The 89116-nt window shown below is 64.3% G+C and carries 93 protein-coding genes and 2 pseudogenes; 39 read left to right on the forward strand and 56 right to left on the reverse strand.

Annotation, left to right across the window (positions count from 1 at the left end; translation table 11 throughout):
• Window positions 1–506 precede the first annotated feature (506 nt).
• The 7 genes from FJV80_RS24835 to FJV80_RS24865 all read right to left on the reverse strand — a co-directional run bounded on the left by FJV80_RS24835 (window position 507) and on the right by FJV80_RS24865 (window position 6034).
• Window positions 507–1106, reverse strand: coding sequence for a nucleotidyltransferase domain-containing protein (locus FJV80_RS24835; protein ID WP_348643992.1), 600 nt, complete (start codon window positions 1104–1106; stop codon window positions 507–509).
• A 265-nt stretch (window positions 1107–1371) separates the two neighbouring features.
• On the reverse strand, window positions 1372–2151 hold the full coding sequence (locus FJV80_RS24840) for a succinate dehydrogenase iron-sulfur subunit (RefSeq protein ID WP_010912301.1): 780 nt from the start codon (window positions 2149–2151) through the stop codon (window positions 1372–1374).
• Window positions 2151–2588, reverse strand: coding sequence for a DUF3052 family protein (locus FJV80_RS24845; protein ID WP_095774773.1), 438 nt, complete (start codon window positions 2586–2588; stop codon window positions 2151–2153). Before FJV80_RS24845 ends, FJV80_RS24840 begins: the two co-directional genes overlap by 1 nt.
• 2 nt (window positions 2589–2590) lie before the next feature.
• Entirely contained in the window at window positions 2591–4426 is a 1836-nt protein-coding gene (sdhA, locus tag FJV80_RS24850; RefSeq protein WP_142877716.1) for a succinate dehydrogenase flavoprotein subunit, read from the reverse strand.
• 1 nt (window position 4427) lies between these two features.
• Window positions 4428–4826, reverse strand: a complete 399-nt coding sequence (gene sdhD / locus FJV80_RS24855) for a succinate dehydrogenase, hydrophobic membrane anchor protein (RefSeq protein WP_095774775.1) — start codon at window positions 4824–4826, stop codon at window positions 4428–4430.
• A gap of 2 nt (window positions 4827–4828) precedes the next feature.
• Complete coding sequence (gene sdhC / locus FJV80_RS24860; protein ID WP_095774776.1) at window positions 4829–5248, reverse strand: succinate dehydrogenase, cytochrome b556 subunit; 420 nt, start codon at window positions 5246–5248, stop codon at window positions 4829–4831.
• A 345-nt stretch (window positions 5249–5593) separates the two neighbouring features.
• Window positions 5594–6034: a hypothetical protein gene (locus tag FJV80_RS24865; protein ID WP_142877717.1), complete on the reverse strand. Its 441-nt coding sequence runs from the start codon at window positions 6032–6034 to the stop codon at window positions 5594–5596.
• Window positions 6035–6383: 349 nt separating this feature from the next.
• On the opposite strand from FJV80_RS24865, the gene FJV80_RS24870 reads away from it, so the two are divergent.
• Window positions 6384–6746 carry a hypothetical protein gene (locus FJV80_RS24870; RefSeq protein WP_095774778.1) on the forward strand — a complete coding sequence of 121 codons (363 nt, stop codon included), beginning with the start codon at window positions 6384–6386 and terminating at the stop codon, window positions 6744–6746.
• Window positions 6747–6807: 61 nt separating this feature from the next.
• On the opposite strand, the gene FJV80_RS24875 is transcribed toward FJV80_RS24870, so the two are convergent.
• The 7 genes from FJV80_RS24875 to FJV80_RS24915 form a co-directional block, all read right to left on the reverse strand.
• On the reverse strand, window positions 6808–8019 hold the full coding sequence (locus tag FJV80_RS24875) for a GGDEF domain-containing protein (RefSeq protein WP_142877718.1): 1212 nt from the start codon (window positions 8017–8019) through the stop codon (window positions 6808–6810).
• 74 nt (window positions 8020–8093) lie between these two features.
• Window positions 8094–9290 (reverse strand): GGDEF domain-containing protein, encoded by a 1197-nt coding sequence (locus FJV80_RS24880; protein ID WP_095774780.1) that lies wholly within the window; start codon window positions 9288–9290, stop codon window positions 8094–8096.
• A gap of 163 nt (window positions 9291–9453) precedes the next feature.
• On the reverse strand, window positions 9454–10863 hold the full coding sequence (gene leuC / locus FJV80_RS24885; RefSeq protein ID WP_095774781.1) for a 3-isopropylmalate dehydratase large subunit: 1410 nt from the start codon (window positions 10861–10863) through the stop codon (window positions 9454–9456).
• A gap of 366 nt (window positions 10864–11229) precedes the next feature.
• Window positions 11230–11865, reverse strand: coding sequence for a class I SAM-dependent methyltransferase (locus FJV80_RS24895; protein WP_142877719.1), 636 nt, complete (start codon window positions 11863–11865; stop codon window positions 11230–11232).
• 50 nt (window positions 11866–11915) lie between these two features.
• Window positions 11916–12731, reverse strand: a complete 816-nt coding sequence (locus FJV80_RS24900; RefSeq protein ID WP_142877720.1) for an amino acid ABC transporter permease — start codon at window positions 12729–12731, stop codon at window positions 11916–11918.
• Between the two features lie 269 nt (window positions 12732–13000).
• Window positions 13001–13798, reverse strand: coding sequence for a transporter substrate-binding domain-containing protein (locus tag FJV80_RS24910; protein ID WP_142877721.1), 798 nt, complete (start codon window positions 13796–13798; stop codon window positions 13001–13003).
• A gap of 181 nt (window positions 13799–13979) precedes the next feature.
• Window positions 13980–14171 carry a hypothetical protein gene (locus tag FJV80_RS24915; protein ID WP_246689053.1) on the reverse strand — a complete coding sequence of 64 codons (192 nt, stop codon included), beginning with the start codon at window positions 14169–14171 and terminating at the stop codon, window positions 13980–13982.
• Between FJV80_RS24915 and FJV80_RS24920 the strand changes: the two genes are divergently transcribed.
• Window positions 14139–15053, forward strand: coding sequence for an isocitrate lyase/phosphoenolpyruvate mutase family protein (locus tag FJV80_RS24920; RefSeq protein ID WP_142877722.1), 915 nt, complete (start codon window positions 14139–14141; stop codon window positions 15051–15053). The genes FJV80_RS24915 and FJV80_RS24920 overlap by 33 nt on opposite strands.
• A gap of 24 nt (window positions 15054–15077) precedes the next feature.
• On the opposite strand, the gene FJV80_RS24925 is transcribed toward FJV80_RS24920, so the two are convergent.
• The 3 genes from FJV80_RS24925 to rplS all read right to left on the reverse strand — a co-directional run bounded on the left by FJV80_RS24925 (window position 15078) and on the right by rplS (window position 16726).
• Window positions 15078–15614 (reverse strand): MarR family transcriptional regulator, encoded by a 537-nt coding sequence (locus FJV80_RS24925; protein WP_142877723.1) that lies wholly within the window; start codon window positions 15612–15614, stop codon window positions 15078–15080.
• Complete coding sequence (locus FJV80_RS24930) at window positions 15611–16024, reverse strand: organic hydroperoxide resistance protein (RefSeq protein WP_142877724.1); 414 nt, start codon at window positions 16022–16024, stop codon at window positions 15611–15613. Before FJV80_RS24930 ends, FJV80_RS24925 begins: the two co-directional genes overlap by 4 nt.
• Window positions 16025–16180: 156 nt before the next feature.
• The gene (gene rplS / locus FJV80_RS24935; RefSeq protein WP_019862024.1) at window positions 16181–16726 is read right to left on the reverse strand and encodes a 50S ribosomal protein L19; all 546 of its coding nucleotides are present in this window, start codon (window positions 16724–16726) and stop codon (window positions 16181–16183) included.
• A gap of 326 nt (window positions 16727–17052) precedes the next feature.
• Between rplS and FJV80_RS24945 the strand changes: the two genes are divergently transcribed.
• Window positions 17053–17805 carry a sulfite exporter TauE/SafE family protein gene (locus FJV80_RS24945; RefSeq protein ID WP_142877725.1) on the forward strand — a complete coding sequence of 251 codons (753 nt, stop codon included), beginning with the start codon at window positions 17053–17055 and terminating at the stop codon, window positions 17803–17805.
• On the opposite strand, the gene trmD is transcribed toward FJV80_RS24945, so the two are convergent.
• Both trmD and rimM read right to left on the reverse strand, forming a co-directional pair.
• The gene (gene trmD / locus FJV80_RS24950) at window positions 17787–18485 is read right to left on the reverse strand and encodes a tRNA (guanosine(37)-N1)-methyltransferase TrmD (RefSeq protein WP_142877726.1); all 699 of its coding nucleotides are present in this window, start codon (window positions 18483–18485) and stop codon (window positions 17787–17789) included. The two genes, FJV80_RS24945 and trmD, sit on opposite strands and share 19 nt — an antisense overlap.
• On the reverse strand, window positions 18482–19081 hold the full coding sequence (rimM, locus tag FJV80_RS24955; RefSeq protein WP_095792248.1) for a ribosome maturation factor RimM: 600 nt from the start codon (window positions 19079–19081) through the stop codon (window positions 18482–18484). Before rimM ends, trmD begins: the two co-directional genes overlap by 4 nt.
• 96 nt (window positions 19082–19177) lie before the next feature.
• On the opposite strand from rimM, the gene FJV80_RS24960 reads away from it, so the two are divergent.
• Both FJV80_RS24960 and FJV80_RS24965 read left to right on the forward strand, forming a co-directional pair.
• Window positions 19178–20116, forward strand: a complete 939-nt coding sequence (locus FJV80_RS24960) for a tyrosine recombinase XerC (RefSeq protein ID WP_095792249.1) — start codon at window positions 19178–19180, stop codon at window positions 20114–20116.
• Window positions 20117–20177: 61 nt separating this feature from the next.
• On the forward strand, window positions 20178–21245 hold the full coding sequence (locus FJV80_RS24965; RefSeq protein ID WP_095774793.1) for a TraB/GumN family protein: 1068 nt from the start codon (window positions 20178–20180) through the stop codon (window positions 21243–21245).
• 665 nt (window positions 21246–21910) lie between these two features.
• On the opposite strand, the pseudogene lpdA reads toward FJV80_RS24965, so the two are convergent.
• The 11 genes and pseudogenes from lpdA to mdh all read right to left on the reverse strand — a co-directional run.
• Window positions 21911–23326, reverse strand: a pseudogene (gene lpdA / locus FJV80_RS24975) (dihydrolipoyl dehydrogenase); the annotation flags it as partial.
• A 74-nt stretch (window positions 23327–23400) separates the two neighbouring features.
• Window positions 23401–24156 (reverse strand): SDR family oxidoreductase, encoded by a 756-nt coding sequence (locus FJV80_RS24980; RefSeq protein ID WP_095792251.1) that lies wholly within the window; start codon window positions 24154–24156, stop codon window positions 23401–23403.
• Window positions 24153–24653, reverse strand: a complete 501-nt coding sequence (locus tag FJV80_RS24985) for a hypothetical protein (RefSeq protein WP_142877728.1) — start codon at window positions 24651–24653, stop codon at window positions 24153–24155. Before FJV80_RS24985 ends, FJV80_RS24980 begins: the two co-directional genes overlap by 4 nt.
• Window positions 24653–25360 (reverse strand): DUF4241 domain-containing protein, encoded by a 708-nt coding sequence (locus FJV80_RS24990; protein WP_142877729.1) that lies wholly within the window; start codon window positions 25358–25360, stop codon window positions 24653–24655. The genes FJV80_RS24985 and FJV80_RS24990 overlap by 1 nt, the downstream gene beginning before the upstream one ends.
• Window positions 25361–25376: 16 nt before the next feature.
• On the reverse strand, window positions 25377–26654 hold the full coding sequence (gene odhB, locus FJV80_RS24995) for a 2-oxoglutarate dehydrogenase complex dihydrolipoyllysine-residue succinyltransferase (RefSeq protein ID WP_142877730.1): 1278 nt from the start codon (window positions 26652–26654) through the stop codon (window positions 25377–25379).
• Between the two features lie 31 nt (window positions 26655–26685).
• The gene (locus FJV80_RS25000) at window positions 26686–29673 is read right to left on the reverse strand and encodes a 2-oxoglutarate dehydrogenase E1 component (RefSeq protein ID WP_095774799.1); all 2988 of its coding nucleotides are present in this window, start codon (window positions 29671–29673) and stop codon (window positions 26686–26688) included.
• Between the two features lie 136 nt (window positions 29674–29809).
• A complete protein-coding gene (sucD, locus tag FJV80_RS25005; RefSeq protein ID WP_095774800.1) occupies window positions 29810–30712 on the reverse strand; it encodes a succinate--CoA ligase subunit alpha in 903 nt (300 codons plus the stop codon).
• Between the two features lie 12 nt (window positions 30713–30724).
• Window positions 30725–31222, reverse strand: coding sequence for a DUF1579 family protein (locus FJV80_RS25010; RefSeq protein ID WP_095792254.1), 498 nt, complete (start codon window positions 31220–31222; stop codon window positions 30725–30727).
• Between the two features lie 3 nt (window positions 31223–31225).
• Window positions 31226–31597, reverse strand: a complete 372-nt coding sequence (locus tag FJV80_RS25015; RefSeq protein ID WP_095774802.1) for a cupin domain-containing protein — start codon at window positions 31595–31597, stop codon at window positions 31226–31228.
• A gap of 4 nt (window positions 31598–31601) precedes the next feature.
• The gene (sucC, locus tag FJV80_RS25020; protein WP_095774803.1) at window positions 31602–32795 is read right to left on the reverse strand and encodes an ADP-forming succinate--CoA ligase subunit beta; all 1194 of its coding nucleotides are present in this window, start codon (window positions 32793–32795) and stop codon (window positions 31602–31604) included.
• A 49-nt stretch (window positions 32796–32844) separates the two neighbouring features.
• Window positions 32845–33813 (reverse strand): malate dehydrogenase, encoded by a 969-nt coding sequence (gene mdh / locus FJV80_RS25025; RefSeq protein WP_142877731.1) that lies wholly within the window; start codon window positions 33811–33813, stop codon window positions 32845–32847.
• Window positions 33814–34047: 234 nt separating this feature from the next.
• Between mdh and FJV80_RS25030 the strand changes: the two genes are divergently transcribed.
• Window positions 34048–34476 carry a GNAT family N-acetyltransferase gene (locus FJV80_RS25030; RefSeq protein WP_142877732.1) on the forward strand — a complete coding sequence of 143 codons (429 nt, stop codon included), beginning with the start codon at window positions 34048–34050 and terminating at the stop codon, window positions 34474–34476.
• A 36-nt stretch (window positions 34477–34512) separates the two neighbouring features.
• Here FJV80_RS25030 and zapE read toward each other — a convergent pair whose 3' ends face one another.
• Both zapE and FJV80_RS25040 read right to left on the reverse strand, forming a co-directional pair.
• A complete protein-coding gene (zapE, locus tag FJV80_RS25035) occupies window positions 34513–35727 on the reverse strand; it encodes a cell division protein ZapE (RefSeq protein WP_095788936.1) in 1215 nt (404 codons plus the stop codon).
• Window positions 35728–35915: 188 nt separating this feature from the next.
• Window positions 35916–36455, reverse strand: coding sequence for an AprI/Inh family metalloprotease inhibitor (locus FJV80_RS25040; RefSeq protein ID WP_095774807.1), 540 nt, complete (start codon window positions 36453–36455; stop codon window positions 35916–35918).
• 235 nt (window positions 36456–36690) lie between these two features.
• Between FJV80_RS25040 and FJV80_RS25045 the strand changes: the two genes are divergently transcribed.
• The 9 genes from FJV80_RS25045 (at window position 36691) to FJV80_RS25085 (ending at window position 44878) form a co-directional block, all read left to right on the forward strand.
• Window positions 36691–37743, forward strand: a complete 1053-nt coding sequence (locus FJV80_RS25045; protein WP_185975263.1) for an MBL fold metallo-hydrolase — start codon at window positions 36691–36693, stop codon at window positions 37741–37743.
• Window positions 37744–37814: 71 nt separating this feature from the next.
• Window positions 37815–38381, forward strand: coding sequence for a hypothetical protein (locus tag FJV80_RS25050; RefSeq protein WP_179295980.1), 567 nt, complete (start codon window positions 37815–37817; stop codon window positions 38379–38381).
• A 181-nt stretch (window positions 38382–38562) separates the two neighbouring features.
• Window positions 38563–38724: a DUF1328 family protein gene (locus FJV80_RS25055; RefSeq protein WP_095774809.1), complete on the forward strand. Its 162-nt coding sequence runs from the start codon at window positions 38563–38565 to the stop codon at window positions 38722–38724.
• 99 nt (window positions 38725–38823) lie between these two features.
• Window positions 38824–39708, forward strand: coding sequence for a diaminopimelate epimerase (gene dapF, locus FJV80_RS25060; RefSeq protein ID WP_142877734.1), 885 nt, complete (start codon window positions 38824–38826; stop codon window positions 39706–39708).
• Window positions 39708–41048 carry a tRNA (N(6)-L-threonylcarbamoyladenosine(37)-C(2))-methylthiotransferase MtaB gene (gene mtaB, locus FJV80_RS25065; RefSeq protein ID WP_185975264.1) on the forward strand — a complete coding sequence of 447 codons (1341 nt, stop codon included), beginning with the start codon at window positions 39708–39710 and terminating at the stop codon, window positions 41046–41048. The genes dapF and mtaB overlap by 1 nt, the downstream gene beginning before the upstream one ends.
• Before the next feature lie 12 nt (window positions 41049–41060).
• Window positions 41061–42944: a signal recognition particle-docking protein FtsY gene (gene ftsY / locus FJV80_RS25070; protein WP_142877735.1), complete on the forward strand. Its 1884-nt coding sequence runs from the start codon at window positions 41061–41063 to the stop codon at window positions 42942–42944.
• Window positions 42945–42989: 45 nt separating this feature from the next.
• Complete coding sequence (locus FJV80_RS25075) at window positions 42990–43664, forward strand: septation protein A (protein ID WP_095774812.1); 675 nt, start codon at window positions 42990–42992, stop codon at window positions 43662–43664.
• Between the two features lie 24 nt (window positions 43665–43688).
• Complete coding sequence (locus FJV80_RS25080) at window positions 43689–44309, forward strand: pyridoxamine 5'-phosphate oxidase family protein (RefSeq protein WP_142877736.1); 621 nt, start codon at window positions 43689–43691, stop codon at window positions 44307–44309.
• Between the two features lie 38 nt (window positions 44310–44347).
• Window positions 44348–44878, forward strand: coding sequence for an NADPH-dependent FMN reductase (locus FJV80_RS25085; protein WP_142877737.1), 531 nt, complete (start codon window positions 44348–44350; stop codon window positions 44876–44878).
• A gap of 208 nt (window positions 44879–45086) precedes the next feature.
• Here FJV80_RS25085 and FJV80_RS25090 read toward each other — a convergent pair whose 3' ends face one another.
• Both FJV80_RS25090 and FJV80_RS25095 read right to left on the reverse strand, forming a co-directional pair.
• Window positions 45087–45293: a 4-oxalocrotonate tautomerase family protein gene (locus tag FJV80_RS25090; RefSeq protein ID WP_095788943.1), complete on the reverse strand. Its 207-nt coding sequence runs from the start codon at window positions 45291–45293 to the stop codon at window positions 45087–45089.
• A gap of 179 nt (window positions 45294–45472) precedes the next feature.
• Window positions 45473–46393, reverse strand: a complete 921-nt coding sequence (locus tag FJV80_RS25095) for an SMP-30/gluconolactonase/LRE family protein (RefSeq protein WP_142877738.1) — start codon at window positions 46391–46393, stop codon at window positions 45473–45475.
• A 292-nt stretch (window positions 46394–46685) separates the two neighbouring features.
• Here FJV80_RS25095 and FJV80_RS25100 point away from each other — a divergent pair, with 292 nt between their 5' ends.
• Entirely contained in the window at window positions 46686–46853 is a 168-nt protein-coding gene (locus tag FJV80_RS25100) for a hypothetical protein (protein WP_019862058.1), read from the forward strand.
• A 227-nt stretch (window positions 46854–47080) separates the two neighbouring features.
• Here the strand turns inward: FJV80_RS25100 and FJV80_RS25105 are convergent, their stop codons facing one another.
• The 4 genes from FJV80_RS25105 to ccmA all read right to left on the reverse strand — a co-directional run bounded on the left by FJV80_RS25105 (window position 47081) and on the right by ccmA (window position 49473).
• Entirely contained in the window at window positions 47081–47659 is a 579-nt protein-coding gene (locus FJV80_RS25105) for a DsbE family thiol:disulfide interchange protein (protein WP_142877739.1), read from the reverse strand.
• Window positions 47656–47829: a heme exporter protein CcmD gene (gene ccmD, locus FJV80_RS25110; RefSeq protein ID WP_095774817.1), complete on the reverse strand. Its 174-nt coding sequence runs from the start codon at window positions 47827–47829 to the stop codon at window positions 47656–47658. The genes FJV80_RS25105 and ccmD overlap by 4 nt, the downstream gene beginning before the upstream one ends.
• 161 nt (window positions 47830–47990) lie before the next feature.
• Window positions 47991–48656 carry a heme exporter protein CcmB gene (gene ccmB / locus FJV80_RS25115; RefSeq protein ID WP_095774818.1) on the reverse strand — a complete coding sequence of 222 codons (666 nt, stop codon included), beginning with the start codon at window positions 48654–48656 and terminating at the stop codon, window positions 47991–47993.
• A gap of 208 nt (window positions 48657–48864) precedes the next feature.
• Window positions 48865–49473, reverse strand: a complete 609-nt coding sequence (gene ccmA / locus FJV80_RS25125) for a heme ABC exporter ATP-binding protein CcmA (protein ID WP_095788947.1) — start codon at window positions 49471–49473, stop codon at window positions 48865–48867.
• A gap of 285 nt (window positions 49474–49758) precedes the next feature.
• Here ccmA and acnA point away from each other — a divergent pair, with 285 nt between their 5' ends.
• On the forward strand, window positions 49759–52449 hold the full coding sequence (acnA, locus tag FJV80_RS25130) for an aconitate hydratase AcnA (RefSeq protein WP_142877741.1): 2691 nt from the start codon (window positions 49759–49761) through the stop codon (window positions 52447–52449).
• Between the two features lie 77 nt (window positions 52450–52526).
• On the opposite strand, the gene FJV80_RS25135 is transcribed toward acnA, so the two are convergent.
• Entirely contained in the window at window positions 52527–53195 is a 669-nt protein-coding gene (locus FJV80_RS25135; RefSeq protein ID WP_142877742.1) for a ceramidase domain-containing protein, read from the reverse strand.
• Window positions 53196–53374: 179 nt separating this feature from the next.
• Here FJV80_RS25135 and FJV80_RS25140 point away from each other — a divergent pair, with 179 nt between their 5' ends.
• On the forward strand, window positions 53375–54160 hold the full coding sequence (locus tag FJV80_RS25140; RefSeq protein ID WP_142877743.1) for a thioredoxin family protein: 786 nt from the start codon (window positions 53375–53377) through the stop codon (window positions 54158–54160).
• 631 nt (window positions 54161–54791) lie between these two features.
• Window positions 54792–55178 carry a DUF2794 domain-containing protein gene (locus tag FJV80_RS25145; protein ID WP_027055166.1) on the forward strand — a complete coding sequence of 129 codons (387 nt, stop codon included), beginning with the start codon at window positions 54792–54794 and terminating at the stop codon, window positions 55176–55178.
• A gap of 185 nt (window positions 55179–55363) precedes the next feature.
• Here FJV80_RS25145 and FJV80_RS25150 read toward each other — a convergent pair whose 3' ends face one another.
• The 4 genes from FJV80_RS25150 to FJV80_RS25165 form a co-directional block, all read right to left on the reverse strand.
• Window positions 55364–55948, reverse strand: a complete 585-nt coding sequence (locus FJV80_RS25150; protein WP_142877744.1) for a GNAT family N-acetyltransferase — start codon at window positions 55946–55948, stop codon at window positions 55364–55366.
• Between the two features lie 119 nt (window positions 55949–56067).
• A complete protein-coding gene (locus FJV80_RS25155) occupies window positions 56068–56841 on the reverse strand; it encodes a Bax inhibitor-1/YccA family protein (RefSeq protein ID WP_142877745.1) in 774 nt (257 codons plus the stop codon).
• A gap of 243 nt (window positions 56842–57084) precedes the next feature.
• Window positions 57085–59634, reverse strand: coding sequence for an ABC transporter permease (locus tag FJV80_RS25160; RefSeq protein ID WP_142877746.1), 2550 nt, complete (start codon window positions 59632–59634; stop codon window positions 57085–57087).
• Window positions 59634–60329, reverse strand: coding sequence for an ABC transporter ATP-binding protein (locus FJV80_RS25165; RefSeq protein WP_095788953.1), 696 nt, complete (start codon window positions 60327–60329; stop codon window positions 59634–59636). The genes FJV80_RS25160 and FJV80_RS25165 overlap by 1 nt, the downstream gene beginning before the upstream one ends.
• An 82-nt stretch (window positions 60330–60411) precedes the next feature.
• On the opposite strand from FJV80_RS25165, the gene FJV80_RS25170 reads away from it, so the two are divergent.
• The gene (locus FJV80_RS25170; RefSeq protein WP_142877747.1) at window positions 60412–61056 is read left to right on the forward strand and encodes an arylesterase; all 645 of its coding nucleotides are present in this window, start codon (window positions 60412–60414) and stop codon (window positions 61054–61056) included.
• A gap of 128 nt (window positions 61057–61184) precedes the next feature.
• The gene (gene thpR, locus FJV80_RS25175; RefSeq protein ID WP_019862074.1) at window positions 61185–61781 is read left to right on the forward strand and encodes an RNA 2',3'-cyclic phosphodiesterase; all 597 of its coding nucleotides are present in this window, start codon (window positions 61185–61187) and stop codon (window positions 61779–61781) included.
• On the opposite strand, the gene FJV80_RS25180 is transcribed toward thpR, so the two are convergent.
• On the reverse strand, window positions 61685–62197 hold the full coding sequence (locus FJV80_RS25180; protein WP_142877748.1) for a low molecular weight protein-tyrosine-phosphatase: 513 nt from the start codon (window positions 62195–62197) through the stop codon (window positions 61685–61687). The genes thpR and FJV80_RS25180 overlap by 97 nt on opposite strands.
• 104 nt (window positions 62198–62301) lie before the next feature.
• Here FJV80_RS25180 and FJV80_RS25185 point away from each other — a divergent pair, with 104 nt between their 5' ends.
• The 3 genes from FJV80_RS25185 (at window position 62302) to FJV80_RS25195 (ending at window position 63867) form a co-directional block, all read left to right on the forward strand.
• Window positions 62302–62598: a 4a-hydroxytetrahydrobiopterin dehydratase gene (locus FJV80_RS25185; protein WP_095774879.1), complete on the forward strand. Its 297-nt coding sequence runs from the start codon at window positions 62302–62304 to the stop codon at window positions 62596–62598.
• Between the two features lie 128 nt (window positions 62599–62726).
• A complete protein-coding gene (locus tag FJV80_RS25190) occupies window positions 62727–63089 on the forward strand; it encodes a YkvA family protein (protein WP_095774830.1) in 363 nt (120 codons plus the stop codon).
• Between the two features lie 274 nt (window positions 63090–63363).
• A complete protein-coding gene (locus FJV80_RS25195; RefSeq protein ID WP_095774831.1) occupies window positions 63364–63867 on the forward strand; it encodes an invasion associated locus B family protein in 504 nt (167 codons plus the stop codon).
• 57 nt (window positions 63868–63924) lie between these two features.
• Here FJV80_RS25195 and FJV80_RS25200 read toward each other — a convergent pair whose 3' ends face one another.
• Both FJV80_RS25200 and FJV80_RS25205 read right to left on the reverse strand, forming a co-directional pair.
• Window positions 63925–65280, reverse strand: a complete 1356-nt coding sequence (locus tag FJV80_RS25200) for a chloride channel protein (RefSeq protein WP_142877749.1) — start codon at window positions 65278–65280, stop codon at window positions 63925–63927.
• A gap of 112 nt (window positions 65281–65392) precedes the next feature.
• A complete protein-coding gene (locus tag FJV80_RS25205; RefSeq protein ID WP_095774833.1) occupies window positions 65393–65692 on the reverse strand; it encodes a hypothetical protein in 300 nt (99 codons plus the stop codon).
• A 511-nt stretch (window positions 65693–66203) separates the two neighbouring features.
• Between FJV80_RS25205 and rlmN the strand changes: the two genes are divergently transcribed.
• The 3 genes from rlmN to FJV80_RS25225 are packed head-to-tail and all read left to right on the forward strand — an operon-like array spanning window position 66204 to window position 68361.
• Complete coding sequence (gene rlmN, locus FJV80_RS25215) at window positions 66204–67436, forward strand: 23S rRNA (adenine(2503)-C(2))-methyltransferase RlmN (protein WP_142877750.1); 1233 nt, start codon at window positions 66204–66206, stop codon at window positions 67434–67436.
• A complete protein-coding gene (locus FJV80_RS25220; RefSeq protein WP_179295982.1) occupies window positions 67433–67882 on the forward strand; it encodes a hypothetical protein in 450 nt (149 codons plus the stop codon). The genes rlmN and FJV80_RS25220 overlap by 4 nt, the downstream gene beginning before the upstream one ends.
• On the forward strand, window positions 67879–68361 hold the full coding sequence (locus FJV80_RS25225; protein ID WP_142877751.1) for a hypothetical protein: 483 nt from the start codon (window positions 67879–67881) through the stop codon (window positions 68359–68361). Before FJV80_RS25220 ends, FJV80_RS25225 begins: the two co-directional genes overlap by 4 nt.
• Here FJV80_RS25225 and FJV80_RS25230 read toward each other — a convergent pair.
• Both FJV80_RS25230 and FJV80_RS25235 read right to left on the reverse strand, forming a co-directional pair.
• Window positions 68333–68974 (reverse strand): LysE family translocator, encoded by a 642-nt coding sequence (locus FJV80_RS25230; RefSeq protein WP_095774836.1) that lies wholly within the window; start codon window positions 68972–68974, stop codon window positions 68333–68335. The two genes, FJV80_RS25225 and FJV80_RS25230, sit on opposite strands and share 29 nt — an antisense overlap.
• Window positions 68975–69094: 120 nt before the next feature.
• A complete protein-coding gene (locus tag FJV80_RS25235) occupies window positions 69095–71173 on the reverse strand; it encodes a bifunctional diguanylate cyclase/phosphodiesterase (protein ID WP_246689052.1) in 2079 nt (692 codons plus the stop codon).
• Window positions 71174–71523: 350 nt separating this feature from the next.
• On the opposite strand from FJV80_RS25235, the gene FJV80_RS25240 reads away from it, so the two are divergent.
• Together FJV80_RS25240 and FJV80_RS34670 are read left to right on the forward strand one after the other, a co-directional pair.
• A complete protein-coding gene (locus FJV80_RS25240) occupies window positions 71524–72747 on the forward strand; it encodes an argininosuccinate synthase (RefSeq protein ID WP_095789046.1) in 1224 nt (407 codons plus the stop codon).
• A gap of 75 nt (window positions 72748–72822) precedes the next feature.
• Window positions 72823–72942 (forward strand): annotated as a pseudogene (locus FJV80_RS34670) (IS110 family transposase); the annotation flags it as partial.
• Window positions 72943–73076: 134 nt separating this feature from the next.
• On the opposite strand, the gene FJV80_RS25245 reads toward FJV80_RS34670, so the two are convergent.
• Window positions 73077–73874 (reverse strand): lytic transglycosylase domain-containing protein, encoded by a 798-nt coding sequence (locus FJV80_RS25245; RefSeq protein WP_095774881.1) that lies wholly within the window; start codon window positions 73872–73874, stop codon window positions 73077–73079.
• A gap of 381 nt (window positions 73875–74255) precedes the next feature.
• Between FJV80_RS25245 and FJV80_RS25250 the strand changes: the two genes are divergently transcribed.
• The 6 genes from FJV80_RS25250 to FJV80_RS25275 all read left to right on the forward strand — a co-directional run bounded on the left by FJV80_RS25250 (window position 74256) and on the right by FJV80_RS25275 (window position 79775).
• Window positions 74256–75353 (forward strand): putative zinc-binding metallopeptidase, encoded by a 1098-nt coding sequence (locus FJV80_RS25250; protein WP_142877752.1) that lies wholly within the window; start codon window positions 74256–74258, stop codon window positions 75351–75353.
• Between the two features lie 63 nt (window positions 75354–75416).
• Window positions 75417–76022, forward strand: a complete 606-nt coding sequence (locus FJV80_RS25255) for a DUF1236 domain-containing protein (protein WP_142877753.1) — start codon at window positions 75417–75419, stop codon at window positions 76020–76022.
• 426 nt (window positions 76023–76448) lie between these two features.
• The gene (gene ffh, locus FJV80_RS25260) at window positions 76449–78050 is read left to right on the forward strand and encodes a signal recognition particle protein (protein WP_142877754.1); all 1602 of its coding nucleotides are present in this window, start codon (window positions 76449–76451) and stop codon (window positions 78048–78050) included.
• Window positions 78051–78058: 8 nt separating this feature from the next.
• Window positions 78059–78385, forward strand: coding sequence for a chorismate mutase (locus FJV80_RS25265; protein WP_095774841.1), 327 nt, complete (start codon window positions 78059–78061; stop codon window positions 78383–78385).
• A gap of 56 nt (window positions 78386–78441) precedes the next feature.
• A complete protein-coding gene (gene rpsP / locus FJV80_RS25270) occupies window positions 78442–78840 on the forward strand; it encodes a 30S ribosomal protein S16 (RefSeq protein WP_142877755.1) in 399 nt (132 codons plus the stop codon).
• A gap of 89 nt (window positions 78841–78929) precedes the next feature.
• Entirely contained in the window at window positions 78930–79775 is an 846-nt protein-coding gene (locus FJV80_RS25275; RefSeq protein WP_142877756.1) for an acyl-CoA thioester hydrolase/BAAT C-terminal domain-containing protein, read from the forward strand.
• Between the two features lie 65 nt (window positions 79776–79840).
• Here FJV80_RS25275 and FJV80_RS25280 read toward each other — a convergent pair whose 3' ends face one another.
• The 4 genes from FJV80_RS25280 to FJV80_RS34675 all read right to left on the reverse strand — a co-directional run bounded on the left by FJV80_RS25280 (window position 79841) and on the right by FJV80_RS34675 (window position 81614).
• Window positions 79841–80104, reverse strand: coding sequence for a YMGG-like glycine zipper-containing protein (locus FJV80_RS25280; protein ID WP_095774843.1), 264 nt, complete (start codon window positions 80102–80104; stop codon window positions 79841–79843).
• Between the two features lie 130 nt (window positions 80105–80234).
• Window positions 80235–80786, reverse strand: coding sequence for an SRPBCC family protein (locus FJV80_RS25285; RefSeq protein WP_095788967.1), 552 nt, complete (start codon window positions 80784–80786; stop codon window positions 80235–80237).
• Between the two features lie 73 nt (window positions 80787–80859).
• Entirely contained in the window at window positions 80860–81270 is a 411-nt protein-coding gene (locus FJV80_RS25290; protein ID WP_095788968.1) for a DoxX family protein, read from the reverse strand.
• 200 nt (window positions 81271–81470) lie between these two features.
• Window positions 81471–81614 (reverse strand): hypothetical protein, encoded by a 144-nt coding sequence (locus FJV80_RS34675; protein WP_179296523.1) that lies wholly within the window; start codon window positions 81612–81614, stop codon window positions 81471–81473.
• Window positions 81615–81633: 19 nt separating this feature from the next.
• Between FJV80_RS34675 and FJV80_RS25295 the strand changes: the two genes are divergently transcribed.
• On the forward strand, window positions 81634–82041 hold the full coding sequence (locus FJV80_RS25295; RefSeq protein WP_142877757.1) for an ACT domain-containing protein: 408 nt from the start codon (window positions 81634–81636) through the stop codon (window positions 82039–82041).
• Window positions 82042–82043: 2 nt separating this feature from the next.
• On the opposite strand, the gene FJV80_RS25300 is transcribed toward FJV80_RS25295, so the two are convergent.
• Together FJV80_RS25300 and FJV80_RS25305 are read right to left on the reverse strand one after the other, a co-directional pair.
• Window positions 82044–82496 (reverse strand): GNAT family N-acetyltransferase, encoded by a 453-nt coding sequence (locus FJV80_RS25300; RefSeq protein WP_142877758.1) that lies wholly within the window; start codon window positions 82494–82496, stop codon window positions 82044–82046.
• A gap of 168 nt (window positions 82497–82664) precedes the next feature.
• Complete coding sequence (locus FJV80_RS25305) at window positions 82665–83699, reverse strand: aspartate-semialdehyde dehydrogenase (RefSeq protein WP_142877759.1); 1035 nt, start codon at window positions 83697–83699, stop codon at window positions 82665–82667.
• Window positions 83700–84141: 442 nt separating this feature from the next.
• Between FJV80_RS25305 and FJV80_RS25315 the strand changes: the two genes are divergently transcribed.
• Window positions 84142–86025: a DEAD/DEAH box helicase gene (locus tag FJV80_RS25315; RefSeq protein WP_142877760.1), complete on the forward strand. Its 1884-nt coding sequence runs from the start codon at window positions 84142–84144 to the stop codon at window positions 86023–86025.
• 2 nt (window positions 86026–86027) lie between these two features.
• On the opposite strand, the gene FJV80_RS25320 is transcribed toward FJV80_RS25315, so the two are convergent.
• A complete protein-coding gene (locus tag FJV80_RS25320) occupies window positions 86028–87449 on the reverse strand; it encodes a glycosyltransferase (protein ID WP_185975265.1) in 1422 nt (473 codons plus the stop codon).
• A 142-nt stretch (window positions 87450–87591) separates the two neighbouring features.
• Here FJV80_RS25320 and FJV80_RS25325 point away from each other — a divergent pair, with 142 nt between their 5' ends.
• Window positions 87592–88296, forward strand: a complete 705-nt coding sequence (locus tag FJV80_RS25325; RefSeq protein ID WP_142877762.1) for a DUF805 domain-containing protein — start codon at window positions 87592–87594, stop codon at window positions 88294–88296.
• A 70-nt stretch (window positions 88297–88366) separates the two neighbouring features.
• A complete protein-coding gene (locus FJV80_RS25330; protein ID WP_142877763.1) occupies window positions 88367–89020 on the forward strand; it encodes a DUF805 domain-containing protein in 654 nt (217 codons plus the stop codon).
• The last annotated feature ends 96 nt before the right edge of the window (window positions 89021–89116 follow it).

Genomic DNA, 89116 nt, shown 5'->3' on the forward strand with positions numbered 1-89116 from the left:
GTCCCGGAAGCCGTCAAGCCAGAGAAGCGCGATCAAAACCCCCAGGCCGAGAACCGCAAGCAGCCCCTTCTCCTGAAAATAGATCAGCGACACAAGCCAGGTGAACGATCCGACTGTTGTGGCGCTGATCAATGGCCCAGATATTGAATACCCATTCACGATGAAGCCGCGCACTGCTTTGCACTCGAACCATGGTATCGAAAGGCAATATCGACGACTGCTTAAAACTATACTAAGACAATACCAGTAATCGCGCGCATACAGCAATCAATTACTTAAGCTGACGCTAATATTAGTCGCCGAGACTCCCTTGGCGCCCTGACTAGTAAGCGACATGTTTGAAACGTGATCGGTCGCGGGCAGCCACACTTGGCTAGCTGGACCGCAGCGCAGCCAGCAAGACCCGCCGGGCCATCTGAGCGGACCGTGTTCGGCACAAGAGCTGGACATAGGCTACACCGGCCCCTTCTGCTCAAGCAGCTTGGGCGGTTCGTCAGTTCCTTCTTTCAGTCAAGCAGCCGAGCACCCGCGCCTCGATGGGGGAGAGGATGGGAAGGTCTTCGCTCATGAAAGTCGTCGGCCTCCTGGCGACAAAACGCGGTCGCAAGGGCATGTCTGCGCGCCTGATGGGCATCATCCCGCACCGGGGCGGCAAGGTTCATTGCGTGATGACCATAGCGCCCTTCGAGATAGCGCGCGATCGCGGTCGGGATGAGACCGGACCCCATCTCCCGCGTCCGGCTTTTCCGCTCGATCAGGCTGCGGATTTCTTCTGCTGCCGGCGCCGGCACGTCCGTCTGGTCCAGGCATTCGCCAAGGTTCATCGGCGGCAGTCGGGCAAAGCCACGCTGATCCATCCAATCGAGAGCCACCAGCGGGCGGATCAGATAGAACAGCTTCTTCAGTTTCACCTCGCCTGAGAAACTGCCGATCTTGGCGACATGCGAGCGCGCCAACCCAAGATAGTGGTGCGATACCTTCACTGGATCGACGATTTCGGCCAGCAGGTCGAGAAGGCGCGCACGAAATCCTGCGATTTCCTCATAGACGATGGGCGACTTTGCCCACTCGACGATGACGGCATTGCCGCCGAGCGCCAGAAGCAAGGCCTTGCGAAGATCCCAGCCACCCGCATCGATCTCGCCTTCGATCGGAAACTCGATCACGTCGCGCGGCTGCTGCAGCACGAGGTGATCCGATAGATATAGACAAACCGGCAGTCATAGTCGCTGTCGGGAGACGGAAACCCCCAAGCGCGACTGCCGCTTTCGATGGCGAACAGGATTCTTACACCCCGGCTTCGCACCAGATCGAGTCGCGCCCGGATGGCCGCGACGGCATCCGGGGAGAAGTCAGCGGGTAACGTCAGCTTCAGACCCGCCGCTCCACCATCATCTTCTTGATCTCCGCGATCGCCTTGGCCGGGTTGAGACCCTTGGGGCAGGTCTGCGCGCAGTTCATGATGGTGTGGCAGCGATAGAGCCGGAACGGGTCTTCGAGATTGTCGAGCCGCTCGCCCTTGGCTTCGTCGCGGCTGTCGATCAGCCAGCGATAGGCCTGCAAGAGGGTTGCCGGGCCGAGATAGCGGTCGCCGTTCCACCAGTAGCTCGGGCACGAGGTCGAGCAGCAGGCGCACAATATGCACTCGTAGAGCCCGTCGAGCTTCTCGCGGTCCTCATGGCTCTGCAGCCATTCCTTGGCCGGCTGCGGCGACACCGTCTTCAGCCACGGCTCGATCGAGGCGTGCTGGGCGTAGAAATTGGTGAGGTCGGGCACCAGGTCCTTCACCACCTGCATGTGTGGCAGCGGATAGACCTTTACCGCACCGGAAATGTCGTCGCAGCCCTTGGTGCAGGCCAGTGTGTTGGAGCCGTCGATGTTCATGGCGCAGGAGCCGCAAATGCCTTCGCGGCAGGAGCGGCGCAAGGTCAGCGTCGGGTCGATCTTGTTCTTGATCCACAGCAGCGCGTCGAGCACCATCGGTCCGCAATCGTCCATGTCGACAAAATAGGTGTCGATGCGCGGGTTCTCGTCATCGTCCGGCGACCAGCGGTAGATGCGGTATTCCCGCAGATTGGTGGCACCTTCCGGCTTCGGCCAGGTCTTGCCCTGCTGGATCTTCGAATTCTTGGGGAGCGTCAGTTCGACCATTACCTCAGGTCCTTTCGGATGACGAGCTTCAGCCCGGACCAGATTTCATTCACGGCAGCGACCTTGACGTCGACAAGGTCGCGCTTCAGCGCTTCAGTGCGCACGATACCCTCGGTGACGTCGGTCGGCACTTTCGATGCCTTCTTCGGCCACGACACCCAGACCATGCCGTCACGCTTGATCGCCGCCTCGACGTCGCCAAGGCGATCCTCGATCTCGGCGCGTTGTTTGGTGAAGGCGTGGACGGCATCGTATCTTTGATGGCTACCCGAAATGTCGGACCATTCGGCCAGCCGATCGACCTCTGCGAAATCGACGGCGCCGGCCAGTTCGTCGAGCTCCGGCGGCAGCGCGATGAAGGCGGCAGTCATACCGTCCTTCAGGCCGAGCTTGGCCGGAAGGGGCTTGCCGGAATATCCCGTGGCCGCCAGCGCCATTGTCAGTACACCCTGGCCTTGGGCGCGATCTTGGCGAGGCTGATGCCGCCGTCCTTTTCGGCCAGCAGCGGCTCGGTGTGCACCGGCCGGTAGCTGAGCGTCACCTTGCCGTCTTCGCTCACCCTGGCCAGCGTGTGCTTGCGCCAGGCGGCATCGTCGCGCGCGGAAAAGTCCTCACGCGCATGCGCGCCGCGGCTCTCCTTGCGCGCCTCGGCGCCGTAGACGGTGGTGATGGCGTTGGCCATCAGGTTTTCCAGTTCCAGCGTCTCGACCAGATCCGAATTCCAGATCATCGAGCGGTCGAACACTTTGATGTCCTTGAGCTCGCCCCAGATTTGCGAAATGCGCTTGCAGCCGTTTTCGAGCGATTCCTGCGTGCGGAACACGGCGGCGTCTTCCTGCATCGCCTTCTGCATCTTTTCACGCAAGCTTGCCGTCGGCGTCGAGCCATTGGCGTGGCGCAGCCGGTCGAAGCGATCCATGATCTTTTCGACCGAGGCCTCGTTGGGGGCGGGGATCGCCGACTTGCGGTCGATGACCTGGCCGGCCCGGATCGCCGCCGCGCGGCCGAACACCACCAGGTCGATCAGCGAGTTCGAGCCCAGCCGGTTGGCGCCGTGGACAGAGGCACAGCCGGCCTCGCCGACCGCCATCAGGCCCGGCGACACCTTGTCCGGGCTCCTTGCCGTCGGGTTGAGCACCTCGCCCCAGTAATTGGTCGGCACGCCGCCCATATTGTAGTGCACCGTCGGCAGCACCGGGATCGGCTCCTTGGTCAGGTCGACGCCGGCAAAGATTTTTGCCGATTCCGAAATGCCGGGCAGCCGCTCATGCAGCACGGCTGGGTCGAGATGGTCGAGATGCAGGAAGATGTGGTCCTTCTTCGGGCCGACGCCGCGGCCTTCGCGGATCTCCAGCGTCATGCAGCGCGAGACGACGTCGCGCGAGGCAAGGTCCTTTGCCGACGGCGCGTAGCGCTCCATGAAGCGCTCGCCTTCGGAATTGACGAGATAGCCGCCCTCGCCGCGCGCGCCTTCGGTGATCAGGCAGCCGGCGCCGTAGATGCCGGTTGGGTGGAACTGCACGAACTCCATGTCCTGCAGCGGAAAGCCGGCGCGAGCCGCCATGCCGCCGCCGTCACCGGTGCAGGTGTGCGCCGAGGTGGCGGAGAAATAGGCCCGGCCGTAACCGCCGGTGGCCAGCACCACCATCTTGGCCGAGAAGCGGTGGATGGTGCCGTCGTCGAGGTTCCAGGCGACGACACCGGTGCAGGTGCCGTCCGGCTCCATGATCAGGTCGAGCGCGAAATACTCGATGAAGAACTGCGCGTTGTTCTTCAGCGACTGGCCGTAGAGCGTGTGCAGCATGGCGTGGCCGGTGCGGTCGGCGGCGGCGCAGGTGCGCTGCACCGGCGGGCCTTCGCCGAAATTCATCATCATGCCACCGAACGGCCGCTGATAGATCTTGCCTTCTTCGGTGCGCGAGAACGGCACGCCGTAATGTTCGAGTTCGTAGACGGCGGCAGGCGCCTGCTGGACCATGTACTCCTGCGCGTCGATGTCGCCCAGCCAGTCCGAACCCTTGACGGTGTCGAAGAGATGCCATTGCCAATTGTCGGGACCCATATTGGCAAGCGAAGCGGCAATGCCGCCTTGCGCGGCCACCGTGTGCGAGCGCGTCGGGAACACCTTGGTGATGCAGGCGGTGCGCAGGCCCTGTTCGGCCATGCCGAGCGTGGCGCGCAGGCCCGCCCCCCCGGCGCCGACCACCACCACGTCGAATTTGTGGTCGACAAAATTATAGCCTGCCATTTTGGCTGATTTCGCGTCCTTGGCCAACTCAGCCTCCGAATGCCAGCTTGAGCAGGGCGAAGATCGAGGCGACGCCGACCGCTACGGTGAAAAATGTATTGAGCGCGATCGTCGCCAGCTTCAAGCCTTCGCTGGTGATGTAATCCTCGATGATCACCTGCATGCCGAGGCGCATATGGATGAGCCCGGAGATGAGCACCAGGGCCAGCACCAGCGCCACGAACGGATTGGCGAGCGCCGCGCGCACTTCCGCATAGCCGGCGCCGTTGAGCGCGATCAGGAACCCGACGAAGAACAGCATCAGCGGGATGTTGGCGATGGCCGTCAGCCGCTGGCGCCAGAAATGGCCGGTGCCTTCGCGGGCGGAGCCGAGGCCGCGGACTTTCGCCAGCGGCGTGCGCATGTCGGTATTGCTCTTGCCGCTCATGATCAGGCTCCTCGCGCCATGTAGCCGGCGATCCAGATCAGCAGGGTGAGCAGGACCGAGCCGACAAGTGTCGCCCAGGCGATCTTCGAGGCCGTATGCTTTTCCAGCCCGGCGCCCGTATCCCAGACCAGGTGGCGCACGCCGCCCAGCATGTGATGCATCAGCGCCCAGGTGTAGCCGAACAGGATGAGCCGGCCGAGCCAGGTGCCGAAGGCCCAGTTGACCCAGTCGAAGACGCCTTGAGAGCTCGCCGCCGCCATCAGCCAGACCGAGACCAGCAGCGTGCCGAAATAAAGCGCCCCGCCGGTGATGCGATGGATGATCGACATCGTCATGGTGACCGGCGGCCGGTAGATCGTCAGGTGCGGCGAAAGCGGCCGTTCACGTCTGGCGAATTCGCGGGTGGCTGGTGATTTGCTCATGGCTCCCCCAGGTTCGGCGTCTTCGTGCATGTCGCCCAAAAGTGACCTCGGTTTTGCGAGGACGGCATGCACAGAACAACAATCCAGAGCGCGTCGCATGAATCCGTTTCGGCGCGACGCGCTTAGCCTCAGATGGAAACGCGGCATTGCCGCTTCCGGTTGCGACTTCGGACAGGCGGTTTCTAATGCTCTTTTTGCACCGCGTCAAAGCCAGAAAATCGTTTTGGAAACGTCATTTAGTCTGACAAAAAGACAGGCTCGGGCTTCAATCGATTAGGGGTGGAGGACCCAAGGCCGGCTCGATATCGCTGCAGTGCAGCATAAGCGACTTCTTGGCCGTGCGGCCTAGCGCTTGCAGGTCCGCGGCGTCGAGCCCCTCTTCATCACCAGCGCCTCACGCCCGTCGATCACGATTGCGTTATGCGTGGCGGCTTCCTGGTAGCGGCTGGACTGGTTGGCGGGCGACGCCGCAAACTCTTCGGTCGCGCCATTCGGCTCGATCACACGCAACGACGAGCCGAGGTTTTGGATGGTGATCGCGCTGCCATTGCCGCATCCATAGGTTGCCGTACCCACTATGGATCGCGGCGCGGTGAGGTCGGTGGTGATCTTGGTTGCCGGTGCAGGAGGCGCCGATGCCGGGGGCGTCGCGGCTGCGATGGACTGCCGAGCCGGCGCAGGCGGGACGACATTGGCCGCCTTCGGCGCGCCATCCTGCGGCACACAGGCCGCAACGACGGCAAGCAACGGGAAAACGGACACCCGAACCGTCCGGCGTAATCCCATATGCTGTCCTCCCGCGCGGCAGACTAGCCACGATGTTGCGCCCAGATCAAGGTTGCCCCGAGGCTGCCTTTAAGTCCATTCGATGCCGGCCGCGATGGTGCCGCCAAGCATGGCCGAATGATGGCTATCGGGTTTTCACTCCAGTCGGGAATTAACCATGTTTGACGAGACATCGCCGCGCAACGCGCCGGCCTCTTAACAAAGGTTAAGAAAAGGTTAATTTCTGATTCGAGGAGCCATGCATGTCGCCCAAAAGTGCGTCAGCGGTTTTGGGGCAACGACATGCATCCAGACAAGTAACCAAAAAGCGTGTCTCGACGCGCTTTGGCCTCTAACCATCGGGAAGACCATGCGTTCGAACTCAAGCAGATCACGCCTCTCGGCGCTTATCGTGGCCGTCTCGCTCGCCGGCCTGGCGACGCCCACGCTGGCCAATGGACGCCACCAGGATCGCGTCTACGCCGATTCCTTCGGCAATCTCGTCATCGACAGCGCGGCCGGCTACAAGCGCATCATCGTCGGCCAAGGCAAGCTGGCCAAGAAGCTGGCCGACTACACCAGCGCCGGCCAGCCCAAGGTGATCTACCAGAACGAATCCGACGAGATTTCAGGCTATGGCGATTGCTACCGGCCGCCGGTCTTCGTCAAAGGCCGCAGCTATATGTACGGGCTTTCCGACGGCGAGATGCCGGAACTCAGCCCCTGCCGCTAGTACAATGCGCCGTTTCGCGGAAACGGCGAAGAGATGGATCAGGATGACGTTTCGACCAAAGTCATGCTGATCTGGAATTGATGACGATTGCGCTGGACGACCACTCGCCTCCCGGCCCGGCCGAGACACGGACGCAGTCACGCCCGGCATTCTTTGCCAGGTAGAGCGCCTCGTCGGCGCGCCGCATGAGATCGGCGGTGGTTTCACCGGGATGAAGTTCGGCAACCCCGAAACTCGCCGTGCAGCGATTGTCCGCCGGCAGCCCGTCGATGGGCAGCGCGCCGAATGCGCTGCGCGTGCCCTCGGCGAACAGCCGGGCGGCGGCCAGATTGGTTCCGGGCAGCATGATGGCGAATTCCTCGCCGCCGATGCGGCCCGCGACATGGTGCCCGGCGGCGGCTTCGCGCAGGAAACCGGCAAAGGTCTCGATCACCCGGTCGCCGGAGGCATGGCCGAAATTGTCGTTGATGCTCTTGAAATGATCGAGATCGGCGATGACCAGCGCGACCGGCACGCCTTGCCGCATGGCGCCAAGCACGGCCTGCTCGGCCTGGCGCGTGAAGGCACCGCGATTGAGCAGTCTGGACAGCGTATCTGTCTCCGATCTCGACGTCACTTCGGCCAACACATCGCGGACAAGGATGGCCAGCGTCAGCAGCGCCATGGCCAGGGCAAAGACGGTGCCGAGCGATTGCGACACCAGCGCGTAGCTGCTTTGCAGATAGGCCTGCGGATTGGCGCCCCAGCCGCCGAGCGCATGCGCGATGAACGGCTTTGAGGCGAACTGCACGCCGCTGGCGGCGAGCACCGCCATCAGGATACGATCGAGCCGGCCACGCCTTTGCCTGGACGACCAGACGATGGCCAATCCGACGAATTGCATGACGGCATAGGGGAGCTGGTAGGCCATCATGCGCACCAGCGACTGGCGCGGCAGGTCTTGCACGAAATAGACGACGATGGTGGCGGCGACCAGGAAGAACAGCATCGGCGACCATGGCGGCGCGACGCCGTATTTGCGGGCCAGTCCGACGTTGAAGGCTATTGTTGCGCCCAGGAAAACCGCGAAGGCGGTGACCACCGGCAGCCGGGCATCGGTGAAGGCGGGAATGCTGAATTCGATCGCCGAATAGACCATGCCCAGGACATAGCCAGAAGCAAACCAGCGCGCGGGGGCGCGGCCGACATCATGAAACGCCACCGCCATGAAGGATGCCGCCAGCAGGCCGGCAACCGACAGATTGATCAACAAGATGAAGTTCGCGCCGCTCATCTCTTTCGCACCCCGTGTCTCACCTAAACACCTACGGGCGAAAAAGACGTTAACGTGAGGCGGGATACACGGCTTCAGCCGGCCTTGGACGGCTCCGGCACGAACAACGTTTCGGGCCGTTCGTACGACAGGCGCACGCTGTCGCGGCCATTTTTCTTGGCCTTGTAAAGCGCCTCGTCGGCACGCCGCATCAACGGCTCCAGCGCTTCCTCGCCGCTGCGGGCCGCCACGCCGAAACTGGCGGTGACCTTGGTGCCGGCGGGAAGCCCGTCGACGCCGCCTGCCGAGTAGAGCGTGCGCACAGCCTCGGCGAACAGGCGCGCGGCGGCGAGATCGCTGAGCGGCAGGAGCACAGCGAACTCCTCGCCGCCGATGCGTCCGGCAGCGCCGCGCGCGCCGGTGGCCGACCGGAGCTTGGCGGCGAAATCAGCGATCACCCGGTCGCCGGCGGCATGCCCGTGCACATCGTTGAGCGCCTTGAAATGATCGAGGTCGGCCAGCACCAGCGCCACCGGGAACCTGGCCATCGCGCAGTGTCGCAGGAGCTGAGCCGCGCGCTCCTCGAAGCCGCGCCGGTTGAGCAGGCCCGAAAGCGGATCGGTGTGCGTCTCGGCCTTCAGGGCCTTCATGACGTCGAGCGCCGCGGCGGTGAACAGGCAGAGCGCGATCAGCAGCGACAGCAGCGCATGCGACAGCAGCGCCGTCGTCCAGTAGGACGAGCTGTAGAATCCATCATAGCTGGTGAACGGCCCGTGCGCGATGACGACGACGAGGGTTCGCACGAAGAAGTTGAGGCCCGACAGCAGCGACAGCACGAACAGGATCTTCTCGGTCGGGCCATTGTTGCGCACCGGGCGCAATTCGGCGGCCACCAGAAGGCTGAGACCGCCGAAGGCGAAATTCATCGCCAGGATACGCCAAGTGAGATCCGGCGCGACAAAGAGGAACCAGCAGAACGAGGCCAGACCGCCACCGGTCAGCACGCCGATCGCCACATAGGGCACCTTGCGGCCATAACGGGCGACGATTGCGCCCGACAGGCAGCAGCCGGCGATGGCGAAGCAGATGTTGGACACCAGCTTGGTCAGCACCATGCCGATGGGCAAGGTGAAATACTGGAACAGAAAGCCGGGCGCCGAGACACAATAGCTGAGCGCCAGCACGGCCAGATAGGGCCGGTGACGCTGATAGGCCCATAGCACGAAGAAGGCCGCGCCGAGGGCCAGCGCGATCGTCGGATTGAGCAGCGCTATGAACAGGCCGGTGTCCAAAGGACGGTGACTTCCCCTCGCTTTACGTCAGGGAAGACCTTAGCGCGCAAGCCCAAACAAGCGGTTAAGCCCGAACGCATATGCGGACCGCGCGAATGAAAAAGACCCCGGAACCGCAATGCGGTCCGGGGTCCGGCAATCATCGGAACGTGTGGACCGGAGGTTATTTCCAGTCGCGGATGTCGACGAAGTGGCCGGCGATCGCCGCCGCCGCCGCCATGGCCGGCGACACCAGATGGGTGCGGCCCTTGAAGCCTTGCCTTCCCTCGAAATTGCGGTTCGAGGTCGAGGCGCAGCGTTCATGCGGCTTCAGCCGGTCGTCGTTCATGGCAAGGCACATCGAGCAACCCGGCTCGCGCCAGTCGAAGCCGGCGGCGAGGAAGATCTTGTCGAGACCCTCGGCTTCCGCCTGTTCCTTGACCAGGCCGGAGCCCGGCACGATCATGGCGTTGACGCGCGGATTGACGGTCTTGCCCTCGATTACCTTGGCGGCGGCGCGAAGATCCTCGATGCGGCCATTGGTGCAGGAACCGATGAAGACACGGTCGAGCGCGATGTCGGTGATCTTGGTGCCCGGCGTCAGGCCCATATAGTCCAGCGCCCGCTGCTTGGAGGTGCGCTTGTTCTCGTCGGCGATATCGTCCGGGTTCGGCACGATGCCTTGCACGGAGACGACATCCTCGGGCGACGAGCCCCAGGAAACGATCGGCGGCAGCTTGGCCGCGTCGAGCACGATCACCTTGTCGAAATGCGCGCCTTCGTCCGACTGCAGCGTCTTCCAATAGGCGAGCGCGGCGTCCCAGGCCGCGCCCTTCGGCGCGCGCGGCTTGTCCTTGACATAGGCGAAGGTGGTCTCGTCGGCGGCTATCAGGCCGGCGCGCGCGCCGCCCTCGATCGACATGTTGCAGATCGTCATGCGGCCTTCCATCGACAGCGAGCGGATCGCCTCGCCGGCATATTCGATGACATAGCCGGTGCCGCCAGCGGTGCCGATCTCGCCGATGATGGCGAGGATGATGTCCTTGGCGGTGACGCCTTCCGGCAGCTGGCCGTCGACGCGCACCAGCATGTTCTTGGCCTTGCGCTGGATCAGCGTCTGCGTCGCCAGCACATGCTCGACTTCCGACGTGCCGATGCCGTGCGCCAGCGCGCCGAACGCGCCATGCGTCGAAGTGTGGCTGTCGCCGCACACGATCGTCATGCCGGGCAGCGTAAAGCCCTGCTCGGGACCGATGATGTGAACGATGCCCTGGCGGATATCATTCTCGGAATAATATTCGACGCCGAAGTCCTTGGCGTTCTTGGCCAGCGCCTCGACCTGGATGCGGCTTTCCTCGTTCTTGATGCCGAACTTGCGCTCGGGCGAGGTTGAGACATTGTGATCGACGACTGCCAGCGTCTTTTCCGGATGGCGGACCTTGCGGCCGCTCAGGCGCAGGCCTTCGAAGGCCTGCGGGCTGGTCACTTCATGGACGAGGTGGCGGTCGATATAGAGCAGGCAGGTGCCGTCGTCCTGGCGGTCGACGACGTGGTCGTCGAAAATCTTGTCGTAGAGGGTGCGCGGTGCGCTCATGTGCGTAAATCCGTCGATATGAGAATGGGAAGAGTGTGACGCCGCAAGCCCTTGGCCCGGCGAAAGCGGTCTAGCTAAGTCGGCTGGTCAAAGCGCCACAGACGCGCGCGGAGAAGCGCGACGGCAGGCGTTTTCTGTCCTGCAGCACGAACCCCTTGTAGGCCGGATCGCCAAAAAGCTCTTCCATGGCGTGGCTCATACCAATGTTTTGGCTTTTCGGCAATTGCGGCGTGGCCTGGCGGGCTCCCCGCCCTCACTTACACATCTTCAGGGGCAGGAAGGGCACCAAGCTCGACGAACTCGCGCCTTTCCTCTCCCCCGTCGATCGGGGGAGAGGAAGGGAGCCAAGATCGGGGAACTCGCAGCTCACATCACCTCGAACACAAAAGTCTTCACCAGCGCATCCGGCTCGGCGATCGCGTAGCAGCGAAACCACGGACTTTGCTCGACCGGCCGCCATTTTCTCGCCTGCTCCAATTCGTCGAACACGGCCTGAAACCCGCCGCTCTCGAACACCTGGTCGCGCACGGTGAAGATAGCGTGGCCGCGCTTTTTGGTGATGCGCACCAGTTCGTGCAGGCCCGCCGCCGGCGCGTGGCTGATGGTGAACACGCCGGTGGAGAAGAAGGCGCGGAAATGGCCATCCGGCCAGGGCAGCTTCCCGCCCAGCATCGCCCGTTTCAGCTCGCCATAGGCGTTGCGGCTGCCGGCGATCTTGAGCATGTCGTCAGACAGGTCGAGCCCGGCAATATCGCCATAGCCCAGCGCCTTCAGCGACGGCCCCGACAGGCCGGTGCCGCAGCCGGCGTCGAGCAAGGGTCCCTGGCCGGCCGGAACATGGCGCGCCACCCAGGCGGTGATCAGGAACGGCAGGAGATAGCCGAGCGAGGCGGTTTCGCTGTCATAGGTCGCGGCCCAGGCGGCATAGGCCTGCGCCAGTGTTTCCGGCGTGTCGGCGCCATAGACGGAATCCAGCGCCGCATTGGCCTTGTCGACGATCATGGGACCTCCCTCGGTGTCGACAGGATCGTAACCCTGTCCTCACCCAAAAACTATTCCTCGTTCTGGCGGCGCAGGCGCCGCTCCAGCGCCCGGAGCGCCAGCGACAGGCCGACGGTGAGGATGAGATAGATATAGGCCACGATCGAATAGGTCTCGAAGAAGCGGAACGAGCCGGCGGCATAGATCTTGCCCATCTGGGTGATGTCGGCGACGCCGAGCACCGAGACCAGCGAGGAATCCTTGACCAAAGCGACGAAATCATTGCCGAGCGGCGGCAATATGGTGCGGATCGCCTGCGGAAAGACGATCAGCCGGAAGCGTTGCGCACGGCTCAGCCCAAGCGCCTTGGCCGCCTCGATCTGGCCCTTCTCGACCGCCTGGATGCCGGCGCGGAAGACCTCCGAGATGAAGGCGGAGTAGCCGATGGTCAGCGCCATGATGGCCCGCCACAACAGCGACACGTCGCGCACCAGGAGCTCACCCAGATAGCCCGCGCTTTGCAGCGGCGCGGTCAGCGCGTTCCAGGCCGCGACGAAGGCCGGCGCGCCGGCAAAGGCGATCCAGAACAACAGCACCAGGATCGGCACGCCGCGGATGATCTCGACATAGAAGCGCGCGATCTGGCGAAGCCAGGGCGAACCCGACAAGCCCATCAGCGCAACGCCGAGACCGATGATCGACGCCATGGCGAAGGCGACGACGGTGACGAAGACGGTGATGCCGATGCCCTTGGCGACCGTGGCGAAGACCTGGGCATAGAGATCGCTGGCCGCGATGAACAAGGCGGCCGCCAGTGCAAGCACGGCGGCAGCGGCAAGCCACCAGGGGAATTCGGCTTTGGTGGAGGATGACGAAGGCGGTGCCATCAGGCGCTGTCGCCGCGATGGAAGTCCCGAAAGGGTGGCGCCAAGGCACCCCCCTCTGGCTTGCCAGCCATCTCCCCCTCAAGGTGGGAGATCGGATATTTGATCGGCTTTCCCCAACCATCGACGTCGACTGGAGGGCGCCGTTGGCCGAACAGCCAATCTCCCCCCTTGAGGGAGAGATACTCGGCAGGGCAGAGGGGGGCGTTCAAGCGCAAACTCAGCGCGAATTGCCGCGCATGACCATCATGAAATGCACGTCGCAAGGAGGCTCACTGCCCCATCTTGTAGTCAAGAAACCACTTCTTGTTCAACGCATCGAACGTGCCGTCCGCCTTGAGCGCGGCGATCGCGGCGTTGACCGGCTTCACCAGGTCCGATCCCTTCGGGAAGATGAAGCCAAAGTCCTCGGTGCCGAGCGGGCCGCCGATCAGCTTCAGCTTGCCCTCGGAAGCATCGACATAGCCCTTGCCGGCGGTGCCGTCGGTCAGCACGACATCGACGTCGCCCGACTTCAGGGCCTGCACCGTGGCGCCAAAAGTCTCGAACAGTTTGATGCGCGGGTTCTGCTCATTGCCGTCGAGCACGCTGTAGACGGCGGTGTAGAAGGGCGTGGTGCCGGGCTGCGCACCGATCAGCCCGTCCTTGAAGGCGCCGAAGGTCTTGGCGTCGGTGAAGCGGCTTTCGTCGCCGCGCACCAGCATGAACTGCTCCGAGCGCATATAGGGGTCGGAGAAATCGACCTTCTCCTTGCGGTCGTCCTTGATGGTGATGCCGGTCATGCCGATGTTGTACTGGTTGTCGGAAACCGCCTGGATCATCGCGTCCCAGGAGGTGTTCCGGTAGTCGACCTTGAAATTGAGCCGCTTGGCGATTTCGTTCATCGCGTCATATTCCCAGCCGATCTGCTTGCCCGTCTTGGGATCGATGAACTGCAGCGGCGGATAGGCGTTTTCAGTCACCACCACCACTTGTTTGCCGCCGAGATCGGGCAGCGCCTGCGCGAACGCGACAGCGGGCGCCAGCACCAGGGCCAGCAAGCAGGCCAGCAGCAGTTTCGACTTGGTCATGACACACTCCGGAAAATTGAAGGCGCCCGGACATGCGCCGGGCTTGCAGGAAAGACGGCGCCGACTTTAGCTTTCCGCAAGCGCCATGCAAGACGGTCCGCTGCTCAAGCTCACGCGAAAGTGGATTGCGATGCCTTCAACCCCGCAATTCAGGGATAATCCGTACCCAGCACGGCGTGGACTACCCCAAGCCGGGAACCAGCGCCTCCGCATCCGCCGACCGGTCATCGGCGGTGGCGTTGCGCAAGCCGGCGACGAGATGGGTGAGCGTCGCGTGCAGCGCTCTCGCCTCGCCAGGCTCCAGCCCATGCTGCAGGCAAGTGCCGAGGACACGTCCTTCATGCGGCCGCGCAGTGCCTGGCCCTTGCCGCATGGTGCAAGCGGAGGCACATTCCGGGATCCTTCGACTTGGAAGAGGAGTGTTGGCCTGGTGGCATCCCGTGCGGAGAAAGTTGAGACCTTTCGAGCGCTTCATAGTGCCGGTTGCTTCATCATCCCCAATCCGTGGGATGCCGCAGGTGCGAGGATGATGGCTGGGCTAGGCTTCAAAGCGCTGGCGACGACCTCCTCCGGTTACGCGTTCTCGCGCGGCAGGAAGGACGGCGCAAACGATATCAGCCGTGACGACAGCTTGACCTACGCGGCACAGATAGCCGCCGCGACCCACCTTCCGGTGACCGCCGACCTCGAGGATTGTTACGCTGCTACTGCCGACGGCGTCGCCGAGACAGTCAGGCTTGCGGCGGAAGCCGGTTTGGCCGGCGTTTCGATCGAGGACCGGATGCCTGATCCCTTGCATCCCATTCGCGATTTCGACGATGCCGTGGCGCGCGTGGCCGTCGCGGCCGAGGCCGCGCGCTGCTACAACATCGTGCTGACGGCTCGCGCCGATGGCCTTGGCAAGGGCACTTACGATCTGGATGAGGCGATCCGCAGGTTGAAGCGCTTTGAGGCGCTTGGCGCGGAAGTGCTTTATGCGCCCGGCGTGAAGGATCTCGACGGCTTGCGGACGATCTGCCGGTCGGTCGGCTCGCCCGTCAACCATGTTCTGGGCCAAGGCGCTTCCGGCTTGACGTTGGCTGAGATCGCCGATGCCGGGGTTCGCCGCATCAGCCTGGGCGGTTCGCTGGCGCGCGCGGCGGGCGGAGCGTTGCTCTCGATCCTGTCCGAGATCGCGACAGGAGAGTTCTCAAGGCTGGACACCGCGCCCTCATGGCAAACGCTGCGGCATCCCGTGAGAGATGTCGAGCGCTGACACCACCGGTCGGCATGACATGAATTATCCCAAACCCGGAACCAGCGGTTCCGCATCCGCCGACCGGTCGTCGGCGGTGGCGTTGCGCAAGCCGGCGACAAGATGAGTGAGCGTCGCGTGCAGCGCTCTCGCCTCGCCAGGCTCCAGCGGCACGCTGCAAGCGAGCGCCAGGGACACATCCTTCGCGTGCGCTCGCAACGCCTGGCCCCTGGCCGTCGGCTCGACCAGCACGCGGCGCTCATCGGCGGCATCGCGACGGCGGGTGACGAGCCCGCCCGCCTCCATCCGCTTGAGCAGCGGTGTCAGCGTCGCGGAATCGAGGCCCAGCGCCTCGCCAAGCGCGCCCACGGTGCTCGGTGCGTGCTCCCATAGCGCCAGCATGACCAGATATTGCGGATAGGTCAGGCCGAGCGGATCGAGCAACGGTCGATAGAGCTTCGTCATCAGCCCGCTCGCCGAATAGAGCGCGAAGCAGAGCTGTTGATCGAGTCGAGGCGCCTTGACCGTCCCGGCGGTCTCCGCCGGGACGTCGCTGGTGTTCTTTGTGGTCTTTCCCGTCATGCCGCCTTTACCGAAAGCGCCACCTCGACATTGCCCCGGATGGCGTTGGAATAGGGGCAGATCTTGTGTGCTTCCGATACAAGCGCTTCCGCGGCCGCCTGATCAAGGCCTTTCGTCTGGGCCGCGAGCGCGACGCCGAGCTTGAAGCCCTCGCCAATGGGAAGCAGGCTGACGGTGGAGGTAACCCCGGCATCGGTGAGCGGCAGCTTCTGTTTGCGCGCGACGAAGCGGATGGCGCTTTCGAAGCAGGCGGCGTAGCCGACGGCGAAAAGCTGCTCGGGATTGGTGGCGCCACCTGGCCCGCCGAGTTCCTTGGCCATCGCCAGATCGACCTTGAGCAGGCCGTCGGTGGTCTCGCCATGGCCGGCGCGGCCGCCGGTGACGTGAGCCTGTGTGGTGTAGAGTGCCATTGCAAATCTCCGATTATCTTGTGCGCGATTATTTAATGCACAAGATAATGCGTCGTCAATTGCCGGATGCTGTTTCCGGGGCTGAAAGCGTTCACAGTCTGGTGAAACGAAAAAAGGCGGCCGAAGCCGCCTTTTTGAATGGGATTTCCGAAAGCCTTATTCGGCCGGGGTCGCCTCGGCGGCCTTGGCTGCCTCAGCCTCGGCGGCGGCCTTCTTCTCGGCGGCTTCCTTGGCGGCCGTCTCAGCCGCCAGCGCCTGGGCGGCGGCGACCTTCTCGGCCTCGATGCGGGCCTTCTCGGCGTTCAGCGCGTCGCGCTCCTCATCGTTGAGCTTGCGGGCGCGCACGCCGGTGTTTTCCGAAATACGGGCCGACTTGCCGCGACGGTCGCGCAGGTAATAGAGCTTGGCGCGGCGCACCTTGCCGCGGCGCACGATCTCGACGCCCTCGACCATCGGCGAGAAGACCGGGAACACGCGCTCGACGCCTTCACCATAGGAGATCTTGCGGACGGTGAAATTTTCCTGGAAGCCGGAACCGGCGCGGGCGATGACGACGCCTTCATAGGCCTGGACGCGGGTGCGGGTGCCTTCGGTCACGCGGACCTGGACGCGCACGGTGTCGCCGGGCTGGAATTCGGGGAGCTTGCGCTTGGCTTCGATCTTGGCGGCCTGCTCGGCCTCGAGCTGACGGATGAGATCCATCTCAATAATCCACTTCTTGTTCTTCCGACAGTCAGAGCGTCCGACACTCGCCTTGCAGTACCATTGACCGCTCGGCTATGTCCTTTGCCTCCGAGACATTCGTCTGCAAGACATCGGACAGGGGCGACTACACCGTCATTGTTGACGGGTCCGGCAGATTTTTCTTCCGGTTCGGCGCGCACATACAGCTATTTCAGCGCTTTGTCACGCCCGCGCACGAGTCTTTTTTGCCGGCATGGCACCATCGTAATCGCTTCGTGCCGGGTTGCGCCGGCCCTCGGGCCTTTCTAAGCCTGACATAACTGAGTTTTCCGCGGTGGCATTCCATGTCTGTCTTCGACGCCATCCTGCTGTTCCTGGCGGGCTTCCTGTCCGGCGCCGCCAATGCGGTTGCCGGCGGCGGCACCTTCGTCACCTTCGGCGCCATGACACTGGTCGGCGTGCCGCCGATCGTCGCCAACGCCACCTCCTCGGTCACGCAATTCCCGGGCTATATCACCTCCACGCTCGCCTACTGGACCGATATCCGCCACTTCTGGCGCGGTGCCCTGCTGCTGTGCCTGATCTCGGCGGCGGGTGCGCTGGCCGGCGCCTTCATCCTTCTGGCACTGTCCAACCCGTCCTTCCGCGCCCTGGTGCCGTGGCTGCTCTTGGGCGCGACCGCCCTGTTTGCCGCCGGGCCGTGGCTGAAGCCGGCGCCAAAACCCGATCATGAGGCGGCGGTCGGCTCGCTCGCCGGTTTGCTGGCACAGTTCGTCACCGCCATCTATGGCGGCTTCTTCGGCGCCGGCATGGGCGTGATGATGCTGGCGACGCTTGGCCTGACGCAGGCCGGCGACTACCACCGGCTGAACGCGCTGAAGAACATGCTGGCCGTGGTCGTCGCCGCGGTGGCGATCATCGTCTTCGTCTCGGGCGGTGTCGTCGCCTGGCCGCAGGCGATCGTCATGATTCCAGGCGGTGCGCTCGGCGGCTATGCCGGCGTCTGGATCGCCAAGCGCGTGCCGCAAAACGCGGTGCGCGGCTTCGTCGTCGCCGTCGGCCTGTTTTTGGCGTTTTACTATTTCGGCAAGGGCTGAGCGCCGAAGAGGTCCGGCCGCCGCTCCCTCGTCAGCTTCTCCGACTCCGCCCGCCGCCAGGCGGCGATCTTCTTGTGATTGCCGGAGATCAGCACTTGCGGAATCTCCCGCCCCTCGAATTCCTGCGGCCGCGTGTAGTGCGGATGTTCGAGCAAGCCATTCTCGAAACTTTCCTCCTCGCCCGACACCGCATTGCCCATCACGCCGGGTAGCAGCCGCACCACCGCGTCGAGCAGCACGAGCGCCGCCGGCTCGCCGCCGGAGAGGATGAAATCGCCGATCGAAACTTCCTCCAATTCCCGAGCCTCGATCAGCCGCTGGTCGACGCCCTCGAAGCGGCCGCACAGGATGACGGCGCCCGGCCCGGCGGCAAGCTCGCGTACTCGTTCCTGGGTCAGCGGTTTACCGCGCGGGCTCATCAAAAGGCGCGGACGCGCATCGCCCGGCGGTGAGGCATGGTCGATGGCTTTGGCCAGGACATCGGCACGCATCACCATGCCGGCGCCGCCGCCGGCCGGCGTGTCGTCGACGGTGCGGTGCTTGTCGGTGGCGAAATCGCGGATCTGGATCGCCTCCAGCGACCAGGCCCCGGCTTCGAGCGCGCGGCCCGCCAGCGACAGGCCGAGCGCGCCCGGAAACATCTCGGGGTAGAGCGTCAGCACCGAGGCCTGGAATGTCACCGGTTGCCCCCGGCGTCGCGCGGTCCGCGCGGCCTGCCCTTCGGGTCGAAGTCTTCCTCGCGCGGCGCATCGCCATCCTCGTCCTCGACCAGCCCGGCCGCCACCGGGTCGACGCGGACAAAACCCTCGGCGATCGAAACATCAGGCACGGCGGCCTGCGTGAATGGGATCAGCACGCCCTTGCGGCCGGCAAGCGTCACGTCGAGAATGTCGCCGCCGCCGAAATTATGCACCGCGACCACCTTGCCGAGTGCGGTGCCGGTGTCGTCGCGAACCTCCAGTCCGACCAGGTCGGCATGGTAGAACTCATCCTCCTCGCCATCGTCCGGCAGCATCGAGCGGTCGACGAACAGTTCCGTGCCGGCGAGCGCTTCGGCGGCATTGCGGTCGCTGATGCCCTTGAACCGCACCACGACGACGGTGTTGGCCGGCCTTATGTCCGTGATCTGGAAGGCGCGGCCGTCCCTGGCATAGAGCGGCCCATAATCGGCCAGCGCCATCGGATCGCCGGTGAAGGTCTTCACCCTGAGTTCGCCCTTGATGCCATGGGCGGCGCCGATCACGGCCATCTGGACAGGGTTTTGCGGCTTGCTCATCGCGAATATCCTTTGGCCTGCTCTAACCCCACGCGGCTGTCATTTCAATGACGCGCTCTTCACCGCTTCCTAACCCGGATACAAGAAAATGCCGCCATGCAGGAATTCCTCATCCCGGCGAAACCCGATCTCCAGGCGGCGCGTGAAAGCTGGCTGAAGATGCTCGCGCGTGAACGTCGCCTGTCACCCGAGACAGTGGAAGCCTATGAGCGAGACACGCGCCAGTTCCTGCATTTCCTCACCGGCCATTGCGGCGGCTCGCCCGGCGTTTCCGACATCGCCAATCTGCGTCCAGCCGATCTGCGCGGCTTTCTTGCCGCCCGCCGCAACGCCGGCGCCGGCGCCCGCACGCTGGGCCGAGGTCTGGCCGGCATCCGCTCACTGCTGCGTTTCCTCGAACGCCGTGGCCTGGTCAACGCCGCTGGCGCCGCCGCGCTGCGCGCGCCGCGCCAACCCAAATCGCTGCCAAAACCGCTGACGGCGAGCGACGCCAGACAGGTCGTATCGGTGGAAGGCCAGCTGGCCGAGGAGCCCTGGATCGCCGCCCGCAACGCCGCCGTGCTGACGCTGCTCTACGGCTCGGGCCTGCGCATTTCCGAGGCGCTCGGCCTCGCCGGCGCCGATCTGGCCTCGGAGGCCGACACCGTGCTGCGCGTCACCGGCAAGGGCGGCAAGACGCGGCTGGTGCCGGTGCTGCCGGTGGCGCTCAGGGCTATCACCGAATACCGCCGGCTCTGCCCCTACCATCTCGATCCCAAGGAACTCCTGTTTCGCGGCGCGCGCGGCGGCCCGCTCAACCCGGCCATCATCCAGCGCGACATGGCCAAACTGCGCTCGGCGCTCAACCTGCCCGACACCGCGACGCCGCACGCGCTGCGCCATTCCTTCGCCACGCACCTGCTCGGCCGTGGCGGCGATCTGCGCACCATCCAGGAACTGCTCGGCCACGCCAGCCTGTCGACGACGCAGATCTACACCGGCGTCGACACCGCAAGGCTGCTGGAAATCTACGAATCGGCCCATCCAAGGGCGTGACCTCTTCAATTTCGTGCCCCCAATTAACCGTTTTGCCGCTTTTCATCCTTAGAAAGGGGTCATGAAACGCGTCATTGCCATCGCCGACCGTGCAGCTTCCATCTCGCTGAAGCTGCTTGTCGCGCTCAACGTGCTGTTTTTCCTGTCCTTCCTGGCCGTCCTGCTGTTCGCGGCCGGCAGGGCGCATGCGGAAGTCCCGACCTGCAGCGGCGCCGACATGCTGTCGGCCCTGCAGAAGAGCAGCCCTGCCACCTACAGCAAGATCGAGGCGGAAGCCGCCGCCACGCTGAATGGCAAGGGCCTGTTGTGGAAGCTGGAGAAACCGGGCGAACAGCCCTCCTACCTGTTCGGCACCATGCACATGACTGACCCGCGCGTCACCACGTTGCCGCCCGAGGCACAGAAGGCCTTTGACGCCGCCGGCACCCTCATCATCGAAACCACCGACGTGCTCGACAAGCAGAAGATGATGACGGCGATGCTGAAGGAGCCGGACCTGATGATGTTCACCGACTCCACGACGCTGTCATCCTTGCTGAAGCCGGACGAAGCGGCGGCGATGAACGCCGCACTCGACGCGCGCGGCATCCCGCCGGCAACCGTCGCCAAGATGAAGCCGTGGATGCTGTCGGCGATGATGGCGCTGCCGGCCTGCGAACTCGCCCGCCAGTCCGGCGGGGCACCGGTGCTCGACGTCAAGCTGGCCGAGAGCGCCAAGGCGGCCGGCAAGCCGGTGGAAGGTCTGGAAACGGCCGAAAGCCAGTTGCGCGCCATGGCCTCGCTGCCGCTCGCCTTTCATATGAAGGGCCTGGTCGACACGCTGAAGCTCGGCGACAAGGTCAACGACATCAACGAGACCATGATCGTGCTCTACCAGCGCGGCGACACCGGCATGTTCTGGCCATTGTTCCGCGCCGCCATGCCGGACGAGCAGAACGATCCCTCGGGCTATGCCGCCTTCGAGGAAACCATGATCACCAGCCGCAACAAGGTGATGGTCGATCATGCTGGGCCGATCCTGGCCAGGGGCAACGCCTTCATGGCGGTCGGCGCGCTACACCTGCCCGGTCCCGAGGGACTGGTCGAGGATTTCCGCAAAGCCGGCTATACTGTCACCGCCGTCAATTGAGTCGGATGGCAGCGGGGGGACCAAAACGCCGCGTTTCCGGCGGTTTCCTTCGCCAGAGTGAAACCCATTCAACGGTTGCGCGTTGATGGCTATTGATTGATCATTTTCATCCACGGAGGACACTTTTATGGCGAATCCATCGAACGACACTCCCAGGCCAAGCGGCGGCGGCGGCGGCAGCCCCTGGCTGATTGCGCTGGTCGTCGTTATCCTGGCGATTGTCGCATATTACGTTTTCGGCAGAAGCGGCGAGCATCCGGCACCCGCCGAAGCGCCGGCGGCCAGCACACCGGCTCCCGCGCCAGCTCCGGCAGAACCGATGAAGCCCGCTGAACCGGCCAAGCCAGCAGAACCAGCTCCTGCTCCGGCACCCGCGCCCGCGCCGGCCCCTGCGCCCGCTCCGGCACCCGCGCCCGCACCAGCGCCTGCTCCAGCACCGGCCAACTGATCGACCCGGCACCAGATACCAACGGCCCGCTGAAATGCGGGCCGTTTTGTTTTGGGTGATGACCGTTGGGGGCCTTGGCAGCGGAGCAGAATTCCGCACCGCAGGAGCGCTCTGAAGCCACGGCATGGATCCCTTGGGCTGCGGACCAGCTCCAGGGGTCTGCGCCGCGTCGCTTCGCTCCTTGCTCCGCCATAGGACGACGAAGCGCTGGGCGCCCTCAGATATGGATCGGCTTGAAGAAGGTGGCCAGCGCCGCTTCCTTCACCGCTTCCGACATCGTCGGATGCGCATGGCAGGTGCGGGCGAGATCCTCCGACGAGCCGCCGAACTCCATCAGCACCGCCGCTTCGTGGATCATCTCGCCAGCGCCGAAGCCGACAATGTGCACGCCGAGCACGCGGTCGCTGGCCTTGTCGGCGAGGATCTTCACAAAGCCGTCCGTGTGCAGCATGGCGCGGGCGCGGCCATTGGCGCTGAAGGGGAATTTGCCGACCTTGTAGTCGATGCCGGCCTTCTTCAGCTCCTCCTCGGTCTTGCCGACCGAGGCGATTTCCGGACTGGTGTAGACGACGCTCGGAATGACCTCGTAGTTCACATGGCCCACCTGGCCGGCGATGGTTTCGGCCACCGCCACGCCCTCATCCTCGGCCTTGTGCGCCAGCATCGGCCCGGCGATGACATCGCCGATGGCATAGATGCCCGGCACATTGGTCTTGAGATGCCCGTCGGTCTTGACCCGGCCGCGCTCGTCGACCTCGACGCCCGCTTCCTTCAGCCCGAGACCGTCGCAATAGGCGCGGCGCCCGGTGGCGATCAGCACGACATCGGCAGCGATGGTTTCGGCGGCGCCACCCTTCACCGGCTCGAAGCTGACGGTCGCACCCTTCTTGGCCTTGGCGACGCCGGTGACCTTGGCGCCGAGCTTGAATTCGAAACCTTGCTTGGACAACAGCCGCTGGAACTGCTTGGAGACCTCGCCGTCCATGCCGCCGAGGATCGTGTCGAGGAACTCGACGACGGTGACCTTGGCGCCGAGCCGCGCCCAGACCGAGCCGAGCTCGAGCCCGATGACGCCGCCGCCGACCACCACCAGATGGCCGGGAACCTTGTCCAGCGCCAGCGCGCCGGTCGACGACACGATGATTTTCTCGTCGAAATCGACCTTGACGCCAGGAATGCCGGCGACGTCGGAACCGGTGGCGATGACGATGTTCTTGGTCTCGATCTCTTCGACCTTGCCCTCCTCGCCCGTCACCGACACCTTGCCGGCCGCCACCACCTTGCCGGTGCCGCGGAAGCTGTCGATCTTGTTCTTCTTGAACAGGAAGGCGACGCCGTTGACGTTGGACGACACCGTCGCGTCCTTGTGCGCCATCATCTTCTTCAGATTGAGCTTCGGCGCTGGTATCTCGACGCCCAGCGTGTCGAAGGAATGGCCGGCCTCGGCGAACATTTCGGAGGCATGAAGCAACGCCTTGGACGGGATGCAGCCGATGTTGAGGCAGGTGCCGCCGAAGGTCGCGTTCTTCTCGACCACCGCGACCTTCAGGCCGAGCTGTGCCGCCTTGATGGCGCAGACATAGCCGCCCGGTCCCGATCCGATGATAACGACGTCATAAGCCATGATACTGTCCTTCTGTTTTGAGCATGATGCCGAAAAGTGTGACGCGGTTTTCGGATAACATCATGCTCGAACTGCATGAGCGCTCAGCGGCCGCCGCTGACATTCAGGATCGCGCCCGTCGTATAGGACGCGGCGTCGGATAGAAGATAGAGAACCGCACCCGCGACTTCATCCGCGGTGCCGGCTCTTTTCATCGGCAGCGTGTCCTGGATCAGCGCCACCCTATCCGGCTGTCCGCCGGAAGCATGGATGTCGGTGTCGATGATGCCCGGCCGCACCGCATTGACGCGGATGCCTTCCAGCGCCACCTCGCGGGCGAGCCCGACGGTGAACGTGTCGATGGCGCCCTTGGAGGCGGCATAGTCGACATAATTGTCCGGCGCGCCCAGCACCGCCGCAGCCGATGAGATGTTGACGATGGCGCCGCCCTTGCCGCCATGGCGCGTCGACATGCGCTTGACCGCCTCGCGGCCGCACAGAATGGAACCGACGACATTGATGCGCATCATGCGCTCGAGCCGTGCCGCGCTCATCTCCTCGACACGCGCCTTGGCGTCGACAATGCCGGCATTGTTGACGAAGGCGTCGAGCCGGCCATAGCTGCGGTCGACGGCCTCGAAGATGGAGATGATATCGGCCTCGCTGCCGACATCGCCCTTGACCGCGAAAGCCTCGCCGCCGGCCGCCTTGATTTCCCCGACCAGCGCATCAGCGGCAGCGTTGTTCGAGGCATAGTTGACCGCGACGCGATAGCCGGCCTTGGCCCCAAGCCGGCAGACGGCGGCGCCGATGCCGCGACTGCCGCCGGTGACCAGCAGCACCTTTTGCGCCTCGCTCATTCCTGGCATCCCTTCAGCGTGAACACATCCGACGGAACTTTCGAAAAGCCGCCGCCGCCGTAGGCCGGGGACTGACGCAGCGCCGGACCGAGATCCGGCAGGATCAGCGTCTTCGGCGCCTCGACGCCTTCCGCCGGCAAAAGCCCGATGCTGCCCTTGTCGTCGGACGTGTAGATGACGCCGTGCCAGGGGGTGCAGGCGGCGAGCTCGGCGCCGGTGGTGTCGCCCTCGGGGCATTTGTACATCAAGGAACCGTTCGGCCGTGCCACGCCTTCGTTCCACATGACGATGCCGTTCAGCACCACATTGTTGTCGAGGATCATGCGGAAACTGTTGGTGACAACAGCCGATGTGCCGGTCGGGGTAAAATCGATCTCGTTGCCGCTCTGGCCATCACCATAGACGGCGAGTTCGATCGGGCAGGCGGCATGCGCACTAGAATTCGCCGCCGTGAGAGCGGCCAAAAATCCGATTATGTGCGTAGTGGCGTTTGTCATCAGTTCGCCTGGTTGCTTTCTCGACCGTCCGCGTTTTCGAGCACTTCGAAGTCCGTCATCAGGAGAAGTGGTTCGCCGGCTGTATCCAAACCCCAGAAGGACTTATACGTGCCGTCACCGAAGCCAGTGTCGAACATGGCGACATTGAGCGGGTTCCCATCAATCGGATGATCCATGCCAAACCTGTCGAGAGAACACGCAACGTCAGCAAGATAGTCGTCGAGTTCCTCCAGATCGGTCATCAGCGTGAGGACCGACTTGTCCATGAGAGATGCAACCGCGTCATCGACGATAAACTCAAACTCGTAGGCCGATGGGCGATCGCGAGCGAAGGTGGCCAATTCCCAGCGAGCCGGCAAGCCGGAGCCAAACCGCAAGACGGCTGCCGCAACCCGGCCTTGCGACTCAAGCACGGTCACCGGGTAGCGTCCCGGTCTGACCCTGCGGCTAAACACAGGCCGTTCCAGCCCGGTGATAAGCGGATCGCAAGCGATGATTTCGCCGGTCGGTAGCTCAAGCTCGCCGACCGTAGCGATGGTGATCTTCCGCTCCGCCATCTCGGCTTCGCTTAGGGCGAAGACGCCGAGATTGCTGCTAACCTCCGAGGCGTCCCAATCGGCGGGCGAAGCGACCACGGGCAAATCGGAGAAAAGCCAGGCACGTCCACGCCGAAACAATCGGCGTAAGGTATCCGGCCAGCCGCTCATTGCGGATCAGCCCCGCTCACAGATCGAGCACCAGCCGTTCCGGATCCTCCAGGCTTTCCTTGACGCGCACCAGGAAGGTCACGGCTTCCTTGCCGTCGACGATGCGGTGGTCGTAGCTGAGCGCCAGATACATCATCGGCCGGATAACGATCTGGCCGCCGACCACGACAGGCCGGTCCTGGATCTTGTGCATGCCCAGAATGCCCGACTGCGGCGCATTGAGGATCGGCGTCGACATCAGCGAGCCGTAGACGCCGCCATTGGAAATCGTGAAGGTGCCGCCCTGCATGTCGGCGACCGACAGCTTGCCGTCGCGCGCGGCGATGCCCATCCGGCCGATCTCCTTCTCGATCTCGGCGATCGACATCTGGTCGGCGTCGCGCACGACCGGCACGACGAGGCCCTTCTCGGTGCCGACGGCGACGCCGACATGGGCAAAGTTCTTGTAGATGATGTCGGTGCCGTCGATCTCGGCATTGACCGCCGGGATTTCCTTCAGCGCGTGGGTGACGGCCTTGGTGAAGAAGCCCATGAAGCCGAGCTTCACGCCGTGCTTCTTCTCGAACACGTCCTTGTACTTGGTCCGCAGCGCCATCACCGCCGACATGTCGACCTCGTTGAAGGTGGTGAGCATGGCGGCGGTCGACTGCGCTTCCTTCAGCCGGCGCGCAATGGTCTGGCGCAATTTGGTCATGCGCACGCGCTCTTCGCGCGAGGCATCGTCGCCGGAAGATGGCGCGCGCGCCGCGATCGGTGCCGGCGCCGCCTTCGGCGTCTCGGCCGGCTGCGACGGCGCACCCTTGGCGATGGCGTCGAGCACGTCGCCCTTCAGCACCTGGCCGCGCTTGCCCGAACCGGAAACCTGGTCGACCGACAGATTGTGCTCGGCGATCAGCTTTGCCGCCGCCGGCGCCGGCGGCATGCTGCGCGGCTCGATGGAACCGGCATCGCCGGCGACCTTGGCGGTTTCGGCGGCGGCCTGCTTGCTGGTCGGCGCCGCATCCGGGCCTGATGCCTGGGCCACCGCCTGCGGCTTGGTCGCCGACGCGGCAGCGCCACCTGCCGAGATCGAGCCCAGCAACGCGCCGACACCGACGGTCTCGCCTTCCTTTGCGACGATTTCGCCCAGCGTGCCGGCGGCGGCGGCCGGAACTTCCACCGTCACCTTGTCGGTTTCGAGCTCGACCAGCGGCTCGTCGACGGCAATGGCATCGCCGACCTTCTTGAACCATTTGCCGATGGTCGCCTCGGTGACGGATTCGCCGAGAGTGGGAACGCGGATTTCGGTAGCCATTGTGCCTGTCCGTTTCTGTCGGTTCTGTTCTTTATTCGCCGAGCGCGTCTTCGAGCAAGGCGGCGAGCTGGGCAAGGTGCTTGGACATCAATCCGGTCGCCGGCGACGCGGCCGCCGGCCGGCCGGTGTAGCGCACCCGCTGATGCTTGGCGTCGATATGCGCCAGCACCCATTCCAGATACGGGTCGATGAACGACCAGGCGCCCATGTTCTTGGGCTCCTCCTGGCACCACACCATCTCGGCGTTGCGGAAGCGTGACAGTTCGGTGATCAGCGCCTTGGCCGGGAAAGGATAGAGCTGTTCGACGCGCAGCAGATAGATGTCGTTGATGCCGCGCTTCTCGCGCTCCTCGTAGAGGTCGTAATAGACCTTGCCCGAACACAGCACGACACGGCGGATCTTGGAGTCCTTGGTGAGCTTGATCGGCTGGTTGGGCAGCAGCTGCGCGTCGTCCCACAACAGCCGGTGGAACGAGCTTTCGCCCGAGATTTCCGGCAGCGTCGACACCGCCCGCTTGTGGCGCAGCAGCGACTTCGGCGTCATCAGGATCAACGGCTTGCGGAAGTCGCGCTTCAGCTGCCGGCGCAGGATGTGGAAGTAGTTGGCCGGCGTGGTGCAGTTGGCCACTTGCATATTGTCTTCGGCGCAAAGCTGCAGGAAGCGCTCCAGCCTGGCCGAGGAGTGTTCGGGACCCTGGCCTTCATAGCCATGCGGCAAGAGACAGACGAGGCCCGACATTCTGAGCCACTTGCGCTCGCCCGACGAGATGAACTGGTCGAACACCACCTGGGCGCCGTTGGCGAAGTCGCCGAACTGCGCTTCCCACAAGGTCAGCGCCTTTGGCTCGGCCAGGCTATAGCCATATTCGAAGCCCAGCACCGCCTCTTCCGACAGCATCGAGTTGATGACTTCGTAGCCGGCCTGCGCCGCCGACAGATTGTTGAGCGGGATGTAGCGGGTCTCGTCGCGCTGGTCGTAGAGCACCGAATGGCGCTGCGAGAAGGTGCCGCGCTCAGAATCCTGCCCCGACAGGCGGATCGGATTGCCGTCGAGCAGGATGGCGCCGAAAGCCAGCGCCTCGGCCGTCGACCAGTCGATGCCTTCACCGGACTCGATCGCCTCACGGCGGTTTTCGAGGAAGCGGATGATGGTCTTGTGCGCCTCGAAACCCTTCGGCACCTCGGTCAGCTTCTTGCCGATTTCCTTCAGCGTCTTGACCGGCACGGCGGTCTTGCCGCGCCGCTGTTCGTCCTGGTTGTCGGCCGTGCGCAGGCCCGACCAGGCGCCGTCCAGCCAGTCGGCCTTGTTGGGCTTGTAGCTCTGGCCGACTTCCCACTCGGATTCCAGATGCGCGCGCCAGTCGGCCTTCAGCTGGTCGAGCTCGGCCTGGGTGATGTGACCCTCGGCGATCAGCCGGTCGCCATAGATCTGCACCGTCGTCTTATGGGTGCGGATGTTGCGGTACATGATCGGCTGGGTGAAGGCCGGTTCGTCGCCCTCATTGTGGCCGAAGCGGCGGTAGCAGAACATGTCGACCACGACCGGCTTGTGGAACTTCATGCGGAATTCGATCGCCACCTTGGTGGCGTGGACCACGGCTTCCGGATCGTCGCCATTGACGTGGAAGATCGGCGCCTCGATCATCTTGGCGACGTCGGACGGATAGGGCGACGAGCGCGAGAAGCGCGGATTGGTGGTGAAGCCGATCTGGTTGTTGATGATGAAGTGCAGCGTGCCGGCGACGCGGTGGCCGCGCAGGCCGGACAGGCCGAGGATTTCGGCGATCACGCCCTGGCCGGCGAAGGCGGCGTCGCCGTGCAGCAGCAGCGGCAGCACCTTGGCGCGCTCCTCCAGCGGCACGATCTCCTCGCGGCTGCGGCCGAACAGATAGTCCTGCTTGGCGCGCGCCTTGCCCATCACCACGGGATCGACGATTTCCAGATGCGACGGGTTGGCCGTCAGCGACAGATGCACCTTGTTGCCGTCGAACTCGCGGTCCGACGAGGCGCCGAGATGGTACTTGACGTCGCCCGAGCCCTCGACCTCGTCGGGGGCGGCCGAACCGCCCTTGAACTCGTGGAAGATGGCGCGGTGGGGCTTGGCCATCACCTGGCTGAGCACGTTCAACCGGCCGCGATGCGCCATGCCGAGCACGATCTCCTTCATGCCGAGCTGGCCGCCGCGCTTGACGATCTGCTCCAGCGCCGGGATCAGCGCCTCGCCGCCGTCGAGGCCGAAGCGCTTGGTGCCCTTGTACTTGACGTCGATGAACTGCTCGAAGCCTTCGGCCTCGACCAGCTTCTGCAGGATCGCCTTCTTGCCGGTGGTGGTGAAGGAGATTTCCTTGTCGGCGCCCTCGATGCGCCCCTGGATCCAGGCCTTCTCCTCGGGGTCCGAGATGTGCATGAACTCGACGCCGAGCGTCGAGCAATAGGTACGGGTCAGGATCTCCAGCATCTGCCGGATGGTGCCGAATTCGAGCCCCAGCACATTGTCGAGGAAGATCGGCCGGTCGTAGTCGGCTTCGGTGAAGCCGTAATTTTCCGGCGACAGTTCGTTGTAGTCCTCGAGCGGCTTGGCGATGCCGAGCGGGTCGAGATTGGCGTGCAGATGGCCGCGCATGCGGTAGGCGCGGATCATCATGATGGCGCGCACCGAATCACGCGTCGCCTGGTGCACGTCGGCGTCTGAAAGCACGATGCCGTTGGTGACCGCCTTGTCCTTGACCTTCTTTTCCAGGTGCTTCTCGACGATGCCCCAATTGCCGTCGAGCGCCGACACCAATTCGCCATTGGCCTGCAGCGGCCAGGACGGCTTGGCCCAGGAAGCGCCCTTGGCGTTCCTGCGCACATCGCCGGCATCGTCCTTCAGCCCGGCGAAAAACTCCTGCCATTCGGGATTGACCGAGGCGGGATCGTCCTCATAGGCGGCATAGAGCGCGTCGATGTAATCGGCGTTGCCGCCATAGAGGAACGAGGTGAGCGAGAACTGGTCGTTGGCCTGATCTTGTCTTGCCATGTCGTTTCAGCGGAGCCTGGCTCCGTCTCCTTACGTTTGCGGCAGCGCCGCGATAGTGGGCGATTCACCCGCCCTTCTTGTCCCCTCAAAGCCAACGAACCGCCGTCGGCTCTCATTCCACAACCGGCGCCGACGCTCAGCCCTTGATGGCTTCAACCAACGTCGTGCCAAGCCGCGCCGGTGACGGCGAGACCTTGATGCCGGCCGATTCCATGGCCGCGATCTTGTCCTCGGCGCCGCCCTTGCCACCGGAGATGACCGCGCCGGCATGACCCATGGTGCGGCCGGCCGGCGCCGTGCGTCCGGCGATAAAGCCGGCCATCGGCTTCTTGCGGCCACGCTTGGCTTCGTCCTTGAGGAACTGCGCGGCGTCTTCCTCGGCCGAACCGCCGATCTCGCCGATCATGATGATCGACTTGGTCTCGTCGTCGGCCAGGAACATCTCGAGCACATCGATGAACTCGGTGCCCTTGACCGGGTCGCCACCGATGCCGACGGCCGTGGTCTGGCCGAGGCCGACATTGGTGGTCTGGAACACGGCCTCATAGGTAAGTGTTCCCGAGCGCGAAACAACGCCGACCGAGCCCTTGCGGAAGATGTTTCCGGGCATGATGCCGATCTTGCATTCGTCAGGGGTGAGAACGCCCGGGCAGTTCGGTCCGATCAGCCGCGAGGTCGAGCGGTCGAGCCGCGCCTTGACCTTGACCATGTCCATCACCGGAATGCCTTCGGTGATGCAGATGATCAGCGGGATCTCCGCCTCGATCGCTTCCAGGATCGCTTCGCCGGCACCCGCCGGCGGCACGTAGATGACCGACGCGTTGGCGCCGGTCCTTGCCTTGCCCTCGGCGACTGTGGCGAAGATCGGCAGGCTCTCACCCTTCGACCCGGTCCAGGTCTCGCCGCCCTTCTTGGGATGGATGCCACCCACCATCTTGGTGCCGTGATAGGCCAGCGCCTGTTCGGTGTGGAACGTACCGGTCTTGCCGGTCAGGCCCTGCACTAGCACCTTGGTGTTCTTGTCGACGAGAATGGACATCGGAGCCCTTTTCTAAAAACTGTTGATCGAGGAAGGCGAGACGCGCCGATAGACGCCACTCACCATGTCTTGCCAGCCATCGCTGCCAGCGGCTTTGAAATGCAGTCGCATGCGGTAGGTGTCGGCGTCGTCGAAAATATACGTCACGCGCGCCGCGCCGCGCGGCGACGACCGCTCCAGATCGAGCTCGCTGCCGTTCCACGTTCCCGTGGCCGGCGAGGCCGGCACAAAGCCCATCGAATCGAACTGGTGCATGGTGACGCGGCGGTTCGGCTGGTCGAAGCCGAACACATTGTGCGAACCGAAGGAAATCGTGCCGTCGCGGCGCTGGCGATAGCGCTGCACCACGAACAGGCCGCCGAACTGCGCCTCCGCCAGAACTTCGGACGTCGCCTTGCCGGCATCGGTCCACCGCGTGGCCGCGACCTCTTCCTCGCCGCGCCACGCGCCGACCAGCACCTGCAGGCGCTGGTGATCGGCGGAAAGCGAGGAGAAGGAGGCCGCGTTCATCGGTCAGAGCCGCTTCAGGTCGGTGACGGTAAGGTCGCTCTTGGCGTTGCCGGTATTGAGCGTCGTCGCCGGCTCGAACATCAGCACCACCGGCTCGGCGGTCAGCGAACGCGGCCGGTGCTCGACACCGCGCGGCACGACGATGAAATCACCCTCGCCGAGCTCGACCGGACCGTCGCGGAAATCGATGGCGATGCGCCCGCGCAACACGAGGAAGGCTTCATCCTCATTGTCATGCGCGTGCCAGTCGAAGATCTCGCCGAACTTGGCGACTTTGGCTTGGCTGTCGTTGATGTCGCCAGCGATATGCGGATCGAAGACCTTGCTGATCTTCTGATCCGCCGCCTCGACCAGGTTTATCTTGCGTGGAGGCACAGGCTCAGCCCTTCACCGCCGCCACGATCTTCTTGGCCGCGTCGTCGAGATCGTCCGCCGACACGACGTTGAGGCCGCTGTCGTTGATGATCTTCTTGCCGAGTTCGGCATTGGTGCCTTCCAGGCGCACCACCAGCGGCACTTTCAGGCCGACTTCCTTGACCGCGGCGATCACGCCCTCGGCGATGATGTCGCACTTCATGATGCCGCCGAAGATGTTGATCAATATGCCTTTGACCGCCGGATCCTTGGTGATGATCTTGAACGCCGCCGTCACCTTCTCCTTGGACGCGCCGCCGCCGACATCGAGGAAGTTGGCGGGCTCGGCGCCATAGAGCTTGATGATGTCCATCGTCGCCATGGCAAGGCCGGCGCCATTGACCATGCAGCCGATATTGCCGTCGAGCGCGACATAGGCGAGGTCGTATTTCGACGCCTCGATCTCCTTCTCGTCCTCTTCGGTGGTGTCGCGCAGTTCGAGCACGTCGGGGTGGCGGAACAGCGCGTTGTTGTCGAACGACACTTTGGCGTCGAGCACGCGCAGCCGGCCGTTCTTCATGACGATCAGCGGATTGACCTCGAGCAGGCTCATGTCCTTCTCGACGAAGGCCTTATAGAGGATCGGGAAAAGGGTGCCGCCATCCTTGGCCGCGTCGCCGTCGAGCTTCAGCGCGGCGTTGAGCGCCTTCACGTCATCCGCCGTGACGCCCTTTTCCGGATCGATGGCGACAGTGATGATCTTTTCCGGCGTGTCGTGCGCGACCGCCTCGATGTCCATGCCGCCTTCGGTCGACACGACGAAAGCGATGCGGCCGACCGAGCGGTCGACCAGGATCGACAGATAAAGCTCGCGCTCGATGTCGGCGCCGTCCTCGATATAGAGGCGGTTGACCTGCTTGCCGGCCGGGCCGGTCTGCTTGGTCACCAGCGTGTGGCCGAGCATCTCGTTGGCGTTGGCGACGACGTCGGCGACCGACTTCGCCAGCCGCACGCCGCCCTTTGCGTCGGGCGACAGTTCCTTGAACTTACCCTTGCCGCGGCCGCCGGCATGGATCTGGCTCTTCACCACATAGAGCGGGCCGGGCAGCGCCTTGGCGGCGGCTTCCGCCTCGCTTGCCTTGAACACCGGCACGCCTTCGGCCACCGGCGCGCCAAAGCTCTTCAGCAGCGCCTTGCCTTGATATTCATGGATGTTCATCGGGAACTATCTCCAGGTCGTTTTGCCGGGGTGGACGTTTTGGCGGGATTTACTTCGAGGCGAGCTGCGGCGCGATCTTGACGCAGGCCTCGGTCAGGCCCTGCACGGTCGCCACCGAACTGTCGAACATTTTCTGTTCGCTCTTGTTGAGGTCGATCTCGATGATGCGCTCGACGCCGCCGGCGCCGATCACCACGGGAACGCCGACATAGGTGCCCTTGACGCCATACTGGCCGGAGAGGTGGGCCGCACAGGGCAGCACGCGCTTCTTGTCCTTGAGGTAGGCCTCGGCCATCGCAATCGCCGAGGCCGCCGGCGCGTAGTAGGCCGAGCCGGTCTTGAGCAGGCCGACGATCTCGGCGCCGCCGTCACGGGTGCGCTGCACGATCTGGTCGAGCTTCTCCTTCGAGGTCCAGCCCATCTTGACGAGGTCTGGCAGCGGGATGCCCGACACCGTCGAATAGCGGATCATCGGCACCATGGAATCGCCATGGCCGCCAAGCACGAAGGCGGTGACGTCCTCGACCGAGACCTTGAATTCCTCGGCCAGGAAATAGCGGAAGCGAGAGGAGTCGAGCACGCCGGCCATGCCGACGACATGGGTCTTGGGCAGGCCCGAAAACTTCTGCAGCGCCCACACCATGGCGTCGAGCGGGTTGGTGATGCAGATGACGAAAGCCTTGGGCGCGTACTTCTTCAGTCCGGCACCGACCTGTTCCATGACCTTGAGGTTGATGCCCAGCAGGTCGTCGCGGCTCATGCCCGGCTTGCGCGGCACGCCGGCGGTGACGATGCAGACGTCGGCGCCCTCGATGCCGGCATAGTCGTTGACGCCGGTCAGCCGGGAGTCGAAACCATCGACAGGCGACGACTGCGCGATATCGAGCCCCTTGCCTTGCGGAATACCCTCGGCAATATCGAACAGCACCACGTCGCCGAGGTCCTTGAGGCCGATCATGTGGGCCAGCGTGCCGCCGATCATGCCCGAGCCGATAAGCGCTATCTTGTTGCGTGCCATGTGAGGATGTTTTCCCTTTGTCTGTGACTGCGCCCAAATCTTTGACGACTTGATGACGGCGCCGAGGAAGAGGCCGGAATGCTGAGGAAACCCGCGAGATTTCGCCGCACCCAATAGCCTCCGGGCGAGATAAATTCAAACGATTATTTTGGAGTGAACATTTTCAATCGGTTAGATGGGTTGGGATTTACGTAAACGTCAAAGTTTGTAAGCCGACTTGGAGAAATCTACACAATGAGTATGGAGATCGTAAGGCTTGAAGCCGGCGATGACACCCTTGTGATGCGGATCGCCGAGGATGTGTTCGACGAGCCTGTCAGGCCGGACCGGTTGGCAGCCTATCTCAACCAACCCGGCCATTTCATGGTCGTGGCCCTCGCCAATGGCGTGGTCGTCGGGCAATGCGCCGCCGTCATCCACCGCCATCCCGACAAAGTTGCGGAACTTTATATAGATGAAGTCGGCGTATCGCCCGAATTCCAGCGCCAGGGGATCGCGCGCAGAATGCTCGACGCGATGTTCGCGATCGGCAGGGAGAGTGGCTGCGAGGAGGCCTGGGTCGGCACCGAACCCGACAATCTTCCGGCCCGCGCGCTTTATGAATCGCGCAAGGAGCCGCATGGGGAAGCGGAGAGTTTCGTCATGTATCCGTACAGGCTTTAGCGGCCGGGGTCTTCGCCCTGCTTTGCGTTCCTCTGCCTAGGGCGACGAAGGCAGGGCCTGAGCCAGCGGCACATCCGGCGCCGCCTTCACCTTCCGCCGCTCCGCCCAGTCCTCCAGCCAGTCACGGCTTTGCATCTCGATCAGGCGTGAAGCGGTGCGTTCGAACTCGAACACCTCGACGCCGCGTTTTGCCACATAAAGCTCTTGTGGCGGCGCATCGGCGCTCACCACCAGCCGCACATGATGATCGTAGAGCGTGTCGATCAACAGGATGAAGCGCTTGGCCTCGTTGCGCTTGCCTTCGCCCAGCACCGGGACGTGGTCGATGAAGACGGTCGAGAAACGTCCTGCGATCGCCAGGAAATCGCGCGCGCCGAGCGGTTTTTCGCAGAGATCGGCGAAGGAAAACCGCGCCGCGTCGCCGGCGGCGGCCGGCACCGGAACCTGGCGGCCCTTCAGCGTCAACGAGGTCGCGGCTGTCGGCGCGCCGCGCGTCATCGTCCGCCAGGCCTCGTCGAGCGTCCGGTCGGCCGCCGCATCGGCCGGCGTGACATAGACCGGCGTGCGGGCGAGCTTCTCGAGCCGGTAATCCTTGTCGGTGTCGAGCGACAGCACCTGCGCGTGCCGCTCCAGAATGCCGATGAACGGCAGGAACAGCTGGCGGTTCAGCCCATCGCGGTAAAGATTTTGCGGCGCCACGTTCGAGGTGGCGATCAGCACGACGCCGTTGGCGAACAGCGCCGAAAACAGCCTGGACAGGATCATCGCGTCGGCGATGTCGGTGACCGAGAATTCGTCGAAGCACAGCACCCAGGCCTGCTCGGCCAAGGCTTTTGCCACCGGCGGGATCGGATCGTCTTCTTTGACGTCGCCATTCTTGCGCGCCTGGCGGTGCTTCTGGATGCGGTCCTGCACATCGGCCATGAAGTCGTTGAAATGGACGCGGCGCTTGCGCCGGACCGGCAGCAGCTCGAAGAACATGTCCATCAGCATGGTCTTGCCGCGGCCGACGCCGCCATGGATGTAGAGGCCTTTGACCGCCTCATGCGTCTCGCGCTTGCGGGCAAACAGCCAGCCCAGCGCGCTGGACTTGTGCGCCAGCCGCTTGGCCGAGATCTCGTCGGTCAGCCGGTCGAGCGCGGCGGCGATCCGCTCCTGCGCAGGATCGCGTCCGATCGCGCCGGTTTCCACCAGGTGGTCGTAGCGCTGCCTGACGGTCGCATGGGTCTGGAGGCCGTCACGCAGATGCATCGGTCACGTCGTTTGTTCAGAGCAGGAATGCTCCAAGGAAACTAGGTGTGTCGAGATTCAGGTCAGGCCGAACCGAGAATGGCGGCTTTCGAGAACCGGAGCGGAGCGTACTTAAAGTACGTGAGCACCGGAAGCGCAGAAAACCGCCGTTCGCAGGCCGGCATCACCTGAATATCGGCATACCTGGCTTACCTTGTAAGCGAAATCGGTTGACCGTTGGAAGTCTGGCCGTCGAATTTCGAGCCGCCCGAAGAATAGAGCCGCGCCAGCGACCCGCCATTCTCATCGTAAAGCGTCAACTGCTTGCCGGCGACGTTCCACGACTTGATGCCGTCGATCGGGGCCGGGCAATGCAGCGGCCCGGCGCGGAAGCCGGCGCCGAACTTGGTCTGCGGCGTCGCGATCTTGCAGCTCTGCCCGGAAACGCTGGCATTCCAGACGCCGGCGACGGCTGCCGCGCTGAGATCCGCGGCCCCGGCGGGCGCCTGGCCGTCCGGCGGCAAGGACGCCACCTGCGTGTTCCCCGGAGCGGTCGGGAACTTCGACGGGTCGGTGGTGCCGGGCGAGGCCGGCGGCGGCAGCTGATTGGAGGTCACCTGGCCGGCCGGCGCCGGCTGCAGTGGCGCCGGTTGCTGGTCGTCCATCGACGAGAAGCGCGAGGTCGAGCAACCGCTCGCAACGAGCGCCGCCAGCGATACGGCCACAAGACCGCTTTTCGAAAAATTCATTACAACCTCCGTCGGATCCGGCTGGGGGGAAGCCGTCCGCGCAATATCACCCTCCACCAAGATGGAGAAGGTGGCGAAATTTCAACCCGATATGGTTAAAATAGGGTTTGCGGCAAGATTGTTGCAAATTTATCGCAATCTCGACCTGCCAAGTCCGGTCGTCGCTTAAGTCCGTGGAGTTCGGCCGCGACCACGCATTCGCCTGCAAATGCTTGCGCCAACCGCCGCAACGCCTATGTCTAGGAGCCGAACCCCGCTGGAGCATACCTTGGCCGCCAGAAAGAAAGCCGCCAACCGCTATTACAGCGGTCCGCCCAGCGACCATTTCGATGGCACCTTGTTCTTCAATCCCGGCGGCCGGATGCCCGGCCGCTTCACCGATCTCATGAAATGGCAGCTCAACGGCCAGCGTGCGAAATGGCCGGCAACCAGCCCGAGCCCCTTTCCGCTGGCGAGGCCGGCCGCGATGGTCGAAGGCACCGACCTTACTGTAACCATGGTCGGCCATTCGACCTTGCTCATCCAGACGGCCTGGCTGAACATCCTCACCGACCCGGTCTGGTCGCAACGCACCTCGCCGTTTTCCTTCGCCGGGCCAAAACGCGTCAATGCGCCAGGCATCGCCTTCGACGATCTGCCGTCGATCGACCTCGTGCTGGTAAGCCACAACCATTATGACCATCTCGACCTCGTCACGCTGAAGCGGCTGAAGGAAAGAGACGATCCGCTGGTGGTGACGCCGCTCGGCAATGATGTGCTGATCGGCGAGGTGGTTCCCGGCATACGGCTGGCGGCGCATGACTGGGGCGACAGGGTCGACATCGGCGACCGCACCGCCGTCCACATCGAGCCGGCGCATCACTGGTCGGCGCGCGGCGCCCGCGACCGGCGCATGGCACTGTGGGCCGGCTTCGTCATCGAGACGCCGGGCGGCAAACTCTATTTCGCCGGCGATACCGGCTTCCATGACGGCATCAACTACCGGCTGATGGCGGACAAACATGGCGGCTTCCGCTTCGCCATTCTGCCGATCGGCGCCTATGAGCCACGCTGGTTCATGGCGCCGCAGCACCAGAACCCGCAGGAAGCGGTGCAAGGCATGAAGCTGTGCAAGGCCGCCTTCGCCGCCGGCTGCCACTGGGGCACATTCCAGCTCACCGACGAACCGATGGACGAGCCCGTCCGCAAACTGGCCGAGGCCCTTGAGGCCGAGGGCCTGCCGCCGGAGCGCTTTCGCGCCTTGCAACCCGGCGAGGTCTGGAACGTGCCGGAGATCGAGCACGGTTGAAGTCTGCATTGGCCATTTACGGCACGATCATTTTCGCCGATGGTCCGCCCAGCAGAAAAAGGGGAATGCAGATGAAATCCATGCTTGCAGCGCTGATGGTGCTGGCAATCTCGGTGCCGGCGGCTTTCGCGGGCGAAATCACGGATCGCGCCGCTGAGGCCGAAAAGGCGCTGCAGGCAGGCGACGGAGCCGGCGCGCTGGAGAAATTCCGCGGCGCCGAGGAGGCCTTGTGGCAAGCGATGCCGCTCGCCGTGCAGAATGTCAAACAGGTCGATTCGGCCGGCGGCTTCGGCATCTACAGCGAGCGTGCCAATCAGATCTACAAGCCAGGCGAGAAGGTCGTGCTCTATATGGAACCGGTCGGCTACGGCTATGGCTCGGACGGCCTCGGCAACAGCCAGATCGCGCTTTCCGTCGACCTTACCGTGCTTTCCGACTCGGGCGAAGCTCTGGGCACCTTCGAGAAAATCGGCAGCGTTCAGGTCGCTTCCCGCTCGCACAACCGCGAACTCTTCTTCAAGCTCGACCTGTCGCTCGATGGACTGCCGCCCGGCAAATATAAATGCAACTTCCTCATGCATGACCAGAATTCGACCAAGACGGCGCCGTTCAGCACCGATATCGAGATCGCCGGCTAATGCATGTCGCCCAAAAGTGACCTCGGTTTTGGGAGAACGACATGCATAAAGCAGAGACCTAAAGCGCGTCGCACGACGCGCTTTAGATTCCACTGACATCGCCTCGCAAACCGCGGGAACCCAGACACGACAGCCGCGTTCTTAATGCGGTTACAAATCTGTCGGTTTGCGAGGCATTCCCATGATCAGATGGATCATCATCCTGCTCATCATCGCCGCCGCGGCGAGCCTGCTCGGCATGCCGGCGCTGGCTGGAGCCGCCGCCACAGGCGCGCGCATCCTCATCGGCATCGTTCTCATCATCTTCCTGCTGGTGGTGCTAGGCATCTTTGCCGTGACTTAATCCCGGCCTCTTCGCCGTGACTGAACACGCCTGCGCACTGGTAATTCCCGCCCGTTTCCGCCATATAGCGCCAAACGGACAACGGAATTTCGCGGAGCAATGGCAAGCACTGCCCCTTTCGCCAAGATGAACGGCATCGGCAACGAGATCATCGTCGCCGATATGCGCGGCCGTGCCGATCGGGTGACGGCGGCCGCCGCCCTTGCGCTGAACGCCGATGCCGCGACCCGCTTCGACCAGATCATGGCGATCCATGACGCGAAGACGCCCGGCACCGCCTACTATGTCGACATCCTGAATTCCGACGGCACCAGTGCGCAGGCCTGCGGCAACGGCATGCGTTGCGTCGTCCAGGCGCTCGCCGCCGAGACCGGGCAAAAGACCTTCACCTTCGAGACCCGCGCCGGCATTCTCAACGCCAGGGAACATGCCGACGGCACGATCTCGGTCGACATGGGCATGCCGCGTTTCGGCTGGCAGGAGATTCCGCTGGCCGAGGAGTTCCGCGACACCCGCATGATCGAATTGCAGATCGGCCCGATCGACAAGCCGGTGCTGCATTCGCCCTCCGCCGTGTCGATGGGCAATCCGCACGCCATCTTCTGGGTCGACCGCGATGTCTGGTCCTATGAGCTCGAACGTTTCGGCCCGCTGCTCGAAAACCACCCGATCTTTCCCGAGCGCGCCAACATCACCATTGCACAGGTGACCTCGCCCGAGAGCATGATCATCCGCACCTGGGAACGCGGCGCCGGCCTGACCAAGGCCTGCGGCTCCGCCGCCTGCGCATCGGTGGTGGCCGCGGCCCGCACCAGGCGCACCGGCCGCAGCGTCAGCCTTTTGACGCCCGGCGGCGGCACGCTGCATGTCGAATGGCGCAAAGACGACCACGTCATCCTGACCGGTGCCGCCGAGTGGGAATTTTCCGGCAGCTTCGACCCCTCGACCGGCACCTGGGCCCGCGACACCGAAAGCGCGGCCTGATGTCGGTTGCTCTGTCCAGGAGCCCGGACTTCGACGGCTCCCTTTCCGAGGCCCCCAGCCGCATTGACGTGGTTACCTTCGGCTGCCGGTTGAACACCTATGAATCCGAGGTGATGCGGCGCGAGGCCGAAAGCGCCGGTCTCGGCGCGCTGCAGGGCGGCGCGGTGATCTTCAACACCTGCGCCGTCACCGGCGAGGCGGTGCGCCAGGCCAAACAGGCGATCCGCAAGGCGCGCCGCGACAACCCCGCGGCGCGCATCATCGTCACCGGCTGCGCTGCCCAGACCGAGCCTGAAAAATTCGCCGCCATGGACGAGGTCGATCTCGTGCTTGGCAATGAGGAGAAGTTGAAGGCGCATTCCTACCGTGCGCTGCCGGATTTCGGCGTCAACGACACCGAGAAGGCCCGCGTCAACGACATCTTCTCGGTGCGCGAGACCGCCGGCCACATGGTCGACGCCATAGAGGGCCGGGCGCGCGCTTTCGTGCAGGTGCAGAATGGCTGCGACCACCGCTGCACTTTCTGCATCATTCCCTACGGTCGCGGCAATTCCCGCTCGGTGCCGATGGGCGCCGTGGTCGAGCAGGTCAAGCGGCTGGCCGGCAATGGTTATGCCGAGATCGTGCTGACCGGCGTCGACATGACCAGCTTCGGCGCCGATCTGCCGGGCGCGCCCAAGCTCGGCAAACTTGTGAAGACCATTTTGAAGCAGGTCCCCGACGTGAAGCGTCTGCGGCTATCCTCGATCGATTCGATCGAGGCCGACGACGATTTGCTCGATGCCATCGCCACCGAACCCAGGCTGATGCCGCATCTGCATCTGTCGCTGCAATCGGGCGACGACATGATCCTGAAGCGCATGAAGCGAAGGCATCTGCGCGACCAGTCGATCCGTTTCTGCGAGGATGTGCGCAAATTGCGCCCTGCGATCGTCTTCGGCGCCGACATCATCGCCGGCTTCCCGACCGAGACCGACGCCATGTTCGAGAACTCGATAAAAATCGTCGAGGAATGTGGCCTGACCCATCTCCATGTCTTCCCGTTTTCACCGCGCGACGGCACGCCCGCCGCGCGCATGCCGCAGGTTCGCCGCGAGATGGTCAAGCAGCGCGCCGCCCAGCTGCGCGCCGCCGGCGAGGCCGCCTATCGGCGCCATCTGTCCTCGCTGGTCGGAACCCGCCAGTCGATCCTGATCGAGCGCGATGGCCTCGGCCGCACCGAAGGATTTACCCTCGCCGCACTCGGCACCGGCGCGCCGGGCGAGATCGTCGAAGCGACAATTACTGGCCACGATGGCGCCCGGCTCAACGCAGTGCCGCTTGCCGCACGCGCCGCCTGAGAAACGCAAAGCATGGCTGGTTTTTTCAAGAAGATATTTTCGTTCGGCAAGAAAGAGGTTGTCGAGGAGCGTGTTGACGAGACCGCCCCGCTGCCCCCGATCAAATGGGACCAGCTCGATGCGCTGAAGCCGGCGGCCGATCAGGTCGTTCCGGAATTTCTGAAGCGCGAGGAGCTGGAGCCGGCGCCCCACTCTCCCCTCGATGGGGAGGGTCGCCACGAAGTGGCGGAGAGGGGTGATGACGCCCGCGCCAGTCACCCCCAAGCTCCGCTTGGGACCTCCCCCATCGAGGCGCAGGTAAAGCCGGCACCTCAGCCCGCACCTGAAGAACCGGCACCCGAGACCGCGCCGACCATCCCGCCCACGCCGGAGCCGACGGTTCCCGCCGAGCCGGAACCCCTGCCGCAGCCCGCGCCGCAAGAGGAACCGGTACCCGCGCCAGAGCCCCCGGAGCCGCCGGCGCCCGAGGAAATTCCGCTTCCCCCCGCCGCTCCGGAGCCCGTCCCCGAACCGCAGCCGCAGGAAGTCCCTGCTCCGGCACCTGCCGAGCCGGAGATTGTGCCGCCGCGCCCGGAAAGGCCGCCCGAACCGGCACCGATCGAAGTGCCGGTCCCGCCTGCCGAGATCCCGGCCGAGACACCCGCTCCCGTTGAAGTGCCGCCACCGGCTGCCGAAGCTACGCCAGCGCCCCACCCTCCCCTCGATGGGGAGGGTCGCCACGCAGTGGCGGGGCGGGGGCGGGGTGATGGCGCCAACGCCAGCGCCAGTCACCCCCGAGCCGCGCCCGGGACCTCCCCCATCGAGGGGGAGGTAAGGCGCACGCCCGTCGAGACGCAGCCCGTCATTGCCGAGATCACGCCCGAGCCGCAGCCAGTCCCACAGCCGAAGCCTGAACCGAAACCCGCTCCCGGCAAGGTGACCGTCACCAAAAAGGTCGAGCAGAAGGCCGAGCCGGTCAAGGCGCCGGAGCCGGCACCGCGGCGCTCCTGGTTCCAGCGCATGCGGGACGGACTTGCCCGTTCCTCGCGCGAACTCACCGGCAACATCGCCGGCGTCTTCACCAAGCGCAAGCTGGACGAGGACACGCTGCAGGACCTGGAAGATGTGCTGATCCGCGCCGATCTCGGCATGGAAACGGCGCTTCGTATCACCGACGCGCTGGCCGCCAGCCGCTACGGCAAGGACGTCTCCGATACCGATGTCCGCACCGTCATGGCGGCCGAGGTGGAGAAGGTGCTGTCCCCTGTCGCCCGGCCGCTGGAACTCGATCTCTCACACAAGCCGCATGTCATCCTGGTGGTCGGCGTCAACGGCACCGGCAAGACCACCACCATCGGCAAACTGGCGGCGAAACTGACCGATGGCGGCCTGTCGGTGATGCTCGCCGCCGGCGACACGTTCCGCGCCGCCGCGATCGAGCAATTGAAGATCTGGGGTGAGCGGACGAAATCGCCCGTCATCGCCTCCAAGCTCGGGGCAGATGCGGCCGGCCTTGCCTATGACGCTTTCGAGAAGGCCAAGGAGGCCGGCTCCGACGTGCTGATCATCGACACCGCCGGCCGGCTGCAGAACAAGACCGAGCTGATGGCGGAGCTGGAAAAGATCGTGCGCGTGCTGGGCAAGCTCGATCCGGAAGCGCCGCACACCGTGCTGCAGACGGTCGACGCCACCACCGGCCAGAACGCGCTCAACCAGGTCGAGATCTTCCGCAACATCGCCGGCGTCAACGGCCTGGTGATGACCAAGCTGGACGGCACGGCGCGCGGCGGTATTCTGGTGGCGATCGCGGCAAAGCACAAACTGCCGGTCTATTTCATCGGCGTCGGCGAACAGGTCGACGACCTCGAACCTTTCTCCGCAAGCGAATTCGCCAGGGCGATCGCTGGAGTGGCGTAACGGCATGATCCCGTTTCAACGGGATCGTGCGTAAGAAGGAAGATCATGAACCCACCCATTCTCGAACGCGATCCGTCCGACCCGCAGAAGGAGAAGAAGGAAGGCGTCAATCCCGTGCTCAAGCTGGCGCTGGAGCTAGGACCGCTGCTGGTCTTCTTCTTCGCCAATGCGCGCGGCGAGTGGCTGGTACAGAAATTCCCTGTTTTGGCCGAATTCGGCGGCCCGATCTTCGTCGCCACCGGCCTGTTCATGGCCGCCACGGCCATCGCGCTGATCGCCTCATGGCTGCTGACGCGCACCTTGCCGATCATGCCCATGGTCTCGGGCGTCGTGGTCTTCATCTTCGGCGCGCTGACGCTCTATCTGCAGGACGACATCTTCATCAAGATGAAGCCGACCATCGTCAACACGCTGTTCGGCGGCGTGCTGCTCGGCGGCCTCTACTTCGGCAGGTCGCTGCTTGGCTATGTCTTCGATTCGGCCTTCAGGCTCGATGCCGAAGGCTGGCGCAAGCTCACCTTCCGCTGGGGCCTGTTCTTCCTGTTCCTGGCCATCGTCAATGAAGTGGTGTGGCGCAATTTTTCCACCGATGCCTGGGTTACCTTCAAGGTCTGGGGCATCATGCCGATCACGCTTCTGTTCACCTTCAGCCAGATGCCGCTGATCCTGCGCCATTCGCTGGACGATAAAGAAGGCGGGGAAGAAAAGGCCGGCAAGTAGCGCCCTGCAAACAGGGGGAGAGCCATGGAATTCGTCACCACGCGTGAAGAGCTGCGGACGATCTACAAGACGCCGCGCCCGACCGACGGCTCGATCCGCAAGGAGCTGAAGGCACTCGACGGCCACTGCCGCTCCTTCATCGGCAAAAGCCCCTTCGTGCTGATCGGCTCGTCCGACGGCCAAGGCAATGCCGACGTGACGCCGAAGGGCGACAAGCCCGGCTTCGCCGCCATTCTCGACGACAGGACCATCGCCATCCCCGACCGACCCGGCAACAACCGGCTGGACACGCTGGAGAACATCCTGCGCAATCCCTCGATCGGCCTGCTCTTCCTGATCCCCGGCATGAACGAGACGCTGCGCGTCAATGGCGATGCCCGCATCACCGTCGATGCCGGTTTGCGCGAGCGCCTCGCCGTCGATGGCAAGGAGCCGCAAAGCGTCATCGTGGTCACGGTCAAGGCCGCCTACATGCATTGCGCCAAGGCCTTCATGCGCTCCGATCTGTGGAAGCCCGACACCTGGTACGACCGCGCCACGCTGCCGACGCTCGGCCAGATCCTGCGCGACCAGCTGGTGGTTGCCGATTCGGCCGAGGCGACCGACCGCTGGCTCGACGAGGAATACAAGCAGACGATGTGGTAGTTTTCCCGACGCGATTCGCGCCGAACCGGTCCCACCCTGTGCTGAACCTCCTCGCCATCTCCGGCAGCCTGCGTGCCGCCTCCACCAATTCGGCCCTGGTCGCGGCACTGGCGCGCAATGCGCCCGCAGGCTGCCAGGTCACAATCTATGACGGGCTCGGCCGTCTGCCGATCTTCAATCCCGATGACGAGGGCGAGCGCACGCCGCACGAAGCGGCCAAGCTGATCGACGCCGTCACCGGCGCCGATGGCGTCATCGTCTCCTGTCCCGAATATGCCCATGGCGTGCCGGGCGGGCTGAAGAACGCGCTCGACTGGCTGGTCTCGCGCGACGCCGCCGTCGCCAAGCCCGCCATGCCAGTGCACGCCTCGCCGCGCTCGCTGTTCGCCCGTGCCGCTTTGGCCGAGATCATGCGGACGATGTCCTTCGCGCTTTATGAGGATGGGCTGGAAATTGCCCTGCTGGGGAAGAAGCCGCCGGAGGTGGAGGCCCTTTTGGCTGAGCCGGGAAACGTGCTGGGGATGCGCAATGCGCTGTCTGCTTTCGCGGATTTCATCGCCTCGCGTTGAGCGGCACTGTCTTTCCCTTCTCCCCCTGTGCGAGAAGGTGGATCGGCGCGCAGCGCCGAGACGGATGAGGGGTGTTCCAGCGGAGTGAGGCTTGAAAAGATCGAAGGATTCTAAGCGCTTACTTTTACAAAGTCGCGATCCTTCCAACACCCCTCATCCGACCTCGCTTCGCGAGGCCACCTTCTCCCACAAGGGGAGAAGGCAAGACCTACCGCTTCCGCAATGTCTCCACATCGGTCTTGCCGACATACCAGTCGCGGGCGTTGACCTCTTCGAAAACCACCCAGACATCGTCATTGCCAAGCCCGGTGGCTTCCATGATGGCCGCCGTGACTTTCTTGGCGATGTCAGCCTTCTTGCCTGCCGGATCGGCGGCGATCACTTCCTTGACGATGCGGATGTTGACGAATGGCATGACGCCCTCCCCTTCAAATAACTAACGCCGCTGAGAGGCCGTTTCGAAATTCGCTCTGGCGAGACATATGATGGTGGTTTCGAGAACCGGAGCGCAGCGGACATTTGGGTCCGTGAGCACCGGAAGCGCAGAAAACGCCTTCAGATGGCCGCCAGGGTAGAATTTCCAAACGGTCTCGCTCAAAAAGTCTTGGCTCCGTTCACCATCAGCCGCACCGAATAGAGCGAGGTGGTGCCGGCGATGTAGAGGCAGTTCAGCTTGGCGCCGCCGAACACGCAATTGGCGGTCACCTCCGGCACCTTGACCTTGCCGATCAGCGTGCCGTCGGGATCGTAGCAATGGATGCCGTCCTCGGCGCTGGTCCAGATGCGTCCGTCGGCGTCGAGCCGGAAGCCGTCGAACAGGCCGGCGGTGCAGTCGGCGAAGACCTTGCCGCCGGAAACCTTCTTGCCGTGCTTGCCGACGTTGAACACCCGCATATGCGCCGGATTCTCAGCGCCATGCGTGCGGCCGGTGTCGACGACATAGAGCAGGCTTTCGTCCAGCGAGAAGGCGAGCCCGTTGGGCCGCACCATGTCGGTGATGACGGCCTCGATCTCGCCGCTGTCGGGGTCGACCCGATAGACGTAGCAGGCGCCGATCTCGCTCTCGGCCTTGTCGCCTTCATAGTCGGTGTCGATGCCGTAGCTTGGGTCGGTGAACCAGATCGAGCCGTCGGACTTCACCACCACGTCGTTGGGCGAGTTCAGCCGCTTGCCCTTCCATTTGGCGGCAATGGTGGTGACCGAGCCGTCATACTCCGTGCGGCTGACGCGGCGGCCCGAATGCTCGCAGGTGACCAGCCGGCCCTGCCGGTCGACGGTGTTGCCGTTGGAATTGCCCGAAGGCTGGCGGAAGACGCTGACGCTGCCGTCGGTCTCGTCATAGCGCAGCATGCGGTTGTTCGGGATGTCGGACCAGACGACGTAGCGCCCGGCGGCGAACCAGGCCGGTCCTTCCGCCCAGCGGCATCCGGTGAACAGCTTCTCCACCTGCGCATTGCCGTTGAACAGCCGCGCGAAGCGCGGATCGAGAATTTCGTAATAGTCTGCGGCCGCCATGCATTTCCTCCCGGCATCACGTGATGCCGGATCAAGCCAGCCCGCGATCGATCTGGCAAGACGCGGCCTCAGCAATTTGTATGACAAAACGGAGAGCAACCCGCCGCCCAGGCGGTTCCAGCCCCGATCATCCAACCAGGACGCGTTAGGACCCGATTAACCGGCTATGCGCTGCGTGCAATGGTGCATTGCAACATCTTCTTTTTGCAACGCACCAATCCTATGTCATGTTCCGTATTGACCAAGGGAGGAAGAAACCGCCGCCAGAATGCGGCACAGAAGGACCCTTGCTATGATCTTCAACGATCTCATGACCCGCGCTCGCAACAACATCGCCAAGCGCAAGCACTACAACCGCCTCGTCGCCGAAATCGACAGCTTCTCCAGCCGCGATCTGGCCGACATGCGCGCCGACCGCTCGGAAATGCTCTACCAGATCCACAAGCAGATCTACGGCTGAGTATTCGGTCGACCTATCACGTTCGTCATGCTTGGGCGTAGCGACGCGAAGCGGAGCAAAGAGCCAAGGATTCATGCCGTGATCTTCGAGCGCCGCAGCGGTGCGGAATATCTGTCTACCGCTATACGCGGCTATTCTGATCCGAATCCTTGACCAACGTCCCGGCATGGATTCCAGGGTCTGCGCCGCGTGGCTTCGCTCTAGAATGACGAAGCGAGAGAACGCCGTCAGTTCGGTGCGGCCAATGCCTTGTCGATCTGCGGCAGCAACAGATCCCGCGCCGCTTCCGCCGTCAGCGGGCCGACATGCTTGTAGGCAATTCTGCCGTCCTTGCCGATGACGAAGGTTTCCGGCACGCCGTAGACGCCCCAGTCGATCGCCGTGCGGCCGGCTTCGTCGACGCCGATGGCTTGGAACGGATTGCCGAGATCGCCGAGGAACCGGCGGGCATTTTCCGGCCGGTCCTTGTAGTTCAGCGCCGCCATGGTGAACCGCTTGTCCTGCGACAGCGCCAGAAGCACCGGGTGCTCTTCGCGGCACGGTGCGCACCATGACGCGAACACGTTGACCAGCGTGACCTTGCCGGCGAACGCCCTGGAATCGAGGCCCGGCAGGTTTGACCCCTCCAGCGCCGGCAGATTGGTCTGCGGCGCCGGCAGCCCGATCAGCGCCGAGGGCACTTCCGAGACATCGCGTCCCGACAACAGCTGCCACAGAAACAGGCCCGCAAGGCCGAGGAAGACCAGCAGCGGCAACAGGACGAACAGGCGGCGGCCTCGCGTCGGTGTTTCGGTCTCGCCGCTCACGACTTCTCCGCCTCCGCCTTGTCGGAACGCCGCCGCACGCCGGCTGCTTCCAGCTCGGCAAGATCGCGCTTGCGCCCCTTTTGATCGAGCAGGATCCAGCCGATCAGCCCGGCCAGAGCAACCGCCGTGATGCCATAGGCGGCCGTGACATAGAGGGCGTGCGCACTCATGCCTGCCGCTCCATCGGCGTGCCTCTTTCCAGCCGTCTGCCTCGTTCGATCATGCTTTCCCTTAGCGACATGCCCATGGCTGCGCAACGCGCCATGGTTTCAAACATACGTGGCCGCCGCGCCGCCGCCCTTGATGTCGCGCAAACCATGCCGACCCTCGCTCAATCGGTTCCGTGGCGCAGCGCCAGCGCTGCCGAGGCCGGCCCCAGCACACCAAGAAACAGCGTCAGCGCGGCAAGAATGAGGAAGGGCTGCAGGAAAGGATCGGGATCGGCCGTCGCGCCATAGCTCGCCGAAACGCCGAAGATCAGCACCGGAATGGTCAGCGGCAGCACCAGCACCGAGATCAGAAGCCCGCCGCGCGGCAGCGCCACCGCCACGGCGGCACCAGCGGCGCCAATGAAGGTGATGGCCGGCGTGCCGACCAGCAGCGTCAGCGCCGTCGCGCCGATGCCGAGCGGCTCCATGTTCATGAACAGGCCGAGCAAGGGGGCGGCGACGACCAGCGGCAGAACGCTGCCCGCCCAATGCGCCAGGCATTTCACCAGCACCGTCAGCGCCAGCATGTTCCGGTCGTTGCCGAGCACCAGCAGATCGAGCGAGCCGTCCTCGCGGTCGGCCTGGAACAGCCGGTCGAGCCCGAGCAGGCAGGCGAGCAGCGCGCCGATCCACAGGATCGCCGGGCCGATGCGGGAAAGCAGCTTCAGGTCCGGCCCGACGCCGAACGGGATGGTGGCGATGACGGCAAGGAAGAAGATGACGCCGGTCAACGCCCCGCCGCCGGCGCGGATGTTGAGGCGGATGTCGCGGGCGAAGAGGGACCACATTACGATGTGGTCCTTTGTTGAGGTTGGCGTTCTGTCACGCCCCCCTCTGGCCTGCCGGCCATCCTCCCCACGAGGGGGGAGATTGGCAGCTTCGGCGCCTCGCTTGTCTTTGCGACGGAGGGGATTGGCGAAAGCCTGGGCGCCATCCGATCTCCCCCCGCGTGGGGGAGATGTCCGGCAGGACAGAGGGGGGCGCCTCGCACCGCCATCAACCGGCTTCCCCCATCCTCAATTCCTTAGCCCCATCCAATCCCAGCGGCAAATGCGTCGCCGCGACGATCATCCCACCAGCCATGCAATGCTTCATCATCAGCCCCGCGAACCGCGCCTCCGACGCCTTGTCCAGTCCCGCCGTCGGCTCGTCGAGCAGCCACAGCGGCCGGTGGCTGACCAAAAGCTTGGCGATCGCGGCGCGTCGCCGCTGCCCGGTCGAGAGATAGCCGAACGGCAGATGGCCGATGCCGCCGAGCCCGACCGTCTCCAGCGCCTCTTCGACGCCCGAATCGCCACTTCCATTGAAATCGCGCCAGAAGCGCAGGTTTTCGACGACGCTGAGCGCCGTCTTCATCGCGTTCTGGTGTCCGAGATAATGGCAGGCCGAAGCGATCGACGGAAAGTCATCGCCGCCGTTCTCGAGCAGCAGCCGGCCTTCGGCCTTCGGCAGCAGCCCGGCGATGATCCGGAGCAAGGTCGATTTGCCCGATCCGTTCGGCCCGGTGACGACCAGCGCCTGACCCTGATCGAGCGCAAAGCCGATGCCGGAAAAAACCGCCTCGCCGCCGCGTTCGCCGCCCAGATTTTCGGCGATAAGCCGCATCCCTCGCCTGCCCCGAAAACAATGTTCCGCGGTCGCTGCCGCATCGCACAAATTTGCTTTTTGACTGTCTAGAACTATTCCAGAAAATTCTCTATATGCGGTGCATCCGTGCCAGCGGTCGGCGCGGGAACAGAATTAGCGCCGAACCAGCGCACGCGCCGCCTTGAACGGCTCGGGTTGCTTGGGAACGGACAGCGGAAATGGCCGTACCCGCACCTTTGCGCGTGATTGCATGCCATCGGCGTCCGTTCCCTTTCAGGCTGAACAGACAAGGACGGATCGCACGTGTCAAAATCCCTCGATAGTTTCAATTGCCGCCGCACGCTGAAAGCGGGCGATGCGGAATATGTCTATTTCGACCTCGTCGAGGCCGAGAAGAACGGCCTCACCGGCATCGCCCAGCTGCCCTATTCGATGAAGGTGCTGCTGGAGAACCTCTTGCGCAACGAGGACGGCCGCTCCGTCACCAAGGACTCGATCCAGGCGGTGGCCGGCTGGCTGACCGACAAGGGCACCGCCGGCGTCGAGATCGCCTACCGCCCGGCCCGCGTCTTGATGCAGGATTTCACCGGCGTTCCGGCCGTGGTCGACCTTGCCGCCATGCGCGACGCCATGGCCTCACTCGGCGGCGACCCCCAGAAGATCAACCCGCTGGTCCCGGTCGACCTCGTCATCGATCATTCCGTCATCGTCGACGAGTTCGGCACGCCGCTGGCCTTCGCCCGCAATGTCGAGCTCGAATATGAGCGCAACGAGGAACGCTACAAGTTCCTGAAATGGGGCCAGCAGGCGTTCCGCAACTTCCGCGTCGTGCCGCCCGGCACCGGCATCTGCCACCAGGTCAACCTCGAATATCTCGGCCAGGTCGTGTGGACCAACACCGAGGACGGCGAAACCACAGCCTATCCCGACACCTGCGTCGGCACCGATTCGCACACCACCATGATCAACGGCCTTGGCGTTCTCGGCTGGGGCGTCGGCGGCATCGAGGCCGAGGCGGCCATGCTCGGCCAGCCGGTCTCCATGCTCTTGCCCGAAGTGATCGGATTCCGCCTCACCGGCAAGCTGAAAGAAGGTGTCACCGCCACCGACCTGGTGCTGACCGTCACCCAGATGCTGCGCAAGAAGGGCGTCGTTGGCAAGTTCGTCGAGTTCTTCGGCCCGGGCCTCTCCAACATGACGCTCGCCGACCGTGCCACCATCGGCAACATGGCGCCCGAATATGGCGCCACCTGCGGCTTCTTCCCGGTCGATAGCGAAACCATCCGCTATTTGACCATGTCCGGCCGCGAGGAAAGCCGCATCGCGCTGGTCGAGGCCTATTCCAGAGCGCAAGGCATGTGGCGCGAAGCGGGCTCCGACGACCCGGTCTTCACCGACCTGCTCGAGCTCGACCTCGGCGACGTCGTGCCGTCCATGGCCGGCCCCAAGCGCCCCGAAGGCCGTGTCCCGCTGGAAGGCATCCCGGCCGGCTTCGCCAAGGCGATGGAGACCGAATACAAGAAGGCGGCGGAGATTTCCAAGCGCTACGCCGTCGAAGGCACCGACCATGATCTCGGCCATGGCGACGTCGTCATCGCCGCCATCACGTCGTGCACCAACACCTCGAACCCGAGCGTGCTGATCGGCGCCGGCCTTCTGGCCCGCAACGCCAACCGCCTCGGTCTCAAGCAGAAGCCGTGGGTGAAGACCTCGCTCGCCCCCGGCAGCCAGGTGGTCGCCGAATATCTGGAGAAGTCAGGCCTGCAGAAGGAGCTCGACCAGATCGGCTTCAACCTGGTCGGCTTCGGCTGCACCACCTGCATCGGCAATTCCGGCCCGCTGCCTGGGCCGATCTCCAAGACCATCAACGACAAAGGTCTGATTGCTGCCGCGGTCTTGTCCGGCAACCGCAACTTCGAAGGCCGCGTCTCGCCCGACGTGCAGGCCAACTACCTGGCGTCGCCGCCTCTGGTCGTGGCGCATGCGCTGGCCGGCACCGTCACCAAGGACCTCACCACCGAACCGCTCGGCGAGGACAAGAACGGCAATCCGGTCTACCTCAAGGACATCTGGCCGAGCTCGGCCGAGATCCAGGAGTTCATCGAGAAGAACGTCACCCGCGAGCTGTTCGCCCGCAAATATGCCGACGTCTTCAAGGGCGACGAGCACTGGCAGAAGGTGCAGGCGCCGGAAGGCCAGACCTATGCCTGGGACGACAACTCGACCTATGTGCAGAACCCGCCCTATTTCGCCGGCATGACATCCGGTTTCGGCAAGATCGGCGACATCAAGGGCGCTCGCGTGCTCGGCCTGTTCGGCGACAAGATCACCACAGACCATATCTCGCCGGCGGGTTCGATCAAGGCCGCCTCCCCGGCCGGCAAGTATCTCACCGACCATGGCGTCGGCGTCGCCGATTTCAACCAGTACGGCACGCGGCGCGGCAATCATGAGGTGATGATGCGCGGCACCTTCGCCAACATCCGCATCCGCAACCACATGCTGGGCGAGAACGGCCGCGAGGGCGGCTACACCATCCACTACCCGTCGAAGGAAGAGGAATCGATCTACGACGCGGCGATGGAGTACAAGAAGGAAGGCGTGCCGCTGGTCATCTTCGCCGGCGTTGAATACGGCAACGGCTCGTCGCGCGACTGGGCGGCCAAGGGCACCAACCTGCTCGGCGTCCGCGCCGTCATCGCCCAGTCCTTCGAGCGCATCCATCGCTCGAACCTGGTCGGCATGGGGGTCATCCCCTTCGTCTTCGAGGAAGGCACGTCCTGGGCCTCGCTCAACCTCAAGGGCGACGAACTGGTCGAGATCGATGGCCTGAGCACCATCAAGCCGCGCCAGACGATGAACGCCAAGATCACCTATGGCGACGGCACGGTGAAGAACGTGCCGATCGTCTGCCGCATCGATACGCTGGACGAGCTCGACTACTTCAAGAACGGCGGCATCTTGCAGTACGTGCTGCGCGATCTGGCTGCATAAGGCAGCAACGAAATGGGGCTTAGGCAGTAGGGAATAAGGCCCCTACTGCCTACTGCCTACTGCCTACTGCCTACTGCCTACTGCCTTTCGGCGCCCCCAAACCGCGCCACCGCCGCCAGCAGCACCCCCAGCATCAGCCCGTTGAGGATGTGCCACAAGAAATGCGTGCCGAGCGGAAAGCTGGCGCAGACCATCGGGTCGATCATCCGGCAGAAGGCGGACACCACGAAGATCGCCGACCCCGCCAGATTGTACCAGCCGGCCCGGTTGCCGCTTGCCGTCACCCAGATGCCGAAGAAGGCCAGCGCCAGGAACGGCGGCAGATAGCTCGTCGTGCCGTTCGATGCCAGGCGCAGCCAGTCCGGCACGGCGAAACTTATCGCGCCGGCCACCGCATGGAAGACGACCAAGACCACCATCGCCTTGCCCCATTCCATTCCGAGGAAGCGGCGCAGATTGAACAGCGTATAGGCGAGGGTGAAGCCGGCAATCGGCAGGATATCGGCCCAGATCGTGCCCCTGGTGGCAAAGGTATGGAAGATCGTCGAGCCGATGCCGATCGCCACCACCCACCAGGCCAGTACCGCGGCGAAAGTGCCGGCCTCGCATCGGCGTACTTCCCGCACACCCCATAATCCCGCGGCAATGAAGGCAAGGTTGGTCAAAGCATTGCCGGGCTCGGCCCAAAGTCCAGGCCCGGTCCGCTCGCAATAGAGATCGGCAGGGATCAGGAGAGTTTGCCACATGATGATGATGCCAGCCCTCGATCGAACCGCGTCGTGAAATGCAGGGTCCCTCCTATTGCGGCCTTAGCTGCGGCTGCAACGGCAAAAATTTCACCGCAACGTGACTTCCCGTTGACTTCCGCTTCTGCCACATATTTCAGACAATCAGAACAAAGCCGGCGCCACCGGCGGGAATTGGAATGATCATGGCCTGGCGAAGATCACTTTGGCTGGCAGCCTTCGCGCTGGCCTTCTCGGCGTTTGCCGGTGCCGGCCATGCCGGCGAGGCCGAAGGGATCCAGGCCGAAAAACCCTCGCCCGACAGGCCGCTCGGCGTGGTCGAACTGTTCACCAGCCAGGGCTGCAGCTCCTGCCCGCCGGCCGATGCCTTCTTCGCCGAACTTGCGACCAGGGAAGACATTGTCGCGCTCTCCTATCACGTCGACTATTGGGACTATCTCGGCTGGAAGGACACGCTCAGCCGCAAGGAAAACACCGAGCGGCAATATGATTACATGCGCGCCTTCGGCAGTCGCTCCGTCTATACGCCGCAAGCGGTCCTCAATGGCCGCGCGCATGTCAACGGCGCCAATCGCGGCGAGGTCGACGGCGCGCTGGCCCGCATGGCGAAATCCGGCGAAGGCATGCGTGTGCCCGTCAAGGTCAGCCGCACCAGCGACCGCGTGATCATCGATGCCGGCGATGCCGGCGCCGGTCCGAGCGACGCCCATGTCGTCATCGTTTATTTCGAGCCGCCGCAGACGGTCAAGATCGCCCAGGGCGAGAACTCCGGCCGCAAGATGACCTATTGGAACGCCGTCACCAGCATCCAGACCGCCGGCATGTGGCACGGCAAGGCGCAGCGCTATGAATTGCCGATGAGCGAGATCACCAAGAAGGGCGGCTGCGCGGTGCTTTTGCAGTCGGTCGGCAAGGACGGCATGCCAGGACCCATTCTCGGCGCTGCCTTCATCCACAAGCCGTAACGCAATCGCCGAAAACGGCCTTGCCTTCGTCATCCACGGGCGGAGCAGGAGCGAAGCTCCGTCGCGGAGACCCGAGGATCCATGCCGTGACATTTGCCATATGTAAAAGCGGTCCAGGATCGGGCGCTCTCGACTCGGACCTGACCGACGCCAACTCGTGCGACCGCTTATTCTGAACCGGCGCGTTCTTCGGGCAATGTCGCGGCATGGATCGACGGCGCCGATAACATCACGATCGATCCGGACCTTCAGGCATGAAAAAACCGACGTCAGCTTGCTTCTGACGCCGGTCATTGAAGTTTTGGGATCGTCGCACCCGATTTTTCCAAGGAAAAACCGAGGTTGGTTCGATCCGACGCAGACCCGTGGGCGGGGGGCTTGGGGTTTACGAGCCGGTGCCGGACCGAACCGTCTCAGGCAACGCCGGTAAATTCGTCGGACATTGGGGCATGAGCGCGGATAAAAAGAGGCAGAAATGTGGCGAAGCATCACCAATTCCAACATGCGGTTTGCAAACGTGACTGGACGTGACCGAAAAGGCGCGCTGCCGCGACCGCTTCGCCGGCTCTTGCAATTGCAGCGCGAAGGGGCCAATTTTGATTGGCAAAGATTCATTTTGAAGGATCGAGGCATGACTGACGACAGCGGCGGGACGGGGGATGGTGACGCATCCGCAATATTAATCCCGCTGCACGAGGCGCGCAGCGCACGCCTCGACCAGCCGGTGCGCTTCGACCGGCGTGAACTGGACCAGATCCTCAGGCTCTACGGACGCATGGTCGCCGCCAATGAATGGCGCGACTACGCCATCGATCATTTGACCGACAGGGCAGTGTTTTCCGTCTTCCGCCGCGCCAGCGAAGTGCCGCTGTTCCAGATCGTCAAGGATCCGAAACTGGCCCGCAAGCAAGGCGCCTTCGCCGTCATCGCCGCCGGCGGCCGCATCCTCAAACGCGGCCAGGAGCTCGGCCGCGTGCTTGGCGTCTTCGACAGCAAGCTGAGAGTGGTCGAGGCCTGAGCCGGGAATAGGAATTGAAGAATTGAGGAATTGAAGAATTGAGGAATTGAGGAATTGAGGAATTGAGGAATTGAGGAATTGAGGAATTGAGGAATTGAGGAATTGAGGAATTGAGGAAAAAGGCACTCAATACCTGACGTAAGCGCCATCTTCTTTGTTCTTCAATTCTCCAGTTCTCCAGTTCCTCAGTTCTTCAATTCTTCTTTATCCCCCCGAAACTTCCGCTCCGGCAGCGAGACCGGGTCGGGCGGCAGCGACGCACCGCCATTCAGCGACAACTGCATGAACACCGTGTCCAGCCAGCGCCCGTGCTTGTAGCCGGAGCCTTCGAGCCGGCCTGAATGGCGAAAGCCGAGCTTTTCGTGCAGCCTGACCGAGGCGCTGTCGGCATGGCCGTCGCCGATCACCGCGATGATCTGGCGAAAACCCGCCGCCTCGGCCGCCGCGATCAAGGCTTGCATCAGCTGGAGACCGATGCCCTGGCCCTTGGCATCAGGCGCGACATAGACCGAATCCTCGACGATGAAGCGATAGGCCGGGCGCGGCCGGAAGGCGCCGGCATAGGCGTAGCCGAGCACTGCGCCGTCCTTCTCCGCCACCAGATAGGGAAAGCCGCCGGCCGTGAGCGTGGCGAATCGCGTGCCCATCTCGGCGCGGCTGGGCGGCTCCAGCTCGTAGCTCGCCGTTCCGTGTGTCACGGCGTCGGCGTAGATTTCGGTGATGGTGTCGAGGTCGGTGGCGCTGGCCGCCCTGATCACGATATTGCTCATTCTTTATGCAAGCCTTCTGTCTGCCTTCGATAACAGCAAACGCCGGCGCAAAAGAAAAGGGCGGCCGTTGGGCCGCCCTTTCCAAACCCGATGGTCCAGTCAGACCATGATGCGAAGCCTTAGCGGCGGTCGCCCATGAACTGCAGCAGGAACATGAACAGGTTGATGAAGTCGAGGTAGAGCGTCAGCGCGCCCATGATGGCCTTGCGGCCGGCGACATCGGAAGCGTCGCCCTGGAAATACATCTCCTTGATCTTCTGCGTGTCGTAGGCGGTGAGGCCGGCGAAGACCAGCACGCCGATCGCCGAGACGGCGAAGGACAGTGCCGACGACTGCAGGAAGATGTTGATCACCATCGCGATGATGATGCCGAACACGCCCATGATCAGGAACGAGCCCATCGCCGTCAGGTCGCGCTTGGTCGTGTAGCCGAACAGCGACAGCGCACCGAAGGCGGCGGCGGTGGCAAAGAAGGTCTGCGAAATGCTGGCCGTGGTGTAGACCAGGAAGATCGACGACAGCGACAGGCCGACGAGGCCGGCATAGACCCAGAAGGTCGTCTGCGCCGCCGAAACGCTCATCGATTGGACGCGGAACGACAGGAACAGCACGGCGGCCAGCGGCGCCAGCATCACCACCCAGCGCAGCGGCGATCCGAAGATCGCGTAGCCGAACGACGTCAGCATCTCGCCGCTCGGCAGCGTCGCGACGGCCGAGGCCGGATCGGTGGTGGTGGCCAGCATGATCGTGCCGACAGCGGCAAGGCCGGTGATGAGGAGGCCAAGCCCCATCAGATTGTAGACCTTGATCATATAGGCGCGCAGGCCCTGGTCGATGTCGACGGCTGCGCCGGGCACGGCGCGCGTCTGGAAGTTGCGAATGGGTTCAGCCATTGTAGTCCTCTATTGCTTCTGCCCCGTCCGGTGTCAGATCCTGTTGGGACGTAAATCCACCGGACCCAGGCGCCGCTGGCGGGGCTCCAGCATGCCTGTGGCGAAATATGATGGTTATTCGCGTCAAGAACAAGACCGTAACCGGATGTAACGGTTCGTGAGGGGCCGAAATGCGGATTCCCGGGCTTTCCAGCCGCCATCCTTACCAAGATTTAATCCGCGATAGCGGCGTCGGCCCCGGAACTACAGCTCGCGCAACACCGGCGCCGCCTTGTGGCCGAGCACCCGCCAGGTGCCGGCGAGGCCGATGCCGACGGTGATCACCAGCGCAAAGACGATGGTCGCCACCGCCACCTGCGGCATGAAATGCGACGGCAGGGTCATGATACGGGCGACAATGTACCAGGCCGCGATGCCGCCAGCCGCCAGCGCGAAGATGGCGGTGGCCAGTCCGATCAGCATGTATTCGAGGGAGAACGCCGTGATCAGCGTTCGCCTTGTGGCGCCGAGCGTCTTCAGCACCACCGCGTCGTGGATGCGCGCCCGGTTGCCGGCGGCGAGCGCGCCGGCCAGCACCAGCACCGAAGCGACCAGCGCCACGCCGGCCGCCGCGCGAATCGCCGTGCCGAGCTGCCCGACCAGCCGGTTGACGACATCGAGCGCGTCCTTGACCCGCACCGTCGTCACCGCGGGAAAGGCGCGGGTGACGGCATTGAGGACGCGCGCGTCGTCGGCCGTGGTGGCACTCTTTTCGGTCAGCGTCGCCATCCAGCCATGCGGGGCGCCAGCGAATGTATTGGGCGAGAACACCATGACGAAGTTGATGCCCATCGTTTCCCATTGGACCTGACGGAAATTGGCGATCTTTGCCGTCACGTTGCGGCCGAGCACATTGACGGTGACGGTGTCGCCAAGCTTCAGTCCGATCTCCTGGCCCTCATGCGCCGAGAAGGAAACCAGCGGCTCGCCGGCATAATTGTCCGGCCACCATTTGCCCTCGGTCAGCGTCGCATTTTCCGGTTGTTTGGCATCATAGGTCAGGCCGCGATCGCCTTTCAGCACCCAGGCGCCTGCGGCCGGCACCTTGACCTTGTCGACATCGACGCCGTTGAGCGCCATCACCCGGCCGCGCAGCATCGGCACTTTGGCCAGCGTCCCCTTTGGCGCCTCCTTGGCGATCAGCGCGGAGAACGCATCGACATCGCTGCCTTGGATGTCGACGAAGAAGAAGTTCGGCGCCCGCTCCGAAAGGCTGCCGGAGATCTGCTGCCGCAGATTGCCGTCGATCAGCGCCAGCGTCACCAGCAGCGTCAGCCCGAGCCCCAGCGACAGCACCACCGACGGCGTCAGGGCGCCTGGCCGGTGGATGTTGCCGACGGCGAGCCTGAGCGCCACGAAGCGCACGCGCGGGCTTTTTCTCGCCGCCCATTGCACCAGCGCGCCGACCAGGCGCAGCACCAGGAAGGCGAAGATGGTGGCACCGACGAAGATCGAGGCGATGCGCTGGTCGCCCGAGAACAGGATGGCGAGCGCCGCCAGCAACAGCGCGATGCCGAGCGCCGAAGCGACATAGACGGGCCGCGGCTGGCCGCGGCCTTCAAGCCCCATCTCGCGGAACAGTGCCGTCGCCGGCACGTCGCGGGCGCGTCCGAGCGGCAGCAGCGCGAAGGCCAGCGTCACCAGCAGGCCGAACAGCGCCGCCATGGCGAGCGCGCCAGGATAGAAGCCGCCCTGCGCCGGCACCGGAATGACGGATTGGAGGGCGGCACTTGCCACGAACGGCATCAGCGCGCCGAGCACCAGGCCGGCGGCGATGCCGAGGGCGGCAATGATCAGGATCTGCACGAGATAGACAGCAAAGACGAAGCCGCCGGAAGCACCGAGGCTCTTGAAGGTGGCGATGACGCCGCGCTTGCCGTCGAGATAGGCGCGCACCGCATTGGCGACGCCGACGCCGCCGACCACCAGCGCCGTCAGCCCGACCAGCGTCAGGAATTGCGAGAAGCGTTCGATGTTGGACGACAGCGCCGGCGCCGCATTGTCGCGCGTGCGGATCGACCAGCCGGCCTCGGGAAAGTCTTGCGCCGCCTGATCCTGAATGGCCTTGAGCCCCGCCTCGCCGGCGTCGGCCGGCAGCCGGATCTTGTAGGCGTTTTCGACCAGGCTGCCTGGTTGCACCAGCCCGGTGGCGGCCAGACCTTCGGCCGAGATCATCAGCCTCGGCGCGAAGCCGAAACCGTCGGACACGGCATCCGGCTCGGTGATCAGTCTGGCGCGCAATTCGAAGGTCGCCGTGCCGAGCTTCAGCCGGTCGCCGGGCTTGAGATGCAGCCTTTCGAACAACAGATCGGGGGCGGTCGCGCCAAAGACGCCGAATTCTTCGCCGAACAGTTCCTGCTTCGACAGCTTCGGTTCGGTCTCCAGCGCGCCATAGAGCGGATAGGCGTCGTCGACCGCCTTGGCCTCGACCAGTGCCTGATCCGAGCCGTCGGCCAGCCGCGCCATCGAGCGCATGCTGGCGGTGCGCGAAACGGTGCCGAGCCCGTCGAGGAAGCCGCGCTCGGCCTGGCTGGCGTCGCGCTGATTGATCTGGAAGCGGAGATCGCCGCCAAGCAGCGTCTGGCCCTGATCGGCGACGCCGGCGCTGATCGAGCGGGCAACCGAATTGACGCCGCCGATCGCCGCGACGCCGAGCGCGATGCAGGCAAGGAAGATCAGGAAGCCGGACAGGCCGCCGCGCATTTCGCGCAGCGAGAAGCGGACCGCGAGTTTCAGCCTCTGCGCCAGCGGCATCAGGCGGTGACCTTCAGGGGCGCCGGTGTTTCAATCCGGCCCGAACGCATCGAAACCTGGCGCGAACAACGCGCCGCCAGCGCCGGATCGTGGGTGACCAGCACCAGCGTCATGCCGCGCTCGGCCGCCTTGGCGAACAGCAGGTCGGCGACCTGCCGCCCGGTCGCCTGGTCGAGATTGCCGGTCGGCTCGTCGGCGATAAGGATGCGCGGCGACGGCGCCAGCGCCCGGGCGATCGCCACGCGCTGCTGCTCGCCGCCGGAGAGTTCGCCGGGATAATGGGTGACGCGGTCGCTCAGGCCCACCGCCGCCAGTTCGCGTGCCGCCACCGAAAACGGATCGGCATGGCCGGCCAGCTCCAGCGGCACCGCGACATTCTCGAGCGCCGTCATATTGGGGATGAGGTGGAAGGACTGGAAGACGATGCCAATGTTTCGGCCACGAAACGAAGCAATCTGGTCCTCGCTTTTGCCGTTGAGCAGCTCGCCGGCGATTCGTACCGTGCCCGAATCGACCCGTTCCAGGCCTGCCAGCACCATCAACAGTGTCGACTTGCCGGACCCCGAAGGGCCGACGATGCCGGTCGCCTCGCCGCGCCCCACTTCGAGGCTGACGTCCTTGAGCACATGGACAGACGAAGCGCCCTCGCCGAGCGTCAGCGATACGTCTTTCAGCGCGATGACGGCTTCTGTCAAAATGAAAGTGTCCTATATGGAACGTGAAGGCTCTGTTTGCCGGAAGCCGGGAAGAATCTTTTGGTCATATGGGGCCTGCCGCATGTCTTTCAAACGCCAGATAGCCGCAGGCTTGATCCTTTTCCTCGCCCTTTGCGGCGCCATTTCGTCGGCGCGGGCCGAGGCCTTCAAGATCGTCGGCTTCGGTGACAGCCTGATGGCGGGTTACGGTCTCGGGCCTGGCGAGGGTTTTACCGACAAGCTCCAGGCCGCCCTGCGCGCTAAGGGCCGTGACGTGGCCGTCGCCAATGCCGGTGTTTCCGGCGACACCACCAGCGGCGGCCTGGCGCGGCTCGACTGGTCGGTGCCGGACGGAACCAGGCTGGTCATCCTCGAACTCGGCGCCAACGACATGCTGCGCGGCGTCTCGCCCGATATCCCCAGGAACAACCTCGACGAGATGCTGGCCAGGCTCAAGCGGCGCAACATCGCCGTGCTCCTGGCCGGCATGCGCGCCGCGCCCAATCTCGGCGCCGACTATCAGACCGCCTTCGACCGCATCTTTCCGGAGCTGGCGAAAAAATACGATGTCACGCTCTACCCGTTCTTCCTCGACGGCGTCGCCGGGCAGCCCGGCATGCAGCTCGAGGATGGCCTGCATCCGAGCGCCAAGGGGGTCGACCAGATGGTCGAGCGCATCCTGCCGACGGTCGAGAAGGCCATCGCGGCGGTGCCCGGAGGCGCGTGAGGCCGGGCGGAACCGCTTTCCGTTAGGGAAGTTTTTAGCAAAGCCTGTGACCAATAAACCTCTTGCTCCATCAGCCTATCGATGATTCGCTATAGGTGACAGTTCGATTCGAGGAAGGGAGGCTCTTCATGCCGCGTCTTTTCACCGCCCTCGAAATTCCGCGTGATGCTGCCCTTTCGCTGTCCCTGCTCCGGGGCGGCCTGCCGGGGGCCCGCTGGATCGATGTCGAAAACTACCATCTGACGCTGCGCTTCATCGGCGACGTCGAAGGCCATGTCGCCGACGAGATCGCCAACGCGCTGGACCGCGTCCACCGCCCTTCCTTCTCGCTGACACTGTCCGGTGTCGGCGCTTTCGGCCAGAAAAAGCCGCACGCCGTATGGGCCGGCGCGTCCGCCTCGCCAGATCTGGCAGCGCTTCAGGGCGAGATCGAGCGCATCTGCCAGCGGCTCGGCATCCCCGCCGATCCGCGCAAGTTCATGCCGCACGTCACACTGGCGCGGCTGCGCAATTCGAGCCCGCTGGATGTCGCGCAATATCTGTCGGCACGCGGCAATTTCTCGACATTGCCGTTCCGCATCGGCCGCTTCGTCCTGATGTCGTCGCGCGATTCGGTCGGCGGCGGCCCCTACATCGTCGAGGAAGCCTGGCCGCTGTCCGGCAACGATGCCCGCGCCGCCAGCCGCGTCGCCAGCGCCTCCGACGCTTCGCGGATCATGCGGTAGACCGAAGCGAACGCATCTTCGCCGTCATAATAGGGATCGGGCACGTCACGCGCCTGTCCATGCGCGAACTCTAAAAACAGGTGCACCCGGTCCCGCGCGGGCGTCAGCGCCTCGAGGTCGGCGACGTTCGAGCGGTCCATGCCGAGGATCAGGTCGAAACGGGAGAAATCCTCACGCCGGACCTTGCGTGCTCTCTGTCCGGAAATGTCGATGCCGTGGCGCATCGCGACGGCGATCGAGCGTGGATCGGGGGCCGAGCCGACCTCCCAGCCGCTGGTGGCGGCCGAATCGAGCAGCATGTCGCGGCCCCGGCCGCGCTCGGCCCAGACGGCGCGAAAAACACCTTCCGCCAGCGGCGAGCGGCAGATGTTGCCGAGGCAGACGAACAGAATGGAATTTATCGGCTTCATGCTCATTCGATATGCGCCGTTTGTGCATTTGGAACCCCAAAACCGCACAGCACTTCGGGGCGACTTGCACTATGGTGAGGGTCAAATTCGAAATAGCACGGGAAATCATCATGACGAGAGAAAAACTCAGCAAGGACGCCATCACCGCCGCCCTTGCCGAACTCGGCGACTGGTCGCTGGCCGCGGACGGTGGCTCGATCAAGCGCAGCTTCGTCTTCAGGAATTTCTCCGAAGCCTTCGCCTTCATGACCCGCGTCGCGCTGGCGGCCGAAAAGATGGACCATCATCCCGACTGGTCGAATGTCTACAAGACCGTCGACGTGACGCTCAACACCCATGACGCCGGCGGCGTCACGGCGCTCGACATAGCGCTGGCAAAGAAGATGAACCGCTATTTCGGCGGCTGAGTGCACGCCTGGCCGTGAGCGGTGACCCCAAATCGGCACCGGCATCTTGCAGCCGGGTCCGGCTTTCACCACATTTTCGCTCGCGAGGCATGCGCCAGGACGCGCATGAGACCCGCAAGGAGTGATTGATGGCGCGACAACCCGGTTTTGATTTCTTCGGCTTTGGCGACAGGCTGGGCGGCGAGGGCGAAGTGCGCGAGAAATTCTGGCGCACGGCCAAGAAGGCCGCGCGGCAGATCCCGTTCATGGAAGAGGTCGTTGCCGCCTATTACTGCGCCATGGACAAGAACACGCCGCTGCGCGCCAAGGGCATATTGGTGGCCGCGCTCGGTTATTTCGTCCTGCCGGTGGACCTCATCCCCGACTTCGTCGTCGGCCTCGGTTTCACCGACGACATCGCGGTGCTGACCGCAGCGATCACCGCCGTCAGCGCCCACATCACGCCGGCACATCGCCAGGCCGCCAAGGACGCCATCGCCGACAAGGGCTGAGCGTCGTCACGTGGCGCTTGGCCTGTGGACAGAGGCGTTTGGAGGCCCTGCTGAAAAGTCAAACTCTTGCCGCTTTCGTGGCCTCCAAGTCGCCGAAGGGACGTCGCGCCGGCCGCTGACAAGGCGGCGGTGCGGGAATGGCGGCGGTTTCCGGGGGTGAGCGTCCTTTTCTTGAGGGAAATTCACCGTTTGGTAACCCAGATTAAATCAAAATGAAGCGACGGCTGGACGCCATGCGGCCCGCCCCCGCACCATTTGGAATACGGGAAAGACGATGCGCGGATTGATAGCACTGGTTTCGAGTCTGGTCCTGGTGGCCTCGGCAGCGCCTGTTCTGGCGCAGCAGGCGACCAAGATCGGCCAGCACAATGCCTGGGGCACCTATAGCTACCAGGCATCGGGCGGCAAGGTCTGCTACGTGCTCACCGTGCCGACCGACAAGCAGCCGCCGACGCTCGACCATGGCGACATGTTCTTCTTCGTCAGCCAGCGTCCCGGCCAGCAGGTGTCCTACGAGCCGCAATTCATCGCCGGCTACAATTTCCAGGAAGGCTCCAAGGCCACCGTCACCATCGACAAGAAGTCCTTCTCGATGTTCACGCGCGGCAAGTCGGCCTGGGTCGAGAACGCCGCCGAGGAACCGGTGCTGATCGCCGCCATGAAGACCGGCACCGACATGAAGGTGACGGCGAAGTCCGGCCGCGGCAACCCCACCTCCTATGTCTTCTCGCTGAAGGGCATTTCGGCGGCGCTGACGTCGATCGCCAAGTGCAAATAGGCAAACCTTCATTTTGAAGCGAATGGGCCGGGCTGCAAAGCCTGGGCCTTTGCTTTTTCAGTCCTGACCTGGCTCCGGCACTGTCTCCGCCCGCCGCCGCCGGATCGCCTCGGCGATGAAGACGCGCGACAACGCATGATAGAGCGGCTCGTGCGAGATCAGGCGCGCAGTGCCATAGCCCAGCATCGAGGCCAGCATCAGCGCGATGACATTGTCGTGATTGCCGGTCATTTCCAGGATGATGACGAAGGCCGTCATCGGCGCCTGCACGACGCCGGCGAAATAGCCGGCCATGCCGAGCAGCGCGGCGGCACCAGCGCTGGAACCAAATAGCAGCCCGAGCGAACTGCCGATGCCGGCGCCGACCGCCAGCGACGGCGCGAAGATGCCGCCGGGAATGCCCGAGACCATCGACAACACGCCGGCCAGGAATTTTTCGGCAAAGAAGAACCATGGCAGCGGCGTGCCTTCGACAGCGCCGCGCGCCTGTGCGTAGCCGGTGCCGAAGGTCAGCCCGCCCGAGGCGATGCCGATCGCCGCCACGCCAAGCCCGCAGACAGCCGCCACCAGCAGTGCGCGAGCCAAAGGCTGCTGCGTGTGCCAGCGGCGGATCCGCCGCGTGATCTTCAGCGCCAGCAGCGAGAACAGCGCGCCGAAGCCGCCGCCGATGACGCCGCAGCCAAGCACCAGCGGCCAGTCGGCGGCAAACGCGATGGTTTCCTTCGAGACGCCGAAATAGGTGTAATTGCCGAGCAGGCCGAGCGAGGCGAGGCCGGCCAGGATCACCGCCGTCAGCACCAGCCCGTTGGTGCGCGCCTCATAGGTGCGGCCCATCTCCTCGATGGCGAAGACGATGCCGGCCAGCGGCGTGTTGAAGGCGGCGGCGATGCCGGCGGCCGAGCCGGCCAGGATCAGGCCGCGCGCCTGCGCCATGCCGCCCCAGCGCGCCGCCTGCAGCATCAGCGAGGCGCCGACCTGCACGGTCGGACCCTCGCGGCCGATCGAAGCGCCGCAGAACAGGCCGATGACGGTAAGCACGATCTTGCCTGCCGCCAGGCGAAGCGAAAGGAGATGACCGCGATCCTCGTCGTCGCGCAAATGGCGAGCGGCGATCGCCTGCGGAATGCCGCTGCCCTGCGATCCGGGGAAAAAGGCCTGGGCAAGCCAGGCGCAGAGCACGAAGCCGAGCGGCGTTATGATCAACGGCAGGTAGAAACGCCAGCCGCCACCGTTGCCGGTGACGAGGTGAAACAGCGCTTGCGCCCGGTCGGCCAGTATCGCGAACAGCACGCTGATCAGGCCGATCGAGATGGCGCCGGCCCAGAAGACGAGCCGCGGCTGCCAGACGCGCCGCGAGGCCCACATCGCCTGTGAGCGCCGCAACATCGGGTATTTTCGCGATATGCCGGCCATCCGCGCCTCATTGTGGTGGCCCGGCCTAGCACACCCACGGAGCCGATCAAGCCTGTGGGGCTGATCCACGCGTCGGATCCCGCCGGCGTACACCGGCGGGATCCGGGCTGGCTCACATGGCCATTTTTTCACATTCGGCCTGAGCCTTCTTGGTCGACGTATCGATCATGTAGGCTTTGCCCTTGGCGTCGGTCATCATCATCATGCAGTGCTTGATCGGCTTTGCCATCTTCATCATCTCGGCGCCCATCTTTGCATCCGGCATCATGGTGCCCATATGCCCGTCCGGCATGATCGCCATCACTTCTCCACCCTTCATCATGGTCATCGTGCCCATCGCGTCTTCGGCAAATGCCTGCGAGGCGGAAAGGCCGACGAGGCCGGCAATGACGGCGAACTTGATAGAGTTCATTCTGCATACTCCCATTTTGTAGAGGCATAGTCGCCCCATTCAGACTTCGCAGGCGCGATGGGAATCGTTACGCGAACACGATCATGTGATCGGTCAATAGGGGCTGCCGTCCAATCAGGCGGAAGCATTGCTTCGGTGCAAGGTCGACCCCCACTCCGTCGAGCTTCGCTCGCCACCTCTCCCCCGATCGACGGGGCAGAGGAAGGGCGCGAAATGATTCCAGCCAGCGCCTTTCCTCTCCCTCCGGAGGGAGGAGGGGTGGCGCTGCGAAGCAGCGACGGAGTGGGGGAAGCCGCTCGTCAATCGCGCCGCCGCCGCAAGACAGGCATAACCCTGCACAGGAGGAGGAAAGCCCGGCAGGGCAATGAAGGCCAGCGCCGACCTTCAAGGTCAGGCGATCATACAATGAAGCGCACTGCATGACTCCGCGCTCAACCTGTGCTATGCGCCGCGCTTCAGTTCCCGGCACGATGAATGAAATCGGCCGCAAAACGCTTATATCAGTGCGACCATGACCCTTTCCTTCGACCTCACCACTGAAGGTGCCCGTGACGCGTTGCGCGCCCGCGCCGCGTCCGAGAAGCCGTCGCTGATCGGCCTGACGCGGGCCGAGCTCGCGGAGGCGCTCGTCGCGTCCGGTATCGTGCCGGAGCGCCAGGCAAGGATGCGCGCCCAGCAGCTCTGGCACTGGATGTATGTGCGCGGCGTCTCCGACTTCGCCGGCATGTTCAACATCTCCAAGGACCTGCGCGCCGAGCTCGACAAGCATTTCACCGTCGCGCGTCCCGAGATCGTAGAGGAGCAGATTTCTTCCGACGGTACCCGCAAATGGCTGTTCCGCTTTCCGGCGCGCGGCGCCGGCCGGCCGGTCGAGATCGAGACCGTCTATATTCCCGAGGAAGGCCGCGGCACGCTTTGCATCTCCTCGCAGGTCGGCTGCACGCTGACCTGCTCCTTCTGCCACACCGGCACGCAGAAGCTGGTGCGCAATTTGACGGCGGAAGAGATTCTCGCCCAGCTGCTCACCGCGCGCGACCGGCTCGGCGATTTCCCCGACCGCGACACGCCGGACGGCGCCATCGTGCCGGCCGAGGGCCGCAAAGTGTCCAACATCGTCATGATGGGCATGGGCGAGCCGCTCTACAATTTCGAGGCTGTGAAGAAGGCGCTGCTGATCGCTTCCGACGGCGACGGGCTTTCCCTGTCGAAGCGGCGCATCACGCTGTCGACCTCCGGCGTCGTGCCGGAAATCTTCCGCACCGGCGAGGAGATCGGCGTCATGCTGGCGATCTCGCTGCATGCCACCAATGACGATCTGCGCGACCTCTTGGTGCCGATCAACAAGAAGTATCCGCTGAAGGAACTGATCGCCTCCTGCCGCGCCTATCCCGGCCTGTCGAACGCCAAGCGCATCACTTTCGAATATGTGATGCTGAAAGACGTCAACGATTCCATCGAGGATGCCAAGGGCCTGATCAAGCTGCTCAAGGGCATTCCGGCCAAGATCAATCTGATCCCGTTCAACCCGTGGCCGGGCACCAACTACCAGTGCTCGGACTGGGAGACGATCGAGAAATTCGCAGACTACATCAACAATGCCGGCTATGCCTCGCCGATCCGCACACCGCGCGGCCGCGACATCCTCGCCGCCTGCGGCCAGCTGAAATCGGAATCCGAGCGCATGCGAAAAGTGGACCGGCTGGCGCTGGAAGCCATGATGATCGCGGGGCACGGGGAGGCGTGAGCCGTCTCGTCGTCGGGCTCAAACGTATCGCCATGATAGCCGTCGGTTACATCGCCGGTGTGCTGACCTCGATCCTGGTGCCGGTGCTGCTGATCACGCTGCTGGAAGGTATCGAGTACGGCAACTGGTCGCTGGTCTTCACCTTCGACTGGCTGCGGTCGTTTCCGCTCGCCGTGCTGACCGTGGCGGTCTGCGCGCTGCTGATCGTCGGGCCCGCGATCCTGGTCGCCGAATGGTTTTCGCTGCGGGGATGGTTCTATTTCGCGGTCACGGGCGCGATCACCTCCATCGCCTTTGGCGTCCTTGTCCCGGGCTCGGCCGGAGGCTTTGTGTTCAATCCAGGCTTTCTCGGCTTCCTGGCCACGGCCGGCACCGCCGCCGGTTCGGTCTACTGGCTGTTGGCCGGGCGCGAGTCCGGCCGTCTGACGCCGCGGGATCCCGGATGACCCGTCTCGTCGCCTATCTCGTGCGCTTTGCCATGATCCTGTTCGGCTATGCCGTCGCCTCGCTGGCGGCGAGCGCCTTCCTCAACGTGCTGTTCCTGGCCTCGCTCGGCTATACGCCTGACCACACATACCCGACGGCGACGGCGTCGCTGTATTTCTCGATCCCCTTCGTCGCTCTGTTCGTCGCCTATTTCGCTTTCCTGCCGGCGGTGATCGTCATCCTGCTTGCCGAAATCCTAGGCCGGCGCGACTGGCTGTACTACGCGCTGGCGGGCGCGGTGGTGGCGGGCGTTTTCCTCGGCCTGGTCGACCACGCCCAAGAGTCCACCTTCGCGATCACCGACGCCAGCGCCATCATGGCGGTGATCGGCGGCGGCATAGTCGGCGGTATCTTCTACTGGCTGAGCGCCGGGCGCTGGGCCGGAAACTGGTGGAAAGAGGCGAACGCGCCTACTTCGCCTGGGCCGTCAGGATCTTGAGCGCGAAGGCCGAGAACACGCCGGCGAAGAGATAGTCGACCACCCGCGTGACGCGCGGGCTGGCCTTCATCGCCGCGGAAAATTTCTCCGCCGCCAGCACCATCGGCACCGTCACCGGGATCGACAGCACGATGAACATCGAGCCCAGGAAGAACAGCTTTCCCGGCGCGTTCGGGTCATGCGCGGAGACGAACTGCGGCAGGAAGGTCATGAAGAACAGGATGATCTTGGGATTGAGCAAATTGACGCCGAGCCCGGCCGCCCAGCTGCGCAGCAGCGAGATCTGCGGGCCTATCTTCTTTTCCGGCGAAAAGGCCGAGCCCTTGGCGATGGCCTGCCAGGCCAGGAAGACGAGATAGCCGGCGCCAAAGATCTTCAGCACGAAAAAGGCCATCGGCGAGGCGACGATCAGCGCCGAGACGCCGACCACCACCAGCGTGGTGTGGATCAGCGTGCCGCACAGCGCGCCGGCCATCGAGGCAAAGCCGGTGGCGCGCCCCTGGCTCAGCGTGCGCGAGACGAACAGGGTCATGTCGGGCCCGGGCGTGATCGCCAGGATCACGGTGGCGATGGCGAACTGGATCAGCGTGGCGGTGTCGGGAATGAAGGACATGGCAGGCCCCAGGAAACGCATAGGCCTATATAGCATGCGCCGTGCCGGCGCCAGATAAAGCGTTGATCCAGCAAGGCAATCGCTTTCCGCAATGACAGTTCCCGCTCGTGGCGGCGAGCGTCAGCCGGTGGCTGTCCTCACCCTGACAGGCACCTCGAAGGTGGGCGGGCCGTCCTGGCCGTCAAGCCTGCCGATGAGCACGATCTGATCGATCGGCTTGGGGCGGCCGAGGAAATAGCCTTGCGCCTCGTTGCAGCCCTCGACCTGCAGGATGCTGAGCTGGACATCGGTCTCGACGCCTTCGGCAAGCACGGGAATGTCGAGGCTGCGCCCCAGCGCCAGCACCGCGCGGATGATCGCCTTGGCCTGGGGGCTGCGCTCGACATCGGCCATGAAGGAGCGGTCGAGCTTGATCTTGTCGAACGGGAACGAGCGCAGCGTGTCGAGCGAGGAATAGCCGGTGCCGAAATCGTCGATCGCGATCGTCACCCCCAGCGCCTTGATCTGGCGCAGCACGTGCAGCGTGCGCACCTTGTCGGCGACGATCGTCGATTCGGTCAGCTCGAGCTCGAGACGCTTCGGCGACAGGCCGGTCTCGACCAGGATTTGGTGGACGAGCGTGGCGAGATCGGCATGGGCGAACTGCACCGGCGACAGATTGACCGCGATCTTGTGGCCATTGTCCCAGGAGGCGGCCTGGCGGCATGCGGTGCGCAGCACCCATTCGCCGATCGCCAGGATGGAACCGTTCTCCTCGGCGATCGGAATGAATTCGGCGGGCGGAACCATGCCGTGCACGGGGTGCGTCCAGCGCAGCAACGCCTCGTAGCCGCACGTGGCGCCGGTCTGCACCGAGGTCTGCACCTGATAGTGCAGCGAGAGTTCGCCATGGTCGATCGCCTGACGAAGGTCGGTCGCCAGCGCCCGGCGCGCCCGCGCCGTCTCGTCCATCGCCGATTCGTAAAAGCAGACGGCCCGCGTCACGTCGTTCTTGGCCCGGTACATGGCCAGATCCGCATTGCTGACCAGCCTCTCCCGGTCGGCCCCGTCGCGCGGATAGACGGCAACCCCGATGCTGGCGCCGGTAACGCTCTCGAAATCGTCGATCCGCAACGGCTCGAACAATGATTTCTCCAGCCGCGACACCAGGCCGAGCAGGTCGTTCTGGTCCTTGAAGCGCTTGATGGCGGCAAATTCGTCGCCGCCGAGCCGGGCGACGAACTCGCCGTCGCCGGCCAGCTTCGCCAGCCTGCGGGCAATGATCTTGAGCGCCTGGTCGCCGGCCGCGTGTCCCCTGAGGTCGTTGATTTCCTTGAACCGGTCGAGGTCGATGACGATCACGGCGGTCATCGTGTCCCGTTCCTCGCGCGCCCGCTCGATCTCATGGTCGAGGCGGTCGTTGAAGGAGACCCGGTTGGCAAGGCCGGTGAGCGAGTCGTTGAGGGCAAGATGCTGCAGCCGCTCGAAGCTCTCGAGCCGGCCGCGTTCGTCGATCAGATAGCTGGCGAACCCGGTGGCGGCGACGATCAGGCCGACCACGGCGACCGCGACGGCCATGGCTTCCAGGATGTCGGGATTGGTGCCCGTGGTGATGAAGGAAAGCGGCGTCACCGCCACCGCCGCCATTGCCGTGAAATGCAGGCCGACGATCGCCAGCACCAGAAGGCCGATGCCGACATAGTGCGACCAGCGGTACGGCCGGCGCATCGCATGGCCGACCGCCACGGAGGAGAATGCCATCGCGATCAGCACCGAAGCGACGACGTAGCCGGCGTCCCATTCGACGATGCCGGCCACGTGATAGGCCATCATGCCGGTATAGTGCATGGCCGAGATCGCCAGCCCGACAAGGCATCCGCCCCATTCCGGCGCCAGGCCGCGGCCTTTGTCGAGCGCAAGACCGAAGCCCACCCCGGTGCCGACCATGGCGATGACCAGGGAGATCATGGTGAGCGCCGGATCGAAGGTGATCGGCGCGCCGGGCTGATAGGCCAGCATGGCGATGAAATGCGTGCACCAGATCGAGGAACCGGCCGCGACCGCGGTCAGGAAAAGCCATCCCCGCATCTGCACGCCGACGGTTCTCCTGGCGCGGTCCAGCAGGCCGATCGTCACCCAGCAGCCGGTGACGCACATCAGCGCCGCCAGCAGGACGAGCCACAGATTATGCTCCGTGACGATGCATGATATGACGCGCATCAGGAATGGTCCAAGTCCGAGACACCCGCAATGAGCAGGCAAAAGCCGCTTGGCCACCCGTTGCGTGGCCAGGGCAGTTCCGTGTCGCTGCTTTAGCGGCAGGACGTGAAAACTTGCTTAAATCCGGCGCATAAATGCAGCCCATGATTGTGGCAGGTTGTTTTCCCGGGGGCTTGGTCGCGAACTGAGGACCGCGCCAGCGAAAAGCCTGAGGCGGTTCCATGCCCTCGCCGCGCGCTGGATCAGCAGTCTGGCGCCGCGCCTGCTTGCTCGCTTTGCCGTTCCTGCTAAAAGGCGCTCCGACAATGCGTGACGCCCTTGCCCAGGCGTCTGCCACCGACGGAGCAGAAATGTCCAAGACCAAAGACGTCAAGAAAGTCGTGCTCGCCTATTCCGGCGGCCTCGACACATCCATCATCCTGAAATGGCTGCAGACCGAACTCGGTGCCGAAGTCGTCACCTTCACCGCCGATCTCGGCCAGGGCGGCGAGCTGGAGCCGGCACGCAAGAAGGCCGAGATGATGGGCATCAAGGACATCCGCATCGTCGATGTGCGCGAGGAGTTCGTCGCCGATTTCGTCTTCCCGATGTTCCGCGCCAACACCGTCTACGAAGGCACCTATCTGCTCGGCACCTCGATCGCGCGGCCGCTGATCTCCAAGCACCTCGTCGAGATCGCCAGGGAAACCGGCGCCGATGCGATCGCGCATGGCGCCACCGGCAAGGGCAACGACCAGGTGCGTTTCGAGCTGTCGGCCTATGCGCTGAACCCTGACATCAAGGTCATCGCGCCGTGGCGCGACTGGTCGTTCAAGTCGCGCACCGACCTGATCAACTTCGCCGAGCAGCACCAGATCCCGGTGGCCAAGGACAAAAGGGGCGAGGCGCCGTTCTCGGTCGACGCCAACCTGCTGCACTCCTCTTCCGAAGGCAAGGTGCTGGAAGATCCCTGGAGCGAGCCGCCGGAATTCGTCCACCAGCGCACCGTCTCACCGATGGACGCGCCGGACAAGGTCACCGAGATCGAGATCGAATTCCTGAAGGGCGATCCGATCGCGCTCAACGGCAAGAAGCTGTCGCCGGCGACCATGCTGGCCGCTCTCAACGATCTTGGCCGCGACAATGGCATCGGCCGGCTCGACCTGGTCGAGAACCGCTTCGTCGGCATGAAATCGCGCGGCGTCTACGAGACGCCCGGCGGCGCCATCCTGATCGTGGCCCACCGCGCCATCGAATCGATCACGCTCGACCGCGGCGCCGCGCACCTCAAGGACGAGTTCATGCCGCGCTATGCCGAGCTCATCTACAACGGCTTCTGGTTCTCGCCCGAACGCCTGATGCTGCAGGCGATGATCGATAAGAGCCAGGAAGACGTCGAAGGCACCGTGCGGCTGAAGCTGTACAAGGGCAACGTCATGGTCACCGGCCGCAAGTCGAAGAAGACGCTCTATTCGGACGCGCTGGTCACCTTCGAGGATGACCGCGGAGCCTATGACCAGAAGGATGCCGCCGGCTTCATCCGGCTCAATGCGCTGAGGCTGCGCACGCTGGCCGCGCGCAACCGCAAGGGCTGATATCGACCCGAGATCAGGAGCATGCTCTACATGCCCGCATTGCACGCCGCTGCCGGAAGGGGTGAGTTCGCAACCTTCTACAAACGCCTCATCACCAACGGCAAAAAGCCAATGGTGGCCATCGCTGCCGTCATGCGAAAGATCGTCGTCACCTTAAACGCTAGGCTCAGGGACGCCGCCATTCCTCAGAGTTGATGACGAAGTAGGGGACTTCCACCAACACAAAAGCCCGGCGCATGGCCGGGCTTTTGTCGAACAGAGCACCCTCAGGAAAAGCGTGAAGCGGTTTTCCGTCCGGAATTGCCTCAAAACAAAGAGTTGGACTTCAATCAGTCGCCGTCGATCGCCGTGGCGATGCGCACGATGGCCTGCTGGTAGACGTTGGCGTCGTTCCAGCCGGCAATTGCGCCGACATTGTCCGCCGCGCTCGCGCCCCGCCGCCAGCCATGGGCCTTGAGGAAGTTGGCGGTGGACGCCAGCGCGGTGGCCTTGTCGCGCAGGTTGCCGCTGCCCACGCCATATTTCAGGACATTCCCGGGCAGGAACTGCGTGTGGCCGATCTCGCCATGCGCGGCGCCGACCGACGAGGCGCTCAAGGCGCCGCGATCGACCAGCTTCAGCGCCGCAATGGCATGCGGATGAAAGAATTCCGGGCGGCGGCAATCATAGGCAAGCGTCAAAATGGCCGAGACCGTATTCTGGTTGCCCATGGACGAACCGAAGCCGGTCTCCATGCCCCAGATGGCCAGCAACACACCGGGCGACACGCCGTAATTGCTTTCGATCTGGCTGAAAAGCGCCGCGTTCGCCTTTTTCAGCGAACGGCCCTTGGAAATGATCGCCTCGCCGCCACGGCGCTTCATGAAGGCATCCACCGAGCCGCTGAACGCCTTGTGGATACCGCGATCGACGGAGATTGTCTTTGTCGCGTAAGTGGCGCCAGCCAAAGCGGCCAGACCCTTGGCGCCGACACCTTCGGACTTGGCCTGTGCGGCGAAGCCCGGTTTCCAGGCGTCGAAGCCGGCACCGGTGCTGCCACAGCTCGCCGCCGCCTGTGCGCCCGTCGCCAGCCCAAGCACCGCCACCACCGCGGCCGCTAAAATCCTACCCTTGGCAAGAAATGCCATTTTGTTCTCCTGGTTGCCTGATTCACGTCCCATCAGCGAATTTGCCAGCGAAACGTGCATTTGTCACCGTCCGCGGCACGATGCTGGCGAATGCCGGGGAATTTGCCTACGATCAAGTGATTATTGTGGCGGGGTCGAAATAACCATGGAAGACGTTGATGTCGCATCGGCGGCCGTGCCTGTGCCAGCGCCCGGCATTTCGGTGTGCCTTTCGGCATAGGCGGCGTGATCATCGGCGACGGCGCGGCGGGGCTTGCCACGGCCAGGACCCTGCGTGCCATGGGCCGCATGCGGCGAAACATCATCGACATAGGCGGAACGGCGGCCGGCGCTCGGCGTTGGGCACCTGCCGCCCGCTGGCTCTGAGGTTTTGAGGCCGACATGAAACTGTTCGACTGCCCGCATTGCGGCCATCGTCTCTACTTCGAGAATGCGCAGTGCCTGAATTGCTCCAGCCTCGTGCTCTACGATCCCGAGCATGCCCGCTTCGCCCTGTCGGGCGCCGACGGCATCTTCCAGTGCACCAATGCCGATGAATGCGCCTGCAACTGGATGGCCGAACCGGGACATGGGTTTTGCCGCGCCTGCGGGCTGAACCAGCTGATCCCCGATCTTTCCGTCGACGGCAACCGCCGACGCTGGATCCGGGTCGAGGCGGCCAAGAAGCGCGCCATCTATTCGCTGCTCGCCTTCGGCCTGCCGGTGGCGCCCAAACAGGCGCCTGCGGACGAGGTGGGCCTCGCCTTCGACTTCCTCGCCGATCCGATCGGCGGCGGGCCGGGCGGCGAACGCATCCTGACCGGCCATGACAATGGCCTGATAACGCTCAACGTCGCCGAGGCCGATTCAGCCGAGCGCGAGAAGCGTCGCGTCGAGATGGGTGAGAATTACCGGACGCTGCTCGGCCATTTCCGCCACGAGCTCGGCCACTATTACTGGGATCGCCTGATCCGTGACGATCCGCAAAGGCTGGACGCTTTCCGCACTTTGTTCGGCGACGATCGCGCCGATTACGAACAGGCGCTGAAGACCTACTACGCGAACGGTGCCGCGCCCGACTGGCAGCAAAACCACATCTCGGCCTACGCCACCTCGCATCCCTGGGAGGACTGGGCCGAGACCTGGGCCCACCATCTGCACATCACCGACACGCTGGAGATGGTCCACGCGCTGAACTTCCCGCTCGGCCGGCTGGAGACGGTGGAAGCCAATGACTTGCCGCGAGGCGACACCGGCGGCGAACTGCAGGCGGCCCCTTCGGAACCTGCCAACGCGCCCGAGCCCTTCGAAAAGATCCTTGCCCGCTGGCTGGTGCTGTCGGAAGCCTCCAATTCGATCAACCGCTGCATGGGCCTGCCCGACCTCTATCCCTTCGTCATTTCGGACGTGACGGCGCGAAAACTGGCCTTCGTTCACGAGCTTTTGACCGGCCTGCCGAAAGACGTGGGAACAAATCGTGAGTTGGCGCAGGCGTTTTAGCCGGAACGCATGCGCCGCTGCCCCGTTTTCACCGCCGAGGGACCATGAAAACGGAGTGAAGCCATGAAATCCGTCTTGTTGCCCGCAATCGCCGGGATGATGACCGTGATGTCGGGCGCCGCCTTTGCCGACACCGCCGTCTCGGCCGTCACCGATCTCAACGTGCGCGCCGGGCCCGGTCCGCAATATCCTGTCATCGGCGTGCTCGCCGCCGGCCAGTCCGCGACGCTCAATGGCTGTATCGAAAACAGCAAATGGTGCACCATCGCCGAAGCCGGCGGCCAGGGCTGGGTCTATTCCGACTATGTAACGGCCGATTTCAGCGGCAGCCGGGTGATCCTGACGCAGCGTCCGCACGGCTCCAGCGTGGCAATCGTCTCGCCGCCGGAAGACATCGGCAATTATTCGACCGACTATACCGGGGCGATTGTCGCCGGCCAGCCGGACGAGGACGCCTTTCCTCCGCCTCCGGCCGAGGTCCGCACCTATGTCGACACCCATCGCCTCGACCCCGTCTATCTCGACGGCGAGGTGGTGACCGGCGCGACCCTGCCCGACACGGTCGAGCTGCGCGAGATTCCGGACTACAACTACCGCTATGTCTATGTGAACGGTCAGCCGGCGCTGATCGACCCGCAGACGCGGCGCATCATGTACGTGGTGCGTTGACGGCGGTCGCGGTCGCGGCAACAGGGTGCCTGTATTGGGAAGCGCCACCCTTTGCGACGGGATCCTTCTCCCCGTCACTATACGGGGAGAAGATGCCGGCAGGCAGATGAGGGGCTGCGCCGAGGTTCCGCCAAAAGCGCCGCCTGATTGCGACACAAGCAACAGCGCGACCCGGCCCTTGTCTTGACTCCGCCGCCGATTTCCTGTCTACACGCCTCGAATTCCGCGACGAGTATCCCTCCGAGCAAGCCGACCAGGACGCCGAAGCCTCTTTGAGGTGGTGCTGTAAAGAGATCCTGGAGGCCAACACCCGGCAGCGCAATGCGCCCCCGGGTGCTTTTTGGTTTTGGGCTTTGCTTTTGCTTGGACAGTTGGCGCGAACGCATTACCTCTCGGGTCGAATGAACCGAGATCGAAGGACGCAATATGTTTGAATCGCTGCAGGAGCGTCTTGGCTCCATCCTGAACGGCCTGACCGGCCGCGGCGCGCTTTCCGAGGCTGATGTCTCGGCGGCGCTGCGCGAGGTGCGCCGTGCGCTGCTCGAGGCCGACGTGGCGCTCGAAGTGGTGCGCTCCTTCACCGACAAGGTGCGCGAGAAGGCTGTCGGCGCCGCGGTGCTGAAGTCGATCAAGCCCGGCCAGATGGTGGTCAAGATCGTCCATGACGAGCTGGTCGACATGCTGGGCGCCGAGGGCGTCGCCATCGACCTCAATGCGCCGGCCCCCGTCGTTATCATGATGGTCGGCCTGCAGGGCTCCGGCAAGACGACCACTTCGGCCAAGATCGCCAAGCGGCTGACCGAGCGCCAGAACAAGAAGGTTCTGATGGCCTCGCTCGACACGCGGCGGCCCGCCGCGCAGGAGCAGCTGCGCCAGCTCGGCGAGCAGACCAAGGTCGCGACGCTGCCGATCATTGCTGGCCAGAACCCCGTCGACATCGCCAAGCGCGCCGTGCAGGCCGCCAAGCTCGGTGGCCATGACGTCGTCATCCTCGACACCGCCGGCCGCACCCATATCGACGAGCCGCTGATGGTCGAGATGGCCGACATCAAGAAGGTGTCGAGCCCGCACGAGATCCTGCTGGTCGCCGATTCGCTGACCGGCCAGGACGCCGTCAACCTGGCGAAAAGCTTCGACGAGCGCGTCGGCATCACCGGCCTGGTGTTGACCCGCATGGACGGCGATGGCCGCGGCGGTGCCGCGCTTTCGATGCGCGCCGTCACCGGCAAGCCGATCAAGCTGATCGGCACCGGCGAAAAGATGGACGGGCTGGAGGAGTTCCACCCCAAGCGCATCGCCGACCGCATCCTCGGCATGGGCGATATCGTCTCGCTGGTCGAGAAGGCCGCCGAGAACATCGACGCCGAGCAAGCGGCGGCGATGGCCAAGAAGATGCAGTCGGGCAAGTTCGACCTGAACGACCTCGCCCAGCAGCTTCAGCAGATGTCGAAAATGGGTGGCATGGGCGGCATCATGGGCATGATGCCCGGCATGGGCAAGATGAAGGACCAGATGGCCGCCGCCGGCCTCGACGACAGGATGTTCGGCCGCCAGCTCGCCATCATCTCCTCGATGACCAAGGCCGAGCGCGCCAATCCCGATATTCTCAAACACTCGCGCAAGAAGCGCATCGCCGCCGGCTCCGGCACCGACGCCGCCGAGATCAACAAGCTGTTGAAGATGCATCGCGGCATGGCCGACATGATGAAGGCGATGGGCGGCAAGGGCAAAGGCGGCGGCCTGATGCGCGGCATGATGGGCGGCCTTGCCTCCAAGATGGGGCTTGGTGGTTTGGGGGGCGGCATGATGCCCGGCGGCATGGGCGGCATGCCCGATCTCTCCAAGATGGACCCCAAGCAGCTCGAAGCCCTGCAGAAGCAGGCGCAGGCCGCCGGCCTCGGCGGCATGAAGGGCATGCCCGGCGGACTTCCTGGCGGCAGCCTGCCAGGCCTGCCCGGCGGCATGAAACTTCCGGGGCTTCCCGGCCTCGGCGGAGGCGGACTGCCGGGCCTTGGCAAGAAGAAGTGAGAATACGGATGAACGAAGAAAAGGACATGGCCGACGCCCGCACCATCCTGGCCGGCTATCGCGCATCGATCGACAACATCGACGCCGCCCTCATCCACATGCTGGCCGAGCGCTTCCGCTGCACCAAGGCGGTCGGCGTGCTGAAGGCCGAGCATGGCCTGCCGCCGGCCGACCCGGCGCGCGAGCAGCAGCAGATCGCCCGTCTGCGCCAGCTGGCCAACGACGCGCATCTCGATCCCGATTTCGCGGAGAAATTCCTCAACTTCGTCGTCCGCGAAGTGATCCGCCACCACGAACAGATCGCCGCTGCCAACGGCGTGACGAAAACCGGCTGAAAACAAAGATTTAGCCGAACCATATCAACGAAATCAGAGCTTTTAGGAGATAAGAAATGGCACTGAAGATCAGACTGGCCCGTGCGGGCTCGAAGAAGCGTCCTTACTACCACGTCGTCGTCGCCGACGCCCGTTCGCCGCGTGACGGCCGGTTCATCGAGTCGCTCGGCTCGTGGAACCCGCTGCTGCCGAAGGACGGCGAGCGCGTCAAGGTCGACGCCGACCGCGTCAAGCACTGGCTGTCGCACGGCGCCCAGCCGACCGACCGCGTGCTGCGCTTCCTCGACGAGGCCGGCCTTGCCAAGCGCGACGCCCGCTCCAACCCGAAGAAGGCCGAGCCGGGCAAGAAGGCGCAGGAACGCGCCGCTTTGCTGAAGAAGGCGCAGGAAGACGCTGCCGCCGCCGTTGCGGCCGCTGCCGCGCCGGCCGAGGCGGAAGCCGCCACCGCCGAATAAGATCGCTTCATCGCATCGACAAAACGGCGGGCCGGTGCCCGCCGTTTTGCTATTGTGCGCCCGTGCCATGGCGGTATCGGATGGAACGGATGGGCGAACGGCCAGTCACGGAAGAAATCCTGTCCGGCCGCGTTGCCGGAACGCTGCTGCGATGCGCCGACGCCACGACGGGCGTCGTGGTGCTGAGCGGATCCAGCGGCCGTGTCGACGTCGCCCGCGCACGGCTGTTTGCCGGCGAGGGCGCATCCGCTCTAGCTCTGCAGTGGTTCGGCGGCGAAGGCCAGGTCCCCGGCATATGTGAAATCCCTCTGGAGATTTTTTTCGCCGCGACCGACCATTTTGTCGGGCTGGGCTGCCGGCGCATCGTCTATGTCGGCACGTCCAAAGGCGCCGAGGCGGCCTTGCTTGCGGCGGCGCACGACCCGCGCATCGACGCCGTGGCCGCGATCAGCCCGACATCGGTGATGTGGGGCAATATCGGGCCGGGCCGCGACGGCACCAGCTGGCCCGAGCGATCGTCATGGACGCTGAAGGGGGTGCCGCTCCCGTTCGTTCCGACCGAGCCGAACTGGCGCGCGAGCCATGTCGATGGCCTTGTGTCCTACAGGGGGCTATTCGAGCATTGCCTGGCAAGCTTCAAGCAGGAGGCCGACAAGGCCGCCATTCCCGTCGAGGCTATCTCGGCGCAGCTTGTGCTGGTCGCGGGCAGCGACGACGCGCTGTGGCCCTCGCTCGACTTTGCCCGATCGATTGTTCGGCGTCGAGAAGATGCCGGAAAGGCCACCCGCCTCGTCTCAAACCCCGATGCCGGCCACCGCATTCTCTTGCCGGGTGAAACCACCCCACGGTCCGCATTGCACGCCCATGGCGGCAATGATCAGGCCGATGCGCGTCTCGGCCGCGACGCCTGGAAATTGATCCGGGACCTGTTGTAGGCATTTTCAGACGAAAACGGCGAGCCTGCGCCCGCCGTTTTGCTGTCTTCAGTGCTGCCCGCCGCTCAATAGCCGCTTGGGCAGCGGTCGACATAGACACGGCCATTGCGGTCGCGGTAGCGGCACTGGCCACTTTCGCTGGCGTGGCCGATCAGGGCACCCGCCACGGCGCCAACCGCGCCTCCGACGACAGCGCCCTGGACCGGATCCCCAGCCACGGCCGCGCCGACCGCGGCGCCACCAAGGCCGCCTACAGCAGCGCCTTTTTCCGTCTGCGAACACGCGCCCAACGCCATCGTCAGCACCAGAATGGTAATCGCCTTCTTCATTATGAAATCCTCTCTCTCACGCGGATCGCCGTCCTCGCCGCCATTTCGTTAACTCGCGTGCGGCTGATTTGATCCCTGGGAGAGTGACGATTGGCCGGCTTAGCGTCGACGACGGTTTCGGCACTTGCGATCAAGATTTTGAAATTGTTAGTCTTTGTTGCTCCGTTGTCTGCTTCAGTTTGGCCAGGCCGGCCTCGAAATCCTTGCCGATCAGCTTGTCGAAGTCCATGAATAGGGCCATCAGCTTGGCGATGAACGGTCTTGCGCCGCGCATCGCCCAGGTGACGGTTGTGGCGTCGCCCGATGGCCTAAGCGAAAAATCGACGCTGTTGTTGGCCCGGAACGGCCTCTCGAAATCGAGCTTCAGCGAGATCAGCGAGGACGGCACCGAATTGACGATCTCCATGCGCCCCTTGCCGGCCTTGCCATTGCCTTCCCAGGCATAGACGGCGCCCTTGCCGCTTTGCGCGCCCGAGACCGTGCGCTTCATGTTGGGGTCGAGCTTTTCGTAGGGCGACCATGTCGGCCAGCGGCTGAGATCGTTGATCAGCGGGAAGATCGCCTCCGGCGCAGCCTTGATGGTGGCCGTGCGGGTGGTGACGAAATCATTGGGCCGTGTCGCGGCGTAGATGAGGACGGCGGCGATGAAGACGACCAGGATGATGAGGATGGTGCTGAACATTTTTCTCTCCTCAAAGCAATTTCAGGAAAAGTGTGAAGCGGTTTCCCTCCGGAATTGCGTCAGAACAATGAGACTATCGGCTGAACGGGATCAGTGCGCGCACCTTGGGGTCGCGCAGATAGAGACCGCCCCACAGGATGATGCCGAGATAGACGCCAAACAGTGTGTGGGAGAACAGCGGGCTATCGATGCGCAGCTTTGTAGCGATGGCGCCGCCCATATAGGCGGTGAGCAGGATGGCGCCGAGCACCGAAGTGCGCGGCCAGGCGTAGAGCGCCGTCGAGACCAGGCCGATGACGCCGAGCAGGCGCGCGACATTGGCGTCGGCCGGCCAGCCGAGCGGCACCATGGTCTGGGTGACGATGTCGAGCGGCGGCAGCTTGATGGCGCCGTCGAAGACCATGAACAGGATGATGAGGCCGCTGAGCACGCGGCCGGTCCACAAGGCGCCGGACGAGGCAGGCGCGGTTTCGGAAATGCTCATCGGTGTTCCTCCCTGATGGTTCGAACCCCTTTCGCCGGGGTCGAACCAAGGACGCGGCATGAGGCGGCGATCCGACACGGTCGGATTCTTTTTGGCGCCGGTGCAACGAAGGCCTTCCGTCGCGATCCTCTGTCCCGCCAACTAATCGCGGTTCTGTACTGCTGCGAAAAATAGAACTTTCCGCCGGCATGGACGGCCTTTCACGGGCCGGCGTCGGCCCTGAGCTGCTCTATTGTGCGATGCGACAGATCCGCAAGCCCGGCCGCCAGCGACATCGCCATGTCGTGCGCGGTGCGGACTATCAGCATGTGCCGGTTGCGGATATTGAGAAGCCTGTTGCCCATCCCAGTTCAGGCGAGAGAAATGACCGGCGAGACCGATCTGAAGACATTGTTGGCGTCGATGACGCCGGAATTGCTCGACGGCATCCATGTCTTCGCCACGCTGGCGCCTGGAGTTGCCCAGCCGAAGAACCTCGACCCGGTGATGCTGTTTCGCGAGCGAGAGGGCACGACGCTGATCATGACCGAGGACGCGGCAAAGGCAGCCGGACTGGTCGCTTCGTTCCGCTGCCGGATGATCACGCTGAACATCCACTCATCGCTGGAAGCCGTCGGCTTCCTCGCCGCCATCACCACACGGCTCGCCGCCGCCGGCATGGGCGTCAATCCGGTCTCGGCGTTCTACCATGATCACCTGTTCGTGCCGGCGGAGCGGGCGGAGGAGGCGCTGGGGCTGCTTCATGAGCTGGCCAAGGACAGTGCCGGCTGAAATCAACGCCCGCGTACATACAGAATATCCGGCAGGCCTTCTTCGTTGGTGGTGCCGTCGCCCAACGCTTCCGCGCGGAACCCATGGCGCTCATAGAAGCGCCGGGCGCCGGTGTTGGCCTGGAAGCAATGGAGTTTCGTAACCGGCAAAGCAGCGGTCGCGTCGATCAGCAGCCGGCTGCCTATGCCTTGTCCCGTCCAGGCCGGGTCGAGGTAGAGCTGCTCCACCCAATCGCCGTTGACGGCAATGAAGCCGGCAATCTCGCTGCCGGCTTCGGCGACCGTCACCTGCTGCCGTGGCAGCACGATGTCGCGGAGGAAGGCGAGGTCCTCGGCCGGCGTATGGATGACCGGCATCCAGTCGAAAGCGTTGAGCGACGCTCGCATAAGCCGGGCAATGGCAGCGGCATCTGAGCCGGTGGCCGGGCGCAGCGTGACAGGCCGAGCACCGTTCATAGAGTAAGCTCAATCCGAGGGGCAGGTGCGGGCTTTCCCTTCTCCCCGTGTGGGAGAAGGAAAAGGTGCCCTAAGCCCGCGACCGCGGGCCGCCGGTCGTCCGGCGCGCCCGCGCAGGGCCAGCCGCGGCAGCGGCGATACGGCCCGTGAGCGAGAAAAGAACCGCCGTCAGGCCGCCTTCTTCTTCGGCTGGATCAGGCCGCGTTCGACGAGGAGCTCGGCGATCTGCACCGCGTTGAGCGCCGCGCCCTTGCGCAGATTGTCGGAGACGACCCACATCGACAGGCCGTTGTCGACGGTGGAATCCTCGCGGATGCGCGAGATGAAGGTGGCGTCCTCGCCGGCCGATTCCAGCGGCGTGATGTAGCCGCCGTCCTCGCGCTTGTCCAAGACCTGGCAGCCCGGCGCGTCGCGCAGGATGTCGCGTGCCTCGTCGGCGGTGATCGGCTTCTCGAACTCGATGTTGACCGCTTCCGAATGGCCGATGAACACCGGCACGCGCACGCAGGTCGCCGTCAGCTTGATCTTGGGGTCGAGCATCTTCTTGGTCTCGGCGACCATCTTCCACTCTTCCTTGGTGAAGCCGTCGTCGAGGAAGACGTCGATATGCGGAATGACGTTGAAGGCGATGCGCTTGGTGAACTTCTTGACGTCGACCTGGTCGGCGACGAACACCGCACGGGTCTGGGTGAAAAGCTCGTCCATGCCTTCCTTGCCGGCGCCCGACACCGACTGGTAGGTGGCGACGACGACGCGCTTGATGGTGGCGAAATCATGCAGCGGCTTCAGTGCCACGACCAGCTGCGCGGTCGAGCAGTTCGGGTTGGCGATGATGTTCTTGCGCGTGAACAGCGAGATCGCGTCCGGGTTCACTTCCGGCACGATCAGCGGCACGCCCTGGTCGTAGCGGAAGGCCGACGAATTATCGATGACGACGCAGCCCTGCTTGCCGATCTTCGGCGACCATTCCTTGGAGACATTGCCGCCGGCCGACATGACGCAGATGTCGGTGTCGGAAAAATCATACTGGTCGAGCGCCTTGACCTTCAGCGTGCGGTCGCCGAACGACACTTCCGTGCCCTGGCTGCGCCGCGACGCCAGCGCCACCACTTCGCTTACCGGAAAGCCGCGCTCTTCCAGTATGTTGAGCATTTCCCGGCCCACATTGCCCGTGGCGCCGACGACTGCAACCTTGAAACTCATAAAGATCTCCTGTCCCTCTCCGCTTGGTTTTTGGAGAAAACCCGCCGGCCAATGCGGGTTCCGTCCCCCGGGCCGGACCCGGGAGAGGGTGGTTAGGCCAAGGGAATCACAACGTTTTGGTGGTGGTTTTCTTGGCCGTGGTTTTGCTGGAACGAGGGGACGCGCCGACGCGCCCGGCCCAATGGTTCGCATTGCGGCTGGGGGCATCGAATGCAAGAAGAGCCATCAAAAGGCCGCGCATCGAAAAACGATCCCGTTCGAAGCGGGCTTTTACGCGGTTTGCGGCAGGAGTCAATGCGCGGCGCGGCGCATGGCCTTCATGGCGCGCCCTGTACAAGAGCGGCGGCAGGAAGTACGAACGGCCAAGATTGTTGGGCTGGCGCGGCGCCGGCCCCGATGTGCTCCATGATGAGCGCAGAACCCTGAATTCCGAAAGAGCGAGATGTCCAACTTTGAAGGTATCGTCCCGGCGCTGGCACAGGCGCTGGAAAAACGCGGCTATTCCGAACTGACGCCGGTGCAGAAGGCGGTGCTGGAACTCGGCCAGGCCGATGCGCTGGTGTCGGCGCAGACCGGCTCCGGCAAGACCGTGGCCTTCGGCCTTGCCATGGCGCCGACGCTTCTCGACGGCGCCGAGCGTTTTGGCCCGGCCACGGCGCCGCTGGCCTTGGCGGTGGCGCCGACGCGCGAGCTTGCGCTGCAGGTGACGCGTGAACTCGAATGGCTTTACGAGCCGACCGGCGCCACGGTGGCGTCCTGCGTCGGTGGCATGGACATGCGTACCGAGCGGCGCGCGCTGGAGCGTGGCGCCCATATCGTCGTCGGCACGCCCGGCCGCCTGCGCGACCACATCACGCGCAACTCGCTCGACATGTCGGCGCTGAAGGCGGTGGTGCTCGACGAGGCCGACGAGATGCTCGATCTCGGTTTTCGCGAGGACCTCGAATTCATCCTCGATGCCGCGCCGGCCGAACGCCGAACGCTGATGTTCTCGGCCACCGTGCCACGCTCCATCGCCACGCTGGCGCAAGGCTATCAGCGCGATGCCGTGCGCATCTCCGCTGCCGGCGAGGAAAAGCAGCATCTCGACATCGAATACCGGGCGCTCAACGTCGCCCAGGCCGACCGCGAGAACGCCATCATCAACGTGCTGCGTTTCTACGAGGCCAAGAACGCGCTGGTGTTCTGCAACACGCGCGCCGCCGTCAATCACCTGACCGCACGTTTCAACAACCGCAATTTTTCCGTCGTCGCCCTTTCGGGCGAGCTCAGCCAGAACGAGCGCAGCCACGCGCTGCAGGCGATGCGCGACGGCCGCGCAAAAGTCTGCATCGCCACCGACGTCGCGGCGCGCGGCATCGACTTGCCCAACCTCGAACTGGTCATCCACGCCGACCTGCCGACCAATCCCGAAACGCTGCTGCACCGCAGCGGCCGCACCGGCCGCGCCGGGCGCAAGGGCGTCAGCGCACTGATCGTGCCGGGCAGCGCCCGCAGGCGCACCGAGCGGCTGTTGCAGAACGCCGGCCTCAAGGCGACCTGGGCGAGCCCGCCCTCCGCCGACGATGTGATGCGCCGCGACGACGAGCGCATCCTCGCCGATCCGGCCTTCGACGAGCCGGTGAGGGACGATGAGCGCGCTTTCATCGACGCGCTTCTCGCCAAGCATGGCCCCGAACAGGTGGCGGCCGCCTTCGTGCGCCAGTGCCGCGCCAGCCGCTCGGCGCCCGAGGATCTCATGGACGTCGCGCCGTTCACCCCTTCGCGTGAAAGACTGGCGCGCGAAAGACCGGGCGGCGAAAATTTCGCCCAGCGCGACGAGGCGCCGAGCCGCCGTGACGATTTCGGCGCCAGCGTCTGGTTCTCGCTGTCGGTCGGACGGAGGCAGAATGCCGAGCCGCGCTGGCTGATCCCGATGCTGTGCCGCACCGGCAGCATCTCGAAGCGCGAGATCGGCGCCATCAAGATGCAGCCGGAAGAAACCTTCGTGCAGATCGCCGCGGACTGGGCCGACCGTTTTCTCGCCGCCATCGGGCCCGACCGCAAACTGCAGGGCAATATCGTGGTCAAGCGGCTCGACGGCACGCCGGACCTGTCGCGGGCCGGCTATCAGCCGCCCAGCCCCGACAAGAAGCCGCATCGCGGCAAGGCGCCATTCGACCCGAACGCGCCGAAGCGCAAATTCGAGAAGCGCGCACCGGCCTCGGTCGACCAGCGCCCGGCAGCCGCGCATGAGGCAAAGCCGTGGGCGAAAAAGCCGGGCAAGCCGAAGTTCGACAATGCCGGCCCGCCGAAGCACAAGAAGCCGAAGAAGCGGCCTTCGTAACCCTACGAACGCCGGGACGCGCTCTCTTTCAGGCCGGCCTTGATGGCCGACCAGCTGGCGGCCGCCGGCGTCGGCCGATGGTTTTGGGCGATGCGCTCCGCCAATGAGGAACGCCAGGCATGATCCTCAGCCATCCTGCGGATGGCGGCGTACCAGCCGGCCTGGTCTTCGGAATCGATCGCCGGCATCAGCCCGCCGCTCGCTTCGATCAGCGACGGCGCCGTCGACACGATGACCGGAACGCCGAAATCGAGACATTCCGAGGCGCCGTAGCCCCAGCCCTCTATATGCGAGGGAAAAACGCCGAACGTGGCGCTGCGATAATAGCCGATGAGCTGCTCGTCGCTGACCAGTCCGGTGAAGGTGACCGACTGGAGCAGTTCGGGATACACCTTGAGAAAAGCACGTAGCGGTTCGATCATCCAGCCCCAGCGCCCGGCGCAGACAAGCCTTGGCAGCTTGACGCCATCTTCCCGCGCCTGCTGCCAGATCCGCGCCAGCAATATGTGGTTCTTGCGCACTTCGATGGTCGAGCAATAGAACACGAACGGCTCGCCGGCCTCGATGCGCGAGGTCGCGCCGATGCGCGATGCCGTCTCGTGCAGGATGGAAGGCATCGGAAACCGGTACACCTCCGGCGCGCCGATGCCGGCCTTGCGCATATATTCGGTCAGCGTCGCGCCGACCTCGTCGGAGGCGCAGAATGCCGGCGCACCGGCGCGCACGAGCTGCTCGAGATCGGGGCCGAAACGGCGCTCGCCGGCGCTCAAGCCGATCAGGTCGGGGCGCAATGCCGGGATGATGTCGTGACACAGGAAGGCAACCTTGCCAGCGCCGCCCGAAGCGGCGAACCGGTCTTCCTGGGTCAGGATGTGATGGCTGATCAGCACAAGGGCGGGCTCCGTCTCGGCCGGCCGGGCCGGGGCCTCTCGCAAGCCAAGGCGGATCCGCGCCCGCTGGTACACGCGATAGGCGCGGATCAACAGCCGCGTCGCCTGCCAGGCGATCCCCATGCCGCCATTGGTCACCGTCCTGGCCAGATGGCGGTCCGCGTCACGCTTGTCCCAGGGCTGTTGCCGCACCGCCTCGAAAGCCCGCGACAGCGCCGCGCGTCTCCCCGGCCACCGCTTGACACGATGCGGTGAAATCTCGCCGGCCGCGACGTGGTCCTGTTCGAAAGGCGCAAGCGGCCGGAACCGGCCTTCGCCTGGCCTGAACGCCACCACCTCCACGTCGGGGTCGGGATCCGCCAATGCCGCATTGACGAGAAAGCTCTCCACCCGTGGAATGCCCGCCAGGCCCTTGCCGGGCGGCCAGAACATCAGGCCGGTCGCATCGATGGCCAGTGCAGGGGCAAGCCTCGCCGGCCTTGCGGCCTGCCCTTCCTCGGTCCCGGCGCTGGCATCGGAATGCTCGACTGTCATGGTCTGCTTCGGTGAAGACGGCTGCACGTCAAGCCTTATGCTCGATTTGCCGCTAATATGGTAGCCATGCCGCACGGTCTTGCCCGTGGGCTCGGCCCCGTGCCACATCTTGGCGGGGACGCGGCGACAAGGGGGGTGGGTGATGCGTGGCGAAGTGCTTCACTATGACGAGGACCAGGGTTTCGGCTTCATCACCGGAGCCGACGGCAACCGCTACACATTCACCCGCGAGAACCTTCGCCGGCAAACCGCGATGCCCAAGGGCACGGCGGTCGAGTTCCAGCCGGGCGGCGGCCAGGCGCGTGACGTCTTCTCGATCGCCACCCAGGCCGCAAACCCGGCCGCCGGCATAAACCCCGCACCGGCTCAGGCCAATCCCATACCCGCGGCCGTCGCAGCGCCGGCGCAGCATTTCGGCCGAACGGCCGAGCCGGCAGAGCCCACCGATCTCTGGTCCTATTTCTGGAGCGGTGTGACCCGGAACTACTTCAATTTCGCCGGCCGCGCCCGGCGCAAGGAATATTGGGGCTATTGCCTGTTCTGGACGATCGCGTTGCTGGTGGTCGTCGGCATCGGCGTTTTCACCGATGCCGAGATAGGCAATTTCGACAACGCCGAGCTGCCGGCGATGACAGTGGGGCTTTTCGGCATGTTCCTGCTGGCCACATTCCTGCCCAGCCTCGGCATGATCGTGCGCCGCCTGCACGACCTCGGCCTGACCGGCTGGCTCTGCCTGCTCATCCTGATCCCGACCTTCGGCAGCCTGATCATTCTCGTCTTCGCATTGATCCCGACACAGGGGCGCGAAAACCAGTGGGGGCCAGTGCCGGCGGGGATCAGAGTTTAGCGTGGCGTGCATATTGCACTTGTGAACAACCCTGGGTAGCATGCTGGCGAGGCGATGCAGGGGGAAAGCAATGCGCGGTACGGTGTTTCACTACGACGCGGATCAAGACTACGGTTACATCGACGGCGCTGACGGCAAGCGCTATTTTTTCACACGGACGGATCTGAGCCGGGAGATAGCCCTCGTCAGAGGCAGTCTTGTCGAATTCCAGCCGGACGACGGAACAGCGCGCAACATCGTCGCCGTGAGTTCGCCCGCACCCTCGGCGACCCCTGGCCAGCCTGGTCTTGCCCCTGAAACCCGGCCCACTCGTTCCACAGGACTGTGGGCATGCTTCCTGTGCACGGTCTGTGTGGATTTTTTCAATTTCAACGGACGCGCCCGTCGCAAGGAATATTGGGCCTTCTGGCTGTGCTCGACCGTCCTGGTGTTTGCCCTGCTGGGTTTCGGGATACTCGTGGATCTTGCCATCAACGGTTTCCGCGACGGTTCGAGCAGGAACGCGATCGGATTCCTGCCCTTCTTTATTTTCGCGTTGGCCGTCAACCTGCCCTGGATCGCGCTTGCCGTGCGACGTCTTCACGACTTCGGCCGGAGCGGCTGGTTTGTCTTGCTCTGCTTCATCCCAGCCATCGGTGGCATAGCCTTGCTGGTCTTCGGGCTTGTGCCATCCCAGGCGGGCAAGAACGCCTGGGGGCCGGTGCCCGCAGGGGTCAGAGTTTAACAGCCAGTTTCCCGAGAAATGGAGTGCGCCCCTCGGAGCGGACAGGATCAAGCGGCAGTTTTGACCATCTTCCGGGCGTGTTGGTCTTCGAACTGT

The organism is Mesorhizobium sp. WSM4310, from assembly GCF_007003935.1.
GTDB lineage: Bacteria > Pseudomonadota > Alphaproteobacteria > Rhizobiales > Rhizobiaceae > Mesorhizobium.

What these genes read in the sequence shown, in the direction of transcription:
- FJV80_RS25075 (WP_095774812.1), top strand. Translation starts at nt 42,990, where the DNA reads ATGAACCCACCCATTCTCGAACGCGATCCGTCCGACCCGCAGAAGGAG.
- FJV80_RS25320 (WP_185975265.1), bottom strand. Translation starts at nt 87,449, where the DNA reads ATGACAGTCGAGCATTCCGATGCCAGCGCCGGGACCGAGGAAGGGCAG.
- FJV80_RS24900 (WP_142877720.1), bottom strand. Translation starts at nt 12,731, where the DNA reads ATGGCACCGCCTTCGTCATCCTCCACCAAAGCCGAATTCCCCTGGTGG.
- FJV80_RS24840 (WP_010912301.1), bottom strand. Translation starts at nt 2,151, where the DNA reads ATGGTCGAACTGACGCTCCCCAAGAATTCGAAGATCCAGCAGGGCAAG.
- sucC (WP_095774803.1), bottom strand. Translation starts at nt 32,795, where the DNA reads ATGAACATCCATGAATATCAAGGCAAGGCGCTGCTGAAGAGCTTTGGC.
- odhB (WP_142877730.1), bottom strand. Translation starts at nt 26,654, where the DNA reads ATGGCTACCGAAATCCGCGTTCCCACTCTCGGCGAATCCGTCACCGAG.
- FJV80_RS25200 (WP_142877749.1), bottom strand. Translation starts at nt 65,280, where the DNA reads ATGGCCGGCATATCGCGAAAATACCCGATGTTGCGGCGCTCACAGGCG.
- FJV80_RS25010 (WP_095792254.1), bottom strand. Translation starts at nt 31,222, where the DNA reads ATGAACGCGGCCTCCTTCTCCTCGCTTTCCGCCGATCACCAGCGCCTG.
- FJV80_RS25140 (WP_142877743.1), top strand. Translation starts at nt 53,375, where the DNA reads ATGATCATGGCCTGGCGAAGATCACTTTGGCTGGCAGCCTTCGCGCTG.
- ccmD (WP_095774817.1), bottom strand. Translation starts at nt 47,829, where the DNA reads ATGAGTGCGCACGCCCTCTATGTCACGGCCGCCTATGGCATCACGGCG.
- FJV80_RS25030 (WP_142877732.1), top strand. Translation starts at nt 34,048, where the DNA reads ATGAGTATGGAGATCGTAAGGCTTGAAGCCGGCGATGACACCCTTGTG.
- ccmA (WP_095788947.1), bottom strand. Translation starts at nt 49,473, where the DNA reads ATGCGGCTTATCGCCGAAAATCTGGGCGGCGAACGCGGCGGCGAGGCG.
- FJV80_RS25295 (WP_142877757.1), top strand. Translation starts at nt 81,634, where the DNA reads ATGACCGGCGAGACCGATCTGAAGACATTGTTGGCGTCGATGACGCCG.
- rpsP (WP_142877755.1), top strand. Translation starts at nt 78,442, where the DNA reads ATGGCACTGAAGATCAGACTGGCCCGTGCGGGCTCGAAGAAGCGTCCT.
- FJV80_RS24990 (WP_142877729.1), bottom strand. Translation starts at nt 25,360, where the DNA reads ATGAGCGGCTGGCCGGATACCTTACGCCGATTGTTTCGGCGTGGACGT.
- FJV80_RS25195 (WP_095774831.1), top strand. Translation starts at nt 63,364, where the DNA reads ATGCGCGGATTGATAGCACTGGTTTCGAGTCTGGTCCTGGTGGCCTCG.
- FJV80_RS25300 (WP_142877758.1), bottom strand. Translation starts at nt 82,496, where the DNA reads ATGAACGGTGCTCGGCCTGTCACGCTGCGCCCGGCCACCGGCTCAGAT.
- FJV80_RS25235 (WP_246689052.1), bottom strand. Translation starts at nt 71,173, where the DNA reads ATGCGCGTCATATCATGCATCGTCACGGAGCATAATCTGTGGCTCGTC.
- ftsY (WP_142877735.1), top strand. Translation starts at nt 41,061, where the DNA reads ATGGCTGGTTTTTTCAAGAAGATATTTTCGTTCGGCAAGAAAGAGGTT.
- FJV80_RS25090 (WP_095788943.1), bottom strand. Translation starts at nt 45,293, where the DNA reads ATGCCATTCGTCAACATCCGCATCGTCAAGGAAGTGATCGCCGCCGAT.
- FJV80_RS25000 (WP_095774799.1), bottom strand. Translation starts at nt 29,673, where the DNA reads ATGGCAAGACAAGATCAGGCCAACGACCAGTTCTCGCTCACCTCGTTC.
- sdhC (WP_095774776.1), bottom strand. Translation starts at nt 5,248, where the DNA reads ATGAGCAAATCACCAGCCACCCGCGAATTCGCCAGACGTGAACGGCCG.
- leuC (WP_095774781.1), bottom strand. Translation starts at nt 10,863, where the DNA reads ATGAGCGCACCGCGCACCCTCTACGACAAGATTTTCGACGACCACGTC.
- FJV80_RS24865 (WP_142877717.1), bottom strand. Translation starts at nt 6,034, where the DNA reads ATGGGATTACGCCGGACGGTTCGGGTGTCCGTTTTCCCGTTGCTTGCC.
- thpR (WP_019862074.1), top strand. Translation starts at nt 61,185, where the DNA reads ATGCCGCGTCTTTTCACCGCCCTCGAAATTCCGCGTGATGCTGCCCTT.
- FJV80_RS25155 (WP_142877745.1), bottom strand. Translation starts at nt 56,841, where the DNA reads ATGGCTGAACCCATTCGCAACTTCCAGACGCGCGCCGTGCCCGGCGCA.
- rlmN (WP_142877750.1), top strand. Translation starts at nt 66,204, where the DNA reads ATGACCCTTTCCTTCGACCTCACCACTGAAGGTGCCCGTGACGCGTTG.
- FJV80_RS25040 (WP_095774807.1), bottom strand. Translation starts at nt 36,455, where the DNA reads ATGAATTTTTCGAAAAGCGGTCTTGTGGCCGTATCGCTGGCGGCGCTC.
- FJV80_RS25185 (WP_095774879.1), top strand. Translation starts at nt 62,302, where the DNA reads ATGACGAGAGAAAAACTCAGCAAGGACGCCATCACCGCCGCCCTTGCC.
- FJV80_RS24845 (WP_095774773.1), bottom strand. Translation starts at nt 2,588, where the DNA reads ATGGCGCTGGCGGCCACGGGATATTCCGGCAAGCCCCTTCCGGCCAAG.
- FJV80_RS25250 (WP_142877752.1), top strand. Translation starts at nt 74,256, where the DNA reads ATGAAACTGTTCGACTGCCCGCATTGCGGCCATCGTCTCTACTTCGAG.
- FJV80_RS25255 (WP_142877753.1), top strand. Translation starts at nt 75,417, where the DNA reads ATGAAATCCGTCTTGTTGCCCGCAATCGCCGGGATGATGACCGTGATG.
- FJV80_RS24980 (WP_095792251.1), bottom strand. Translation starts at nt 24,156, where the DNA reads ATGAGCGAGGCGCAAAAGGTGCTGCTGGTCACCGGCGGCAGTCGCGGC.
- mtaB (WP_185975264.1), top strand. Translation starts at nt 39,708, where the DNA reads ATGTCGGTTGCTCTGTCCAGGAGCCCGGACTTCGACGGCTCCCTTTCC.
- FJV80_RS25100 (WP_019862058.1), top strand. Translation starts at nt 46,686, where the DNA reads ATGATCTTCAACGATCTCATGACCCGCGCTCGCAACAACATCGCCAAG.
- FJV80_RS25265 (WP_095774841.1), top strand. Translation starts at nt 78,059, where the DNA reads ATGAACGAAGAAAAGGACATGGCCGACGCCCGCACCATCCTGGCCGGC.
- FJV80_RS24985 (WP_142877728.1), bottom strand. Translation starts at nt 24,653, where the DNA reads ATGACAAACGCCACTACGCACATAATCGGATTTTTGGCCGCTCTCACG.
- mdh (WP_142877731.1), bottom strand. Translation starts at nt 33,813, where the DNA reads ATGGCACGCAACAAGATAGCGCTTATCGGCTCGGGCATGATCGGCGGC.
- FJV80_RS25170 (WP_142877747.1), top strand. Translation starts at nt 60,412, where the DNA reads ATGTCTTTCAAACGCCAGATAGCCGCAGGCTTGATCCTTTTCCTCGCC.
- FJV80_RS25145 (WP_027055166.1), top strand. Translation starts at nt 54,792, where the DNA reads ATGACTGACGACAGCGGCGGGACGGGGGATGGTGACGCATCCGCAATA.
- FJV80_RS24920 (WP_142877722.1), top strand. Translation starts at nt 14,139, where the DNA reads ATGCGGCCGCGCAGTGCCTGGCCCTTGCCGCATGGTGCAAGCGGAGGC.
- zapE (WP_095788936.1), bottom strand. Translation starts at nt 35,727, where the DNA reads ATGCATCTGCGTGACGGCCTCCAGACCCATGCGACCGTCAGGCAGCGC.
- FJV80_RS24915 (WP_246689053.1), bottom strand. Translation starts at nt 14,171, where the DNA reads ATGCGGCAAGGGCCAGGCACTGCGCGGCCGCATGAAGGACGTGTCCTC.
- rimM (WP_095792248.1), bottom strand. Translation starts at nt 19,081, where the DNA reads ATGAGCAAGCCGCAAAACCCTGTCCAGATGGCCGTGATCGGCGCCGCC.
- FJV80_RS25325 (WP_142877762.1), top strand. Translation starts at nt 87,592, where the DNA reads ATGCGTGGCGAAGTGCTTCACTATGACGAGGACCAGGGTTTCGGCTTC.
- FJV80_RS25095 (WP_142877738.1), bottom strand. Translation starts at nt 46,393, where the DNA reads ATGGCGGCCGCAGACTATTACGAAATTCTCGATCCGCGCTTCGCGCGG.
- FJV80_RS25135 (WP_142877742.1), bottom strand. Translation starts at nt 53,195, where the DNA reads ATGTGGCAAACTCTCCTGATCCCTGCCGATCTCTATTGCGAGCGGACC.
- FJV80_RS24930 (WP_142877724.1), bottom strand. Translation starts at nt 16,024, where the DNA reads ATGGCACTCTACACCACACAGGCTCACGTCACCGGCGGCCGCGCCGGC.
- FJV80_RS25225 (WP_142877751.1), top strand. Translation starts at nt 67,879, where the DNA reads ATGACCCGTCTCGTCGCCTATCTCGTGCGCTTTGCCATGATCCTGTTC.
- FJV80_RS25280 (WP_095774843.1), bottom strand. Translation starts at nt 80,104, where the DNA reads ATGAAGAAGGCGATTACCATTCTGGTGCTGACGATGGCGTTGGGCGCG.
- dapF (WP_142877734.1), top strand. Translation starts at nt 38,824, where the DNA reads ATGGCAAGCACTGCCCCTTTCGCCAAGATGAACGGCATCGGCAACGAG.
- FJV80_RS24965 (WP_095774793.1), top strand. Translation starts at nt 20,178, where the DNA reads ATGAAACGCGTCATTGCCATCGCCGACCGTGCAGCTTCCATCTCGCTG.
- FJV80_RS25045 (WP_185975263.1), top strand. Translation starts at nt 36,691, where the DNA reads ATGTCTAGGAGCCGAACCCCGCTGGAGCATACCTTGGCCGCCAGAAAG.
- FJV80_RS25230 (WP_095774836.1), bottom strand. Translation starts at nt 68,974, where the DNA reads ATGTCCTTCATTCCCGACACCGCCACGCTGATCCAGTTCGCCATCGCC.
- FJV80_RS25240 (WP_095789046.1), top strand. Translation starts at nt 71,524, where the DNA reads ATGTCCAAGACCAAAGACGTCAAGAAAGTCGTGCTCGCCTATTCCGGC.
- FJV80_RS24910 (WP_142877721.1), bottom strand. Translation starts at nt 13,798, where the DNA reads ATGACCAAGTCGAAACTGCTGCTGGCCTGCTTGCTGGCCCTGGTGCTG.
- ffh (WP_142877754.1), top strand. Translation starts at nt 76,449, where the DNA reads ATGTTTGAATCGCTGCAGGAGCGTCTTGGCTCCATCCTGAACGGCCTG.
- sdhD (WP_095774775.1), bottom strand. Translation starts at nt 4,826, where the DNA reads ATGAGCGGCAAGAGCAATACCGACATGCGCACGCCGCTGGCGAAAGTC.
- FJV80_RS24945 (WP_142877725.1), top strand. Translation starts at nt 17,053, where the DNA reads ATGTCTGTCTTCGACGCCATCCTGCTGTTCCTGGCGGGCTTCCTGTCC.
- ccmB (WP_095774818.1), bottom strand. Translation starts at nt 48,656, where the DNA reads ATGTGGTCCCTCTTCGCCCGCGACATCCGCCTCAACATCCGCGCCGGC.
- FJV80_RS24895 (WP_142877719.1), bottom strand. Translation starts at nt 11,865, where the DNA reads ATGATCGTCGACAAGGCCAATGCGGCGCTGGATTCCGTCTATGGCGCC.
- FJV80_RS25160 (WP_142877746.1), bottom strand. Translation starts at nt 59,634, where the DNA reads ATGCCGCTGGCGCAGAGGCTGAAACTCGCGGTCCGCTTCTCGCTGCGC.
- FJV80_RS25330 (WP_142877763.1), top strand. Translation starts at nt 88,367, where the DNA reads ATGCGCGGTACGGTGTTTCACTACGACGCGGATCAAGACTACGGTTAC.
- rplS (WP_019862024.1), bottom strand. Translation starts at nt 16,726, where the DNA reads ATGGATCTCATCCGTCAGCTCGAGGCCGAGCAGGCCGCCAAGATCGAA.
- FJV80_RS25050 (WP_179295980.1), top strand. Translation starts at nt 37,815, where the DNA reads ATGAAATCCATGCTTGCAGCGCTGATGGTGCTGGCAATCTCGGTGCCG.
- sucD (WP_095774800.1), bottom strand. Translation starts at nt 30,712, where the DNA reads ATGTCCATTCTCGTCGACAAGAACACCAAGGTGCTAGTGCAGGGCCTG.
- FJV80_RS24870 (WP_095774778.1), top strand. Translation starts at nt 6,384, where the DNA reads ATGCGTTCGAACTCAAGCAGATCACGCCTCTCGGCGCTTATCGTGGCC.
- FJV80_RS25055 (WP_095774809.1), top strand. Translation starts at nt 38,563, where the DNA reads ATGATCAGATGGATCATCATCCTGCTCATCATCGCCGCCGCGGCGAGC.
- FJV80_RS25305 (WP_142877759.1), bottom strand. Translation starts at nt 83,699, where the DNA reads ATGAGTTTCAAGGTTGCAGTCGTCGGCGCCACGGGCAATGTGGGCCGG.
- FJV80_RS25205 (WP_095774833.1), bottom strand. Translation starts at nt 65,692, where the DNA reads ATGAACTCTATCAAGTTCGCCGTCATTGCCGGCCTCGTCGGCCTTTCC.
- FJV80_RS25285 (WP_095788967.1), bottom strand. Translation starts at nt 80,786, where the DNA reads ATGTTCAGCACCATCCTCATCATCCTGGTCGTCTTCATCGCCGCCGTC.
- FJV80_RS25290 (WP_095788968.1), bottom strand. Translation starts at nt 81,270, where the DNA reads ATGAGCATTTCCGAAACCGCGCCTGCCTCGTCCGGCGCCTTGTGGACC.
- FJV80_RS25245 (WP_095774881.1), bottom strand. Translation starts at nt 73,874, where the DNA reads ATGGCATTTCTTGCCAAGGGTAGGATTTTAGCGGCCGCGGTGGTGGCG.
- FJV80_RS24875 (WP_142877718.1), bottom strand. Translation starts at nt 8,019, where the DNA reads ATGAGCGGCGCGAACTTCATCTTGTTGATCAATCTGTCGGTTGCCGGC.
- FJV80_RS34675 (WP_179296523.1), bottom strand. Translation starts at nt 81,614, where the DNA reads ATGGGCAACAGGCTTCTCAATATCCGCAACCGGCACATGCTGATAGTC.
- FJV80_RS25275 (WP_142877756.1), top strand. Translation starts at nt 78,930, where the DNA reads ATGGGCGAACGGCCAGTCACGGAAGAAATCCTGTCCGGCCGCGTTGCC.
- FJV80_RS24960 (WP_095792249.1), top strand. Translation starts at nt 19,178, where the DNA reads ATGCAGGAATTCCTCATCCCGGCGAAACCCGATCTCCAGGCGGCGCGT.
- FJV80_RS25080 (WP_142877736.1), top strand. Translation starts at nt 43,689, where the DNA reads ATGGAATTCGTCACCACGCGTGAAGAGCTGCGGACGATCTACAAGACG.
- FJV80_RS24925 (WP_142877723.1), bottom strand. Translation starts at nt 15,614, where the DNA reads ATGACGGGAAAGACCACAAAGAACACCAGCGACGTCCCGGCGGAGACC.
- FJV80_RS25315 (WP_142877760.1), top strand. Translation starts at nt 84,142, where the DNA reads ATGTCCAACTTTGAAGGTATCGTCCCGGCGCTGGCACAGGCGCTGGAA.
- FJV80_RS25150 (WP_142877744.1), bottom strand. Translation starts at nt 55,948, where the DNA reads ATGAGCAATATCGTGATCAGGGCGGCCAGCGCCACCGACCTCGACACC.
- FJV80_RS25190 (WP_095774830.1), top strand. Translation starts at nt 62,727, where the DNA reads ATGGCGCGACAACCCGGTTTTGATTTCTTCGGCTTTGGCGACAGGCTG.
- FJV80_RS25180 (WP_142877748.1), bottom strand. Translation starts at nt 62,197, where the DNA reads ATGAGCATGAAGCCGATAAATTCCATTCTGTTCGTCTGCCTCGGCAAC.